Origin of the sequence: Curvibacter sp. APW13, from assembly GCF_032337135.1 — a bacterium.
Taxonomy (GTDB): domain Bacteria; phylum Pseudomonadota; class Gammaproteobacteria; order Burkholderiales; family Burkholderiaceae_C; genus Allorhodoferax.
The window spans coordinates 220,959-332,141 of sequence record NZ_JAVXZZ010000003.1 but is presented as its reverse complement, the minus strand read 5'-3'; the positions used below and the strand labels follow the sequence as shown (position 1 = coordinate 332,141).

Annotated in this window: 114 protein-coding genes, 2 tRNA genes and 1 riboswitch (1 of these 117 cut by a window edge); of the genes, 47 read left to right on the top strand and 69 right to left on the bottom strand. The window is 63.7% G+C overall.

The genetic code is table 11. The features are described 5' to 3' along the window. Window positions 1–867, top strand: partial view of an NADPH:quinone oxidoreductase family protein gene (locus tag RQP54_RS14885; RefSeq protein ID WP_315679165.1) — the 3' portion only. The gene continues 108 nt to the left of window position 1, outside the view; only the last 867 of its 975 coding nucleotides appear in the window; the start codon falls outside the window, past its left edge; it ends in the stop codon at window positions 865–867. On the opposite strand, the gene RQP54_RS14880 is transcribed toward RQP54_RS14885, so the two are convergent. The 7 genes from RQP54_RS14880 to uvrC form a co-directional block, all read right to left on the bottom strand. Beyond that, window positions 864–1,640 (bottom strand): HD-GYP domain-containing protein, encoded by a 777-nt coding sequence (locus RQP54_RS14880; RefSeq protein ID WP_315679164.1) that lies wholly within the window; start codon window positions 1,638–1,640, stop codon window positions 864–866. The genes RQP54_RS14885 and RQP54_RS14880 overlap by 4 nt on opposite strands. A gap of 120 nt (window positions 1,641–1,760) precedes the next feature. Next, window positions 1,761–1,836, bottom strand: a tRNA-His gene (locus tag RQP54_RS14875). A gap of 71 nt (window positions 1,837–1,907) precedes the next feature. Then, entirely contained in the window at window positions 1,908–3,812 is a 1,905-nt protein-coding gene (locus RQP54_RS14870; RefSeq protein ID WP_315679163.1) for a SurA N-terminal domain-containing protein, read from the bottom strand. A gap of 61 nt (window positions 3,813–3,873) precedes the next feature. Further along, window positions 3,874–3,949, bottom strand: a tRNA-Val gene (locus RQP54_RS14865). A gap of 29 nt (window positions 3,950–3,978) precedes the next feature. Then, window positions 3,979–4,251: an HU family DNA-binding protein gene (locus tag RQP54_RS14860; RefSeq protein WP_315679162.1), complete on the bottom strand. Its 273-nt coding sequence runs from the start codon at window positions 4,249–4,251 to the stop codon at window positions 3,979–3,981. A gap of 126 nt (window positions 4,252–4,377) precedes the next feature. Continuing rightward, a complete protein-coding gene (gene pgsA, locus RQP54_RS14855) occupies window positions 4,378–4,953 on the bottom strand; it encodes a CDP-diacylglycerol--glycerol-3-phosphate 3-phosphatidyltransferase (RefSeq protein ID WP_315679161.1) in 576 nt (191 codons plus the stop codon). Window positions 4,954–4,993: 40 nt separating this feature from the next. Then, entirely contained in the window at window positions 4,994–6,979 is a 1,986-nt protein-coding gene (uvrC, locus tag RQP54_RS14850) for an excinuclease ABC subunit UvrC (RefSeq protein ID WP_315679160.1), read from the bottom strand. A 50-nt stretch (window positions 6,980–7,029) separates the two neighbouring features. Between uvrC and earP the strand changes: the two genes are divergently transcribed. From earP to RQP54_RS14820, 6 genes are all read left to right on the top strand, one after another. Next, window positions 7,030–8,169: an elongation factor P maturation arginine rhamnosyltransferase EarP gene (gene earP, locus RQP54_RS14845; RefSeq protein WP_315679159.1), complete on the top strand. Its 1,140-nt coding sequence runs from the start codon at window positions 7,030–7,032 to the stop codon at window positions 8,167–8,169. A gap of 107 nt (window positions 8,170–8,276) precedes the next feature. Continuing rightward, on the top strand, window positions 8,277–8,831 hold the full coding sequence (efp, locus tag RQP54_RS14840; RefSeq protein WP_315679158.1) for an elongation factor P: 555 nt from the start codon (window positions 8,277–8,279) through the stop codon (window positions 8,829–8,831). A gap of 85 nt (window positions 8,832–8,916) precedes the next feature. After that, on the top strand, window positions 8,917–10,518 hold the full coding sequence (locus RQP54_RS14835) for a thymidine phosphorylase family protein (protein WP_409997578.1): 1,602 nt from the start codon (window positions 8,917–8,919) through the stop codon (window positions 10,516–10,518). Further along, on the top strand, window positions 10,518–11,411 hold the full coding sequence (locus tag RQP54_RS14830) for a ribose-phosphate diphosphokinase (RefSeq protein ID WP_315679157.1): 894 nt from the start codon (window positions 10,518–10,520) through the stop codon (window positions 11,409–11,411). Before RQP54_RS14835 ends, RQP54_RS14830 begins: the two co-directional genes overlap by 1 nt. A gap of 9 nt (window positions 11,412–11,420) precedes the next feature. After that, window positions 11,421–12,290, top strand: a complete 870-nt coding sequence (locus RQP54_RS14825; RefSeq protein ID WP_315679156.1) for a TIGR00730 family Rossman fold protein — start codon at window positions 11,421–11,423, stop codon at window positions 12,288–12,290. A gap of 46 nt (window positions 12,291–12,336) precedes the next feature. Then, a complete protein-coding gene (locus RQP54_RS14820; protein WP_315679155.1) occupies window positions 12,337–13,572 on the top strand; it encodes an EAL and HDOD domain-containing protein in 1,236 nt (411 codons plus the stop codon). 13 nt (window positions 13,573–13,585) lie between these two features. On the opposite strand, the gene RQP54_RS14815 is transcribed toward RQP54_RS14820, so the two are convergent. The 5 genes from RQP54_RS14815 to RQP54_RS14795 all read right to left on the bottom strand — a co-directional run bounded on the left by RQP54_RS14815 (window position 13,586) and on the right by RQP54_RS14795 (window position 19,403). Then, a complete protein-coding gene (locus RQP54_RS14815) occupies window positions 13,586–14,740 on the bottom strand; it encodes an MFS transporter (protein ID WP_315679352.1) in 1,155 nt (384 codons plus the stop codon). Between the two features lie 103 nt (window positions 14,741–14,843). Then, window positions 14,844–16,163: a DNA recombination protein RmuC gene (rmuC, locus tag RQP54_RS14810; RefSeq protein WP_409997581.1), complete on the bottom strand. Its 1,320-nt coding sequence runs from the start codon at window positions 16,161–16,163 to the stop codon at window positions 14,844–14,846. A 232-nt stretch (window positions 16,164–16,395) separates the two neighbouring features. Beyond that, window positions 16,396–18,156 carry a thiamine pyrophosphate-binding protein gene (locus RQP54_RS14805; RefSeq protein WP_315679153.1) on the bottom strand — a complete coding sequence of 587 codons (1,761 nt, stop codon included), beginning with the start codon at window positions 18,154–18,156 and terminating at the stop codon, window positions 16,396–16,398. Between the two features lie 39 nt (window positions 18,157–18,195). Continuing rightward, entirely contained in the window at window positions 18,196–19,089 is an 894-nt protein-coding gene (phhA, locus tag RQP54_RS14800; protein ID WP_315679152.1) for a phenylalanine 4-monooxygenase, read from the bottom strand. After that, window positions 19,086–19,403 (bottom strand): 4a-hydroxytetrahydrobiopterin dehydratase, encoded by a 318-nt coding sequence (locus RQP54_RS14795; RefSeq protein ID WP_315679151.1) that lies wholly within the window; start codon window positions 19,401–19,403, stop codon window positions 19,086–19,088. The genes phhA and RQP54_RS14795 overlap by 4 nt, the downstream gene beginning before the upstream one ends. A 106-nt stretch (window positions 19,404–19,509) precedes the next feature. Here RQP54_RS14795 and RQP54_RS14790 point away from each other — a divergent pair, with 106 nt between their 5' ends. Beyond that, window positions 19,510–20,004, top strand: coding sequence for an Lrp/AsnC family transcriptional regulator (locus tag RQP54_RS14790; RefSeq protein ID WP_315679150.1), 495 nt, complete (start codon window positions 19,510–19,512; stop codon window positions 20,002–20,004). Window positions 20,005–20,121: 117 nt separating this feature from the next. Next, window positions 20,122–21,390 carry a nitronate monooxygenase gene (locus RQP54_RS14785; RefSeq protein WP_315679149.1) on the top strand — a complete coding sequence of 423 codons (1,269 nt, stop codon included), beginning with the start codon at window positions 20,122–20,124 and terminating at the stop codon, window positions 21,388–21,390. Window positions 21,391–21,397: 7 nt separating this feature from the next. Here RQP54_RS14785 and RQP54_RS14780 read toward each other — a convergent pair whose 3' ends face one another. Both RQP54_RS14780 and RQP54_RS14775 read right to left on the bottom strand, forming a co-directional pair. After that, window positions 21,398–21,715, bottom strand: coding sequence for a hypothetical protein (locus tag RQP54_RS14780; RefSeq protein WP_315679148.1), 318 nt, complete (start codon window positions 21,713–21,715; stop codon window positions 21,398–21,400). A 92-nt stretch (window positions 21,716–21,807) separates the two neighbouring features. After that, window positions 21,808–23,022, bottom strand: coding sequence for an MFS transporter (locus RQP54_RS14775; protein WP_315679147.1), 1,215 nt, complete (start codon window positions 23,020–23,022; stop codon window positions 21,808–21,810). A gap of 89 nt (window positions 23,023–23,111) precedes the next feature. Here RQP54_RS14775 and RQP54_RS14770 point away from each other — a divergent pair, with 89 nt between their 5' ends. Beyond that, window positions 23,112–23,939: a helix-turn-helix transcriptional regulator gene (locus RQP54_RS14770; protein ID WP_315679146.1), complete on the top strand. Its 828-nt coding sequence runs from the start codon at window positions 23,112–23,114 to the stop codon at window positions 23,937–23,939. 66 nt (window positions 23,940–24,005) lie between these two features. Here the strand turns inward: RQP54_RS14770 and clpB are convergent, their stop codons facing one another. Next, window positions 24,006–26,603, bottom strand: a complete 2,598-nt coding sequence (gene clpB, locus RQP54_RS14765) for an ATP-dependent chaperone ClpB (RefSeq protein WP_315679145.1) — start codon at window positions 26,601–26,603, stop codon at window positions 24,006–24,008. 130 nt (window positions 26,604–26,733) lie between these two features. On the opposite strand from clpB, the gene RQP54_RS14760 reads away from it, so the two are divergent. After that, a complete protein-coding gene (locus RQP54_RS14760; RefSeq protein WP_315679144.1) occupies window positions 26,734–27,297 on the top strand; it encodes a hypothetical protein in 564 nt (187 codons plus the stop codon). On the opposite strand, the gene RQP54_RS14755 is transcribed toward RQP54_RS14760, so the two are convergent. Both RQP54_RS14755 and RQP54_RS14750 read right to left on the bottom strand, forming a co-directional pair. After that, window positions 27,294–28,046 (bottom strand): GNAT family N-acetyltransferase, encoded by a 753-nt coding sequence (locus RQP54_RS14755; protein ID WP_315679143.1) that lies wholly within the window; start codon window positions 28,044–28,046, stop codon window positions 27,294–27,296. The two genes, RQP54_RS14760 and RQP54_RS14755, sit on opposite strands and share 4 nt — an antisense overlap. Further along, window positions 28,043–28,522 (bottom strand): molybdenum cofactor biosynthesis protein MoaE, encoded by a 480-nt coding sequence (locus RQP54_RS14750; RefSeq protein WP_315679142.1) that lies wholly within the window; start codon window positions 28,520–28,522, stop codon window positions 28,043–28,045. The genes RQP54_RS14755 and RQP54_RS14750 overlap by 4 nt, the downstream gene beginning before the upstream one ends. 111 nt (window positions 28,523–28,633) lie before the next feature. Here RQP54_RS14750 and RQP54_RS14745 point away from each other — a divergent pair, with 111 nt between their 5' ends. Further along, window positions 28,634–28,864, top strand: coding sequence for a hypothetical protein (locus RQP54_RS14745; RefSeq protein WP_315679141.1), 231 nt, complete (start codon window positions 28,634–28,636; stop codon window positions 28,862–28,864). Window positions 28,865–28,873: 9 nt separating this feature from the next. On the opposite strand, the gene moaD is transcribed toward RQP54_RS14745, so the two are convergent. The 5 genes from moaD to RQP54_RS14720 all read right to left on the bottom strand — a co-directional run bounded on the left by moaD (window position 28,874) and on the right by RQP54_RS14720 (window position 34,484). Beyond that, window positions 28,874–29,125: a molybdopterin converting factor subunit 1 gene (moaD, locus tag RQP54_RS14740; RefSeq protein WP_315679140.1), complete on the bottom strand. Its 252-nt coding sequence runs from the start codon at window positions 29,123–29,125 to the stop codon at window positions 28,874–28,876. After that, window positions 29,122–30,405, bottom strand: a complete 1,284-nt coding sequence (gene glp / locus RQP54_RS14735; protein ID WP_409997577.1) for a gephyrin-like molybdotransferase Glp — start codon at window positions 30,403–30,405, stop codon at window positions 29,122–29,124. The genes moaD and glp overlap by 4 nt, the downstream gene beginning before the upstream one ends. Before the next feature lie 2 nt (window positions 30,406–30,407). Next, window positions 30,408–31,838: a threonine synthase gene (gene thrC, locus RQP54_RS14730; protein ID WP_315679139.1), complete on the bottom strand. Its 1,431-nt coding sequence runs from the start codon at window positions 31,836–31,838 to the stop codon at window positions 30,408–30,410. A 15-nt stretch (window positions 31,839–31,853) separates the two neighbouring features. Further along, entirely contained in the window at window positions 31,854–33,176 is a 1,323-nt protein-coding gene (locus tag RQP54_RS14725; protein WP_315679138.1) for a homoserine dehydrogenase, read from the bottom strand. Between the two features lie 81 nt (window positions 33,177–33,257). Beyond that, a complete protein-coding gene (locus RQP54_RS14720) occupies window positions 33,258–34,484 on the bottom strand; it encodes a pyridoxal phosphate-dependent aminotransferase (RefSeq protein WP_315679137.1) in 1,227 nt (408 codons plus the stop codon). 109 nt (window positions 34,485–34,593) lie between these two features. Between RQP54_RS14720 and RQP54_RS14715 the strand changes: the two genes are divergently transcribed. The 3 genes from RQP54_RS14715 to RQP54_RS14705 all read left to right on the top strand — a co-directional run bounded on the left by RQP54_RS14715 (window position 34,594) and on the right by RQP54_RS14705 (window position 37,440). Beyond that, window positions 34,594–34,974 (top strand): Mth938-like domain-containing protein, encoded by a 381-nt coding sequence (locus RQP54_RS14715; RefSeq protein WP_315679136.1) that lies wholly within the window; start codon window positions 34,594–34,596, stop codon window positions 34,972–34,974. A gap of 124 nt (window positions 34,975–35,098) precedes the next feature. After that, the gene (locus tag RQP54_RS14710; protein WP_315679135.1) at window positions 35,099–35,575 is read left to right on the top strand and encodes a peroxiredoxin; all 477 of its coding nucleotides are present in this window, start codon (window positions 35,099–35,101) and stop codon (window positions 35,573–35,575) included. 179 nt (window positions 35,576–35,754) lie between these two features. After that, window positions 35,755–37,440, top strand: coding sequence for a PhoH family protein (locus RQP54_RS14705; RefSeq protein WP_315679134.1), 1,686 nt, complete (start codon window positions 35,755–35,757; stop codon window positions 37,438–37,440). A gap of 58 nt (window positions 37,441–37,498) precedes the next feature. Here the strand turns inward: RQP54_RS14705 and dnaB are convergent, their stop codons facing one another. The 7 genes from dnaB to ppsA form a co-directional block, all read right to left on the bottom strand. Next, complete coding sequence (gene dnaB, locus RQP54_RS14700; RefSeq protein WP_315679133.1) at window positions 37,499–38,896, bottom strand: replicative DNA helicase; 1,398 nt, start codon at window positions 38,894–38,896, stop codon at window positions 37,499–37,501. Between the two features lie 148 nt (window positions 38,897–39,044). Next, window positions 39,045–39,497 carry a 50S ribosomal protein L9 gene (gene rplI / locus RQP54_RS14695; RefSeq protein WP_315679132.1) on the bottom strand — a complete coding sequence of 151 codons (453 nt, stop codon included), beginning with the start codon at window positions 39,495–39,497 and terminating at the stop codon, window positions 39,045–39,047. Window positions 39,498–39,508: 11 nt separating this feature from the next. Next, complete coding sequence (rpsR, locus tag RQP54_RS14690; protein ID WP_315679131.1) at window positions 39,509–39,790, bottom strand: 30S ribosomal protein S18; 282 nt, start codon at window positions 39,788–39,790, stop codon at window positions 39,509–39,511. A gap of 15 nt (window positions 39,791–39,805) precedes the next feature. After that, the gene (gene priB, locus RQP54_RS14685; protein ID WP_315679130.1) at window positions 39,806–40,099 is read right to left on the bottom strand and encodes a primosomal replication protein N; all 294 of its coding nucleotides are present in this window, start codon (window positions 40,097–40,099) and stop codon (window positions 39,806–39,808) included. Window positions 40,100–40,118: 19 nt separating this feature from the next. After that, window positions 40,119–40,484 carry a 30S ribosomal protein S6 gene (rpsF, locus tag RQP54_RS14680; protein WP_315679129.1) on the bottom strand — a complete coding sequence of 122 codons (366 nt, stop codon included), beginning with the start codon at window positions 40,482–40,484 and terminating at the stop codon, window positions 40,119–40,121. A 142-nt stretch (window positions 40,485–40,626) separates the two neighbouring features. Further along, on the bottom strand, window positions 40,627–42,900 hold the full coding sequence (locus RQP54_RS14675; protein ID WP_315679128.1) for a VC_2705 family sodium/solute symporter: 2,274 nt from the start codon (window positions 42,898–42,900) through the stop codon (window positions 40,627–40,629). Then, entirely contained in the window at window positions 42,897–45,290 is a 2,394-nt protein-coding gene (gene ppsA, locus RQP54_RS14670; RefSeq protein WP_315679127.1) for a phosphoenolpyruvate synthase, read from the bottom strand. Before ppsA ends, RQP54_RS14675 begins: the two co-directional genes overlap by 4 nt. Before the next feature lie 203 nt (window positions 45,291–45,493). Between ppsA and RQP54_RS14665 the strand changes: the two genes are divergently transcribed. Then, the gene (locus RQP54_RS14665; RefSeq protein ID WP_315679348.1) at window positions 45,494–46,315 is read left to right on the top strand and encodes a pyruvate, water dikinase regulatory protein; all 822 of its coding nucleotides are present in this window, start codon (window positions 45,494–45,496) and stop codon (window positions 46,313–46,315) included. 74 nt (window positions 46,316–46,389) lie between these two features. Here the strand turns inward: RQP54_RS14665 and RQP54_RS14660 are convergent, their stop codons facing one another. After that, complete coding sequence (locus tag RQP54_RS14660; protein WP_315679126.1) at window positions 46,390–47,511, bottom strand: DUF1513 domain-containing protein; 1,122 nt, start codon at window positions 47,509–47,511, stop codon at window positions 46,390–46,392. Window positions 47,512–47,652: 141 nt separating this feature from the next. Here RQP54_RS14660 and RQP54_RS14655 point away from each other — a divergent pair, with 141 nt between their 5' ends. The 5 genes from RQP54_RS14655 (at window position 47,653) to hemP (ending at window position 52,219) form a co-directional block, all read left to right on the top strand. Then, complete coding sequence (locus RQP54_RS14655) at window positions 47,653–49,956, top strand: TonB-dependent receptor (RefSeq protein WP_315679125.1); 2,304 nt, start codon at window positions 47,653–47,655, stop codon at window positions 49,954–49,956. Between the two features lie 152 nt (window positions 49,957–50,108). Then, window positions 50,109–50,849 carry an energy transducer TonB gene (locus tag RQP54_RS14650; RefSeq protein ID WP_315679124.1) on the top strand — a complete coding sequence of 247 codons (741 nt, stop codon included), beginning with the start codon at window positions 50,109–50,111 and terminating at the stop codon, window positions 50,847–50,849. Window positions 50,850–50,884: 35 nt separating this feature from the next. Further along, the gene (locus tag RQP54_RS14645) at window positions 50,885–51,604 is read left to right on the top strand and encodes a MotA/TolQ/ExbB proton channel family protein (protein WP_315679123.1); all 720 of its coding nucleotides are present in this window, start codon (window positions 50,885–50,887) and stop codon (window positions 51,602–51,604) included. A 7-nt stretch (window positions 51,605–51,611) separates the two neighbouring features. Then, window positions 51,612–52,034: a biopolymer transporter ExbD gene (locus tag RQP54_RS14640; RefSeq protein ID WP_315679122.1), complete on the top strand. Its 423-nt coding sequence runs from the start codon at window positions 51,612–51,614 to the stop codon at window positions 52,032–52,034. Further along, on the top strand, window positions 52,031–52,219 hold the full coding sequence (hemP, locus tag RQP54_RS14635; RefSeq protein ID WP_315679121.1) for a hemin uptake protein HemP: 189 nt from the start codon (window positions 52,031–52,033) through the stop codon (window positions 52,217–52,219). Before RQP54_RS14640 ends, hemP begins: the two co-directional genes overlap by 4 nt. 28 nt (window positions 52,220–52,247) lie before the next feature. Here the strand turns inward: hemP and RQP54_RS14630 are convergent, their stop codons facing one another. Beyond that, window positions 52,248–52,943 carry a nitroreductase gene (locus tag RQP54_RS14630; protein ID WP_315679120.1) on the bottom strand — a complete coding sequence of 232 codons (696 nt, stop codon included), beginning with the start codon at window positions 52,941–52,943 and terminating at the stop codon, window positions 52,248–52,250. Continuing rightward, window positions 52,940–53,383 (bottom strand): thioesterase family protein, encoded by a 444-nt coding sequence (locus tag RQP54_RS14625; RefSeq protein ID WP_315679119.1) that lies wholly within the window; start codon window positions 53,381–53,383, stop codon window positions 52,940–52,942. Before RQP54_RS14625 ends, RQP54_RS14630 begins: the two co-directional genes overlap by 4 nt. A gap of 211 nt (window positions 53,384–53,594) precedes the next feature. Between RQP54_RS14625 and RQP54_RS14620 the strand changes: the two genes are divergently transcribed. Then, window positions 53,595–54,143 (top strand): phasin family protein, encoded by a 549-nt coding sequence (locus RQP54_RS14620; protein WP_315679118.1) that lies wholly within the window; start codon window positions 53,595–53,597, stop codon window positions 54,141–54,143. 214 nt (window positions 54,144–54,357) lie between these two features. On the opposite strand, the gene RQP54_RS14615 is transcribed toward RQP54_RS14620, so the two are convergent. From RQP54_RS14615 to icd, 4 genes are all read right to left on the bottom strand, one after another. Beyond that, complete coding sequence (locus tag RQP54_RS14615; RefSeq protein WP_315679117.1) at window positions 54,358–55,302, bottom strand: patatin-like phospholipase family protein; 945 nt, start codon at window positions 55,300–55,302, stop codon at window positions 54,358–54,360. Window positions 55,303–55,410: 108 nt separating this feature from the next. Beyond that, window positions 55,411–57,732, bottom strand: coding sequence for an ATP-dependent Clp protease ATP-binding subunit ClpA (clpA, locus tag RQP54_RS14610; RefSeq protein ID WP_315679116.1), 2,322 nt, complete (start codon window positions 57,730–57,732; stop codon window positions 55,411–55,413). A gap of 90 nt (window positions 57,733–57,822) precedes the next feature. After that, window positions 57,823–58,179 (bottom strand): ATP-dependent Clp protease adapter ClpS, encoded by a 357-nt coding sequence (gene clpS / locus RQP54_RS14605; protein WP_315679115.1) that lies wholly within the window; start codon window positions 58,177–58,179, stop codon window positions 57,823–57,825. 151 nt (window positions 58,180–58,330) lie between these two features. Beyond that, window positions 58,331–59,584 carry an NADP-dependent isocitrate dehydrogenase gene (gene icd, locus RQP54_RS14600; protein ID WP_315679114.1) on the bottom strand — a complete coding sequence of 418 codons (1,254 nt, stop codon included), beginning with the start codon at window positions 59,582–59,584 and terminating at the stop codon, window positions 58,331–58,333. A gap of 147 nt (window positions 59,585–59,731) precedes the next feature. Here icd and RQP54_RS14595 point away from each other — a divergent pair, with 147 nt between their 5' ends. Further along, window positions 59,732–60,229 (top strand): DUF192 domain-containing protein, encoded by a 498-nt coding sequence (locus RQP54_RS14595; RefSeq protein WP_315679113.1) that lies wholly within the window; start codon window positions 59,732–59,734, stop codon window positions 60,227–60,229. A gap of 30 nt (window positions 60,230–60,259) precedes the next feature. On the opposite strand, the gene RQP54_RS14590 is transcribed toward RQP54_RS14595, so the two are convergent. Together RQP54_RS14590 and xseA are read right to left on the bottom strand one after the other, a co-directional pair. Next, a complete protein-coding gene (locus RQP54_RS14590; protein WP_315679112.1) occupies window positions 60,260–60,841 on the bottom strand; it encodes a superoxide dismutase in 582 nt (193 codons plus the stop codon). Window positions 60,842–60,891: 50 nt separating this feature from the next. Further along, window positions 60,892–62,112: an exodeoxyribonuclease VII large subunit gene (xseA, locus tag RQP54_RS14585; RefSeq protein WP_315679111.1), complete on the bottom strand. Its 1,221-nt coding sequence runs from the start codon at window positions 62,110–62,112 to the stop codon at window positions 60,892–60,894. 183 nt (window positions 62,113–62,295) lie between these two features. On the opposite strand from xseA, the gene RQP54_RS14580 reads away from it, so the two are divergent. From RQP54_RS14580 to adk, 6 genes are all read left to right on the top strand, one after another. Next, entirely contained in the window at window positions 62,296–62,922 is a 627-nt protein-coding gene (locus RQP54_RS14580; protein WP_315679110.1) for a MotA/TolQ/ExbB proton channel family protein, read from the top strand. Between the two features lie 3 nt (window positions 62,923–62,925). After that, complete coding sequence (locus RQP54_RS14575; RefSeq protein WP_315679109.1) at window positions 62,926–63,357, top strand: biopolymer transporter ExbD; 432 nt, start codon at window positions 62,926–62,928, stop codon at window positions 63,355–63,357. Between the two features lie 4 nt (window positions 63,358–63,361). Beyond that, a complete protein-coding gene (gene lpxK, locus RQP54_RS14570; protein ID WP_315679108.1) occupies window positions 63,362–64,396 on the top strand; it encodes a tetraacyldisaccharide 4'-kinase in 1,035 nt (344 codons plus the stop codon). An 18-nt stretch (window positions 64,397–64,414) separates the two neighbouring features. Continuing rightward, window positions 64,415–64,609 (top strand): Trm112 family protein, encoded by a 195-nt coding sequence (locus RQP54_RS14565; protein ID WP_315679107.1) that lies wholly within the window; start codon window positions 64,415–64,417, stop codon window positions 64,607–64,609. A 3-nt stretch (window positions 64,610–64,612) separates the two neighbouring features. Then, entirely contained in the window at window positions 64,613–65,398 is a 786-nt protein-coding gene (kdsB, locus tag RQP54_RS14560) for a 3-deoxy-manno-octulosonate cytidylyltransferase (RefSeq protein WP_315679106.1), read from the top strand. Between the two features lie 96 nt (window positions 65,399–65,494). Continuing rightward, window positions 65,495–66,151: an adenylate kinase gene (gene adk, locus RQP54_RS14555; protein WP_315679105.1), complete on the top strand. Its 657-nt coding sequence runs from the start codon at window positions 65,495–65,497 to the stop codon at window positions 66,149–66,151. A 51-nt stretch (window positions 66,152–66,202) separates the two neighbouring features. Here the strand turns inward: adk and RQP54_RS14550 are convergent, their stop codons facing one another. The 16 genes from RQP54_RS14550 to rpsB all read right to left on the bottom strand — a co-directional run bounded on the left by RQP54_RS14550 (window position 66,203) and on the right by rpsB (window position 81,229). Continuing rightward, the gene (locus tag RQP54_RS14550) at window positions 66,203–66,967 is read right to left on the bottom strand and encodes an RNA methyltransferase (protein ID WP_315679104.1); all 765 of its coding nucleotides are present in this window, start codon (window positions 66,965–66,967) and stop codon (window positions 66,203–66,205) included. Window positions 66,968–66,976: 9 nt separating this feature from the next. Beyond that, window positions 66,977–67,600 (bottom strand): ribonuclease HII, encoded by a 624-nt coding sequence (gene rnhB, locus RQP54_RS14545; protein ID WP_315679103.1) that lies wholly within the window; start codon window positions 67,598–67,600, stop codon window positions 66,977–66,979. After that, window positions 67,569–68,756 (bottom strand): lipid-A-disaccharide synthase, encoded by a 1,188-nt coding sequence (lpxB, locus tag RQP54_RS14540; protein ID WP_315679102.1) that lies wholly within the window; start codon window positions 68,754–68,756, stop codon window positions 67,569–67,571. Before lpxB ends, rnhB begins: the two co-directional genes overlap by 32 nt. A gap of 17 nt (window positions 68,757–68,773) precedes the next feature. After that, window positions 68,774–69,568 (bottom strand): acyl-ACP--UDP-N-acetylglucosamine O-acyltransferase, encoded by a 795-nt coding sequence (gene lpxA, locus RQP54_RS14535; RefSeq protein WP_315679101.1) that lies wholly within the window; start codon window positions 69,566–69,568, stop codon window positions 68,774–68,776. Window positions 69,569–69,573: 5 nt separating this feature from the next. Then, window positions 69,574–70,011 carry a 3-hydroxyacyl-ACP dehydratase FabZ gene (fabZ, locus tag RQP54_RS14530; RefSeq protein ID WP_315679100.1) on the bottom strand — a complete coding sequence of 146 codons (438 nt, stop codon included), beginning with the start codon at window positions 70,009–70,011 and terminating at the stop codon, window positions 69,574–69,576. Window positions 70,012–70,087: 76 nt separating this feature from the next. Beyond that, window positions 70,088–71,059, bottom strand: coding sequence for a UDP-3-O-(3-hydroxymyristoyl)glucosamine N-acyltransferase (lpxD, locus tag RQP54_RS14525; RefSeq protein ID WP_315679346.1), 972 nt, complete (start codon window positions 71,057–71,059; stop codon window positions 70,088–70,090). 19 nt (window positions 71,060–71,078) lie between these two features. Continuing rightward, window positions 71,079–71,588, bottom strand: coding sequence for an OmpH family outer membrane protein (locus RQP54_RS14520; RefSeq protein ID WP_315679099.1), 510 nt, complete (start codon window positions 71,586–71,588; stop codon window positions 71,079–71,081). After that, a complete protein-coding gene (gene bamA / locus RQP54_RS14515; RefSeq protein ID WP_409997576.1) occupies window positions 71,588–73,897 on the bottom strand; it encodes an outer membrane protein assembly factor BamA in 2,310 nt (769 codons plus the stop codon). Before bamA ends, RQP54_RS14520 begins: the two co-directional genes overlap by 1 nt. A gap of 34 nt (window positions 73,898–73,931) precedes the next feature. Beyond that, window positions 73,932–75,278: an RIP metalloprotease RseP gene (gene rseP / locus RQP54_RS14510; protein ID WP_315679098.1), complete on the bottom strand. Its 1,347-nt coding sequence runs from the start codon at window positions 75,276–75,278 to the stop codon at window positions 73,932–73,934. A 20-nt stretch (window positions 75,279–75,298) separates the two neighbouring features. Further along, the gene (gene ispC, locus RQP54_RS14505; RefSeq protein ID WP_315679097.1) at window positions 75,299–76,489 is read right to left on the bottom strand and encodes a 1-deoxy-D-xylulose-5-phosphate reductoisomerase; all 1,191 of its coding nucleotides are present in this window, start codon (window positions 76,487–76,489) and stop codon (window positions 75,299–75,301) included. A 2-nt stretch (window positions 76,490–76,491) separates the two neighbouring features. Then, window positions 76,492–77,337 carry a phosphatidate cytidylyltransferase gene (locus tag RQP54_RS14500; RefSeq protein WP_315679096.1) on the bottom strand — a complete coding sequence of 282 codons (846 nt, stop codon included), beginning with the start codon at window positions 77,335–77,337 and terminating at the stop codon, window positions 76,492–76,494. A 22-nt stretch (window positions 77,338–77,359) separates the two neighbouring features. After that, a complete protein-coding gene (uppS, locus tag RQP54_RS14495; protein WP_315679344.1) occupies window positions 77,360–78,082 on the bottom strand; it encodes a polyprenyl diphosphate synthase in 723 nt (240 codons plus the stop codon). Window positions 78,083–78,101: 19 nt separating this feature from the next. After that, window positions 78,102–78,662: a ribosome recycling factor gene (gene frr / locus RQP54_RS14490; protein WP_315679095.1), complete on the bottom strand. Its 561-nt coding sequence runs from the start codon at window positions 78,660–78,662 to the stop codon at window positions 78,102–78,104. Window positions 78,663–78,716: 54 nt separating this feature from the next. Continuing rightward, complete coding sequence (gene pyrH / locus RQP54_RS14485) at window positions 78,717–79,439, bottom strand: UMP kinase (protein ID WP_315679094.1); 723 nt, start codon at window positions 79,437–79,439, stop codon at window positions 78,717–78,719. Window positions 79,440–79,495: 56 nt separating this feature from the next. Then, window positions 79,496–80,395, bottom strand: coding sequence for a translation elongation factor Ts (tsf, locus tag RQP54_RS14480; protein WP_315679093.1), 900 nt, complete (start codon window positions 80,393–80,395; stop codon window positions 79,496–79,498). Between the two features lie 87 nt (window positions 80,396–80,482). After that, window positions 80,483–81,229 carry a 30S ribosomal protein S2 gene (rpsB, locus tag RQP54_RS14475; protein ID WP_315679092.1) on the bottom strand — a complete coding sequence of 249 codons (747 nt, stop codon included), beginning with the start codon at window positions 81,227–81,229 and terminating at the stop codon, window positions 80,483–80,485. A 177-nt stretch (window positions 81,230–81,406) separates the two neighbouring features. Here rpsB and miaA point away from each other — a divergent pair, with 177 nt between their 5' ends. Next, on the top strand, window positions 81,407–82,363 hold the full coding sequence (gene miaA, locus RQP54_RS14470; protein WP_315679091.1) for a tRNA (adenosine(37)-N6)-dimethylallyltransferase MiaA: 957 nt from the start codon (window positions 81,407–81,409) through the stop codon (window positions 82,361–82,363). Between the two features lie 6 nt (window positions 82,364–82,369). Here miaA and RQP54_RS14465 read toward each other — a convergent pair whose 3' ends face one another. The 3 genes from RQP54_RS14465 to RQP54_RS14455 are packed head-to-tail and all read right to left on the bottom strand — an operon-like array spanning window position 82,370 to window position 85,643. Further along, entirely contained in the window at window positions 82,370–83,029 is a 660-nt protein-coding gene (locus RQP54_RS14465; protein ID WP_315679090.1) for an ABC transporter ATP-binding protein, read from the bottom strand. Continuing rightward, a complete protein-coding gene (locus RQP54_RS14460) occupies window positions 83,022–84,593 on the bottom strand; it encodes an iron ABC transporter permease (protein WP_315679089.1) in 1,572 nt (523 codons plus the stop codon). Before RQP54_RS14460 ends, RQP54_RS14465 begins: the two co-directional genes overlap by 8 nt. Window positions 84,594–84,620: 27 nt before the next feature. Beyond that, window positions 84,621–85,643 (bottom strand): thiamine ABC transporter substrate binding subunit, encoded by a 1,023-nt coding sequence (locus tag RQP54_RS14455; protein WP_315679088.1) that lies wholly within the window; start codon window positions 85,641–85,643, stop codon window positions 84,621–84,623. Window positions 85,644–85,712: 69 nt separating this feature from the next. Next, window positions 85,713–85,814: riboswitch (TPP riboswitch) on the bottom strand. A gap of 77 nt (window positions 85,815–85,891) precedes the next feature. Here RQP54_RS14455 and RQP54_RS14450 point away from each other — a divergent pair. The 12 genes from RQP54_RS14450 to RQP54_RS14395 all read left to right on the top strand — a co-directional run bounded on the left by RQP54_RS14450 (window position 85,892) and on the right by RQP54_RS14395 (window position 95,113). Next, window positions 85,892–86,491, top strand: coding sequence for an SH3 domain-containing protein (locus RQP54_RS14450; RefSeq protein WP_315679087.1), 600 nt, complete (start codon window positions 85,892–85,894; stop codon window positions 86,489–86,491). After that, window positions 86,491–87,423 carry a M48 family metallopeptidase gene (locus RQP54_RS14445; RefSeq protein ID WP_315679086.1) on the top strand — a complete coding sequence of 311 codons (933 nt, stop codon included), beginning with the start codon at window positions 86,491–86,493 and terminating at the stop codon, window positions 87,421–87,423. Before RQP54_RS14450 ends, RQP54_RS14445 begins: the two co-directional genes overlap by 1 nt. After that, window positions 87,420–88,469, top strand: a complete 1,050-nt coding sequence (locus RQP54_RS14440; RefSeq protein WP_315679085.1) for a PLP-dependent cysteine synthase family protein — start codon at window positions 87,420–87,422, stop codon at window positions 88,467–88,469. The genes RQP54_RS14445 and RQP54_RS14440 overlap by 4 nt, the downstream gene beginning before the upstream one ends. A 79-nt stretch (window positions 88,470–88,548) precedes the next feature. Further along, the gene (locus RQP54_RS14435) at window positions 88,549–90,324 is read left to right on the top strand and encodes an ABC transporter transmembrane domain-containing protein (protein WP_315679084.1); all 1,776 of its coding nucleotides are present in this window, start codon (window positions 88,549–88,551) and stop codon (window positions 90,322–90,324) included. Between the two features lie 104 nt (window positions 90,325–90,428). Next, window positions 90,429–91,118 carry a hypothetical protein gene (locus RQP54_RS14430; protein ID WP_315679083.1) on the top strand — a complete coding sequence of 230 codons (690 nt, stop codon included), beginning with the start codon at window positions 90,429–90,431 and terminating at the stop codon, window positions 91,116–91,118. Between the two features lies 1 nt (window position 91,119). Then, window positions 91,120–91,251 (top strand): hypothetical protein, encoded by a 132-nt coding sequence (locus tag RQP54_RS14425; RefSeq protein ID WP_315679082.1) that lies wholly within the window; start codon window positions 91,120–91,122, stop codon window positions 91,249–91,251. 104 nt (window positions 91,252–91,355) lie between these two features. Beyond that, complete coding sequence (locus tag RQP54_RS14420; protein WP_315679081.1) at window positions 91,356–92,048, top strand: hypothetical protein; 693 nt, start codon at window positions 91,356–91,358, stop codon at window positions 92,046–92,048. 1 nt (window position 92,049) lies between these two features. Continuing rightward, window positions 92,050–92,181, top strand: a complete 132-nt coding sequence (locus RQP54_RS14415; protein ID WP_315679080.1) for a hypothetical protein — start codon at window positions 92,050–92,052, stop codon at window positions 92,179–92,181. Window positions 92,182–92,285: 104 nt separating this feature from the next. After that, window positions 92,286–92,960, top strand: a complete 675-nt coding sequence (locus RQP54_RS14410) for a hypothetical protein (protein ID WP_315679079.1) — start codon at window positions 92,286–92,288, stop codon at window positions 92,958–92,960. Between the two features lie 85 nt (window positions 92,961–93,045). Further along, window positions 93,046–93,246: a hypothetical protein gene (locus RQP54_RS14405; RefSeq protein WP_315679078.1), complete on the top strand. Its 201-nt coding sequence runs from the start codon at window positions 93,046–93,048 to the stop codon at window positions 93,244–93,246. 34 nt (window positions 93,247–93,280) lie between these two features. Beyond that, window positions 93,281–93,700 (top strand): hypothetical protein, encoded by a 420-nt coding sequence (locus tag RQP54_RS14400; protein ID WP_315679077.1) that lies wholly within the window; start codon window positions 93,281–93,283, stop codon window positions 93,698–93,700. Between the two features lie 120 nt (window positions 93,701–93,820). Then, window positions 93,821–95,113, top strand: a complete 1,293-nt coding sequence (locus tag RQP54_RS14395) for a Glu/Leu/Phe/Val dehydrogenase (RefSeq protein ID WP_315679076.1) — start codon at window positions 93,821–93,823, stop codon at window positions 95,111–95,113. A 123-nt stretch (window positions 95,114–95,236) separates the two neighbouring features. On the opposite strand, the gene RQP54_RS14390 is transcribed toward RQP54_RS14395, so the two are convergent. Both RQP54_RS14390 and RQP54_RS14385 read right to left on the bottom strand, forming a co-directional pair. Then, window positions 95,237–95,983: a transporter substrate-binding domain-containing protein gene (locus RQP54_RS14390; protein ID WP_315679075.1), complete on the bottom strand. Its 747-nt coding sequence runs from the start codon at window positions 95,981–95,983 to the stop codon at window positions 95,237–95,239. A 132-nt stretch (window positions 95,984–96,115) separates the two neighbouring features. After that, the gene (locus RQP54_RS14385) at window positions 96,116–96,451 is read right to left on the bottom strand and encodes a hypothetical protein (RefSeq protein ID WP_315679074.1); all 336 of its coding nucleotides are present in this window, start codon (window positions 96,449–96,451) and stop codon (window positions 96,116–96,118) included. 112 nt (window positions 96,452–96,563) lie between these two features. Here RQP54_RS14385 and RQP54_RS14380 point away from each other — a divergent pair, with 112 nt between their 5' ends. Continuing rightward, the gene (locus RQP54_RS14380) at window positions 96,564–97,421 is read left to right on the top strand and encodes an AraC family transcriptional regulator (RefSeq protein WP_315679073.1); all 858 of its coding nucleotides are present in this window, start codon (window positions 96,564–96,566) and stop codon (window positions 97,419–97,421) included. Between the two features lie 3 nt (window positions 97,422–97,424). On the opposite strand, the gene RQP54_RS14375 is transcribed toward RQP54_RS14380, so the two are convergent. From RQP54_RS14375 to RQP54_RS14355, 5 genes are all read right to left on the bottom strand, one after another. After that, window positions 97,425–98,282 carry a dienelactone hydrolase family protein gene (locus tag RQP54_RS14375; protein WP_315679072.1) on the bottom strand — a complete coding sequence of 286 codons (858 nt, stop codon included), beginning with the start codon at window positions 98,280–98,282 and terminating at the stop codon, window positions 97,425–97,427. Next, complete coding sequence (locus RQP54_RS14370; RefSeq protein ID WP_315679071.1) at window positions 98,279–98,737, bottom strand: GFA family protein; 459 nt, start codon at window positions 98,735–98,737, stop codon at window positions 98,279–98,281. The genes RQP54_RS14375 and RQP54_RS14370 overlap by 4 nt, the downstream gene beginning before the upstream one ends. 67 nt (window positions 98,738–98,804) lie before the next feature. Continuing rightward, window positions 98,805–99,116 carry a cupin domain-containing protein gene (locus RQP54_RS14365; RefSeq protein WP_315679070.1) on the bottom strand — a complete coding sequence of 104 codons (312 nt, stop codon included), beginning with the start codon at window positions 99,114–99,116 and terminating at the stop codon, window positions 98,805–98,807. A 69-nt stretch (window positions 99,117–99,185) separates the two neighbouring features. Then, the gene (locus tag RQP54_RS14360) at window positions 99,186–99,512 is read right to left on the bottom strand and encodes an antibiotic biosynthesis monooxygenase family protein (protein ID WP_315679069.1); all 327 of its coding nucleotides are present in this window, start codon (window positions 99,510–99,512) and stop codon (window positions 99,186–99,188) included. A 71-nt stretch (window positions 99,513–99,583) separates the two neighbouring features. After that, window positions 99,584–100,519: an EamA family transporter gene (locus RQP54_RS14355; RefSeq protein WP_315679068.1), complete on the bottom strand. Its 936-nt coding sequence runs from the start codon at window positions 100,517–100,519 to the stop codon at window positions 99,584–99,586. Window positions 100,520–100,580: 61 nt separating this feature from the next. On the opposite strand from RQP54_RS14355, the gene RQP54_RS14350 reads away from it, so the two are divergent. Beyond that, window positions 100,581–101,075: an Lrp/AsnC family transcriptional regulator gene (locus RQP54_RS14350; RefSeq protein WP_315679067.1), complete on the top strand. Its 495-nt coding sequence runs from the start codon at window positions 100,581–100,583 to the stop codon at window positions 101,073–101,075. 188 nt (window positions 101,076–101,263) lie between these two features. Here RQP54_RS14350 and RQP54_RS14345 read toward each other — a convergent pair whose 3' ends face one another. Then, a complete protein-coding gene (locus RQP54_RS14345; protein ID WP_315679066.1) occupies window positions 101,264–102,865 on the bottom strand; it encodes a glycerol-3-phosphate dehydrogenase/oxidase in 1,602 nt (533 codons plus the stop codon). Window positions 102,866–103,014: 149 nt separating this feature from the next. On the opposite strand from RQP54_RS14345, the gene RQP54_RS14340 reads away from it, so the two are divergent. After that, entirely contained in the window at window positions 103,015–103,791 is a 777-nt protein-coding gene (locus RQP54_RS14340; RefSeq protein ID WP_315679065.1) for a hypothetical protein, read from the top strand. Window positions 103,792–103,881: 90 nt separating this feature from the next. Here the strand turns inward: RQP54_RS14340 and RQP54_RS14335 are convergent, their stop codons facing one another. Further along, a complete protein-coding gene (locus RQP54_RS14335; RefSeq protein WP_315679064.1) occupies window positions 103,882–105,819 on the bottom strand; it encodes an acyl CoA:acetate/3-ketoacid CoA transferase in 1,938 nt (645 codons plus the stop codon). A 161-nt stretch (window positions 105,820–105,980) separates the two neighbouring features. Between RQP54_RS14335 and RQP54_RS14330 the strand changes: the two genes are divergently transcribed. Both RQP54_RS14330 and RQP54_RS14325 read left to right on the top strand, forming a co-directional pair. Then, entirely contained in the window at window positions 105,981–106,217 is a 237-nt protein-coding gene (locus RQP54_RS14330) for a hypothetical protein (protein ID WP_315679063.1), read from the top strand. A gap of 149 nt (window positions 106,218–106,366) precedes the next feature. Further along, a complete protein-coding gene (locus tag RQP54_RS14325; protein ID WP_315679062.1) occupies window positions 106,367–107,050 on the top strand; it encodes a GNAT family N-acetyltransferase in 684 nt (227 codons plus the stop codon). A 42-nt stretch (window positions 107,051–107,092) separates the two neighbouring features. On the opposite strand, the gene RQP54_RS14320 is transcribed toward RQP54_RS14325, so the two are convergent. The 3 genes from RQP54_RS14320 to RQP54_RS14310 form a co-directional block, all read right to left on the bottom strand. Then, on the bottom strand, window positions 107,093–108,049 hold the full coding sequence (locus RQP54_RS14320) for a nitronate monooxygenase family protein (RefSeq protein WP_315679061.1): 957 nt from the start codon (window positions 108,047–108,049) through the stop codon (window positions 107,093–107,095). Between the two features lie 228 nt (window positions 108,050–108,277). Next, entirely contained in the window at window positions 108,278–110,068 is a 1,791-nt protein-coding gene (locus tag RQP54_RS14315; protein WP_315679060.1) for an acyl-CoA dehydrogenase, read from the bottom strand. 85 nt (window positions 110,069–110,153) lie between these two features. After that, the gene (locus tag RQP54_RS14310) at window positions 110,154–111,086 is read right to left on the bottom strand and encodes an electron transfer flavoprotein subunit alpha/FixB family protein (protein WP_315679059.1); all 933 of its coding nucleotides are present in this window, start codon (window positions 111,084–111,086) and stop codon (window positions 110,154–110,156) included. Window positions 111,087–111,183 lie beyond the last annotated feature (97 nt).

The window sequence follows — 111,183 nt, the reverse complement described above, 5'->3', positions numbered from 1 at the left end:
GCCAGCCTGAATTTCCCAGACATCCTCATCGTCCAGAACAAGTACCAGATGAAGCCGCCCCTGCCCTTCGTGCCAGGGTCGGAATATGCGGGTATCGTGCAAGCCGTAGGCGACGGTGTAAAGCACCTGAAGGTGGGCCAAGCCGTAGCCTGCCTCAGCGGCACCGGTGGCTTCGGGACCCACACGCTGGCGCCGGCCGCACTGTGCATGCCGCTGCCTCCGGGATTCCCCATGGTGGACGCCGCAGCCTTCATCATGATCTACGCCACCTCCTACCACGCGCTGGTGGACCGCGCACAGTTGAAGGCGGGCGAAACCGTTCTGGTGCTGGGCGCCGCGGGAGGCGTGGGTACGTCGGCCATCCAGATCGCCAAGGCCATGGGCGCCAAGGTGATCGCTGCTGCCTCCAGCGACGAAAAATGCGCTCTGTGCCGATCGATCGGCGCCGATGAGACCATCAACTACTCCAGCGCCAACCTGCGTGACGCGCTCAAGGAACTGACCGGAGGCAAGGGGCCGGACGTGATCTACGACCCGGTGGGCGGCGACTTCGCGGAGCCAGCCTTCCGCTCCATTGCCTGGCGTGGGCGCTACCTGGTGGTCGGCTTTGCCTCCGGCCCCATCCCGGCCCTGCCCTTCAATCTGGCACTGCTCAAGGGCGCCAGCATCGTCGGCGTGTTCTGGGGCGACTTCGCCAAGCGCGAGCCCCAGGCCAACGCCGCCATGATGATGACACTGGCCCAATGGTACGCTCAGGGCAAGATCAAGCCGGTGATCGACCGCACCATGCCCATGGCCGAACTCAAGGCCGCATTTGCCCACATGGGCTCGCGCGGCGTCATGGGCAAGCTGGTGATGACCAACTAGGACTTGCCCAACTCGGCGGGAACCGTGATGGGTGGACCGCCGAGCTGAGCCAGCTCCAGGTAATCCCGCTTCTTCTGCAGGTCGGCACCGGAGTCGCTGTAGCTGACGGCAATGGCGTGGAACTGCTGCTCCAGCGCCAGGAATGCATCGACCACATCGGGGTCAAAATGCTTTCCCCGTACCTGTGTGATCACCTCAACGGCCTGCGCGTGGGGCATCGGCTCCTTGTAGACCTTGCGACTGATCAACGCGTCGTACACATCGGCCACAGCCATCAGGCGCGCCGACACCGGAATCGCATCACCCGCCAGCCCCTGCGGGTAACCACTGCCATCCCATTTTTCGTGGTGGCTTTCAGTGATTTCTGCGGCAATGCGCAGCAACAGTACGTCGCCGCCTGCAACCGTCTGGGCATGGTCGATGGCCCTGCGACCCAGGGTGGTATGGGTTTTCATGACGTCGAACTCTTCCGGCGTCAGACGGCCGGGCTTGAGCAAGATGCGGTCCGGAATGCAGACCTTGCCGATGTCGTGCAGTGGCGCCGCCTTGAACAGCCAGCCGATGAAGGGAACCGTCAGGACCGGCTGGAAGCGCGGGTGGTTGGACAGCTTCCAAGCGAGAGCACGCACATAGCGCTGGATGCGCTGGATGTGGTTGGCACCATCGGTGTCACGCGTATCGGCCAGCATGGCCATGGCTTGGATCACACCATCCACCACGGGGGATGTGGCGTCGGCAGCTTCGCGAACGGTAGGCCCGACAGGATCGGCCATGGCTGTGGGACTCCTCTGCTTTGGCTTAAGGGTGTCGCCAACTATGCCACGCATCGTGCAGGCCATGGCACACACGCGAAAAAAAACCCTGTTGGATTTGCAACAGGGTTTTTCACATCTTGGGGTGGCTAATGGGACTCGAACCCACGACAACAGGAATCACAATCCTGGACTCTACCAACTGAGCTATAGCCACCGTAAGCCTCGCATTATAGCCCGGTCCATTCCCGATTCAGAACCGACTGGGCAAAAAATGTTCGGCTCCGTCTATTTGGCCTCCAGCGGATTGGGAACCTTGATGCTCACTTTCATGCGGCGCTTTAGCACCTCGAAGTAAGCGTCACCCTCGCTTTTTGCCAGCCACTGCGCCACCTGGGCGGACTCACGCGCAGCAGCTTCCTGCGCCTTTTCCGCACGCGGCAATTGCGCATTGACACGCACCACCACAAATCCTTTGGGGCCCAAGTCCGCACTGGTCCAAGCGGGTAGTGGCTGGGTGGGCGCGCGCAAGGCAGCTTCGACGACCGGCATCTCCAAGCCCTGCAACTGGTCGCGGGCCACCACCATGGCATTGCCGAGCTTGGCGTCCTTGGCATTGTCCTTCCACAGCGCCAGACGGGCTTCGCCGTCCTTGCGCGCCAACTCGGCAGCGCGAACAGCAGTCAGTCGCTCCTTGACGCGATCCTTGACCTCGGCCAGTGCCAGCACACGTGGCGCGTTGTACTGCACGATGCGGGCCGACACCAATTGGTTGGCTCCGACTTCCACTGCTTCGGTATTGCGCTTGCTGGAAAGCGACTCGGGAGCAAACAGGGCCTCCAGCAACTTCGGGCTCGCCAGCGGGCCGGCCGCCCCTGGCTGGGGGTTGCGGACAACGTTGGCAGCGGTCTTGATCTCCAGCTTGAGCTTCTCCGCCACGCCCTTGTAGGTGTCGGGCTGCTCGAACACGCCATTGGTGAACGATTCGGCCACTTCGGCATAGCGTCGCTGGGCCAGTTGGTTGCGCAAGTCGGTCTCGATGCCCGCGCGCAGCTCCTCGAAACTCTTGGGCTTGGGCGCCTTCACATCGGTCAGGCGAATGATGTGAAAGCCGAAGTCCGACTCCACCAGTTCGCTGATGTCGCCCTTCTTCATGGCGAACACCGCATCCTCAAAGGGCTTGACCATGGCACCACGACCAAAGAAATCCAGGTCACCACCGGCTTTTGCAGAACCGATGTCATCCGAATTCTTGCGCGCCACTTCTGCAAAGCTCTCTGGCGCTTTGCGGACCTGCTGCAGCAGTGCCGCCGCCTTTTCCTTCGCAGCCTGGCGCTTTTCCGCCGGAGCATCCTTCGGTGCGCTTACCAGAATGTGGCTGGCACGGCGCTCTTCCTTGCCACTGAGGCGGCTCACGTTCTGCTCGTAATAGGACTTCACATCCGATTCATTGACCGACACCGATTTCTTGACGCTGTCCATGTCCAGGGACACGTACTCGATCGAAGCGGACTCAGGCACCTGGAACAGGGCTTGGTTGGCATGGTAGAAAGCCTCCAGATCGGCATCGGTAAGGCTGACCTTGGCGCTGTAGTCGGAGGGCGCAAAACGTGCAATCTGGATTTCCCGTCGCTGGTACAGGGCCTTGAGCAAGGCGTCTGAGACGGCAGCGGAAGCAAAACTGGTACCGGTCACGCCTCCTTCGACCTGGCGCAGGGTCATATCGCGGCGCAAGGCCGCTTCAAACGCTTCGGGCTGGGCGTAACCGCGCTGCACCAGGAAACGCTTGTAGGCATCGCGATCAATGGAACCATCGGCCTTGCGCACCCCGGGGATCTTCAGGATCTCCGCGGCAAGGCGGGCATCGGTCGTGGTCAGGTGCGCGTCTTCTGCTGCTTGCCCGATCACCTGGTCACGCACCATGCGCTCCAACGTGGCGTACTTGGCTTCGGCCGAGTCCAGCATCTTGGGGTCCAGGTTGGGAACCGAGGTCCGCAGGCGCTCCACTTCCATCTTGTGCGCCGCTTCCCAGTCTGCCTGCGTGATCGCGTGCTTGCCGATTTCGGCCACCGACGGTCCCGAGGCATTGATGCGCTTGTAGCCGTCCACACCGACCAACACGAACGCGGGAATGATCAGCAGGAACATCAGTCCCATCATCCATTTGGTGTGCTTGCGGACAAAATCGAACATCCCAAAGATCTCCAGAGCAGAAACAAAAAAGGCGAACTACAGGGGTTCGCCTTGGATGGGGTGGTGGGTGATGACGGGCTCGAACCGCCGACCTACGCCTTGTAAGGGCGCCGCTCTACCAACTGAGCTAATCACCCCACCGAAAACGTCAGATTGTAACAGTAAATCAGTTCAGGGCGTCCTTGAGCGCCTTGCCCGGACGGAACTTGGGCACCTTGGCAGCCTTGATCTTGATCGAAGTGCCGGTGCGGGGATTGCGGCCGGTACGGGCAGCGCGCTTGCCGACGGAGAACGTACCAAAGCCGACCAGGGACACGGTGCCACCTTTTTTCAGGGTGGTCTTGACGGCGCCAATGGTGGCGTCCAGTGCACGGGTAGCGGCAGCCTTGGAAATATCGGCCTGGTTGGCAATGTGCTCGATGAGTTCGGTCTTGTTCACGAGAAACCTCTTTTGGACAGCTGTAAAAGTCAGGGAGATAAATTTGTGCGGAGGCGAATTCTATGCGCAATCATAGGCGCTGCCAGTTCGGTGTTTTCACCCATGGTGCCACGCTAGACACGACGCTCAACGGGCCTTTGCGCGTATTTCAGGCAACGCCTTTTGCAGGTAATAGACCATGGACCATACCGTGAGCACGGCGGCGGCCCAGATCAACCATACACCCCAAAGATGGGTATTGATGACGCCGAAGAGCATGCTGTCAAACAACAGAAAAGGGATGGCCACCATCTGCACGGTGGTCTTGAGCTTGCCTACCATGTGAACCGCCACACTGCCCGAGGCGCCGATCTGCGCCATCCACTCGCGCAGCGCCGAAATCGCAATCTCGCGCCCGATGATGATGAGGGCAACAAACACATCGGTGCGCCCCATGTGAACCAGTACCAATACGCACGCACAAACGAGGAACTTGTCGGCCACCGGGTCCAGGAAGGCACCGAAGGACGAGGTCTGGTTGAGCTTGCGGGCCAGATAGCCATCGAGCCAGTCGGTGAGGGCAAAGACCACGAACATGATGGTCGCCACCAGATTCTTGTCCTGCATGCTGGCCATCGACTCGGGCAGATAGAACACGCCCACGATCAGCGGAATGGCGCAGATGCGCGCCCAGGTCATCAGGGTGGGGATCGTCATGAACATGCGGCGATTGTGGCACGGCCAAAGCCGCTTGCCAGCCCCTTCAGTGCAGTGCGCGATGAATTTCTTCCGCCAGTTCGCGCCCGATGCCTTCGACCTGCGCAATGTCCTCCACGCTGGCGAGCGCCACCCCCCGCACGCCACCGAAGCGCTGCAAGAGTCGGGCGCGGCGCTTGGGGCCGACGCCCGGAATTTCCTCCAGCTTGCCACCGCCCACCCGCACCTTGGCGCGCGCGGCGCGCATGCCGGTGATGGCAAAGCGATGGGCCTCGTCGCGAATCTGCGCCACGAGCATCAGGGCAGCGGAGTCCGCACCCAGGTAGACCTTTTCACGCCCGTCCGCAAAGACCAGTTCTTCGAGACCCACCTTGCGTCCTTCGCCCTTTTCCACACCGACCAGCACCGACAGGTCCAGCCCCAGCGTGGAAAAAACCTCCCGGGCAATACCCACCTGCCCGCGCCCGCCGTCAATGAGCACCAGGTCTGGCAGCCGCACGGTGGCCGGCACACCCGCCGCATCAGCTTCGCGCAGAGCCTGTGCCAGCTTGCCATAGCGGCGCTCCAGCACCTGGCGCATGGCCGCGTAGTCGTCGCCCCCGGTAATTCCCTCGATGTTGTAGCGCCGGTACTGCGCACTTTGCATCTTGTGGCCCTCGAACACCACGCAGGATGCCTGCGTGGCCTCGCCCGCAGTGTGCGAAATGTCGAAACACTCGATGCGCAGCGAATCCAGATCGGTCTGCGGCAGATCCAGTGCCTGCGCCAGCGCGCGGGTACGGGCCTGTTGCGAGCCCTCCTCCGCCAGCAGCCGCGCCAGTTGCAGGGCCACGTTGGTCTGGGCCATGTCCAGCCAGGCGCGGCGTTGCTCGCGCGGCTGGTGCACCACGGTCAGGCGGTGCGCCGCCTGACCCTGCAGGGCTTCGACCAGCTTGCCATCGACCGTATGGCTCAAGACCAGCACATTGGGCAGCGCCGACTCCAGGTAGTGCTGCGCCAGGAACGCTTCGAGCACCTGCACCTCGACATCGCCCGCCACCGAGGCTTCTTCCAATCCCTCTTCCAGTGCAGCGCCACTGTCGACATGGACCGGAAAGTACGGTCGATCCCCCAGATGGCGACCGCCCCGCACCATGGCAAGCACCACACAGGCGCGCCCGCCCTGCACCTTCACAGCCACGATATCCACATCGCGGTCATCGACGTTGTCCACCGACTGCTGGTGCAGCACATTGGACAAGGCCGAAATCTGGTTGCGCAGTTCCGCCGCCTGCTCGAATTCCAGCCGCTCGGCGTGGGCCATCATGCGCCGCTCCAAGCCCTTGAGCACCTCCTGGGCATCGCCGCGCAGGAACTTCTGCGCATTGGCCACGTCCTGGGCATAGGCCTGGGCATCGATATGGCCGACGCAGGGCGCCGAGCAGCGCTTGATCTGGTACAGCAGGCAGGGCCGTGTGCGGTTGGCGAAGATGGCGTCTTCGCAGGTACGCAGCCGGAACACCTTCTGCATCAGCAGGATGGCTTCCTTGACCGCCCATGCACTGGGATAGGGGCCGAAGTAGTGGTGCTTCTTCTCGACCGCACCGCGGTAGTAGGCTACCCGGCTGAAGAGCGCCGGTGAAGGCACATCGCCCGCTGGCTGCTGACGCGCCTTGGCATCCACGCCGGTCATCTTCAGGTAGGGGTAACTCTTGTCGTCCCGGAACAGGATGTTGTATTTCGGATTGAGTGCCTTGATGAGGTTGTTTTCCAGCAGCAGGGCCTCGGCCTCCGAGCGCACCACCGTGGTCTCCATGCGCTGAATCTTGCTGACCATGTGGCCAATGCGCGTGCCGCCGTGGTTCTTCTGGAAGTAGCTCGACACCCGGCGCTTGAGGTTGATGGCCTTGCCCACGTACAGCACCTGGTCCTGCGCATCAAAGTAGCGGTACACGCCGGGCAGCGGCGGCAAAGCCGCCACTTCGGCCAGCAGGGCCGGGGGATGCACGGGCTTGCCCTCGGGATGTTCGACGCCGGTTTCTTCTTCGCTCATGGCGCTATTGTGCCGACAGGCAAGACCCCGCTTGCACGACAATTCCCCCCATGCCCACCACTGCACCAGCGCCCCCACCTCACTTGCTGTGGGACATCTTCTGCCGCGTCATCGACAATTTCGGCGACATCGGCGTGTGCTGGCGCCTGTGCAGCGATCTGGCGGGTCGCGGACACGAGATACGCCTGTGGGTGGACGACGCCAGCGCACTGACATGGATGGCACCCGAGGCCCTGGAAGGCCGGGTCCCCGGCGTACGCGTATTGCCCTGGTCGGACAGTGCCAACGCAACCTGCGTCGCCGCGCTGCGCCACGCCGACGTGTGGGTGGAAACCTTCGGCTGCGAAATTGCTCCTGAATTCATAGCTGCCTACGCAAATTCCATGAGGGCTGAAGACCAAAATGACTCGAAATTTCCGGCATGGATCAACCTGGAGTACCTCAGCGCAGAAGGATTTGCCCGCCGCTGTCACCGCCTGGCCTCCCCGGTCATGCACGGTCCTGCCAAGGGTGCCACCAAGTTCTTCTTCTACCCCGGATTCACCCCGGACAGCGGCTCACTGATCCGCGAACCGAACCTGCTGCAGCGCCAGCAGACGTTTGATGCCGCTGGCTGGCTACTGGCCCAGGGCGTCCCACACAGTGCCGGTCCCGTGGTGAGCCTGTTTTGCTATGAACCCCGCGCCCTGCCAGCCTTGCTGCGCCAGTTGGCCGACAGCCCTAAGCCCTGCACCCTGCTGGTCACGCCCGGGCGCGCCACTGGCGCCCTACAGGCTGCACTCGCGGCGCATCCGTCCCTTCGGGGTGCCACCCGCATTCACCTCTTGCCGCACCTGTCGCAGACCGATTTCGACCACCTGCTGTGGGCCAGCGATTTCAACTTCGTTCGGGGTGAAGACTCCCTGGTGCGTGCAATGTGGGCCGGAAAGCCATTTGCTTGGCACATCTACCCGCAGGACGATGACGCCCACCACGCCAAGCTGGACGCCTTTCTGGACTGGATGCAAGCAACACCCTCGCTGCGCGATCTCCATGCGGCCTGGAATGCCACCAGGGTCGATGCGAACCTGCCCCCGATCCTGCAGGAAATGCCCGGCTGGGCACGCCTTGCGTCGCAGGCACGCGACCGGCTGCTGGAAATGCCGGACCTGAGCACGCAGCTTATCGACTTCGTAGCTGAAAAACGTTAAAATTCAAGGCTTTGCTGAACGCACCCCGGGTTGACGCGGGGCGCACGCAGCCCCCGCCGCCTGTTGCGGCATAACACTGAATGCAGCGCCTGGCGCTGCCACCCACTATGAAAATCGCTCAAGAAATCCGCGCCGGCAATGTGATCATGCACGGCAAAGACCCCATGGTCGTTCTGAAAACCGAATACGCCCGTGGTGGCCGCAATGCCGCTACCGTGCGCATGAAGCTCAAGAGCCTGATCGCCAACTTCGGTACCGAAGTCGTCTTCAAGGCCGACGACAAGATGGACCAGATCATCCTCGACAAGAAGGACTGCACCTACTCCTACTTCGCCGATCCGCTGTACGTCTGGATGGACGCTGACTACAACCAGTACGAAGTCGAAGCCGAAAACATGGGCGACACCCTGAACTACCTCGAAGACGGCATGACCGCCGAAGTGGTGTTCTACGAAGGCAAGGCCATCTCGGTCGAACTGCCCACCAGCATCGAGCGCGAAATCACCTGGACCGAACCCGCTGTCAAGGGCGACACATCCGGCAAGGTTCTCAAGCCCGCCAAGATCGCTACCGGCTTCGAAATTCCCGTACCGCTGTTCGTGGACCAAGGCGACCGCATCGAAATCGACACCCGCACAGGCGAATACCGCAAGCGCGTCTGATCAGGTTTTGCACTGCGTCAAAGGCTCCTTCGGGAGCCTTTTTCTTTTGTGACGATCCTCTTCAATTGGGTGTAGGCTACGCGGCATGGCAAGCACTTCTACAACGACCCCGCCCGGTGAGACTGGCAGTGGCAACGCTACCGCCCACCCCACGCGCCTGACCCTTCGCCGCGTGCTCATCGACACCTACCACGAGAACGTGGCCTACATGCACCGCGACTGTGATGTCTACCGCGCCGAGGGCTTCAAGGCCCTGACCAAGGTGGAGGTACGCACCAATGGCCGCGCCATCCTGGCCACGCTCAATGTGGTGGATGACACCAGCATCGTGGCCTGCGGAGAATTGGGGCTATCCAAGGCGGCCTTCGCCCAGATGGGTGTGGAAGACGGCCACAGCGCCAGCGTGTCCCAGGCCGAGCCACCCGCGTCCATTGGCGCGCTGCACCGCAAGCTGGCCGGTGAACGCCTCACGCGCGACGACATGGCATCCATCGTGCACGACATCGCCGAGCACCGGTACTCCAAGATCGAACTCACCGCCTTCGTGGTCGCCTGCAACCGCGACGAACTCGACCGCGAAGAAGTCTATTTCCTCACCGAAGCCATGATTGCCGCCGGCAAACGCCTGAACTGGCATGAAGGCATGGTGGTGGACAAGCACTGCATTGGCGGAATTCCCGGCAACCGCACCTCGATGCTCGTGGTGCCCATCGTCGCGGCCCACGGCATGCTGTGCCCCAAGACGTCCTCGCGTGCCATCACCTCTCCGGCGGGCACCGCCGACACCATGGAAGTGCTGTCCAAGGTGGAACTACCCATGGAGCAGCTCAAGGGCATCGTGCGCGCCCACCGCGGCTGCCTCGCCTGGGGTGGAACCGCCCACCTGTCGCCGGCGGACGATGTGCTCATCTCGGTTGAGCGCCCGCTGTCGCTGGACTCGCCGGGGCAGATGGTTGCGTCCATCCTGTCCAAGAAGATCGCCGCAGGCTCCACCCACCTGGTGCTCGATATTCCCATCGGCCCCACGGCCAAAGTGCGCTCCATGCCCGAGGCGCAGCGCTTGCGCCGCCTGTTCGAATATGTGGCCCGACGCACCCACCTCTCGCTCGACGTGGTCATCACCGACGGGCGCCAGCCCATCGGCAACGGCATCGGCCCGGTGCTGGAAGCGCGCGACGTGATGCGGGTGCTGGAAAACGATCCCCTCGCACCGAACGACCTGCGGCAGAAGGCCCTGCGCCTGGCAGGCCGCCTGATCGAATGCGACCCGGATGTGCGCGGGGGCGACGGTTTTGCCATCGCCCGCGACATCCTCGACAGCGGCCGCGCCCTGGCCCAGATGAACGCCATCATTGCCGCCCAGGGCAGCAAGCACTTCGACCACCACAACCCTCGGCTCGGAGCGCTGTGCTTCGATGTCGCCGCCCCGCAGGACGGCGTGGTCACCACGATCGACAACCTGCAGATCGCCCGCATAGCCAGCCTCGCCGGCGCACCCAAGGTGCAGAGTGCCGGGGTCGACCTGCTGTGCAAGATCGGCGACACCGTGCAGGCGGGTGCGCCCCTGTACCGGGTGTATGCCGACTTTGCTGCCGACCTCGAATTCGCCCGCCAGGCCTGCGCCAAGTCCACCGGATATACCCTCGGCACCAGTGCCGACATTGCCCATTCCTTCGTGGAGTTCTGATGTCTCTGCCATCCCCCTTGCTGCTCCACTTCGAAGAAGACCAGCCAGCCGCCGAACAGCTGGCGCGCGCCTGCGGCATGGTGACCGCCGCCATTGCGCGCCACCGCTTTCCCGATGGGGAACTCAAGCTGCGCCTGCCGCCGCAATTGCCTGCGCGCGTGGTGCTGCTGCGCTCGCTGCACCACCCGAACGAGAAGCTGACCGAACTGCTGCTGGTAGCCCCTGCTGCCCGCACGCTCGGTGCGCAGCACCTGACCCTGGTGACTCCGTACCTCGCCTACATGCGCCAGGACATGGCCTTCAACCCCGGTGAAGTGGTGAGCCAGCGCATCGTCGGACGCTTCCTGGCCGGACTCTTCGATGCCGTCCTCACCGTCGACCCGCACCTGCACCGCGTAGCCACGCTGGAAGAGGCGGTGCCGGTGCCTCAGGCCGTGGTGCTCAGCGGCGCGCCCCTTCTCGCACGCCTCATTGCGGAGCGTCTGGAGAATCCATTGCTCATCGGTCCCGACGAAGAATCGGCCCAGTGGATAGCCCAGGCCGCGCAAGGCCACGGTTTCGATTTCGGCGTGTGCCGCAAGGTGCGCCATGGCGACCGCGACGTCCAGATCGAGCTCCCCACCGTCAACGTACACGGACGCAGCGTGGTGGTGCTGGACGACGTGGCCAGCAGCGGCCGCACCCTGGCCGGAGCGGCCCGACTACTGCTGGCAGCCGGTGCCGCCACGGTGGACGTGGCCGTGACCCATGCCCTGTTCGCGGGAGATGCGCTGCAAGTCATCCAGGACGCCGGTGTGCGCCAGGTCTGGAGCACGGACACCATCACCCACCCCAGCAATGCCGTGAGCATGGCCGAATCCATCGCGCAGGCCTTGCAAGCCCTACACGCCTGAAAACACACCATGGACACTTCCAAAGACCTCGACGAACGCGCCATGGCCGATGCCTGGGCCTATATCCAGGCACAGGCCGATGCGGGCATTCCCATGAAGCCCAATGCCTACCGGCTGGCCTTTGCGGACCCCGAGTTCCTGATGCGGCGCGAAACCCGCGGCGTGCGCCTGCAGCTGGAGCTGCTCAAGCCCGATCTGGACCAGATCGAGATGGGCATAGAAAACACCATCGTCGTGTTCGGCAGCGCCCGCTTCAAGCCAGAGGAACAGGTTCAGGAACTGCTGGCAAAGGCGCAGGCCAGCGGCGATGCCCAGACTCTCGCCCAAGCGCATCGCCTGCAGCGCAACGCCCATTGCTACGAACAGGCCCGTGCCTTTGGCCGTATCGTGGCCGAGCATGGCAACAAACTGCCGCAGAAGGAACGCCTGTACATCTGCACCGGCGGCGGCCCCGGCATCATGGAAGCGGCCAACCGCGGAGCGTCGGAAGCAGGCGCCCCGACGCTGGGCCTGAACATCGCGCTGCCGCACGAACAACACGCAAACCCCTATGTGACGCCGGAATTGAGCTTTAAGTTCCACTACTTTGCCGTGCGCAAGATGCACTTCATGATGCGCGCCAAGGCCATGGTGGCCTTTCCCGGTGGCTTCGGCACACTCGACGAACTGTTCGAAGTCATCACGCTGGTGCAGACCCGCAAGTCCACCCCGGTGCCGATCATCCTGTTCGGCACCGATTACTGGAAGCGGCTCATCAACATGGACGTTCTGGTGGAGGAAGGTGCCATCTCGCACGAAGACCTGGACCTGTTCCAGTACACCGACTCCCCGGAAGAGGCCTGGGAGATGATCCGCAGCTTCTACGACCTGCCGACTTGAACGCCATGGCGCCGATCGGAGTACTGGCTGTGGCAGGGATCTGACCATGCACGAGACCAAGCCACTACAGTCGGTGAGCATCATCGCCCGCCAGGCCATCGTCGATGCGCAACGGGCAGTCGTGGCGTACGAGCTGTTTGACCGCTCCACACAAGGCAAGGCGCACGATACCGGGAGTGATCTCTCGTTGCTGTTCAACGCGATGGCCGACACCAGCAATGCGCTGGGCGTACGCTCGAAGCTACTGTTCATCAACCGCACGCATGCCAGCCTGGCCGATGGTCAGCTGGACATGGCCACACCGGAAAAGTTCGTCGTTGAGCTTGCGCCCGTTCCCGGGCACGATGCGGCCCAGATCAAATCACTGGCTGTCACCCTCGATGAGCTGCGAAAGAGCGGCTTTCGCATTGCGTTCAACCACACCGTGGTCGCACCCGCCTACAAGGCCTGGTGGCCGCTGGCAGACTACGTCAAGGTCGACACACAGGCCGTGCAGGCAGACATGCTCAAGCCGCTCGTGGCGGCAGCAAGGGTCCGCACCAAGGCCAAGCTGGTCGCAGAGAAGGTGGAGACGCAGGACCAGTTCGGTAGCATGGCTACCTTGGGCTTTGACCTGTTCCAGGGGTATTGGATTGACCGGCCACAGGTCGTCAAGACCCGGGTGGTGGCCCCCTCCCACGCCAGCGTTCTGATCCTCTTCAACCTGGTGCGCAAGCCCGCCGAGATCGAGGAGATCGAAGATCTGCTCAAGCACGACGCGATGCTGGGCTTCAACCTGCTCAAGCTCATCAACTCCGCAGCATTCGGCCTGGGCAAGGAAGTCACGTCGTTCCGGCACGCCGTCATGCTCATAGGCATGAAGCGCTTGTTTCGCTGGGCAGCGCTGTTGCTGACGGCATCGCGCGAGGGTGGCGCCTCGGCCATCGTGGGCACCACCGCCATCGTGCGCGGGCGCATGATGGAACTGCTGTGCCAGGGTCGGCTGAGCGCCGACGACGTGGAAAGCGCCTTTGTGACCGGGGTGTTCTCGCTACTCGACGAAATGCTGGGCGTGCCCATGGAGGATGCACTCAGACTGATCTCGCTTCCCACGGCCGTGACCCAGGCCTTGCTGACCGGCGATGGAACGCTGGGACGCATGCTTGCGCTGGTGCGCGCCGCCGAAATCAGTGATGACCTGGCCTTTGCCAATATCGCCACCGAATTGGGCTACGACAACCATACGATCAACATGGCCCACCTCGATGCATTGGTGTGGGCAGACGCCGTTGTCCTGGGTTGATGCTGCGTTGGTGTCACGAGTCGTTTGAATCCGCAGCGCTGTCAGGTGATCCCGGCGGCCGCAGCCACCACGCGGCGTGCGTACCCAGGCCCACGGCCGCACCCACGGTCCAGAACACCACCGACACGCCGACCACGGCCCCGGCCGAGCCGAACAGCAGCGGCATGAACACGCTGGAAAGGTTGAGCGCCATGAGCCGCAACGCTATGGCCTGACCGTGCAGGTGGTGGGGTGTGATCTGGTGCAAGGTGCTCATCACCATGGGCTGCACCGTGCCCAAGGCCAAGCCGAGCACCACGGAGGCCAGCCCCATGCTCCAGGGCCCGGGCATGAAGGGGTACAGCGCGAACACGATGGCCGTGACCACCATGGCCCCGGTCACCACCGCCCACTCACGCAGATGCGCCGCCAACACTGGCAGCAGCACCCGCACCGCGGCCGCGGCAATGGCAAAGCCACCGAGGATGGTGCCGATGACGGAGGCACTCAAGCCCCGCTCGTGTCCAAGCACCGGCACGACAAAAGTATGCACGTCCCAGCAACTCGATAGCAGCCAGTTCACCACCAGCAGTCGGCGCATCAGCGGCTCGCGCAGCAAGCCCCAGGCAGCACCGCTGGGCTGCGCTTTCGCTTCCGGGGCCATGCTTTCGCGGTACGGCCGCACCGCCAACCAGGTGAGCAGTGGTGCCAGCGCCGTGAGCGCAAACGCCGCCATGTAGCCCCAGGCATCGGCGGGTTTGCCGCCCACCCAGACACCCGCATGGTCAATGAGTAGCCCCACCAGAAGCGGCCCCAGGAAATTCGCCACGGCCGGGCCGATGGAGAGCCAGCTGAACACGCGGCGCATGTCTGCCGCACCGGCCACCGACTGGCCGACAAAGCGCTGCAGCGAGATGATGGAAATACCCGTGGCGCCACCCATGCACAAGGCCGCCACACACAGCACGGGGTAGCTGGGAAACAGCACCGCCAGCAGCGTGCCGGCAACGGCCACCGACACGCCCAACCCCACCGGGCGGCGCAGGCCGTGGCGGTCGGCATAGCGGCCGGCAGGCAAGGCCAGGAACACGGAGCTGAGCGAATACAGGGCCAGCAGGAAGCCCACCGCCATGGTGCTGTAGCCCTGCTGCAGCGCCCACAGCGGCGAGGCCATGCGCAGCCCGGCCATGCTGCCATGCAGGCACACATGCCCGCCGATCAGGCGCGCGAGCTGCAGCCCGGTGAGGTTGCGCGTGGGTTGCGGCGATTCGTCGGAAATGGGTGGCCCCGCTTCAGGCATCCGTGTCGCCCGCGGCATCGAGCGGCAGCAGCGTCTGTGCCTGGGCTTCGGGCAGGGCCTGCACCTGGCGCAGCGCCCGGTTCATGGCGCGGCTGCGCACCTCGGCGCTGTCGAGCGTGTTGAGCACGGTCTGGGTCTGGTTCTTCACCTTGGCCAGCACGTCGCCGAACTTGCCGAACTCGGTCTTCACGGCGCCCAGCACCTGCCACACCTCGCTGGAACGCTTTTCCAGCGCCAGGGTGCGGAAACCCATCTGCAGGGAGCTGAGCATGGCCAGCAGCGTGGTCGGCCCGGCGAGCGTGATGCGGTGGTCGCGCTGCAGGCTCTCCATGAGCCCGGGGCGGCGCAGCACCTCGGCATACAAGCCTTCGGTGGGCAGGAACAGGATGGCGAAGTCGGTGGTGTGCGGCGGCTCGATGTACTTCTCGCCAATCGACTTGGCCTCCAGCCGGATGCGCGCTTCCAGCGCCTTGGCCGCCGCATCGGCCGCCACCACGTCGGCGCGGGCCTGGGCATCGAGCAGGCGTTCGTAGTCCTCGTTGGGGAACTTGGCGTCGATAGGCAGCCACACCGGGTGACCGTCTTCGCCCTTGCCGGGCAGCTTCACGGCGAAGTCGACCACGTTCTTGCTGCCGGGGCGCGTGGGCACCTGGGCGCTGTACTGGTCGGGCACCAGCACCTGCTCCAGCAGTGCAGCCAGCTGCGCCTCGCCAAAGATGCCGCGCGTCTTCACGTTGGTCAGCAGGTGCTTGAGGTCGCCCACACCGGCCGCCAAGGTCTGCATTTCACCCAGCCCCTTGTGCACCTGCTCCAGCCGGTCGGCCACCTGCTTGAAGCTCTCACCCAGGCGCGCGTGCAGCGTGCTCTGCAGCTTTTCGTCCACCGTGACGCGCATTTCTTCGAGCTTGGCGGTGTTCGACGTCTGCATGGCGGCCAACTGGCGCTCCAGCGTCTCGCGCACCTCGGCCATGCGCCGGGCGTTGGTTTCGGACAGGCCCGACAACTGCGCCATCAGCGTCTCGTTGGTGGAGGTGGACAGCTTGGTCAGCTGCTGCGCAAAGCTACCCAGCTGCGTGTCGAGCGTCTCGCGCAGCTCCACCATGCGCCGGGCGTTGGCTTCAGACACCGACGCCAGCTGCGTCGCCAGCGTGTCGTTCACGGTTTTCTGCAGCAGCGTGAGCTGCTGGCTGAATGCGTCGATCTGGCTGTTCTGCGTGCGCGTGGCCTCTGCCGACTGCTGCAGTAGGGTCTGCTGGAAGGTGGTCAGGTTTTGCACCAATTCCTGGCGCGCCTCGCGGCTGCCCTCACCCATCTCGCGGCGCAGTTCACGCTCCAGCCGCTCACTGCCCTCGCGCGCTTCGCGCTGGGCGGTCTGCACAGCGACCAGCAACGCAGCCTTGTCGAGGGCTTGCTGGGTTTGCAGGGCGGCCAAAGCATCGCTACCACTACGCCGCCAAACCAGAGTCAGCAGTACGAGATTCAGCAGCGCCAGTACGGCAAGGCCTATCAACCAAGTCTGTGGTGTATCTCCCATGGTCTATTCCTTATTTCGTCTTTGCCAACGCCGCCTGCGTAATCCCGCTCAGCGTCCCGCGCGTGGTGATCAGTTCCGGCTCCAGCATGATCTCGATGAACGTCCCTTCTGGGCGCTCCAGCGCCGCCACCAACTCCCGTTCAAAGTCCGCCGAGCGCCTGATGCGCACGCCGGCGTAGCCATAGGCCTGGGCCAGGGCGGCGAAGTTGGGGTTGGTTAGTTTCGTGCCCGCCACGTGTTGCGGGTACTCGCGTTCCTGGTGCATGCGGATGGTGCCGTACATGCCGTTGTTGAGCAGCACGATGATGGTCTTGGCGCCGTACTGCACAGCAGTGGCCAGTTCCTGGCCGTTCATCAGAAAGTCGCCATCGCCCGCCATGGTGAAGACCGTGCGCCCCGTGGTGATGGCCGCCGCGATGCCCGCCGGTACGCCGTAGCCCATGGCGCCGTTGGTGGGGGCGAGTTGGGTTTTAAATCCCTTGGCCAGGCCGTGAAATCGGTGGAAGCGGTGCACCCAACTGGCGAAGTTTCCGGCTCCGTTGGTCACCACGGCGTCGGCGGGCAAGTGTTTGGCCAGCGCCTGCATCACCTGCGGCATGTCCACCAGGCCGCGTTCGGTATCCGCTGGCAAGGCCGCTATGGGGCTGGGCTGCAGGTTGGCCAGGTAGTCGGCATGGCAGGCTGCGGTCCACGCGCGCCAGGGCACGCTGGCCGGGGCTTCCAGCGCGGCCAAGGCCTGGGCGGCGGTGCCCATGCTGGCGTGGATGGCCACGTCGGCCTGGTACACGCGGTTCAGTTCCTCGGCGCTGGCGTGGATGTGGATGAGCTTTTGCTTCGGTTTGGGCACCTGCAGCAGTGTGTAGCCGCTGGTGGTCATCTCGCCCAAGCGGGGGCCGATGGCCAGGATGAGGTCGGCGTCGCGGATGCGCTGTGCCAGCGCCGGGCTGATGCCGATACCCACATCGCCCGCGTAGTGCGGGTGGTGGTTGTCGAAGGTATCCTGGAAGCGGAAGGCATTGCCCACGGGCAGGCACCAGGCCTCGGAGAAGCGCTGCAGCGCCTGGGCCGACGCGGGCGTCCACCCACTACCACCAGCAATGACCAGCGGCCGCTCTGCTTTCAGTAGCACCTCACGCACATTCCGTGCGGGCTGCAGGCCAATTTCACCTCCAAAGGCGGCCGCTGGCGGCATCGGGTCCGGAAGCTTGGCGGCGTCCAGCGCTTGCGTGAGCATGTCTTCGGGCAGCACCAGCACCACCGGGCCGGGGCGGCCCGCCAGTGCGGTGGCAAAGGCACGGGCCACGTATTCCGGGATGCGCGCCGCGTCGTCGATGCGCTCCACCCGCTTGGCCATCCCTTGGGTGCTGGGGCCGAACATGACGCGGTAGTCCATTTCCTGGAAGGCTTCGCGGTCGCGCTGGTCACTGGCCACGTCGCCCACGAACAGCACCATGGGGGTGGAGTCCTGGAAGGCGGTGTGCACACCAATGCAGGCGTTGGTGGCACCGGGCGCGCGGGTCACAAAGCACACGCCGGGCTGGCCCGTGAGCTTGCCATGGGCTTCGGCCATGAAGGCTGCGCCGCCCTCCTGGCGGTTGACGATGAACTGGATGTGCTCGCGGTAGCGGTGAAAGCCATCCAGCACGGCCAGGTAGCTCTCACCGGGCACACCGAAGGCGTGGGTGACGCCCTGGGCGACCAGGCATTGGACCAGCAGGTGCCCGGCGAGTATCGGCGCGGGCAAATGGGAGAAATCGGGGGTGGAAGTCATGCCGCCATTGTGCATGCTCCCACCCGTTCGTCCGACGCTCTAGCCGCGCTTGCTGCGGTGGTATTCGCCGCTGCCCTGGTGCAGCACCACGTCGGTGCCCAGCACATCGCCGGGCTGGTAGTTCGGCCCAGTAGCCAGGCGTTCGTACAGCGGCGCAAAGTCGGTGGCGGCCAGGGCCAGCAGGTCGTCCAGGCTGTCGAGCACGAAGTAGACCTCCTGGAAATCGTCGATGCGGTAGTTGGTGCGCATCACGCGCTCCAGCTCAAACGCAATGCGGTTCGGCGACGGGCTCTGCACGGAAAAGCGGCTCTCGGTGAACGACGATGCAATGCCTGCGCCGTAGATGCGCAAGCCCTCGCTCTGGCGTACCAGACCGAATTCGACCGTGTACCAGTAGACCCGGGCCAACTCCTTGAGGCGGCCGAGCTTCTGCGCCCGCAAGCCGCCCACGCCGTAGGCCTGGATAAAGTCCGCCATCACCGGATGCATGAGCATGGGCACGTGGCCGAACACGTCGTGGAACACGTCGGGCTCTTCCAGGTAGTCCAGCTCATGGGCCCCACGGATGAAGTTGCCCGAAGGAAAGCGGCGGTTGGCCAGGTGGTCGAAGAACACGTCGTCGGGCACCAGGCCGGGCACCGCCACCACCTGCCAGCCCGTGGCCTTGTAGAGCACTTCGGACAGGGCCTCGAAGTTGGGAATCTGGTCGGCCGCAATGGGTAGCTTGTCCATACCCTTGACGAAGTCGTCGCAGGCCAGGCCCTGCAGCAGCTTTGTCTGGCGCTCGAACAGGGTTTTCCACACCGCGTGCTGGGCCGGCGTGTAACTGCTCCAGCCCTGGTCAATGGTCCAGTCAGGGCGCTCGGGCGCTGCCTGGTCGCCGGCAGCCAGGCCGTGTTTGGTATTTGCGGGAACGTTCGCGGGGGCGTTCATGCTTTTGCTCCCATAGGGGCGGCGACGTCGGCCGCAGCGCGCTCACACACTTGGGCCATCAGCAGGTCCAGATCGCTCAGGCCATCGACATCGTGGGTGGTCCAGGTGACGTCCACCCAGTGGTACACGTTGCTCCACTCCGGGTGGTGGTTGTGCGTTTCCGCCGCCTGCGCTACGGCGGTCATGAAGGCGAAGGCCTGTGCGAAATCGGCAAACTCGAAACGGCGGCGAATGGCGTCGCGCACGGCATCGTGGCGCCACTGCGGCAAGGCGCGCAAGGCGGCGGCGTGCTCCTGTGCATTGAGCTTGTGCATGGGGAATGTCTCCTGCTTTTGAATGTGGCCGTGATTGTGGGTGCTGGCAAGTGCACCCGGCATGCGTTTACTGGCGCGAAATTCCCCTTGGATGCACAATGCATGCATGAATTCGGACTCCAATGAACTCCAAACGCTCGACAAGTTCGACACAAGCCTGCTGGCCGCATTGCAGGAAGACGCCAGCATCACCCACCAGCAGCTCAGCGAACAGGTGCACCTGAGTGCCTCGCAGGTGAGCCGGCGCGTGCAGCGCCTGCGCGACATCGGCCTCATCACCAAGACCGTGGCGCTGGTGGACAGCGAGCGCATCGGCCTGGGGGTGCGTGCCATCGCCCATGTGGCCCTGCGCCAGCACAGCGACGCCGAGCGCGTGGCTTTCGAGTCCACCGTGTCGGCCATGGACGAGGTGCTGCAATGTTTTTCGGTCTCGGGCGAGTCGGACTATGTACTGCACGTGGTGGCACCCGACCTGGTGTCGCTGTCGCGCCGTGTGCTGCAGCGCCTGACGCAGATTCCCGGGGTGTCCAACGTGCGCTCCAGCGTGGTGCTGGAACGCATCAAGTCCACCACCCGATTGCCGCTCAAGCACCTCGGCTGACGCGCATTCTGGCTTTTTGTAAGAAATCGGACACAGCATTAAAGTACACTTGTATAAATATATGTACTTGTGGTGGTGCATGCCGACGGTGTGCACCCGTGTTGTGAAGGAATGGCCATGAAGCGCGTTGATGATTTCCGCATGAAACTGGGGAACCACGAACTGGTTCCAATCATGATCGGTGGCATGGGGGTGGACATCTCCACTGCGGAATTGGCGCTGGAAGCCGCGCGTTTGGGCGGCGTTGGCCACATTTCCGACGCCCTGGTTACCGACGTCTCTGACCGCCGCTTTGACACCACCTTCGTCAAGGACAAGACCAAAGAGTTCAAGCACAACATCCTCAACGCCGACAAGTCGACCATCAAGTTCCGCCTGGAAGACATCGCCGACGCACAGCGTCGCCACGTCAAGGCGACCATGGACGCCAAGACCGGCCCCGGCATGGTGTTCGTGAACTGCATGGAAAAGCTCACCATGAACGCGCCCAAGGACACGCTGCAGACCCGCCTGAACGCTGCACTGGATGCAGGCATCGACGGCATCACCCTCTCTGCGGGCCTGCACTTGGGCTCCTTCGGGTTGATGGCAGACCACCCGCGCTTTCGCGAGGCCAAGCTGGGCATCATCGTGTCGTCCGTGCGGGCGCTGCAGCTGTTCCTGCGCAAGAACGCCAAGCTGAACCGCTTGCCGGACTACGTCATCGTCGAAGGGCCACTGGCCGGCGGCCACCTGGGCTTTGGGATGGACTGGGCCGAGTACGACCTGGCCACCATCATCCAGGAGCTGCTGGACTACCTGAAGGCCGAAAACCTCAACATTCCCGTCATCGCCGCGGGCGGCATCTTCACCGGCAGCGACGCGGTGCGCTTTCTGGAAATGGGTTGTGCTGGCGTGCAGGTGGCCACGCGCTTCACCGTGGCCAAGGAATGCGGCCTGCCCGACAAGGTCAAGCAGGAGTATTTCAAGGCCAGCGAGGAAGACATCGTGGTCAACACCCAGTCACCCACGGGCTACCCGATGCGCATGCTGCGCAACACGCCGGCCATCGGCTCGGGCATCCGACCCAACTGCGAGTCCTACGGCTGGCTGCTGGACGGCAATGGCGGCTGCGCCTACCTCGATGCCTACAACCGCGAACTCGCACTGCACCCGGACGGCAAGGGCATTTCGGTGACGGACAAGACCTGCCTGTGCACCCACATGCGCAACTACAACTGCTGGACCTGCGGCCACCTGACCTACCGCCTCAAGGACACCACGGTGAAACTGGCCGACGGCAGCTACCTGCAGCCCAGCGCCGAGCACATCTTCAAGGACTACCAGTTCAGCGTGGACAACCAGATCGCCCTGCCCGAACTGGAAACGGCCGAAGCAACGGCCTGAGGCCGGCTCAGTCGTCAACCAGATGGGGCGTGCAATGCCCCTCGGCCAGGCAGCCGGTTTCGGGGTCAACCCAGTCCGCCAGGCCCAGTTCGTCTTCGGCTTCCTGCAGGGATTCGCCTTCTTCAGGTGCGTCTTCGGACGCGCTCAGCATGTCGGCCAAAGCCAATTCCATGCTTTCGAACGGACCGAACTCGCGCTTGCCGTCGGCGGTTTGCCAGTGGTAACCGTCCGGTCTCAACACCACCTGACCCAGATCGATCTCGGTTTCGGAGCCGTCTAACTCGGGCTCCTCGGCATCGGAAATCACGGGAAGGGCGGTGGGCACGGCAGACTCCATAGGGGGTGAAAAACCGGCAAAACCCGAGCACACAAGTGCTCAGGCAGATGGCGGAATTGTGGGCCTTTTCGGCCGCCGTGTCACGCCCGCGCAGGGGTGCGGACACCCACCGCCAAGGCGGCCCCCACAGTGAGCAGCAGCACAAAGGCCGCACCCAGCAAGGTGGCGCCGTACATGCCGCGGTCCATCCAGACACCGAACACCACGGGGGCAATGGCAAAACCGACATCCAAGCCCGAATACACCATGCCATAGACGCGCCCGGTGGCGCCCGCCGGGGTCGCCCGCTTGATCATCATGTCGCGCGAAGGACCACCGATGCCGATGGCAAACCCGGTGAGCGCGAGCACCACCATGGTGGCGGTAGCTCCCAGCACGCCCAGCCCGCACAGGCCCAGCAGCACTGCCCCGGCCAGCATGGCCCCAGCGACGACGCGGTCGCTCTGCACCGTGCGCGCTGCCACGATGCCCCCCACAAACATGCCCACGGCCCCACTGAGCATGTAGGCACTGAGCGTGAAGGTGGCAGCCTCCAGACTCACCCCATACTGGGTGCGAAGGATGGCGACGGAAAAGTTCTGCACCACGGCCAGCGTCATCGTGGACAGCATGAAGAAGCCAAAACACCACCACACCACACTGAGTCGCAAGAAACCCAGGGCCGAGCCGGTGCCAGCCTTGTCACCGTGGGCATGGCGAACCACGCGGGTTTGCAGGTTGTCGCGGTAGACCAGCAGCAGCACGAGGATGGCACCGTACAAGGCCGCCGCGGCCCAGTAGGCGGTGCGCCAGTCGGTCAAGGCCGCCACCCCGGTCAGGAACACCGGGGCTGCCGCCCAACCGAGGTTACCCGTCAGTCCGTGGGCCGAGAACGCATAACCCAGCCGCGGTGCAGACACCCGCTGGTTGAGGATGGTGAAGTCGACCGGGTGGAACGTGGCATTGGCCAGACCGGCCAATGCGGCGGTGAACACCAGGGCGCTATAGCCTGTGGCCAGCGAGGCCGAAACGCAGGCCAAGGCAAACAAGGCCAAAGCCAGGAACAACAGCGGACGCGCGCCAAAGCGGTCCACCACAAACCCGGCACCGGCCTGCCCCACGCCGGAGACCACGAAGAACACGCTGGTGAGGAAGCCCAGTTGCGCATAGCTGAGCGAAAACTCCGCAATGAACACCGGAAACATGGCCACCAGCAACAGGTGACCGAAGTGGGATGCAGCATGGGCCAGCCCGACCAGGGCAATCACGGTGGCGTCCTGCCTGAAGGGAGCGCTAGGGGTAGCGGTAGTAGTCATGCAGGCATCGTACGGCGGGGGTACATTTCTGAATTGCGACAAAAAGACAATAATTGTCGAAAATACGCCAATCAAGGAGCATCCTCTGCATGAGCCGACCCACAAAACCTGTCCGCTTGCAGCCGGTGCAGTCCGACACCTCGCCGCAGCGCCCACCCACTGCCCAGCGACCGGTTCGCAGCCGCGGCCGCGCCCTGGCCATGAATGCCCATATCACACCGCACCGGCACGCTTGGTCACAGTTCACCTATTGCGCCAGCGGGCTGATGCAAGTCACGGTGACCGAGGGCGAGCGCGAAACCACCTACATCGTTCCGCCCAGCCGGGCCGTTTGGATTGCGCCGCAGGTCAGCCACAACGTCGTGGTACTGGAAAGCGCCGAGTTGCGCACCGTGGACATCGTTGCCGGAGCCTTGCCCGACAGCTGGAAGGAGTGCCGCGTACTGGTGGTCAGTGCGCTGCTGCGCGAACTCATTCACGGCCTGCAGGGCAGCACGCCCGGCGCCCGCGAAGACGCACTCATGGCGCTGACCCTGGATGAAATACGCTCAGCCGACACCCAAGCCCTTGGCGTACCCATGCCCCACCCCACCCTCGGGGACAAGCGCCTGCGGACCCTGTGCGAAGCCGTGCTGCGCGCGCCGGGCGAACGCGGCCAGCTACGCGAGTGGGTGGCGGCAGTGGGGGCCAGCGAGCGCACCATGGCCCGCCTGTTCCGGGAGGAATTGGGCACCAGCTACCAGCAGTGGCGTCAACAGGCGGTGTTGGCACATGCCTTGCCCCAGTTGGCGCGCGGCATGCCTATCGCCCATGTGGCTGCCGCTGCAGGCTATGCCACCGACAGTGCGTTTTCCGCCATGTTCAAGCAGGCCATGGGAAGGCCACCGAGCTACTTCCTGGCCAAACGGACCGGCTGATACGGAACATCTGCCCAGCACCCGGCCAGATCAGCGGATCACACGCCGGGTTGGAGCAGCCTCGCCTCAGTGCACGATGCGCTCGAAGCTGAACTGGCCCGGGGCGCGGATCGGGTCCACATCCACCGGGATCACGTCCTTGGGCGCGAACTTGCCCTCCAGCAGAAGCTTGGAAAGCGGGTTCTCGATCCGTTGCTGGATGGCGCGCTTCAAGGGCCGTGCACCGAACACCGGGTCGAAGCCCACCTTGGCCAGCTCCTGCAAGGCGGCATCCGACACCTGCAGGGTCAGCTCCATCTTGGCCAGGCGCTCGGTCAGCACCTGAAGCTGGATCTTGGCAATGGACGCAATGTGCTCAGCACCCAGGCCATGGAATACCACGGTCTCGTCGATGCGGTTGATGAACTCGGGGCGGAAGTAGTTCTTCAGCTCGCCCATCACGGCATCCTTCACGTCCTCGTAGTCCTGCCCGGCCATGCCCTGGATGAGCTGGCTGCCGATGTTGCTGGTCATGACGATCACGGTGTTCTTGAAGTCCACGGTGCGGCCCTGGCCGTCAGTCAGGCGGCCGTCGTCCAGCACCTGCAAGAGCACGTTGAATACATCCGGGTGGGCCTTCTCCACCTCGTCGAGCAGCAGCACGCTGTAGGGCTTGCGGCGCACGGCTTCGGTCAGGTAGCCGCCCTCCTCGTAGCCCACATAGCCCGGAGGCGCGCCGATGAGGCGGGCCACGGAGTGCTTTTCCATGAACTCGCTCATGTCGATGCGCACCAGGTGCTCTTCGCTGTCGAACAGGAAGCCGGCCAGCGCCTTGCACAGCTCGGTCTTGCCCACGCCCGTGGGGCCCAGGAACAGGAAGGAGCCCGTCGGGCGGTTCGGGTCGGAGAGGCCTGAGCGCGAGCGGCGGATGGCATCGGCCACGGCCGACACGGCCTCGTCCTGACCCACTACGCGCTCGTGCAGCTTGGTTTCCATCTGCAGCAGCTTGTCCTTCTCGCCCTGCATCATCTTGGCCACGGGAATGCCGGTGGCACGGCTCACCACTTCGGCGATCTCCTCGGCACCGACCTGGGTGCGCAGCAGCTGGTTGGCCTGGGCGCCTTTGCCGGATTCCTTGGCCTGCGCTTCCTTGAGCCGCTTTTCCAGCTCGGGCAGCTTGCCGTATTGCAGCTCGGCCACCTTGTTGAAGTCACCCTTGCGGGTCAGGGCCTCGATCTGGGTACGCAGCTTGTCGATCTCCTCACGCACCTGGGCGCTGCCCTGGGCTGTGGCTTTCTCGGACTTCCAGATTTCGTCGAGGTCGGCGATCTCCTTCTGCAGGCTCTTGATTTCGCCCTCGATGAGTTCCAGGCGCTTTTGCGATGCTTCGTCCTTCTCCTTCTTCACCGCTTCGCGCTCGATCTGCAGCTGGATCAGTCGGCGGTCGAGCTTGTCCATGACCTCGGGCTTGGAGTCCAGCTCGATCTTGATCTTGGAAGCCGCCTCGTCGATCAGGTCAATGGCCTTGTCGGGCAGGAAGCGATCGGTGATGTAGCGGTTGGACAGCTCGGCTGCGGCCACGATGGCCGGGTCGGTGATGTCCACGCCGTGGTGCACCTGGTAGCGTTCTTTGAGGCCACGCAGGATGGCGATAGTGGCCTCTACCGTGGGCTCGCCCACCAGAATCTTCTGGAAACGGCGCTCCAGTGCGGCATCCTTCTCGATGTACTTGCGGTATTCGTCCAGCGTGGTGGCACCCACGCAGTGCAGCTCGCCACGCGCCAAGGCAGGCTTGAGCATGTTTCCGGCATCCATGGCGCCTTCGGCCTTGCCCGCGCCCACCATGGTGTGCAGCTCGTCGATGAAGACGATGGTCTGGCCTTCGTCCTTGGCCAGGTCTTTCAGCACATTCTTCAGGCGCTCCTCGAACTCGCCACGGAACTTGGCACCGGCCAGCAGTGATGCCATGTCGAGCGACAGCACACGTTTGCCCTTGAGGCTGTCGGGCACCTCGCCGGCCACGATGCGTTGGGCCAGGCCTTCCACGATGGCGGTCTTGCCCACGCCCGGCTCGCCAATGAGCACCGGGTTGTTCTTGGAGCGACGCTGCAGCACCTGGATGGCGCGGCGGATTTCGTCGTCGCGGCCGATCACGGGGTCGAGCTTGCCCTGGCGGGCCCGTTCGGTCAGGTCCAGGCAGTATTTCTTGAGCGATTCACGCTGGTCTTCGGCATCGGCGTTGTCCACACTCTGGCCGCCGCGCACGGCGTCGATGGCAGCCTCCAGGCTCTTGCGGGTCAGGCCGGCGCTGCGCACGGCATTGGCCAGGTCACTCTTGGCGTCGCTCAGGGCCAGCAGGAAGAGTTCGCTGGCGACGAACTGGTCACCACGCTTCATCGATTCCTTTTCGGCCCCCTGCAGCAGCGAGACCAGGTCGCGACCGACGGTGACCTGCTCCTGACCCTGCACCTGAGGCAGCTTCTTCATGGCGGCATCGGCCGCGGCCAGCAGGCCCTGCACATTGGCACCGGCGCGCTGGACCAGGGCCTTGGGGCCGTCGTCCTGGCGCAGCATGGCCGCCAGCAGGTGGCTGGGCTCGATGTAGGCATGGTCCTGGGCCAATGCCAGACTCTGGGCCTCGCCCAGGGCTTCCTGAAACTTGGTGGTGAGTTTGTCGATCCGCATGCAATCCCCCTATTGAGTTAGCGGGTAATTGTGGATGTTTCGGGCCATTTCAAGGGGCCATTTTGCATAGCCATGTCCCGTCGAAGTCGTGATGGTGCCACGGCCCCACCCGCTCACTACAATCAACGCCATGGATATCCACCAATTGCAGGCCAGCTACCAGGCGGACCAGGACCGCATCCTGCTGCGCCTGAGCGGCCACAACGGCATCGAGCAACGCGTCTGGCTGACGCGGCGCATGCTCAAGGGCATGATGGTCCATCTGCAGCGGCTGGCCGACCACCTGAACGCACAGCGCGAAGATGGTACCTTGGGCAGCGGCCGAGGCGAATCCGAAGCGGCCGTGAGCGTGGAGTCGCGCGGGGATCCATCCGGAGTCGAAGCCGACTCGGTGCACCCCAAGTCGGTTCCGCTGCTGGCGACGGCCCTGCACGTGTCCCCGGGCGAAGACCACAGCCTGGACGTACGATTCGATGAGGTGCATGACGGCGACAGCCAGGCCACGCGCAGCATCGAGGCCACGCTCGGACCCGAATTGCTGGCCGGTCTGGTGCAGCTCATCGATGCGGTGCTGCGCATTGCCGACTGGGATCTGCACCTGCGCACCGCTTTGCCGGACGCCCAACTTGCCGACACCCAACCCAGCCCGCTGGATGCTTTCGCGGATGCCCCGCGGCCCAAGTACCTGAACTAGGCCGCGATCCAGTACTCGTATTGCCAGGCCAGGGCAAAGCCCAGACGCTCGTACAGGGCACGTGCAGGGTTGGCCGCTTCAACCTGCAGGAAGGCTTGCTGCATGCCCAGCCGCAGCCCTTGCGCCGCCATGGCGTGCAGCAAGGCCGTGGCATGCCCCTGGCCCCGCTGCGCCATGGCCGTGCGCAGGCCGTGGGCACTGAGCAGCCCCTGGCTGTAGCAGGCGGCCCCGCAGGCCACAGTTTCACCATCCTCCACCACTTGGGCGAACTGCGTTGTGCGCGAGCGCGCCAGTGACCGGGCGCGCGAAGCGCCATCGACCGGGTCCAAACCCTGCCCCAGGAACAGCGCCATCCAGGCTTCGCTGGCCGTGGGTGTCAAGGCCACCGTTCCCGTACGCGACGTCGTCGGGGTACTGCGTGCAAGCACCTCGGCGGTGGATGCCGTCATGACACAGGTGGGTTTGCCGCGCCGCCAGCCACGCGCCTCCAACGCTGCATGGATGCCATGCCAGGAGTCCAACGTCGGCAGGCGAAGCACCGGCCGGAAACCGGCTTGGCGGTAGCGCCCGGCGATGTCCAGCAACACAGCCTCTGGCGGCGCAGCGTGGTGCGTGGGCACTGCGGAATGCGCGCGCCCTACCGTTCCGGGGTCCATCGGCAACAGCCAGCCCGGGAGTTCTTCGACCCGTTCCGGACTCACCGCGTCCAGCGTGGCCCGCTCGATCCGTTCGAGGAGATCCATACTCATGCAGCGTTGCCGCTGGCAATGCCCCAACGGGCCAGGGCTTCGTCATCGCTCACACGTGCGTCTACCCACTGCGCCCCTTCGGGCGTGATTTCCTTCTTCCAGAACGGCGCCTGGGTCTTGAGGTAGTCCATGAGGAATTCACAAGCCTGAAAGCTCTGGCCACGGTGCTTGGAAGTAACGGCGACGAGCACGATCTGGTCCAGCGTCTGCAGCACACCCACGCGGTGGATGACGTGCGCCCCCAGGATGTCAAAGCGGCGGTGCGCCTCGTCGATCATGGCCTCAATGCTGGCCTCGGTCATGCCGGGGTAATGCTCGAGTTCCATCGCCTGCACCTGCCCGGTCACGCCCTGGGCATGGTCCCGCACGGTGCCCACAAAGCAGCACACCGCACCCACCTGCCCCTGCCCTGCACGCAAGGCGGCCAGCTCGGTGGATACATCAAAGTCGTGGGTCTGGATGGATACGCGTGGCATGGGAGCGATGGTACGCGCAACAAGCCCCCGTGAACGCCCTCTTGCGGCCCGACGCCGACTTTGCGACACTGTTTTCGGCCCGATACACCACCACCCAACAACTGGAGCGCCATGTCCGCCATCACCTGGACCCACACCCCGCCGAGCTGGACTGCATCGGTACACGGTGAGACCGTCTGCACCCTCAAGGGCAAGGACATCGGGGGCTGGACCGCCAGCTGGAGCGGTGAGCGCCTGTGGCCCGCACCGGCCCACTTGCCCAAGGCCACTCCACAGGCCACACGCTTCTTCATGGACCTGGACGAGGCCAAGGCCGCGGTAGAAGCCGCGCTGAACAGCTGACGCCTGCTGCTAGCCGCCAGTCACAGGCGGAAAGAACGCCACTTCGCAACCCTCGCTCAGCGAGACAGACTCATCGACCAGGTTCTGGTTCAGGGCCACGCGCACGTGGCGCCCCCGCGCCAGCGCTTCGGCGGCAGCCCCACCGCGAGCAATCAGGGCGTCACGCAGTGCTGCCACGGAGCTTGCCTGCGTGTCCAGGGTTTCGCTGCTGCAGCCCATGGCTTCACGGATGGAAGCGAAATACTTGATCTGGACTTTCATGCCAAGAGGTCCGAAAAGGCGATGAATTCGACCATGTCTCCCACCGCGATGGTGCGGCCACCGGGGTTGTCGACCACGCCGTCGCCCCACACCGTGGAGGTGAGCACACCCGAGCTCTGGTTCGGGAACAGATCCAGACCGCCATTTGAATTCCGGCGCACACGCAGAAATTCCTGGCGATTATCGGCCTTAGCCCACGCAAAGTCTGCGCGAACAGCTACTTTTTTCATAGCAACATCGCGCTGCCCCTGCAGCCGCAGCAGGAAGGGCCGCACCAGCACCAGGAATGTGACGAAGCTCGAGACCGGGTTGCCGGGCAGGCCCAAGAAGTGGCAAGGGCTACCGTCGGTGCGGTTCACCAGCCCATAGGCAAAAGGCTTGCCGGGCTTGATGGCGATCTGCCACAGGTCCAGACTGCCGAGCTGTTGCACGGCGGGCTTGATATGGTCTTCCTCGCCCACCGAGACGCCACCGCTGGTGAGGATCACGTCGTGACCCTGGGCCGCGTCGCGAAGGGCGCTCACCGTGGCCTCACGGTTGTCGGGGACGATGCCGAAGTCGCTCACCTCGCAGCCCATGCGGCGTAGCAGGCTGGCCAGGAAGAAGCGGTTGGAGTTGTAGATGGCACCGGGGCGCATGTCCTGCGGTGCCACGTCCCCGGGCATCACCAGCTCATCCCCGGTGGAAAACAGCGCCACCCGCGCTCGACGTGCCACCAGCACGGAGTTCAGGCCCAAACTGGCCACCAGCCCTTGTACGGCGGGCGTAATGCGCTCACCTTTTTGCAGCACCACGGCGTCCTTGCGGACGTCTTCCCCCGCACGGCGTATGTTCTGGCCGGGCGTGGGAGCCACATTGATGCGCACCCCGCCTTCGCAGGCATTGACGACCGTGCAGTCTTCCTGCATCACCACGGCGTCGGCACCTGCGGGCACGGGGGCCCCGGTGAAGATGCGCGCAGCGGTGAGGGCTTGCAATGCCTTGCCCGCCTCCCCTGCGGCAATGCGCTGCAACACCGGCAGCACGGCCCCAGGCTCAGAAACTTCAGCACAGCGCACGGCATAGCCGTCCATGGCGCTGTTGTCCCAGGCAGGCACCTGCAGTGCTGAGACCACGTCCTGCGCCAGCACACGGCCGTCGGCGTCCATGGTGGTCACCGGCTCAGGTGGCAGCGTGGCCTCCGCCGCAGTGAGCAGCGATTCCAGTGCCTGTGCCAATGGCATCAGGAGCGGCCGCTTGGGTGCCAAGGGGTTGGGGGCGGTCACAGCAGAATCGCTCATGTTCAGGCCGCGCACTCCCGTGCAATCAGCGCTTTCACGGCTGCCGCATCGGCCTTCATGACCTGCACCTTCTTGGGCAAGGCCTCAATGCCTTCGAACTTGGCCGGGCGCTCGGGCTCGCGCCCCAGGGCCTCGACGATGGTCGCCGCGAACTTGATCGGCAAGGCGGTTTCAAGCACCACGATGGGTACCCCCGCCACGCGGCGCTCCAGGGCAACCTTGAGGCCGTCCGCCGTGTGGGTATCGATGACCATGCCGTGTTGCTCCCAGGTGGCCTTGATGGTGGCCAAGCGGTCTGCATGGGTACTCTTGCCGCTGACAAATCCGTACTTGCCAGCCGCATCGGCGAAGCGCGGGTCGCTGCGCAGGTCGAAGCGGCCGTCACGGTTCAAGGCATCGCAGAACAGGGCCTTGGTGGCGGCACCGTCGCGGCCCAGCAGGTCGAACACGAAACGTTCGAAGTTGCTGGCCTTGGAAATGTCCATGGAGGGGCTGGAGGTCTCGAAGGTGTCGGCACTGCCACGCACGCGGTAGACGCCGGTGCGGAAGAACTCATCGAGCACGTCGTTCTCGTTGGTGGCCACCACCAGCTTGTCGATGGGCAGACCCATCTGACGTGCCACATGACCAGCGCAGACATTGCCGAAGTTGCCGCTGGGCACGCTGAACGACACCTTCTGGGCATTCGACTCGGTGGCCTGGATGTAGCCGGCAAAGTAGTACACCACCTGGGCCAGCAGACGCGCCCAGTTGATGGAGTTGACGGTGCCGATCTTGTACTGGCGTTTGAATTCGAGGTCGTTGGAGACCGCCTTCACGATGTCCTGGCAGTCGTCGAACACGCCTTCGATGGCGATGTTGTAGATGTTGGCGTCCTGCAGGCTGAACATCTGCGCCTGCTGGAACGGGCTCATGCGCCCGGCCGGGCTGGTCATGAAGACGCGCACACCCTTCTTGCCACGCATGGCGTATTCGGCGGCGCTGCCGGTGTCGCCACTGGTGGCGCCCAGGATGTTGAGCTCTTCGCCACGGCGGGCCAGCTCGTATTCGAACAGGTTGCCCAGCAGCTGCATGGCCATATCCTTGAAGGCCAGCGTGGGACCATTGGAGAGGGCTTCGATCCAGACACCGTCTTCCAGGTGGCGCAGCGGCACGATCTCGCCGGTGCCGAATACCTCGGCGGTGTAGGTCTTGCGGCACAGCGCGCGCAGGTCGTCTGCCGGGATGTCGTCGATGTACAGCGACAGGATTTCGAATGCCAGATCGGCATAGCCCTGCGTGTGGTAGACCGTGCGCAGGCGGCTCAAGGTGGCATCGCTGATTTGCGGATAGGTTTCGGGCAGGTACAGACCGCCGTCCGGAGCCAGGCCTTCGAGCAGGATTTCACAAAAACGCTTGCGCTCGGGAGCGCCACGGGTGGAGAGGTACAGCATGGTGGTCCGATTCGATTAGGCCAGCTCTTCCTTGCGGATGCGCACGATGGGCTGCAGCACGGTGGGCAGCGCCTGCATCTGCGCCAGCACGCCATTCATGGCGGCTTCGCGGCAGTCGTGGGTGAGGATGATGACGTCGGTCTGGGTGTAGCCCTCACCGCCAATCTCGTCGGCTTCACGCTGCAGCACGGCGTCGATGCTGATGCCGGCCTCGGCCAGCAGGCCCGTGACCTTGGCGAGCACGCCGGCCTGGTCGGCCACGCGCAGGCGCAGGTAGTAGCTGGTCACCACGTCGCCCATGGGCAGAACCGGGGTGTCGGCCATGGCACCGGGCTGGAACGCCAGGTAGGGCACGCGGTGGGCACTGTCAGCGCTGTGCAGGCGGCTGATGTCGACCAGATCGGCAATCACGGCGCTGGCGGTGGGCTCGGAGCCCGCGCCCTTGCCGTAGTACAGCGTGGTGCCGACGGCGTCACCGTTCGCCACCACAGCGTTCATGGCGCCTTCCACATTGGCGATCAGGCGCTTGGCCGGAATCAGCGTGGGGTGCACGCGCAGCTCGATGCCGTTTTCCATGCGCTTGGTGATGCCCAGCAGCTTGATGCGGTAACCCAGCTGTTCGGCGTATTTGATGTCGGCCGCGCCCAGCTTGGTGATGCCTTCGATGTAGGCCTTGTCGAACTGCACCTTGGTGCCGAAGGCCATGGCGCTCATGAGCGTGACCTTGTGCGCCGCGTCCACGCCCTCGATGTCGAAGGTCGGGTCGGCTTCGGCGTAGCCCAGGCGCTGCGCTTCCTTGAGCACCACGGCGAAGTCCAGGCCCTTGTCGCGCATTTCGGACAGGATGAAGTTGGTGGTGCCGTTGATGATGCCGGCGATCCACTGGATGCGGTTGGCGGTGAGGCCTTCACGCAGGGCCTTGATGATGGGAATGCCACCGGCCACGGCAGCCTCGTACATCACCATCACACCCTGTGCGGCGGCCGCTTCGAAGATCTCGCTGCCGTGCACAGCCAAGAGCGCCTTGTTGGCAGTGACGACGTGCTTGCCCGCCGCAATGGCTTCGAGCACCAGGGCCTTGGCAATGCCGTAGCCGCCGATGAGTTCGATCACGATGTCGATCTCGGGGTTGGCAATCACGGCGCGTGCGTCGCCCACCACCTGCACGTCATCGCCGACGATGTTCTTGGCACGGGCCACGTCCAGGTCAGCCACCATGGCGATCTCGATGCCTACACCGGCACGGCGCTTGATTTCTTCCTGGTTGCGATGCAGCACGTTGTACACGCCGCTGCCCACGGTACCGATACCCAACAAACCCACTTTGATCGTCTTCATGCCTGTGTCTTCCAAAAAATCATTCAAATCGGTATCTGGCCCGCGTATTCATTGCGCAGGCAGCTAGAAAATTCATAGCGCCTAGTTGCTGTGCCGCTTGCGGTAGCTTTCCAGGAACTTGGCAATGCGGCCAATCGCTTCACGCAGGTCGTCCTCATGCGGGAGGAACACGATGCGGAAATGGTCGGGATGCGGCCAGTTGAAGCCCGTACCCTGCACCAGCATCACGCGGGTTTCGCGCAGCAGTTCCAGGAAGAACTGGCGGTCGTCCTCGATCGGGTACACCGCCGGGTCCAGCCTGGGAAACATGTACAGCGCCGCCTGGGGCTTGACGCAGGTCACCCCCGGGATGGCGGTAATGAGCTCATAGGCCAGGTCGCGCTGGCGGCGCAGGCGCCCACCCTCGCGGGTCAGGTCGTAGATGCTCTGGTAGCCGCCCAGCGCGGTCTGCACGGCGTACTGGCCTGGCACATTGGAGCCGAGCTTCAGGTTGGCCAGCATGTTCAGGCCTTCGATGAAGTCCTTGGCGATGTGCTTGGGGCCGGACAAGACCATCCAGCCTGCACGGTAGCCGCAGGAGCGATAGGCCTTGGAGAGGGAGTTGAAGGTGAGCGTGAGCACATCGTCCGACAGGCTGGCCATGGCGGTGTGCTTGGCATCTTCATAGAGCACCTTGTCGTAGACCTCGTCGGCCATGATCACCAGCTCGAACTCGCGCGCGATGGCAACGATGCCCTTGAGCACCTCGTCGGTGTACAGCACGCCGGTCGGATTATTGGGGTTGATGACCACAATGCCTTTGGTGCGGGGTGTGATCTTGGCGCGGATGTCGGCCAGGTCCGGCTGCCAGCCGTTGTCCTCGTCACAGTGGTAATGCACCGGCTTGCCACCTGCAAGACTGGTGGCCGCCGTCCACAGCGGGTAGTCCGGTGAAGGCACCAGCAGCTCGTCGCCATCGTCCAGCAGCGCGTTGCAGGCCATGCCGATCAGCTCGGAGGCGCCATTGCCCAGGTAGATGTCTTCCAGTGTCACGCCCTTGATGCCCTGCTGCTGGGTGTAGTGCATGACCGCCTTGCGCGCCGAGAAAATGCCTTTGCTGTCGCTGTATCCGGCCGACGCAGGCAGGTTGCGGATCATGTCCTGCTGGATCTCCTCAGGAGCATCGAAGCCAAAGGGCGCCAGGTTGCCGATGTTGAGCTTGATGATCTTCTGACCCTCATCCTCCATCTTCTTGGCGGCGTCGACGATCGGCCCACGCACGTCGTACAGCACGTTGGCCAGCTTGGCGGATTTCTGGATCGGTTTCAAAAGGCGCTCCCAGCAAGGGTTTTCGAGGGGAAACCTATAATTTGACCACAAGTTCCCAACGCGTCTAGCCGCACAAGGCTAGCCCGTGCGTTCCAACAACACCCATGCCATGAAATTCCAGCCCGACGCTGCCACAAGCTACTCCATTCACAGCTACGGCGAGGGCTGGATCCGCATCAACGGCGAACGCTACAACAACTCACTTCTTCTGAGCTCTACCGAGGGAGTGCTGGCCTGGGACTGCCCTTCGTTTGAGGACCTGAGCGAGACCCATTTCTCGGAGCTGAAACGTTTTCAACCGGAACTGGTCCTGTTTGGCAGCGGAAACCGCCTGCGTTTTCCCCACCCTCGCTGGCTGCAAGGCCTGTACGCCCAGCGCATCGGCGTGGAAACCATGGACACCTCAGCCGCCTGCCGTACCTTCAACTTCCTGGTGGGGGAAGGCCGCAATGTGGTGGCAGCCCTGCTGCTGGAATCGGGCAAACCCTAGTCTGCCGCGGCATCGGCGGGGCCATTTCAGGGTAAAATACGGGGTTGCGGTCGGGGCCGCTTCGCTGCTGTCACCAGCGTGGCCCCATCCATCCGCCACACCCTGCACGCGAGACAGACACTCTATGGCTATCGTTCTCAATAAACCTCTTCCAGAATTCGAAGCCAACGCCACCGGCGGCATCAAGGTTACCCATACCAACCATGTCGGAAAAGCCCTGGTGTTGTATTTTTACCCCAAAGACAACACGCCCGGTTGCACCACCGAGGCCATGCAGTTCCGCGACAAGTACAAGGATTTCGTCAAGGCCGGCGCCGCAGTGTACGGCGTTTCCCGCGACAACATGAAGTCGCACGATGAGTTCAAGGCCAAGCTCGAACTGCCGTTCGAACTGATTGCCGATACGGAAGAGAAGATGTGCCACATGTTTGGTGTGGTGAAGAACAAGATCATGTACGGCAAGAAGGTCAAGGGCATCGAGCGCAGCACCTTCCTCATCGGTGCCGATGGCCTGGTGAAGGAAGAATGGCGCGGCCTGAAGGTGCCGGGCCATGTGGACGAAGTCCTGGCCGCTGTGAAGAAACTCAAGAAGGCCGCCTGACCAGCGCTGCCCGAACTGGCGTTGCGCTGCGGTCACACCATGGCCGTGCGGCTCATGCATAATGGTTCGCATGCCTTGTGCGCGCAATGAATCATTGACATCCATCAAGCCACCTGTGGGTTCCACGGGTGGCTTTTTTGTTGGTACGCACATCCGTTTTCCCAACCCAGCCCTATTCCATGCCCCTGCCCAGCGCCCCTAGCAAACGAGCCGACCGACTGCCCGCCGATGCCTTCCAGTCCCCCTTGCGTGCGCGCCCCAAGCAGCCGGCCAAACCAGTGCTCGAGACCCGCAGCAGCAGCGCCCCAGCGGTGGTGAATACGCCAGCGGCTCCGAGCGCTGCGCAGGCCAACAAGGCACGCACAAACCGCAAGGCAGCCACGCCAGCGCAGCCGCCAGCACCCTTGGCCGCTACCGCAACCACAGAGAAGGCAGGAACCAAGCCCAAGGCCGCCGCAGCGCCACGCAAGAAAGCCGGGCCGACCAAGTTGTTCGTGCTCGACACCAACGTGCTGTTGCACGACCCGATGTGCCTGTTCCGTTTTGAGGAACACGACATCTACCTGCCGATGATCGTGCTGGAGGAACTGGACGGTCACAAGAAAGGCATGACCGAGGTCGCGCGCAACGCTCGCCAGACCAGCCGCACGCTTGACGCGCTGGCTGCGGCCGATGGTGCCGACATCGCACATGGCTTCACACTCAGCAGTACGGGCCACACCGAAGCGGGTGGCCGCCTGCTGTTCCAGACACAGCCTCTGGACTACTCCCTGCCGACCAGCCTGCCCCAGGGCAAAGCCGACAACCAGATCCTGGGCGTGGTGCATGCCCTGGGGAAAGCCCACGCCCCCCGTGAAGTGGTGCTGGTGTCCAAGGACATCAACATGCGCGTCAAGGCCCGCGCCCTGGGCCTGGCCACTGATGACTACCAGAACGACAAGACCCTGGAAGACGGAGACCTGCTCTACAGCGGCGCCCTGGTGCTGCCCACCGATTTCTGGGCCACCCATGGCCAGGCGGTGGAGAGCTGGCAGCAAGGCCCCCATACCTTCTACAAGGTAACCGGGCCTGCCGTCCCCAGCATGCACATCAACCAGTTCGTGTACTTTGAAGCCCCGGGCGAACCCAGCCTGTATGCACGCGTGACCGAAATCCGCAACAACACCGCGGTGCTGCGTACGCTCAAGGACTACAACCACTTGAAGAATGCGGTCTGGGGCGTGACCACCCGCAACCGTGAGCAGAACTTCGCCATGAACCTGCTCATGGACCCGGAAGTCGACTTCGTCACCCTCACGGGAACTGCCGGGACCGGCAAGACCCTGATGGCGCTGGCCGCCGGTCTGACCCAGGTACTCGATGACCGCCGCTACACGGAAATCATCGTCACCCGCGCCACCGTGAGCGTGGGTGAAGACATCGGCTTCCTTCCCGGCACCGAAGAGGAAAAGATGGGCCCCTGGATGGGTGCGCTCGACGACAACCTGGAAGTGCTCGGCAAGAGTGACACCAGCGCCGGCGAGTGGGGCCGTGCCGCCACCAACGAACTGATCCGCAGCCGCATCAAGATCAAGAGCATGAACTTCATGCGCGGGCGCACCTTCCTCAACAAGTACCTGATCATCGACGAGGCCCAGAACCTCACGCCCAAGCAGATGAAGACGCTGATCACCCGCGCAGGTCCGGGCACCAAGATCGTCTGCATGGGCAACCTTGCACAGATCGACACCCCCTACCTCACCGAGGGCTCCTCGGGCCTGACCTACGCTGTGGACCGCTTCAAGGGCTGGCCGCACGGCGGGCACATCACCCTGGCCCGTGGCGAACGCTCGCGCCTGGCCGACTTCGCCTCCGAGGTGCTATAGAAAGAGAAGCTAGCCACGCAAATTTTGTGCGGGCTAGCGGCACTTTTCTTCCGTTTTTTCAGTAGTCGGAACTCATGCCGGTAGCCAGGTTCTCGAACTTGGTGTTCTGGCGCAGGAAGGCGAGTTTGACGGTTCCGACCGGGCCATTACGCTGCTTGGCAATGATCACCTCGGCCACGCCTGGCTCCTTGCAGGCCTCCTTGGTGTAGTACTCGTCGCGGTAGATGAACATGATGATGTCGGCGTCCTGCTCGATGGCGCCCGACTCCCGCAAGTCACTCATCATGGGGCGCTTGTCGGGGCGCTGTTCCACCGAACGGTTCAGCTGCGACAGGGCAATGACCGGGCACTTGAGCTCGCGCGCCAGCATCTTCAGGCCCCGCGAGATTTCGCCCAGTTCGGTAGCGCGATTCTCGCCGTCTCCGCTGGAGCCGCTCATCAGCTGCAGGTAGTCGACCACGATCAGACCGAGCTGACCACACTGGCGCGCCAATCGGCGGGCATTGGAGCGCAGTTCGCCAGCTGTCAGGCCCGGGCTTTCATCGATGTGCAGGGACACGGTTCGCAGCTTCTCGATCGTTTCTGACAGGCGTGACCACTCGTCGTCGGTGAGGCGGCCGGTTCGCATATGGCTCTGGTCAATGCGACCGATGGAGCCGACGATACGTACCGCCAGCTGGGCCGCCCCCATTTCCATGGAGAACACGGCGACCGGCAGGCCTTCATTCAAGGCCACGTGCTCGGCAATGTTGATCGCCAGCGCGGTCTTGCCCATGGACGGACGGGCCGCCAACACGATCAGATCCCCCGGCTGCAGGCCCGCTGTCATGCGGTCAAAGTCGTAGAAGCCGGTGGGCACCCCCGTCACCTCGTTGGGGTTGTCTGCCATCTCCTGCACACGATCCAGCAGGTCCACCACCAGGGTATCCATGCTCTGGAAGCCACGCTGGTTGCGCTTGCCCATCTCCCCGATCTCGAAGATCTTGCGCTCGGACTCATCAACGATGTCCTTGACCGCACGCCCCTTCGGGTTGAAGGCATTGGTGGCGATCTCGTCGCTGGCAGTCACCAGCTTGCGCAGGATCGAACGCTCCCGCACGATCTCGGCATAGCGGCGGATGTTGCCCGCGCTGGGCACATACTGCGCCAAGGCGTTGAGGTAGTTGAGGCCTCCGACCTCGTCGGCCTTGCCCTGCCCTTGCAGGTGTTCGAACACCGTCACCACGTCGGCGGGCTTGTCGGCATTGATGAGCGAACCTAATGCAGCGTAGATCAGGCGGTGCTCATAGCGATAGAAGTCTGCATCAGTGAGCACGTCGCTGACGCGGTCCCAGGCCGCATTGTCCAGCAGCAAGCCACCCAGCACACTGCTCTCCCCTTCCAGGGAATGGGGTGGAATGCGCAACTGGGCGATCTGGCGATCGGGGACAAACTCCGGCAAATCGGGGGACGACATGAAGGCGGACTCGTTCTAGGTGGGGTGAGCAGTATGCCAGCGCCCACCACGGGGTGCAGGCTGGCATCCAGAAAAAAAGCCGCTGCAGAGAAGACTCTCGCAGCGGCTTGATTTTACGGAGCGCAGGGCTCCGCAGACATCGTCGGAATTAGGCGGTTTCGCCGTACACGGAGACGTTGATCTCAACGGTCACGTCGGTGTGCAGGGACACGTCGACCTTGCTGTCGCCAACAGTCTTGATGGGGCCGTTGGGCATGCGCACCTGGGCCTTGGCAACCTTGTAGCCGCTCTTGGTCAGCTCTTCGGCGATGTCGTGGTTCGTCACGGAACCGAACAGGCGACCATCCACACCTGCTTTTTGGGTCAGCTTGATGGTGGTACCGGCCAGCTTCTCGCCCAGGGCTTGGCACTCGGCCAGCTTGGCAGCTGCGGCCTTTTCCAGCTCGGCGCGGCGGGCTTCGAAAGCGGCCTTGGCTTCGGCGGTGGCACGGCGTGCTTGGCCGGAGGGGATCAGGAAGTTACGGGCGTAGCCGTCCTTGACCTTGACGATATCGCCCAGGTTACCGACGTTGACAACTTTTTCCAGAAGAATGATCTGCATTGTTGCTCTCCTTAGATCTTGTGCTGATCGCTATAGGGCAACAACGCCAGGAAACGTGCGCGCTTGATAGCGGTGTTGAGTTGGCGCTGGTAAATGGCGCGGGTGCCGGTCAGACGTGCGGGGATGATCTTGCCGTTTTCGGCAATGAAGTCACGCAGGGTGTCGACATCCTTGTAGTCGATTTCCTCGACGCCAGCCACGGTGAAGCGGCAGAAGCGCTTGCGCTTGAACAGCAGGTTTTGTGCAGGACGCTTGGGGCGCTTGTCTTTGTTGAATTTCTTGAATGTGGCCATGATGGACCTCTCAGATTATTGGGGTGTGAATTCTTGAATGTGAAACACAACTTGCTTGCCACCACGACCGTTCGCGAGAAAACCCTGGAACTCCCACTGGCTGCCGACCGGTTGTTTCACCAGCCGCTCCGCCAGGGCTCCGAAGGCCATCGCCTTGATCGACATCGTCACTTTCCGGACCGTTTCCGCTTCCTGGCATTCCGACTCGTTGTCGAGTCGCAGCGTCAGGGCGGGGATTCCGGCGGGTGTGTAGCGCAAGGCTTCAGCCTCTGCGATCACGGCACCCAGTGTCAATGCGTTGCGATGCACTCCCGGTGGCTACTGCAATTTATGCCTGGTATTCGGCCTGTTGGTTCTTGCGGGCGTCTTCACGCTCCACAGTCTTCATCATGGACGAAGGACCAGTTTCAGCCTTCTTCTTCAGAACGGTGAGGTGGCGCAGAACGGCGTCATTGAACTTGAACGCGTGTTCCAGTTCAGCCATGACTTCCTTGCCAGCTTCGATGTTCAGGCACAGGTAGTGTGCCTTGGCCAGCTTGTTGATCATGTAGACCAACTGGCGGCGACCCCAGTCTTCAACACGGTGCACCTTGCCACCACCGGTGGTGATCATGCCCTTGTAGCGCTCCAGCATCGCGGGAACTTGTTCGCTCTGATCCGGGTGGATCATGAGGATGATTTCATAATGACGCATTGATACTCCTTTTGGATATCCCCTTGCGGGGCGGAAAAAGCTGCCTCCGGCGTCTAAACGGGGTGCAGCAAGGGAAAGCCGAAGATTATAACCTGAGCCTGCGCTGTTGGCCAGCCAGTGCACTGGGCGCCGCGCCCGGGGCTCAGTGCACTGGCTTGGGCGGCGGAAAGCGCAGGCTGACCCACCACGTGGCCAGCGTCCCTGCCGCCACGCCAAAGACACCGGCGGAGACGGGCTGAATCTCGAACCACAGACCGCTGCCGGTCAGGCCAAACATGGCGCGCACAGCCGGAAGATTGCTCAGCATGTAGTAGACGGTGACCCCAAGCCCCACCAGCATGCCGCAGACGGCCCCCTGCCTGGAGGCCCCCTTCCAGAAGATACCCAGCACCATGGCCGGAACAAAAGCGGCCCCCGCCAGCGAAAACGAGGCCGACACCAGGTACAGGATGCCGGCGGGACGCTGCGCTGCCACATAAGCGGCAATCAGCGCCACCACCAGCAGCGCAAACTTGGACCACATGACCCGGCGCATGGCTTGGGCTCGGCTGCTCTCCCCTTCGAAATACACGTCATGGGCCAGCGCATTGCCGATGGTCAGCAGCAAGCCATCTGCCGTCGACAAGGCCGCCGCCAGCCCCCCCGCAGCCACCAGAACCGACACGATGTAAGGCAAGCCACCGATTTCGGGCGACGCCAGCATCAGCAGATCGGCACCAACACGAATCTCGGCGAACTGCAGCACCTTGTCGTCATTGACATCGGCCACCCACAGCAACGAGGGATCGCGCGACCATTGAACAACCCATGCGGGCAACTGGTCAAAGCTCTGCCCCACCAGATGCACCATCACCTCGTACTTCACCAGCACCGCCAACGCCGGAGCAGACAGGTACAGCAAGGCTATGAAGACCAGCGACCACGCCACCGAGCGACGCGTCTCGGCCACGCTCGTGGTGGTGTAGAAACGCGTCAGCAGATGGGGCAGGCCAGCCGTACCCACCATCAGACACAGCACCAGGGCCAGGAAGTTGCGGCGCGACACACCGAACTGCGCCTGCTCTTCGTCGTCGCCGTCGGGGTCGCCAGCAAAGGCCTGCGCGGTGCGCGGCAGACCACCCAGGGCCTGGGCGCGCTCCCGGTAGTCCTTGAGTTCGAGCTTCCAGCGCTCGCGGGCCGCACTGACATCCTTGGGCAGGGCCGCCAGTTCGCGGCGCAGTGCGGCAACCCGGCCGTCATCCTCGTGCCCGTCACCCACCGCCTGCAGACGCTGACGCAGGTCACGCCGCTGCGCCTGCAGGGAAGCATCCACATCCTGAAGCTGCGCCTCGAGGACCTCGGCCCGCCGCTGGTATTCCTCGATGACCTCCTGTTCGGAGGCCGACCGCATGAGCTTGCCCTCCATTTCAGTGATCGTCGCCAGCTGCTGGCCGAATGCCAATGGCGCCAGCGGATTGCCCACCTGCTTGTAGGCGAGCCATGACACAGGAACCATGAAGGCCAGCATGATCAGCACATACTGGGTCACCTGCGTCCAGGTCACGGCGCGCATGCCGCCAAGGAAAGAGCAGACCAGCACCCCGCCGAGACCAAGCAGGATGCCAATCTCGAAGTGCATGCCGGTCATGCGCGAGGTGATGAGACCGACCCCATAGATCTGCGCCACCACGTAAACGAACGACACCAGCACGGTGGCCAAGGCCGCGATCATGCGCGGCCAGCGCCCGCCGTAGCGCACCGCGAAGTAGTCGGGCACGGTGTAGAGCTGCATCTTGCGCAGGTAGGGCGCCACCAGCAGCGCAACCAGACAGAAGCCGCCGGTCCAGCCCAGGATGTAGGCAAAGCCACCCGGTTGCGAACCGGCACCGGAAAAACCCTGCAGGTACAAGCCACCGGCCAGGCTGATGAAGGACGCTGCACTCATCCAGTCGGCGGCGGCCGCCATGCCGTTGTACACCGCTGGAATGCGACGCCCAGCGACGTAATACTCGCTGGCTTCGGCCGTGCGCGCATACACCCCGACGGCGGCATACAGCACCAAGGTCGCCGACAGGAAAATGCCGGCCACCCACGGTCGGCTCAGACCGTACTGCTCAGCCACAGCGAGCAGCAAGGCCAATGCCAGCAAGCTGCCGACATAGCCGAAGAATCGCCGGTGGTAGCGCCGGTGGTCATCGGGCTGAAGCACACCCGATTCAGAACCCGCCTGGCGATTCGCACGCCAGGCGAACACCACGACGATCACCAGGAACACGCACAAGGCGCCCTGGGCCACAAACCAGTAGCTCCAGGGCCAGCCCAACACCTCGGACTGCAGGTCGCGTGCAAAGAACACGACGACAAAGGAGGCAACGAACCACAGCGACAGCAAGGCCGCGTGCAGCCGCCAGCGTGGTGCACTGCCCCCCGCGCTCATCGCACCGCGAGTTTTTGCCAGGTGGCGATCACGGAGTCGGGGTTGAGCGAAATCGACGAGATGCCCTGCTCTTCCAGCCACAGAGCGAAGTCAGGGTGGTCGCTGGGTCCCTGGCCACAGATGCCGATGTACTTGCCCTGCTTGCGGCAAGCCGCAATGGCCAGGCTGATGAGCGCCTTGACCGCCGGGTCGCGCTCATCGAAGTCGGCCGCCAGCAACTCCAGACCAGAGTCACGGTCGAGGCCCAGGGTGAGCTGGGTCAGGTCGTTGGAACCGATCGAGAAGCCATCGAAGTATTCGAGGAACTGCTCAGCCAGGATGGCATTGCTGGGGATCTCGCACATCATGATGAGCTTGAGCTCGTTCTCGCCGCGGCGCAGCCCGTGCTTGCCCAGCAATTCGGTAACACGCTTGGCTTGCCCCAGGGTTCGCACGAAGGGCACCATCACCTGCACGTTGGTCAGGCCCATGTCGTTGCGAACGCGCTTCAAGGCTTCGCATTCCATCGCAAAGGCCTCGCCAAAGTCTTCACTGATGTAGCGCGCGGCACCACGGAAGCCCAGCATGGGGTTCTCTTCCTCGGGCTCATAACGGCTGCCGCCAATGAGCTTGCGGTACTCGTTGCTCTTGAAGTCGGACAGGCGCACGATCACGGGTTTGGGCCAGAAGGCGGCGGCGATGGTCGCCACACCTTCGGCCACGCGGTCCACATAGAAGGCACGCGGCGATGCGTGGCCGCGGGCCACCGACTCGACGGCCTTCTTCAGGTCGGCATCGACATTGGGGTAGTCGAGAATCGCCTTGGGGTGCACGCCGATGTTGTTGTTGATGATGAACTCCAGGCGCGCCAGACCCACGCCCTCGTTCGGCAGTTGGGCAAAGTCAAACGCCAGCTGGGGGTTGCCCACGTTCATCATCACCTTGACCGGGATGGCGGGCATCTCGCCGCGCTGCACTTCGGTCACTTCGGTTTCCAGCAGGCCGTCGTAGATGAAGCCGGTATCGCCCTCGGCGCAGCTCACCGTCACCAGCATGCCGTCCTTGAGCTGTTCGGTGGCGTGGCCACAGCCCACCACGGCCGGAATGCCCAGTTCGCGGGCGATGATGGCCGCGTGGCAGGTGCGCCCGCCGCGGTTGGTCACGATGGCGCTGGCACGCTTCATGATCGGTTCCCAGTTGGGGTCGGTCATGTCCGTCACCAGGATGTCACCGGGCTGCACCTTGTCCATCTCGCTGATGTTGTGCACGATGCGCACCGGGCCGGTGCCGATCTTCTGGCCAATGGCTCGGCCTTCGGCCATGACGGCCCCCTTGCCCTTGAGCTTGTAGCGCATCTCTGCGGTGTTGCCGCTCTGGCTCTTCACGGTTTCGGGGCGGGCCTGCAGGATGTAGAGCTGGCCATCTTCGCCGTCCTTGCCCCACTCGATATCCATCGGGCGACCGTAGTGTTCTTCGATGACCAGCGCGTATTTCGCCAGCTGCTCCACGTCGGCATCGGTCAGGGAGTAGCGGTTGCGCAGCTCGGTAGGCACATCGGTGGTCTTGATGAGCTTGCCGCTGGCAGCCTTTTCCTCGGGCGTGCAGAACACCATCTGGATCAGCTTGGAGCCCAGATTGCGGCGGATGACGGCGCGCTTGCCCGCCTTGAGCATGGGCTTGTGCACGTAGAACTCGTCGGGGTTCACGGCGCCTTGCACCACGGTTTCTCCCAGACCATAGCTGGAGGTGATGAAGACCACCTGGTCGAAACCGGACTCGGTGTCGATGGTGAACATCACGCCCGAGGCGCCGATGTCCGAGCGCACCATGCGCTGGATGCCAGCCGACAAGGCCACGACGTCATGGGCAAAACCCTTGTGCACGCGGTAGCTGATGGCGCGGTCGTTGTAGAGCGAGGCGAACACTTCACGCACCTTGTGCAGGATGGTGTCGATGCCGTGCACGTTGAGGAAGGTTTCCTGCTGGCCCGCGAACGAGGCGTCGGGCAGGTCTTCGGCCGTAGCCGAGGAACGCACGGCAAACGAGGCATCCGGGTTACCGGCGCTCAGGGTGGCAAAGGCGTCGCGGATGTCCTTTTCCAGTGCGGGCGGGAACGGCTGGGCTTCGACCATGGCGCGGATCTCGGCACCGACCTGGGCCAGGGCACGCACATCTTCCACGTCCAGCGCAGCCAGCTTGGCGCTGATCTTCTCGGTCAGGCCCCCATATTTCAGGAACTCGCGGAACGCATGGGCCGTGGTGGCAAAGCCCGTGGGCACCTTCACGCCATGGGGCAGGTGGGAAATCATTTCCCCCAGGCTGGCGTTCTTGCCGCCGACGGTTTCCACGTCGGTCATGCGCAGTTTTTCAAACGGTACGACCAGGGCGGTCGGATCGAACAGGTTGGACATACAAGCTCCTAAGTTAAAAAACCGGGTCTCCCATGCACAGGGAGTTGTCAGCTAGCGCAGGCCTGTTGTTGCTGTTCTGGGGCAGGAAAGCTGACAGAATAGGTGTCTGGCGAGCATTGTAGGGGCCTCCTGCGCCACCACCAAACGGTACGCACTGACGGATCTTGCAATGCACTGACGACACCCTGAACCGCCCGCGCACCATGCAACACCGCACCGTATTCTTCGTTTCCGACGGCACCGGCATCACCGCCGAGACCTTCGGCAACGCCATCCTGGCCCAGTTCGAGACCCGTGGCCGCCATGTGCGCCTGCCCTTTATCGACACCGCCGACAAGGCCCACCAGGTGGTGAGGCAGATCAACCATGCGGCCACCATCGACGGGCACAAGCCCATCGTCTTCACCACACTGGTGAATGAAGAGGTGCTGGCCGTGATGGAAGCTGGCTGCCAGGGCATGCTGCTTGATATGTTCGGCATGTTCGTCAAACCCCTGGAGCACGAGTTGGGGCTGAAGTCCAACCACCGCATCGGGCGCTTCTCCGACGCCAGCAAAAGCAAGGAATACCAGCAGCGCATCGAGGCCATCAATTTCTCACTGGCCCACGACGACGGACAGAGCAACCGCGACCTCGAGCAGAGCGATGTGATCCTGGTGGGGGTAAGCCGCAGCGGCAAGACACCGACCTCGCTGTACCTGGCCATGCAGTTTGGCCTGAAGGCATCGAACTACCCGCTGATCCCCGAGGATTTCGAGCGCCGCCACCTGCCGCCTGCGCTGGTGCCGCACAAGCACAAGATCTTCGGGCTCACCATCCAACCCGAACGCCTCTCCGAGATCCGCAACGAACGCAGGCCGAATTCACGCTACGCCAGCATAGAAAACTGCCGCATGGAAGTGGCGGAGGCCGAGGCCATGATGCGCCGCACGGGCATCCGCTGGCTCTCCACCACCACCAAGTCCATCGAAGAGATTGCAGCCACGATCCTGCAGGAAATTCACCCTGATCGCGTCACGTACTAGGCTTTTTTGCCTGTAGCCCGCATGAATACTGCGTAGGAAGCTACGTTATCAATAGCAACTGAAGTGCCTTGCGGTCACGCGGCAGCTAACTCCACCCAGTGGTTGTCGACTTGCACGCCCACGGGCCAGGCCAGCAACGAAGGCACTTCCAAGGCGCTTCGGGCACCAACACTACCGGCCACCAACACGTCGGCCTGCCCCGGCGCCCCGGGCACACGCACCAAGGCACCGGCCTGCTCCAGCGTAAGCACCGACTCGAGCGTGCCAGGGTTCGCCGGGTGCCAGGCAAAGACCCGACCGCTACGCTGGCTGCTCAGCAGGAACCCACCTTGGGGGGTGGGTGCAATGTCCCCGGCATAACCCTGGCCCTGGGCCTGCTCGGCTGGGAGCGTGAGGCTGGTGCCGTCCCAGATGGCCAGCAAGGGTGACAGACTGCGGCGGGCGCTGTCCTCGTGCTCATTCTGCAAGGCGATTCCCAACACACGGGGCTGACCAGCCTGCGGCGTACTCCAGGCCATGTGCCGTAACCCCAGACGCCGATCGGCCAGCCGCCATTGGCCGACGCGTTCGCGGCGCTGCGGTCGCAGCAGCACCACCGAGGAATCCATGCGCTGCAGCTCGATCTTGCGGTCGGCCGCGTCGCGCAGCACGCCCCCGTTGGCTACGACCACGGTGTCGGCGTCGTGCCACAGCAGCTGGTGGGGTTCACTGCCGCCAGTGCGCATTTCTTCTACAGTCTTGAGGCTGCGGCTGTCCCGCACAGCGAGCCAGCCCTGCCCCGTGCGCGGGTCGGTTTCGGTCGTGTAGAGCCATTGCCCATCATTGCTGGCGATGACATGCCCCTCGAAGCTGCGCACGGCGTCGCGGGTGTCAAGCTGGCACACTACCCGCGCCTGCGCATCGCAGCGCAGCAGCCAGCGCCCAGGGCGATTGGCGACCGCCGCAAAGCCGCCATCGGGCAGTGCCGCCAGCCCGTGGGCGCGGCTTGGCACCACCACGTTGTGGAGCTGGCGCATTTCACTTGCCGCCCAATCAGGCTGCATGACCCCGACCCAATAGGACTGCACGGCACCCGCAGACAGCGTGGCCCCGGCAGTGGCCAAGCGGACCTCGGCACGCTGCGCCGCAGTGGCCCAAGTCATCCCCCCCCAACCCGCCGTGAGCGCGGCCCAGACCATCATGCTTCTTCGTTGCATCGTGCTTCCTTGTGAAAAATTTATTGTAATGCGAGTCATTCTCATTTACAATACAGAAACACGATAGCCAGCCAGTTCCGAAGGGCGCCCCTTACGGATGTAGCCAGCCAGACAAGGTTCTCACTTGCATACATCCAGAACATGCCTCTACCCTTTCATCCAGACAGAAAATCAGCCAAACCCCGCAAGGGAAATGCGCAGGTAGCTACTCAAACCATAGCAACCGGTTTCAGCCTGCTGGCCCTGACTGCGCACGCGCAGAACACCGAGGCGCCGGGCCAGCCGCCACAACTGGCCCCGGTCTACATCACCGAAAAGGCGATGGAAACCCAGGGCAAGGACAGTGTGCGTACCACCACCACCCAGATCGGCAAGGGCACCCAGGAGCTGCGCGACATTCCCCAGTCGGTGACGGTGGTGACGGAAAAACTGATCGACGACCGTCAGCTCGACACCCTCAAGGCTGTGCTACACAACACGGCCGGCGTGACCTTCCTGGCTGCCGAAGGCGGCGAGGAAGATGTGCGCCTGCGCGGCTTCTCCCTGGCCCAGACCGGCGACATCTTTGTGGATGGCATCCGCGACCCGGCCTTCTACGACCGCGACACCTTCAACAACGACCGCATCGAGCTGCTGCGGGGCTCGGCCTCCATGCTGTTCGGGCGGGGTTCTACCGGTGGCGCCGCCAACCAGGTCAGCAAGAAGCCCTTTGAGGTGGACGAGCACCAGATCGACGTGACCCTGGGCAGCTACAACTTCCGCCGCGTCACGGGCGACTTTAACTTCCTCACCGGCGAAACGTCAGCACTGCGCATCAACGTGATGGGCAACACCGCAGACAACAATGGCGCCGGCAGCAGCATCGACAAGCGTGGCGTGGCCGTGGCCTACCGCTGGGGCATCGACGAGACCGACGAGTTCATGGTCAACCTCTACGCGCTGTACAACAACAACGGCATGAACTACGGCCTGCCCTGGATCAAGCCCAGCGCCAGTGCTGCGGCCAGCACCACCACGCTCATGCCGGTCAACCCCAACAGCTATTACGGCATGGCCAGCGACTACAACAAGGGCAAGGCCGAAACCCTGGCACTGCAGCACACCCACCGCTTCGAGGCAGGCGGTGAGCTCAAGAGTGCCATCAAGTTCGGAGGCTACGACCGCGACCAGCGCGCCAGCACGGTGCGCTTCGCCTCCAACACCACGGGGCTCAACAACTTCAGCGATGCCACTGCATTGACCCGCGGCACCCAGCTCAAGATGCAGGACATGAACACGCTGAACCTGCAGAGCGACTACAGCAACAAAGTGCAGGCGCTGGGCTTCCAGCACGAAATCCTGACGGGCGTCGACGTGTCGCGCGAGAACCGGCGTGTCTATGCCGACACCCCGGGGCTCAGCAGCGCTACCCGCACGGCCTTCTACACCGCGCTCGGGCTGGCCAAGTCCAACACCACCGTGGGTGCTGGCGGCGTGGGCAGTGTCAATGAAGACCTGCGGGTCAAGTTCCTGAACAACCAGTACGAGGCCACCGGCTGGGGCGTGTACTTCCAGGACCTGGTGCAGGTCGCCGAGCACTGGAAGCTGCTGGGCGGTCTGCGCTACGACAACATGGTGGGCAACTACGACGTCTACAACTACAGCTACTCCGGCGCCGGCACCGTGGCCAACCCGCACAGCTACAGCAAGTTCTCGCTCAGCTCCATCACGCCCTACCAGATGCAGGTGGCGGGTTGGAGCCCCCGCGTCGGCGCCCTGTTCCAGCCCGATGCGCTGCAGTCCTACCACGTGTCGCTGGGCACCTCGTTCAACACCTCGGGTGAAACCTACTCGCTCAGCAGCGCCAACCAGGACACGCCGCCCGAGCAAAGCGCCAATTTCGAGCTCGGCGCCAAGCTGGACTCGGCCGACCGGCGCTTCACCACCCGCTGGGCCGCTTTCCACACCGTGAAGTACAACGAGCGCAACACCGACCCCACCAGCTCGGCCGTGGTGTTGTCCGGTCGGCGCCATGCCAGCGGCGTGGAATTCGACATCACCGGCCGCCTGACCCCGAAGTGGGAAATCTACGGCTCCTACATGTGGATGCCCAACGCCCTCATCGACGTGGGCGGCAGCGGCGGTGAGCTCGCCGGGGCCCGGCCCAGCCTGACCCCCGTGCATTCGGGCACGGTGTGGAGCACCTACCAGGTGCACAGCCAGTGGCGAGTCGGCGGAGGGCTGAACTTCCGCAGCGAGCAGACGCCCAACCGCAACCCGGGCTGGACCGTACCCGGCTACGTGACGCTGGACCTGATGGCCGAATACAAGGCCACCGAGCGCCACATCGTCAAGGCCAACATCACCAACGCGCTCGACACCCTCTATGCCGATGCGCTGTACAGCGGCCACTACGTTCCCGGCAGCGGCCGCACGCTGATGCTGACCTACACCGCCAAGTTCTGAAGAAAAGGAGTGAAACCCATGGAAACCATGAACATCGCAGGCAGCCTCGGCATCGCCGTGGCCCTGGCCTGGTGGGCGTTCCGCCTATGAGCGCAGTCCGCCATCCGGCGCCGACTTCTTACACTATGGCCTTTGCAGCACCCCACTTTCCCATGACCGCGCGCCCTGCCCTTGCCACGCCCAGCGACTGGCGCCGCCACCCCGGCACCATTGCCGTGGCGGTGGTGGCCCTGCACGCGGCCGGGCTGTGGGCGCTGCAGTCCGGGCTGCTGCGCCGGGCCGTGGAAACGGTGGTGCCGGCCGAAATCCTTGTGGAAATGCTGGACGCTGGCCCCCAACAGGCTACGGCGCCTGCACCACCCAGCACACCCCGAGCGACCGCACCCGCGGCCAAGGCCCCGGCGGCAGCGGCCCCTACAGCCGCACCGGCGATCCCCAGTGCACTGGCAGTGCCAGCCCCCGCCACTGCGCCTGCCGTAGCGGCACCCACGGTTGCTACGGTTTCAGGAGCTCCTGACGTAGTATCTGTGCTGGCTACCGCCCAAAATGGCAGTGAAACGAAAGCGGCGAAGACCTCGCCTGCTGCTACGGCTCCAGCACCACGGGTCGAACTACCCAACAGCGATGTCGCCGAGCTCAACAACCCCAAATCGAAATACCCGGTGATGAGCTGGCGTCTGGGCGAACAGGGCATCGTCGTGGTCAGCATCCTGGTCGGCACGGACGGCAACGTGAAGGACGTCCGATTGGCCAAGAGCAGCGGTTTCGACCGACTGGACCAAGATGCCCTCGCGCATGCCCAGAAACTGCGTTTCATTCCTGGCAAGGTCGACGGCGTGCCGCAAGCCATGTGGCGCGACAAGCCCTTCAATTACCAATTGACCCGTCCCTGACGCCACTCACCCCCACAGAACACGGAAGAACTCACATGCAAACAGAAATCGGATTGATAGGCCTGTGGTCGCAAGGCGACTGGATCACCCGCGCGGTCGCGCTGCTGCTGCTGGGCATGTCCTTGGCCTCCTGGATCGTGATCCTCGTCAAGGCGCTCGACATCGTGCGCTACAAGGCCCTGGCGCGCAAGACCGAAGACTTCTGGCACAGCCCGGACTTCGCCTCCGGCCTGAATGAACTCGGCACTGCGCCCGGCAACCCCTTCGTGGCGCTGGCCCTGGCCGGGCAGGATGCCAGCCAGCACCACCGCCAGGCTGTCGCCCAATTGCACGACACCCTGGATATCAGCGACTGGATCGGGCGCTGCCTGCGCAACTCCATTGACGACAGTACCGCGCGCTTCCAGAGCGGCCTGGCCGTGCTGGCCTCCGTCGGCTCCACCGCCCCTTTCGTCGGTCTGTTCGGCACCGTCTGGGGCATCTACCACGCCCTCATGGGCATTGGCGCGGCCGGTACCGCCACCATCGACAAGGTGGCCGGCCCGATTGGCGAAGCGCTGATCATGACCGCGCTGGGTCTGGCCGTGGCCATCCCTGCCGTGCTGGGCTACAACGCGCTGGTGCGTGGCAACAAGTTCATCCTGACCCGCCTGAACCGTTTCTCGCACGATCTCCACGCCTATTTCGTCACCGGCGCCCGCGTCGGCGCCACCAGCCCCGCGGACGGCAAGGTCGTTGCCATCAAGAAAGCCTGATCGCGCCATGTCTTTTGGACTTCAAAACGCCACCTCGGACGACGATGCCGAGGTCATGAGCGAAATCAACATGACGCCGCTGGTCGACGTGATGCTGGTGCTGCTCATCATCTTCATCATCACCGTGCCGGTGATGAAGCATGCGGTCAACGTCGAGCTGCCCCAGGCGAGCGCCCAGATCCAGTCGGCCAAGCCGGAGACGGTGTCGCTCAGCGTTGATGCGCAGGGGCAGTACTTCGTGAACCAGAATGCCGTTTCCCGCGAGGCTCTGCCGGCGCTGCTGCAGTCCTACGCCCAGGCGCCAGTGCAGCCCGACCTGCACATCCGGGGTGACAAGGCGGTGCGCTACGAATACGTGGCCCAGGCCATGGCCATGGCCCAGCAAGCCGGCCTGCGCAAGATCGGCTTCATCACGGAGCCGGTGCGATGAACGCGGGCCCCACCCAGGCCCCAGAACGCGCGTTGCTAGTGGTCACCGAGCCGACGGCTCCCACGCAAGCGGTTATCCCCTCCGAAACACTTCTGCGGGGACAAACGGCCGTCGTGATCGAGCACCAGGGCCAGCACTACCGCCTGCAAGCCACTCGGCAGGGCAAGCTCATCCTCACCAAATAGCCCGGCGCGACGATGCCGCGCTGGGCGCTTACTCCAGCCAGTGGGTGAATGCTGCCACGGGCTCGCGTGGCGTCAGGAAGCCGTTGACGACATGGGCGGGATCGGCATAGCCCAATGCCATACCGCACACCAGCATTTCCCCCTGCGCTGCGCCGATGTGGGGCAGGATGATGCTGGCAAAGCCATTCCATGCCGCCTGCGGGCAGGTATCCAGCCCCAGCGCGCGCGCGGCGACCATGATGTTCTGGATGAACATGCCGTAGTCCACCAGCGAGCCGCGCCCCATCACTTGGTCTACGGTGAACATCAGCCCCACGGGCGCGTCGAAGAATCGGTAATTGCGCTGGTGCTGGGCGTGCATCTTGTCCTTGTCGCCCTTGCCGATGCCCAGCAGGCCATACAGGCCCCAGCCGTTCTCGCGGCGACGGTCGATGTAGGGGCTGACCCATTGGGTCGGGTAGTAGTCGTAGGCTTCCTGATACTGCCCGGCCAGTTCGGGCTGCGCACGTACGGCGTCGTGGGCCGCGCATACCTTGTCGCACAGGCTGTCCCGGGCGACCCCTTGCAGCACATAGACCTTCCACGGCTGCGTATTGGTGCCCGAGGGGGCGCGGCGAGCCACATCCAGCAGTTGCTCGATGTCGCCCCGTGCGACCGGCTTGGCTAGGAAGGCGCGCACCGAATGGCGCGAAGTGATGGCTTCGAAAACGGGGTTGGAACTCATTGCAGTTTCTCCAGGACAATGCGCAGTGCCTGCGGCAACTCCACCGGACGGCGCGTTTCACGATCGACATAGACATGGACAAAGTGGCCCTTGGCGGCGCACAAGGGCTCGCCCTGGGCAAACAGACCCACTTCGTAGCGCACACTGCTCTTGCCGAGCTGGGCCACGCGAATGCCCGCCTCGATGGTTTGCGGAAAGGCCAGGCTTGCGAAGTAGTTGCATTGCGTTTCGATCACCAAGCCGATGATGCCCCCCGCATGGATGTCCAGTACGCCCTGTTCAATCAAATAGGCATTCACTGCGGTGTCGAACCAGCTGTAGTAGACAACGTTGTTGACGTGGCCGTAGACATCGTTGTCCATCCAACGGGTGGTAATCGGGCGGAAAGCCCGGTAGCCTTCGCGCGGCTCGGGACTGGGGCGGGAGGCAGAGTTGCTCATGCAATGGGTTGAAGTAGGAGACTGGAAGCATGCCCGCAAGGAGCATGACAAACGTGTGAAAGAAGAAGCATTTTAGAGGGATGACTTTATTTTGTTGCAATGCAACATTTTTCCTTGATTTATCTGCATCGATCCCTATAATTCGAATCATGCTGCACTGCAACATGAACAGTTCAGCAGTTTTTCCCCACCACTTCAAGGAGTTTTAGCCATGATGACCGTAGAACAAGTTGTTGCTTCCCACAAAGCCAATGTCGAAACCCTCATGGGCTTGACCAGCAAAGCCTTCGAAGGCGTGGAGAAGATTGTCGAACTGAACATGACCGCCACCAAGGCCGCGCTCGAAGAGTCGGGCGAGCACGCCAAGGCCCTGCTGAGCGTGAAGGACGCCCAGGAACTGCTGGCGCTGCAATCTGGCCTGTTCCAGCCCCTGGCCGAGAAGACCGCCGCCTACAGCCGTCACCTGTATGACATCGCTTCCGCACAAGGCGCCGAACTGAGCAAGGTCTTCGAAGACCAGGCGGCTGACGCTCAGCGCAAGTTCACCAACCTGGTGGACGGTGCTGCCAAGAACGCTCCCGCCGGTTCCGAAGCCGCCGTGGCCGTGATGAAGAGCGCCGTAGCCTCTGCCAACAGCGCCCTGGAATCGGTGCAAAAGGCCGTGCGTCAAGCCACCGAAATGGCTGAAGCCAACTTCAACGCCGTGACCGCTACCGCCACTGGCGCTGCCAAACCCGCTTCCAAAAAGCGTGCTGCCTAAGAAAAATCAATTTTGGGGTGAAATTTGGAGCCCTGGCTCTAGAAACCAAGGGAAAACCCTGACATAATTCACCCCATCGAGAAGCAATGCTTCTCTGTCAGTTGTCTCCTCGGGTCCTTTCGACACCTTTCAGGTTCAGGGATCCCTTCAGGCCTCGTTGCAAAACGAGGCCTTTTTTTTGCATCAACGCGTCGAAGTGCCCAACGGACGTCGCCTACCTGGACTTGGCTGCGATGGCGGCTTTGAGCTGCGGCAAGGCAGCCAGCATGGCAGCGCGTCCTGCTTCGATCGAGCGACGGCGGGCGCTGAAGTCACCACTGGAAATACCGGTCAATGCCGGGCGCACCACCACATCGGCATCACGCAGCTCCAGGGTATTGATGCTCTTCCCCATGATGGAAAAGGTCTGCAGCAGGATCTCTAGCGTGCCATCGGTCACACTGCCTTCCGGCGGGCTGGAAATGTCCACCGCGATCACCAGCTCCGCGCCCATGCTGCGGGCGGCACGCACTGGTACCGGGGATACCAGCCCCCCGTCCACGTAGTCACGCCCGGAAATCTTGACCGGCTGGAACACCGCTGGAACGGCACTGGAGGCGCGCACGGCCGTACCGGTATCGCCTCGCTGGAACAGTACCCCAGCACCGGTTTTGAGGTCCGTGGCGTAGATTCCCAGTGGCAAGGGCATGTCCTCGATGAGTTTGTTGCGCACTTGCCCGTTGACATAACGCGCAAGCGCCTCACCGCGCAGCATGCCGCGGTTGAAGATCGGCAAGGTCCAGTCGGCGATGGCGGCCTCTTCCATGGTCAACGCCACCCGCTGCAGCTCCTCTCCCTTCTTCCCACTGGCATAGATCGCGGCCACCAGACTACCCGCTGAAGTGCCAGCTACCAGCTGTGGCTGGATGCCCGCCTCTTCGAGCACCTGAATGACCCCCACGTGGGCGAACCCGCGTGCAGCCCCCCCACCCAGCGCCAGTCCGATGCGTGGTGGCACCTTGGGCACGGGCGCCGGTACCACTGTGGGAGCGGTTGGCGTATGCACAGCGCCACTGGCATCGGGCGCCGAGGGGAGGGTACTGGTGGGCGCCGAGGCGCATGCCGTCAGCAGGACAGCAATGCCAAAGACCGCGAGCCGGGAAGGCTGGAATGCGAACATGGTGGGAAACTCGTCAATGAAGCTCGGAAGCGACTGTAGCCCACTGGCCAACCGCTCCAAAAAAAACGGGCACGCCGAAGCGTGCCCCATCCTGGCGAAAGCGCAATGTCAATCGGCCGTCGCCTCCTCGGACTTGGTCTTACCTTCTTTCTTGGCCAACGGCTGGATATCGAGCTTGATAGCCGTCTTGCTCTCGTCGCTCTCATCCAGGTCTACGGTCAAGCGACCGCCTTCGGTCAAGCGGCCGAACAGCAGTTCGTCGGCCAGACCTCGGCGGATGGTGTCCTGGATCAGGCGTTGCATCGGGCGCGCACCCATGAGCGGGTCGAAGCCTTTTTTCGCCAGGTGCTTGCGCAATGCGTCGGTGAAGGTGACTTCGACTTTCTTCTCTGCCAACTGGGTTTCCAGTTGCAGCAAGAACTTGTCCACTACGCGCAGCACGATGTTCTCGTCCAGCGCCTTGAAGCTCACGATGGCATCCAGGCGATTGCGGAACTCCGGGCTGAACTGGCGCTTGATGTCCGCCATTTCGTCACCGGCCTCGCGGGGGTTGGTGAAACCGATGGTGGCCTTGCTCATGGTCTCGGCACCGGCGTTGGTCGTCATGATGATGACGACGTTGCGGAAGTCCGCCTTGCGTCCATTGTTGTCGGTCAGGGTGCCATGGTCCATGACCTGCAGCAGCACGTTGTAGATTGCCGGGTGGGCTTTCTCGATCTCATCGAGCAGCAGCACGCAATGGGGTTTCTTGGTCACGGCTTCAGTCAGCAGCCCCCCTTGGTCAAAGCCAACATATCCGGGCGGCGCACCGATCAGACGGCTCACCGCATGTTGCTCCATGTACTCGCTCATGTCGAAGCGGATCAGCTCGATGCCCATGATGTAGGCAAGCTGCTTGGCGGCTTCGGTCTTGCCCACGCCGGTGGGGCCGGAGAACAGGAAGGCCCCGATGGGCTTGTCGACCTTGCCCAAGCCCGAGCGCGACATCTTCACAGCCGACGACAGCACTTCCAGCGCCTTGTCCTGACCGAACACCACGCTCTTGAGGTCGCGCTCCAGCGTCTTGAGCTTGCCACGGTCATCACTCGACACATTGGCCGGCGGGATGCGCGCAATCTTGGCGATGATTTCCTCGACCTCGGACTTTCCGATGGTCTTCTTGCGCCGACTCGGAGCGAGCACGCGCTGCGCGGCACCGGCTTCGTCGATCACGTCGATGGCCTTGTCGGGAAGGTGCCGGTCGTTGATGTACTTGGCACTCAGCTCCGCTGCCGCCTGCAGTGCTGCATGGGAGTACTTCACACTGTGATGTTCCTCGTAGCGCGACTTCAGGCCCTTCAGGATATCGACGGTCTGGTCCACGGACGGCTCCAGCACGTCGATCTTCTGGAAGCGGCGTGACAAGGCCGCGTCCTTTTCAAAGATCCCGCGGTATTCGGTGAAGGTGGTCGCACCAATGCACTTGAGCTGCCCGGAGCTCAGGCTGGGTTTGAGCAGGTTCGATGCGTCCATGGTGCCGCCGGAAGCGGCACCTGCGCCAATCAGGGTATGAATCTCGTCGATGAACAGAACCGCCTTGGGCTTGTCCTTGAGATTCTTGAGCACTGCCTTGAGCCGTTGCTCGAAGTCACCACGGTACTTGGTTCCGGCCAGCAGGGCGCCCATGTCCAAGGCATAGACATTGGCCTCAGCCAGCACTTCCGGCACATCGTTCTGGGTAATGCGCCAGGCGAGGCCTTCCGCAATGGCGGTCTTGCCCACACCGGCTTCACCGACCAGCAGCGGATTGTTCTTGCGGCGGCGGCACAGCACCTGGATGACGCGCTCCACTTCGGCTTCGCGCCCGATCAGCGGGTCAATGCGCCCTTCCTTGGCCAACTGGTTCAGGTTTTGCGTGTACTGCTCCAGCGGACTGGCCTTCTCGTTCTTCTCGGAAGGTCCGTCCTCCCCTTCTCCGTTGCTCTCGCTGCTCTTGGGCGCCTCCGGGGTATCGTTCTTCTTGATGCCGTGGGCGATGTAATTCACCACATCCAGACGCGTAATGCCCTGCTGGTGCAGGTAATACACCGCATGCGAATCCTTTTCGCCAAAGATGGCCACCAGCACGTTGGCCCCAGTGACTTCCTTCTTGCCGCTGCCGGTGGATTGCACATGCATGATGGCGCGCTGAATCACGCGCTGAAAACCCAACGTGGGCTGGGTATCGACCTCTTCCACTCCAGCCACTTGTGGCGTGTTGTCGGCGATGAAATTCGTCAGGGACTTGCGCAAGTCGTCAATGTTGGCAACACAGGCGCGCAGCACCTCAGCGGCACTGGGGTTATCCAACAAGGCCAGCAGCAGGTGCTCCACGGTGATGAACTCGTGGCGCTGCTGGCGCGCCTCGACAAACGCCATATGCAGGCTAACTTCCAATTCTTGGGCAATCATATGAACTCCTTTAGCCTTGCGTGTGGATTGAATGTACAGCAGTGGAAAACGTCTGGTAAGCCGATTTGCCCATGGTTTTCCCGATTGAACTTACTCTATGGGCTCTGCGACGCATTGCAAGGGGTGCCCCGCCTGATGCGCGGCGTCCATGACCTGGTCGACCTTCGTTGTCGCCACGTCACGTGTATACACCCCGCACACGCCACGCCCATCGAGGTGGATCTTGAGCATGATCTGGGTCGCCGTTTCCAAGTCTTTGCCAAAGAAGTCCTGAATCACGCCAACCACGAACTCCATCGGGGTGTAGTCGTCATTGAGCATGACCACCTGGTACATCTGCGGCGGCTTGGTCTTCTGGGTCTTGCGCTCCAGAACGGTAGCCAAGCCACCGGCCACATCTTCGGTGCGGTAGGGAGACTTGGGAGGGCGTTGGGGCGTGTCGGGCATAGGCAAATTCTACGGATTCGAGCGCCGCTTTACAGCGCCCCACCTGGCATACCTGGGGGCAGCAGATGGGAATTTCAATGAAAAAAGCCCGGAGTGCGACTCCGGGCTTGTGGCGAGTGCATTGACCCCGGAAAGCGCCCGGGCCACGGACTCACATATTGTCGATCATCACCTGGCCGAAACCGGAACAACTCACCTGGGTGGCACCGTCCATCAAACGGGCGAAGTCATAGGTAACCTTTTTGCTCTTGATGGACTTTTCCATCGAACTGATGATCAGATCGGCGGCTTCGGTCCAGCCCATGTGGCGCAGCATCATTTCGGCCGACAGGATTTCGGAACCGGGGTTCACATAGTCCTTGCCAGCGTACTTGGGCGCAGTACCGTGGGTCGCCTCGAACATGGCCACGGTGTCCGAGAGGTTGGCGCCGGGAGCAATACCGATACCACCGACCTGGGCAGCCAGCGCGTCGGAAATATAGTCCCCGTTGAGGTTCAGGGTGGCAATCACGCTGTACTCGGCAGGGCGCAACAGGATCTGCTGCAGGAAGGCATCGGCGATGCTGTCCTTGATGATGATGTCCTTGCCCGTCTTGGGGTTCTTGAACTTGCACCACGGTCCACCATCGATCAGTTCGGCGCCAAACTCCTTCTGTGCCAGTGCATAGGCCCAGTCACGGAAGCCACCTTCGGTGAACTTCATGATGTTGCCCTTGTGCACAATGGTCACGCTGGGTTTGTCGTTGTCGATGGCGTACTGGATAGCCTTGCGCACCAAGCGCTCGGTTCCCTCGCGCGAGACAGGCTTGACACCGATGCCGGAAGTCTCGGGGAATCGGATTTTCTTGACACCGAACTCCTCCTGCAGGATCTTGATCAGCTTCTTGGCTTTGTCGCTCTGTGCTTCGAATTCGATACCGGCATAGATGTCTTCCGAGTTCTCGCGGAAAATCACCATGTTGGTCTTGTGGGGTTCCTTGACGGGGCTGGGAACGCCTTCGAAGTACTGCACGGGCCGCAAGCAGACGTACAGGTCCAACTCCTGGCGCAGCGCCACGTTGAGCGAACGGATACCACCGCCGACCGGTGTGGTCAGCGGCCCCTTGATGGACACCACGTACTCGCGCAACGCCTGCAGGGTTTCGTCAGGCAACCAGACATCGGGCCCATATACCCGGGTGGACTTTTCACCGGCATACACCTCCATCCAGTGAATCTTGCGCTTGCCTGCATAGGCCTTCGCCACCGCAGCATCCACTACCTTCAGCATCACCGGCGTGATGTCGAAACCCGTACCATCGCCTTCCATGTAAGGAATGATGGGCTGGTCAGGAACATTGAGGGACATGTCCGCATTGACGGTGATCTTTTGTCCTTCGGCCGGTACCTTGATGTGCTGATACATAGGATTTGTTCTCCAAGATTGAGTAGACTGGATTGCCTCGCTAGCGCTCGGTAAGCGCCTCCAAAGTGCGGTTCATTCTATTCGCAAACTTTTACGCATTGCTGTCTTTTCCGGACCGCAGCGCGACCCGAAACCATGGTGTACCCAATGATTCATCAGCGCGCCTTGACATCCATCAAATCGGCAAAAAAGAAGCTCCGAGACCTCATCCCGCTAGCCCTTTGCTGGTTATGCTTTTCGGCCACTGCACAAGGTGCTGGCCAAGCCCAGATGGATCTGCCCCGCGTGCAACTGTCGGCGGGTATGCACCTCATACAAGCCCAGGTCGCCAGCACCCCGCACCAAAGGGAGGTAGGGCTGATGTTCCGACAGGAAATGCCCGCCGGGGAAGGAATGTTGTTCGTCTTCGATAACGCCAGCAACCTGTGCTTCTGGATGAAGAACACGGTCTTGCCGCTGACTGCTGCATTCATCGCTGACGATGGCACCATCATCAATCTGGAAGACATGAAGCCCATGACCACGGACTCGCACTGCGCCAAACGCCCTGCCCGTTTCGTGCTGGAAATGAACCAGGGCTGGTTCACCAAACGTGGTATCGCAGCGGGGCAAAAGCTCAGCGGACCGGTGTTCAAGCAACCATAAAAAAAGAGGGCCTGGGCCCTCTTTGTTGCATCAGGCGAAGTTCGCCGCCGCGAAGTTCCAGTTCACCAGCTTGTCAAGGAACGTCTCGACGAACTTCTGGCGCAGGTTGCGGTAGTCGATGTAATAGGCGTGTTCCCACACGTCCACAGTCAGCAACGCCTTGTCGGCAGTGGTCAAGGGAGTTCCTGCGGCACCGGTGTTCACGATGTCCACGGAACCGTCGGCCTTCTTGACCAGCCAGGTCCAGCCAGAACCGAAGTTACCCACAGCAGACTTCACAAACGCTTCGCGGAACGCTGCGTAGCTACCCCATTTGGCCTGGATCGCGGCAGCCAAGGCGCCCGAGGGCTCGCCACCACCATTGGGCTGCATGCAGTTCCAGAAGAAGGTGTGGTTCCAGATCTGTGCGGCATTGTTGTAGATGCCACCGCTGGACTTCTTCACGATCTCTTCCAACGACATCGATTCAAACTCGGTGCCCTTCTGCAGGTTGTTCAGGTTGACCACATAGGCGTTGTGGTGCTTGCCATGGTGGAACTCCAGGGTTTCCTTGGAGTAATGGGGGGCCAGCGCATCGATCGCGTAAGGCAGATTAGGCAGTGTATGTTCCATGGTGAGTCTTCCTGTCTAGCAAAAAATGGGCATTCTAGAGACGAAATGCCTCAACTGCGCAGCACCTGCATTTCAACCATACCGTCTGCAAGGGTTGCGGTGACTGGGTCGCCGGCAGCCAGCTGATGCACACTGGTCACCAGTCCCTTCGGCCCTTGGAGCCAGGCAAAGCCGCGCGATAACGCCTGCGTTGGGCTGGCGGCTTCCAGGCGCACGCCCAGCTGCGCCAGGGAATGACTGCGAAACGTGCACACCCGCTGGCCCACAGCAGCATGCTGGACCTGCAAACCGTTCAGGCGCGCATCGGCTTGTGCCAAGGCTGGTTGCATGCCTCGAGACAGCCTATGGGCGAGTTGCTCGACGTCTGCCGCCATGGTGGCCAGGCCATGTGCTGGTCGCGACAAGACCATGGTCATGGCGTCGAGTTGCTGCTCGTTTGCCTGAATGGTCCGATCGAGGGCCCGGCTCAGGTGTGTTTCCAGTACGTCGAGCGTTTGCATCAGTTCACTGTGCGGCGAGGCACAGAGCTCAGCCGCCGCAGTCGGAGTTGCGGCACGGATATCGGCCACGAAATCCGCAATGGTGAAGTCGGTCTCATGCCCCACCCCCGAGACTACAGGTACGGGACTGCGAGCGATGCATTGCGCCACCGCCTCGTCATTGAAGGCCTGCAGATCTTCCCAGGCACCACCTCCGCGCACCAGCAGAATGACCTCTGGCTTGGTGAGCGGCGGCGCTGACGCATCCGTAGCCAGTGCATACAAGGACTCCAAGGCGGCAATGATCGCCGCCGGCGCATCGGCGCCTTGAACGGCACAGGGCGAAAACACCACTGGGAGGTGCGGACTGCGCCGACCCAAGGCGGTGAGCACATCGGACAGCGCGGCCGCGTCGGGCGAGGTAACGACCCCGATACAGGCCGGGTAGGACAGCAAGGGGCGCTTGCGCATCGGATCAAACAAGCCCTGCGCCTCCAGTTTCGCCTTCAGACGCAGAAACTGCTCCAGATGGTCCCCCTGCCCGGCCGGCCGAAGGTCTTCCACCACCAATTGCAGGTCTCCGCGGGCCGCATGCAATCCCAGCCGCGCCTGCACCTCCACCTTGTCGCCATTCACCGGTAGGCGTGCCAGCCCCATGGCCGCACGTCGGAACATCGCGCAGCGCAACTGGGATTCCGCGTCCTTCAGGGTGAAATAGCAATGGCCGGAAGATGCCTGCACAAACCCACTGATCTCCCCTACAACCCGTATAGGGTTGAACTGGTCATCCATCCAATCCGCCAGTCGCCGGCACAAGGCGCTTACCGACCAGGCCCGCGCTGTGCCCGAAGTCTTCGCTGTATCCAAAACACCCCCGCTTGAAATGCGTTGTCAATACCACTTGCCGATACGCCAGGACACCAAAGTCGCTGGGTGATAATCCGCCCCAACAAACTACGACCCGCGGAGCACGTTGTGTACTCGATTATCCAAGCAGCCGGTTGGCCCATCTGGCCCCTGATCCTTTGCAGCATTGTGGGCCTAGCCATCATTTTCGAACGCTTCTACAGTCTGCACGAACCCAAGGTGGTTCCGCCACGACTGCTCGACGAGGTGCTGGGCGTGGTGCGCAATGGGGTGCCGAGCCAGGATGTCCTGCATCAACTGGAGAACAACTCCGCCATGGGCGAGGTGCTGGCGACCGGCCTGCGTACCGTGGCCCAGAACCCGCGCTGCAGCGAAGACGACATCCGCGAAGCCATGGAAGCCCGTGGGCGCCTGGTCGCGCACAAACTGGAAAAATACCTGGCAGCACTCGGAACGATTGCCTCGGCCGCTCCCCTCATGGGCCTGTTCGGAACCGTGGTCGGCATGATCGAGATCTTTGGTTCGCAGTCGACTGGCGGGACCGGAAACCCTGCACAGTTGGCGCACGGTATCTCCATCGCGCTCTACAACACCGCCTTTGGTCTGTTGGTGGCAATTCCGTCGCTCATCTTCTGGCGCTACTTCCGCGGTCGTGTGGACGCCCAGTTGCTGGCGCTTGAAACCGGTGCGGGCACCCTGGTGCGGCATCTGGCGGTTTTGCGCAAGGGCAGTTGAACCATGAACTTCCGCCCCCATTCGCGCGAAGAGCCGGAGATCAACCTGATCCCCTTCATTGACGTCCTGCTGGTGGTACTGATCTTCCTGATGCTGTCCACCACCTACAGCAAGTTCACCGAGCTCCAGATCACGCTGCCAGTGGCCGATGCGACCGCGCAGCGGGACTACCCGAAGGAAATGGTGGTGGCCATCAGCGCCGAAGGGGCCTACAGCGTGAACAAGACACCCCTGGCAGGTCGCTCGGTGGAGGCCATCAGCGCCGCCTTGCTGGAAGCTGCCAAAGGTTCAAAAGACACCGTGGTCATCATCAGCGCCGATGCCAGTGCACGCCACCAGGCGGTGGTCAGTGTGATGGAGGCCGCGCGCCGCTCGGGTCTTCAGGCGGTGACCTTTGCCACCCAGAGTTCTACGGCCGCTGGCACCCAGCCCTGAATTCATGGACCACTGGCGCCATCGCCTGGAACGCCATCTCACACAGGCGTGGCTGCAGCGAGGACCGACTGCCTGGCTCCTGTTGCCCATAGCCCTGCTCTACTCCGCGATAGACCATCTGCGGCGTCTTGCGTACCGTTGCGGACTCAAGCGAAGCCAACGGGTTGGTGCCCGGGTCGTGGTCGTGGGCAACGTGATCGCTGGCGGAGCCGGCAAGACGCCCACGGTCATCGCCCTGGCGCGCGATCTGCAGCGTCTGGGACACCAAGTCGGCATCGTCTCGCGCGGCTACGGCAGTACCCACGCACAGGTGCAAGAGGTACGCCCGGATTCGTCCGCGTCTTCCGTCGGCGATGAGCCCCTGTTGATGCGCCGCGCATTGAATCTGCCTGTTTTCGTAGGCCGTGATCGCGTGGCTGCGGCAAAGTCGCTGCTGGCACACTACCCGGCCACCTCGGTCGTGCTGTGTGACGATGGCTTGCAACACCTGCGGCTGTACCGCGATGTGGAAGTCTATGTGTTCGACAACCGCGGCGTGGGCAATGCATGGCCCCTGCCAGCGGGACCGCTTCGCAGCCCGTGGCCCCCGCGCTGGGTTCAGCCGGCCGGTCAGGATTCCAGTCGCGCCTTGGTGCTTCACACCGGGAACCGACCCGCCTTTGCTGGCTTTTGTGCCGAGCGAACGCTACAGTCCTACGGAGTGGACAGTACCGGCACCCGCTTCGCGCTGAGCGAACTGGGACGCGGTGCCCAACCGTGTGTTGCCCTGGCCGGGATCGCCCAGCCCCAAGCCTTCTTTGATCTGCTGACCCAACAAGGCGTGCGCGTGCAGCAGTGCATCGCCCTGCCCGACCATTACGATTTCCAGGACTGGCAGATACCCGCGATCGCGGGGTGCGCTGTACTGTGCACCGAAAAGGACGCAGTCAAGCTCTGGCCCCTGATGCCCCAAGCCATTGCCATCCCACTCGAACAAACCATCGAGGCAGGCTTCTACGACGCACTTCATGCGAAGCTGGCCTCAAGTCAGGGCAGTTGAGCCCGGTATGATCGCAGGATGGACACAAAACTGATCGAATTGCTGGTCTGTCCCGTCACCAAGGGACCCCTGGAGTTCAATGCCGAACGCACCGAGCTGCTGTCACGCAGCGCCCGCCTGGCCTACCCGGTACGCGATGGAATTCCGGTCTTGCTCGAAACAGAAGCTCGCTCGTTGGAGGACGCCGAACTGGAGCCCCAATCCGGGCGCTGAGACGTGAGCTACACCGTCCTGATCCCGGCGCGGCTGGCATCGACGCGCCTGCCCAACAAGCCCCTGGCCGATATTTGCGGACTCCCCATGGTGGTGCGGGTGGCTCGGCGGTTGGCCCCCTTGGCCGAACAAGGTATTCGGACCGTGGTTGTTGCCGACTCCTCGTCGATTATTGAGGCTTGCAGGCAGTTCGGTGTTGAAGTCATCCTGACCCGGGAAGACCACCCATCGGGCACGGACCGTCTGGCCGAGGCCTGCGACCTGCTGGGCCTGCCCGCGGAAGAGGTCGTGGTCAACGTGCAGGGAGACGAACCCTTGATCCCTCCAGAGCTGGTAGCAGGCGTTGCACACCTGCTGGTGGACTCCCCCCAGGTGTCCATGGCCACGGCAGCCCACGCGCTGAGCGGCCCCGGCGAACTCACCAACCCCAACGTGGTCAAAGTCGTGCTCAATCACTGTGCAGAGGCCCTGTACTTCAGCCGTGCCCCCATTCCGTGGTGGCGCGATGGCTATGCAATGGGGGTTGAGGCCTTCCCTGCCCAGGGAGCGCCACTGCGCCACATCGGCATCTACGCCTACCGCGCCGGTTTCCTGCGCCAATACCCCACCCTGCCGCCCTCGCCTCTGGAACAGATCGAAGCACTGGAACAGCTGCGCGCCCTGTGGAACGGTTACCGGATTCTGGTCCATACCACGACGCAGGCACCCGGACCAGGCGTTGACACACTGGAGGACCTGGAACGGGTTCGTGCACTCATCTCTTCGATGGAGAAGCCTGGGCGCCAGTAAGCTTGCCGGAAATGACGCGTGCTATCCTCGGCGCCAGTGGAAAGAATATCGTCAGCAATCTGACAGACCGGAATTCACACTCTTCTAAGGAAACCCATGAAATTGATCCTGTTGGGCGCCCCCGGTGCCGGCAAAGGTACCCAGGCTGCCTTCATCTGCAAGAAGTTCGGTATCCCCCAGATTTCGACCGGTGACATGCTGCGCGCCGCCGTCAAGGCCGGTACCCCGCTTGGCCTGCAGGCGCAGGCCGTGATGTCCGCGGGCGGACTGGTCAGCGACGAGCTGATCATCAACCTGGTCAAGGAGCGCCTGACCCAGGCCGATTGCGCCAATGGCTTCCTGTTCGACGGCTTTCCGCGCACCATTCCCCAGGCCGAGGCCATGCGCGCAGCCGGTGTCAACCTGGACTACGTGCTGGAAATCGACGTTCCGTTCGACGCCATCATTGAGCGCATGAGCGGTCGCCGCTCGCACCCTGCATCGGGACGCACCTACCACGTCAAATTCAATCCCCCCAAGGTCGAAGGCGTCGACGATGTGACCGGCGAGCCGCTGGTGCAGCGTGATGACGACAAGGAAGAAACCGTCAAGAAGCGCCTGGACGTCTACAGCGCCCAGACCCGCCCGCTGGTGGACTACTACTCCGGCTGGGCCAAGGAATCGCCCGCCCAAGCCCCCAAGTACCGCATGATCAGCGGCATGGGCAGCGTGGAGTCCATCACCGAAGCCGCACTGCAGGCACTGTCGAGCTGAGATTCGCCCGGTCTTCTGTAAGAAACCCGCCCATGGCGGGTTTTTTTGTGCCTACAGCGAACTGGCGTGCAGGCAGATAGCGGCGGCAGCGGCCACGTTGAGCGACTCTTCCCCTCCCGGCTGGCCGATGCGTGCGAAGTGGCTGGCACGCCGCATCAGGGCCTCGCACACGCCCTGCCCTTCATGGCCCATGGCCCAGGCGCAGGGTTTGGGCAGCGACAGGTTCTGGATCAACTCGCCTTGGTGGGAACTGGTGACCACCACCGGTACCGCCAGGGCGTCGAGCGCCGACTCGCCCACGCCTTCCACCAGATGCAGGCCGAAATGGGCCCCCATGCCTGCGCGCAGCACTTTCGGGCTCCACAAGGCAGCGGTGCCCTTGAGGGCGATGACCTGACGAAAACCGAAGGCCCCGGCGCTGCGCAGGATGGAGCCGACGTTTCCCGCGTCTTGCACCCGGTCCAGAATCACGCTGGCGGCGCGCGGCTGGATGGCGTGGTCGGGCGGCAAATCGAGCACGAAGCCCACCTTCGCTGGCGACTCCAATCCACTGATCTCCGCAAACAAAGGCGCCGGAATCGCTACGCTTTTGGTAGCTGCTTGCCCATATTCCACGGGGGCTACAGGCAAAAACTCCTCGGAAAACACGGCAATGGCCGGGCGCAGACCCCGCACCACTGCAGCGCTGCACAGATGGTCCCCCTCCACCCAGAACCGGCCTGCCTTGCGGTAGGCGGCATTGTCCGTGGCCAGGCGCCGCAGTTCCTTGAGCAGCGGATTGTCGCGGGAGGTGATGGAAATGACGGTTTCGCTCATGACAGGTCCTTACAGCACATTGCGCACCGGGGCAAAGGAACGCCGGTGGTGGATGCAGGCGCCATGCGCCTGCAAGGCCGCCAGATGTTCGGCGGTGCCATAGCCCTTGTGGGCGGCAAAACCGTACTGGGGAAAGGCGGCGTCCACCTCCTCGCACCAGCGGTCCCGCGTCACCTTGGCCAGGATGGACGCCGCCGAGATGGACGGCACCAGGGCGTCACCCTGGACAATCGCCTCGGCCACCACGTCCAGCACCGGCAGCCGGTTGCCGTCTACCAGCACCTTGCCGGGTTTCAGGCGCAGGCCATCGACCGCGCGACGCATGGCCAGCAGCGTAGCCTGCAGGATATTGAGGGAATCGATTTCCTCGACGCTGGCTTCGGCAACCGAGCAGCACAGGGCTTTGGCACGTATTTCGTCAAACAGCTGGTCGCGTCGACGCGCCGTGAGCTTCTTGGAGTCGTTCAGTCCCGCAATGGGATTGCGCTCGTCGAGGATGACGGCCGCAGCCACCACGGGTCCAGCCAAGGGGCCACGCCCGGCCTCGTCCACCCCGGCGACCAGGCAGGGGATGTCCCACTCCAGGCTGGCCTGGCGCAAATCAGCGGTGCTCAAGGACTTTCTCGATCGCATCGGTCGCCAGTCGGGAAGTATCGCGTTGCAGGGTCTGGTGCATGGCGCTGAAGGTGGTGTGCAGGGCGCGCGTGCGGGAACCGCCCTGGCGGGCATCGTCCAGCCAGCGCAGCACTTCGTCGGCCAGGGCCTGGGGCGTCGCCGCATCCTGCAGCAGTTCGGGCACAACGAAATCCCCCGCCAGGATGTTGGGAAGCCCCACCCAGGGCTGCAGACGCTTGCGCTGCATCATCCACCAGGAAAAGGCACTCATGTGGTAGGCGACAACCATGGGGCGTTTGAACAGTGCCGCCTCCAGCGTCGCCGTGCCGCTGGCGATCAGGGTCACGTCACAGGCCGCCAGTGCCTGGTGCGACCGGCCCTGGAGCAGCTGCACCTGCCCGGCCATGCCACTGCGCGCCAGCAACTGCTCGATCTCCGGACGCAAGCCGGGGACCGCTGGCACTATGAATTTTGTAGCTGGCCTCGCTTTTTGGATGCGGGCTGCAGCCTGAAAGAATCGCAAAGCGAGATGACGGATCTCGGACTGGCGACTGCCCGGCAGCAAAGCCACCACGGTGTCCTCGTCGTGCAGCCCCAGGGCCCGGCGCGCGCCCGCCTTGTCCGGCTCCAGGGGAATGACGTTGGCCAGCGGGTGGCCGACGTAAGTGGCACCGATACCATGTTGCGCCAATAACGCTGGCTCGAACGGGAAGATGCACAGCACATGGCCCACGCTGGCACGGATCTTCTCCAGCCGCTCGGCGCGCCAGGCCCAGACCGAGGGGCACACAAAGTGCACCGTCTTCACCCCCGCCGTGCGCAAATTGCGCTCAAGGTCGAGGTTGAAATCCGGCGCATCGACCCCGACAAACAGGTCTGGCGGTGACTGCAGCAGACGTTCCTGCAGTTGCTTGCGAATACCCACGATTTCACGGTAACGACGCAGCAGCTCCCAGCTGAAGCCATGCACCGCGAGTTTGTGGTGTGGCCACCAGGCCGAGAAGCCCTGGCGCTGCATCTGGGGCCCGCCAATGCCCACCGGAGCGAGCCCCGGCCAGCGCGCATGCAGTCCCTGCAGCAGCAGACCTGCCAGCAGGTCGCCGGACGCCTCGCCGGCCACCATGGCGATGCGTGGTGTCTGTGCACCCACCGACTGCTGCTCCGCGGTATCCATTTCCGTTTGCCGAACCTTCAGCGAACGATGCCACGCTGGGCGTTCACGCCACCCAGGAAGCCCAGCATCATGTCGACATCGACCTGCGCTTCGGGCACGTCAGCTGCCAGCGTAGCAATGCGCTCCTTGGCCTGCTCCAGCGTCAGCTCGTCGCGGTACAGCGCCTTGTGCATGGCCTTGACCACGGAAATGCGGGCTGCCGAGAAGCCGCGGCGGCGCAGGCCCTCAAAATTCATCGAACGGGCGGCCGCGGGCTGGCCCTGGCACATGACGAAGGGCGGCACATCGGCAAACAGCAGCGAGCACATGGCCGACATGCTGTGCGCCCCAATCCGCACAAACTGGTGTGCCACCGTGAAGCCGCCCAAAATGGCCCAATCACCCACATGCACATGTCCGGCCAGCTGCGCGTTGTTGGCGAAGATGGTGTTGTTGCCCACCACGCAATCGTGCGCCAGGTGGACGTAGGCCATGATCCAGTTGTCATTGCCGACCACGGTCTTGGCAATGTCGCCGGGCGAGCCGATGTTGAAGGTGCAGAACTCGCGGATGGTGTTGCGGTCACCGATGATGAGTTCGCAAGGCTCACCGGCGTACTTCTTGTCCTGGGGAATGGCCCCCAGCGAATTGAACTGGAAGATGCGGTTGTCTGCACCGATGGTGGTGTGGCCTTCGATCACGCAGTGGGCACCGACCGTGGTGTTGGCACCGATGCGTACGTGCGGCCCAATGATGGTGTACGGGCCCACCGACACCGAGCTATCCAACTCGGCGGCCGGGTCCACGATCGCGGTAGCGTGAATGCGGCTCATGGCGGTCAGTCGATGGTGCGCATGGTGCACATCAGTTCCGCTTCGCAGGCGACGGCATCACCCACGCGGGTCACGCCCTTGAACTTGAAGATGCCGGCCTTCATGCGCTCCAGCGTCACGTCCATGGTGAGTTGGTCACCCGGCTCCACCGGGCGCTTGAAGCGCGCACCGTCAATACCGGCAAAGTAGTACACGGTCTTGTCGTCCGGCGTCACGCCCAGGGTATCGAAGGCCAGCAAGGCCGCGGCTTGCGCCATGGCTTCGAGCATCAGCACACCTGGCATGACCGGGCGGTGCGGAAAGTGACCCATGAAAAACGGCTCGTTGATGGTGACGTTCTTGATCGCCTGGATGCTCTTGCCCTTCTCAATGGCCAGCACACGGTCCACCAGCAGGATCGGGTAACGGTGGGGAAGTTGCTTCAGTATTTGATGGATGTCCATGTTCGCTCCTCGTAGAAGTTGGTGCGGACTTGCTCATGCATGCAGCCGATGGGCCACGGCACGGTCGTCCCCAGGTTTAAGTTTTGACTTGCTCCAGCGCGCGCACGCGCTCGCGCAGGGAATGCAGTTGCTTGAGCGATGCGGCGTTCTTTTCCCACGAAGCGTTGTCGTCAATGGGAAACATGCCGGTGTACTGTCCGGGCTTGCGGATCGAGCGCGTAACCACCGTTGCCGCAGAAATGTGCACGCCATCGGCTACCTGCAAATGGCCCAATACGATGGCACCGCCACCGACCGTGCAATTCGCGCCGATGGTGGCGCTGCCCGCTACCCCCACACAACCCGCCATCGCAGTATTGCGGCCGACGCGAACGTTGTGACCAATCTGGATTAGGTTGTCGAGCTTGACACCGTCTTCCAGCACCGTGTCCTGCAAGGCACCGCGATCAATGCAGGTGTTGGCACCGATCTCCACATCGTCGCCGATCACCACAGCCCCCAGCTGCTCGATCTTGACCCACTGCTCACCATCCTTGGCGAACCCAAACCCATCGGCACCGATGACCACGCCAGGATGCAGGATGCAGCGCGCGCCAATGCGGCAGTCCTCGCCGACCGTGACTCGGGACGACAAGCGGGTATGGGGGCCAATCACGGCACCACGCTCGACCACACACAGGGGGCCGATCGTGGCGCTGGGGTCAACCTGCGCCTGGGGATCAACCACCGCGGACGGGTGTACCCCCGGCGCCTGGCTGGAGCGCTGCAAACGGCGCCACCATTGGGTCAGATGCGCGAAATACAGGTAAGGGTTGTCGGCCACGATGCAGGCCCCGCGCTGCTGGGCCAGCGTAGCCATATCGGCGGACACGATGACACAGCCAGCCTGGCTGCTTGCCAATTGGGCCTGGTACTTGGGATGGCTGAGAAAGCTGATCTGGCCCGGAAGCGCCGATTCCAACGGAGCGATACCGCTAATCTCGGCGTCTTCAGCGCCCAACAGCCGTCCGCCGAGTTCGCTGACGATCTGCGACAGCCTCAGCGTGATGCGTTCCACACGCTGCCCCTTACTTGGAGCCGTTGAGGATCTTCAGAACCTTGTCGGTGATGTCGTGACGGCCATTGTTGTAGGCCACGCCCTCTTGCAGAATGAGGTCGTACTTCTCGGCTTCCGCCACTTGCTTGACGGCCTTGTTGGCCTTGTCCAGCACCTGTTGCAGCTCTTCGTTGCGGCGACCATTGAGGTCTTCCTGGAACTCACGCTGCTTGCGCTGGAAGTCGCGGCTCATGTCGGCGAATTCGCGTTGGCGGCTGGCGCGTTGCGACTCGGTGAGTGTGGGGCCGTCACGCTCGAACTTCTCGTTCATGCTCTTGAGCGAAAGCTGCAGGTCGGCCAACTCCTTCTGACGCTTGGAAAACTCCTGCTCCAGCTTGCCTTGGGCTGCCTTGGCAGGGGCCGACTCCGCCGTGATGCGCTGGGTGTTGATGAATCCGATCTTGGAGTCCTGGGCGGTGGCGGTCACCGTAGCGGCCACCAAGGCCAGAGCCAACCACCAGTGTGTCTTGCGTGTAGTCATTAGAAACTTGTCCCGATTTGAAATTGCATGGTCTGGATTTTATCGTTCTCGAACTGCCGAATCGGCTTGGCGAACGCCAGTCGCAGCGGTCCCACTGGAGAAATCCAACTGATACCCAAGCCCACCGAGCTGCGCATGTCGCCGGCGTTGATGCCTTCATCGGCACCGTAGATACCGCCAATGTCCCAGAAGCCGTACCAACGCAACGTCCGGTCATTGCCTCCACCAGGGAACGGGGAAAGGATTTCGGCATTCAACGTTATCTTCTTGGCACCACCGGTGGCCAAACCCGCGGTCGACCCATACGCCGCGCGCTGCGCAGCGGTCGTAAGGCTTCCCTGCTCGAAACCGCGCACCGAACCCAAGCCACCGGAATAGTAGTTCTTGAATACTGGGTAGGAATTGCTGTTGGTGCTTGCACCTGCAGCGAGCTCAAAGTTGAATGCGGCGGTGGTTTTCTTCGAAATCGGATAAAACTGCTGGAACTGGGTGGTCGCGCGGGCATAGCGGAGGTCTCCGCCGACGCTCCATTCACCATTGACCCGCATCACGCGCCCCCTGCTGGGCACCAGGGCACTGTCGCGGGTGTCTCGTGCCCACCCCAGGGTTATCGGAAGTGCGTAGGCCGTCTGCCCAAACTCGCCAATAAAGTTGCTGTACACATCTGGCAGATAGGTTCCCTGGTTGATGGCCGTCTTGTCATAGCCCAGTCCCAGAAAAATCGTATCCGCCTCTGCGATGGGAATCCCGAACCGGATACCGACACCCATGGTTTCCACCGAATAGCTGTCGACGTCCGTATAGGGTCGACTGGTTCGCTGGTACAGATCGAAAGTCCGCGACACACCATCTTCTGTGAAGTAGGGGTCGGTGGTACTGATCACCAAGGTGCGGTTGTATTTGCTGGTGTTGACTTCCAGGCCCAGGGAACTGCCTGTACCAAAGGCGTTGTCCTGCTTGAAACCAAAGGTCAGGCCAAAGCCTTCACCGGAAGACAGTCCCGCGCCCAGACTGATGCTGCCGGTGGGCTTTTCCTCGACATTGACCGTCAGATCGACCTGGTCGGGCGAGCCCGCCACTTCCTGCGTATCGAGGCTCACGTCCTTGAAAAACCCCAGGCGATCGACGCGACTGCGGGATGCCCGGATCTTGTCACCGTCGTACCAGGCGGCTTCCATCTGCCGGAATTCCCGTCGGATGACTTCGTCACGCGTTCGGTCATTCCCCGCCACATTGATGCGCCGCACATAGACGCGCCGCGACGGCTCTGCCTGAAGCGTCAGCTCAACCAGGTTGTTGGAACGATCAATGGTCGGCACGGCCTCGACACGCGCAAATGCATAGCCAAAATCGCCAAAATGGTCGGTGAAGGCTTTTGTGGTCTGAGCCACCTTGTCTGCGTTGTACGGTGCCCCTGCCTGAATACTCACCAAGGCCTTGAACTCATCATCCTTGCCAAGGTAATTTCCCTGCAGGCTGATCTTGGAAACCGTGAACTTCTCGCCCTCGCTCACATTGATGGTGATGGAGATGTCCTGCTTGTTGGGAGAAATCGCCACTTGGGTGGACGTGACCTTGAACTCCAGGTACCCCTGGCTCAGGTAGTGCGAGCGCAGGGTCTCCAGGTCGCCATTGAGCTTGGCACGGGAATAGCGGTTGGACTTGGTGTACCAGCTCAGCCAGGTACCCTCGTCCTGATCCATCAGCCCCTTGAGGGTCTTCTCGCTGAACGCCTTGTTGCCCACGATGCGGATCTCGCCGATCTTGGCAGATTCCCCCTCCACCACGGAGAAACTGAGGTTCACCCGGTTGCGCTCTATGGGAGTGACCGTGGTCATCACTTCGGCGGCATACATGCTGCGGTTGATGTACTGGCGCTTGAGTTCCTGCTCGGCGCGATCCACCAAGGCCTTGTCGTACGGGCGGCCATCCATCAGACCGATTTCGCGCAACGCCTTCTTGAGCACATCCTTGTCGAATTCCTTGGTGCCGACGAAATCCACTTCGGCAATGGTCGGTCGCTCCTCGACGACAACCACCACCACATCGCCCTTGACGTCGATGCGAACATCCTTGAACAACCCCAGGCCGAACAGGGCACGAATCGACGCAGCCCCTTTTTCGTCGCCATAGGTGTCACCCACCTTGACCGGAATCGAACCAAAGACCGTGCCGGGCTCAACACGCTGCAAGCCCTCGACCCGAATGTCCTTGATCGTGAAGGGTTCAACCGCCCAAGCCGAATGCACTGCGCCCAGTGCCAACATGCAGACGACGAGCGCCTGCCGGGAGAAATTTTTGATTGCCATACCGTTCATTGATTTGAATCCCGCCCCACCTTGCTCACAGTAGCAGTCGGGCCACGTCGTTCCACACTGCGATCCCCATCAGGGCCGCCAACACCGCCACGCCAGCCCGTTGCAGGCCTTCCAGCCATTGTTCACTGGGCGGTGCACCACTCAACCACTCCCAAAGATAATACATCAGGTGCCCCCCATCGAGCATGGGTATCGGTAGCAGATTGAGCACCCCGAGGCTGATGCTGACCATGGCCAGAAACAGCAGGTAATGCACCCAGCCACTGGCAGCAGACTTGCCTGCATAGTCGGCCACGGAAATCGGACCGCTGATATTGCGCAAGGAGGCCTCGCCAACAACCATGCGACCCAGCACACCCAAGGTCAGTGATGCAATTTCCCCGGTACGCCCAAGCCCATGCATGAGGCTCTCGGTCAGACCGTAGTGGACGACGACCTTTTCCACCGGGCCTCCAATGGCTGCACCAATGCGCCCGATAGACACGCGATCCTGGGTAAGCACCCGTGGACGCACAGTGATGGCCATTTCACGGCCAGCACGCTGAACTCGCCACACCTGCAGTTCAGCAGAACCCTGGAACCCAGATGCCCGTATGCGCTGACGCAGGGATGCCGCATCCTGCACCACCACGCCGTCGACCGAAAGTACAAGATCACCTGGCAGCAAGCCGGATCGTTCGGCGATGTCACCTGCCGAAATGTCGGCGATTACCGGTTGGGCAAATGGCGCCATGATGCCGATGCGTGAAAACGTCTCCGCATTGAACTCTGACACCGGCATGCTGGACATCGGCAGCTTCCACTGCGTGTTCGCCGATGCACCGTGGAGCACGATATCGTCACCAGAAAGAGCTGCCTGCGTCAGCACCCAGCGCATGTCCTCGAATGATGCAATCGGTGCCATGGGTTGCTCACCACGCGATACCGCCACCACCCGATCGCCGGCATGGATACCTGCCTTCGCTGCCAGGCTACCTGCCGGCGGTTCGGACAACACTGGCGCCGCCTGCTCGATCCCGTACAGACCTACGCCTGCATACAGCAGCACGGCGAGAACCAGATTCGCCAGCGGACCCGCCGCCACCACGGCCGCCCGCTTGTGCAGGGCCTGTCGATTGAAAGCCAGGGGCAACAACTCCGCAGGAACAGGCGCCTCTCGCTCGTCCAGCATACGTACGTAACCGCCCAGCGGAAGGAGACCAAGCGCGTATTGGATTCCGGTACGTGGCGAGGTATACGACCATACAACCGGCCCAAACCCAATGGACAGACGCATCACCTTGATGCCACAGGCCAAAGCCATGCGGTAGTGGCCCCACTCGTGCACGGCCACCAAGAATCCCACCGCCAGAAGAAAAGCAAGGATGGTCATGGGCATCAATGGTACGTCGACTAGCGCTGCAAGGCTTTGGCGTACGACTGTGCCGCGACGCGCGAGCGCCGATCCAGCGCCAGCACATCATCGATGGTCTGGATCACTCCTGGATCAACGCTCTCTAATGCGTGCAAGTTGATCGCATGGATCTGGTCAAAACGTACCTGCCCCGTGAGGAATGCATCCACGGCAACCTCGTTGGCCGCATTGAGCACCGCAGTGGTTCCTGGTGCCGAAGCCATCGCCTCCCAAGCCAAGCGCAATCCGGGATAACGCTGCCGGTTGATGGGGGAGTCCGCGCTGCTGAATGTGAGTTGTCCCATGCTCGCGAAGTCCAGCGCTGCAGCGCCCGACACCATGCGCTCGGGCCAGGACAACCCATAGGCAATGGGAACCCGCATATCGGGGGTACCCAACTGGGCAACCACGGAGTTGTCGACGAACTGCACCATGGAGTGCACCACGCTTTGGGGGTGGATAACGACCTCGATACACGCCGGCTCGACGTCAAACAGATAGCGCGCCTCGATGACCTCCAGCGCCTTGTTCATCATCGTGGCAGAGTCAACAGAAATCTTGCGGCCCATGACCCAGTTCGGGTGCGCGCAGGCCTGCTCCGGCGTCACCTGGGGCAAGCGTTCAGGATCCCAGTCCCGGAACGGTCCGCCCGATGCCGTCAGGATGATCTTGTCGATGCTGCTGGCCCACAGCGATCGCTCCTGTGGCAAGGACTGGAATACGGCGGAATGCTCGCTGTCGATCGGCAACAAGGTGGCACCACCGGTGCGCACTGCCTGCATGAACAAGTCACCACCAACCACCAGCGCTTCCTTGTTGGCCAGCAGCAGGCGCTTGCCTGCGTGGGCCGCCGCCATGCAGGCAGGCAGGCCCGCAGACCCGACGATGGCCGCCATCACCACATCCACTTCCGCAGACTGTGCCACGGCTACCAGATGCTGCGGGCCCGCCAGGACCTCAGTGTCGCACCGCATTTCGGCCAAACGGGTGCGCAACACCTCGGCGGCGTCCACATCGGTCATCACGGCGAACCGGGGGCGGTGCGTGCGGCAGATATCCACCATTGCCTCGACCTTGGTTGCCGCCGTCACGGCAAAGACGGCATAGCGCTCCGGGTGACGGGCAATGACATCGAGCGTGTTGCCGCCGATGGAGCCGGTAGCCCCCAAAATCGCGATCTGCTGCTTCATGGTCACAGGGTCCCCAGCATCATGGCCATGGGAAGCACGGGCAGCAGCGCATCCACGCGGTCCAGCACACCGCCATGACCCGGCAGCAACTGGCTGCTGTCCTTGGCGCCGACACTGCGTTTGAGCAGAGATTCCACCAGGTCACCGACCACACTCATGGTCACGAGGAACAGCAGCGCCACGACATAGAACAGGAGCCCTTGCGCATGCAGGCGGGTGTACAGCCCCGCCGCACCCCAGCCGTACTGCAACTCGCCCCACTGCCATACCGAGGCCACTAGAACCACGGTCAGGAAACCACCGATCGCGCCTTCCCAGGTTTTGCCGGGGCTCACCGAGGGTGCAAGCTTGCGCCGGATAAATCGCCCCCCCAGGGTGCGGCCGGCAAAATAGGCTCCGACATCGGCAGCCCACACCAGGAACAGCACCGAGAAAAGATAGTTGATGCCCATGGCATGGGCCCGGCTGACGGCCAGCCAGGCCACCATCAAGGCCACTACTCCGCCCACCAGGCGCAACGCCTGCGGCAATGCCAACCAACTCGCCGCCCCCTTGTACAGAAGCCAGGCGCTGAACAAGACCCAGAAGCAACTGGCCCCCAGCCACACATTGCCCAACGGAACCTGCAGTGCGCCACCCACCCACAGGATTGCGCCCAATGCCATGCCAACACCGCCAGTAAGTAGAGCGGCGACCGGGCGCAGCCCATTCAGGCGCGCAAACTCCCAGCAGGCCGCCGCAATGAAAACCAGGGAAACTGCCGCAAACCAGCGGCTGTCCGGATGGGCGATCACAGGAACAAGAATGGCCAACAGGACCAAGGCGGTGATGATGCGTTGTTTGAGCATGTCTGTGGCGTGGGGGATAGCCTCAACCGGCAGCGCCGGTAAGGAGTTGGGCCGAGGTCAGGCCAAAGCGGCGTTCACGCGCTCCAAAGGCCTGAATGGCTGCGTCGAGGTCTGCTTCGTCGAAATCCGGCCAGAGCGTGGCACTGAAGAACAATTCGGCATAGGCTGCCTGCCAGAGAAGGAAATTGCTCAGACGCATTTCGCCACCGGTACGGATCAAGAGATCGGGATCGCCGCAGTGCGCAGTCGCCAACATCGAACTCAGCGCGGACTCCGTGATCTCCTGCCCCGTATCCGCCAGCTGGCGAGCAGCCTGAACGACGTCCCAGCGACCACCGTAGTTGAAACAGACATTGAGCAACAGACGCTCATTGCTTGCCGTCGCCTGTTCGGCCTGTGACAAACCGTCCTTCAGGCGCTGCGACAGGTTGTTGCGGTCCCCGATGAATCGCAGGCGCACGCCCTCCTCAGCCAGCGGCTTCACCTCACGCGCCAGGGCCAGGGCCAGCAACTCCATCAGACCGGAAACTTCCTCTTCCGGGCGATTCCAGTTCTCCGAGGAAAACGCGAACACGGTGAGGACACCAATGCCGCGTGCCACACAGAGCTTGACGACACGCTTGAGCGCATCGACGCCCTTCTTGTGGCCCGCAATGCGTGGTAGGTGTCTGCGTTGCGCCCACCGTCCGTTGCCATCCATGACGATGGCCACATGGCGTGGCGGCGCGTTGCTCACGGCAGCGATTTGCAGATGGTCAGGTGAATCAAACCGCCATGATGTCTTGTTCCTTGGAGGCAACAAGACGATCGATTTCTGCAATGTGGCGGTCGGTCAGCTTCTGGATATCGGCTTCGGAGCGCTTCTGGTCATCTTCCGATGCCAGCTTGTCCTTCACCAGTTTCTTGACCGCTTCGTTGGCATCGCGGCGCAGGTTGCGCACCGCCACCTTGGCGTTTTCGCCTTCGCCACGCACCACCTTGGTCAGCTCCTTGCGACGCTCCTCCGTCATCGGCGGCATGGGGACGCGGATCAGATCACCCATGGAGGATGGGTTCAGGCCCAGATCGCTCTCGCGGATGGCCTTTTCGATCTTGGCACCCATTCCTTTTTCCCATGGCTGGACGCTGATGGTACGGGCATCGATCAGGGAAAGGTTGGCCACCTGGCTCAACGGCACCATCGAGCCGTAGTAGTCCACATGCACGGTGTCGAGCAGTGCGGGGTTGGCACGCCCGGTACGCACCTTGGAGAGGTTGTTCTTGAAGGCCGCAATGGACTGGTCCATCTTGCCATCCATGGTCTTTTTGATCTCGTCAATGGTCATGGTGATTTCCTCTCAGGAAACGCGCCAGCGACAAGGCAGCGCGTTCAAAACACATCAAACGTGTACCAGGGTACCTTCGTCTTCTCCCAGCACAACCCGACGCAGCGCGCCATGCTTGAAGATCGAGAATACCTTGATAGGCAATTTCTGGTCGCGGCACAGGGCAAACGCGGCAGCGTCCATGATGCCCAGGTTGCGACTCATGGCTTCGTCAAAGGTGAGCGAGGCGTAACGTGTCGCGGTCGGGTCCTTCTTGGGATCGGCCGAGTACACACCGTCAACCTTGGTGGCCTTGAGCACGATCTGCGCACCGATCTCAGCCCCGCGCAGGGCAGCGGCAGTGTCGGTGGTGAAGAAGGGGTTACCAGTACCGGCGGCAAAGATCACCACCTTGCCTTCTTCCAGGTATTGCAGCGCCTTGGGGCGCACATAGGGCTCCACCACCTGCTCGATACCGATGGCCGACATCACGCGTGCGGTCAGGCCGGCCTTGTCCATGGTGTCGCCCAGTGCCAGGGCATTCATCACGGTGGCAAGCATGCCCATGTAGTCGGCCGTGGCGCGGTCCATGCCGACCGAACCACCCGCCACACCGCGGAAAATGTTGCCACCACCTATGACCACAGCCACCTCGACACCCAGGCGCATCACGTCGGCCACCTCTTCCACCATGCGCACGATGGTGTCGCGGTTGATGCCGAACTGATCATCACCCATGAGGGCCTCGCCGGACAACTTGAGCAAAATGCGCTTATAGGCCGGCTTTTCCTGATGCATGGGCTAACTCCTGAATATCGATCGTGGCTGTTGTTCTGGTCGGCAGTGTAACGGTCTTAGGCCGACTGCTTGGCAGCGGCTACCTGGGCAGCCACTTCGGCAGCGAAGTCGTCAACCTTCTTCTCGATGCCTTCGCCCACGACGTACAGTGTGAAGCCCTTGACGGCAGTAGCCTTGTCCTTGAGCATCGCGCCCACGGTTTGCTTGCCGTCGGCAGCCTTCACGAAGACCTGATCGACCAGGGAAACTTCCTTCAGGTATTTCTGCACCGAACCTTCGATCATCTTGGCGGCGATGTCAGCAGGCTTGCCGGACTCAGCAGCCTTGGCGGTGGCGACGGAACGCTCCTTCTCGATCAGCTCGGCAGGCACGTCGGCACTGGTCAGCGACACGGGCTTCATGGCAGCCACGTGCATGGCCACATCCTTGGCGGCCACGTCGTCACCGTCAAACTCCACCACCACGCCGATGCGGGTACCGTGCAGGTAAGTGGCCAGCTTGGCACCGGAAGCGAAACGCTTGAAGCGGCGGAAGGTCATGTTCTCGCCGATCTTGCCGATCAGGCCCTTGCGCACGTCTTCCAGGGTGGGGCCGAAGCCGTCCTGGCTGTAGGCCAGGGCACCCAGGGCTTCGATGTCGGCCGGGTTGTTCTTGGCGATCAAGGCAGCAGCGGCATTGGCCATGGCCAGGAAGCTGTCGTTCTTGGTCACGAAGTCGGTTTCGCAGTTCACTTCGATCATGGCGCCCACGCCGGCTTCGATGGCAGCTGCCACCACGCCTTCGGCGGTGATACGGGCAGCGGCCTTGCCAGCCTTGCTACCGAGCTTGACGCGCAGGATCTCTTCTGCCTTGGCCATGTCGCCATCGGCTTCGGTCAGTGCCTTCTTGCACTCCATCATGGGAGCGTCTGTCTTGCCGCGCAGTTCGGCAACCATGCTTGCGGTAATTGCAGCCATCGTGTTTCTCCGTAAATTCAGTTCAGTATTTCAACAACTTAAAAAAAAGGGGCAACGCTGCCCCTTTCTTCGAGCCGAGGACAGCAATCAGGCAGCAGCCTCGTTCACTTCCACAAACTCTTCTTCGCCGGCAGCGGCCTTGACCACTTCGTCCACGGCATTGGCACGGCCTTCGAGGATCGCATCAGCGATACCGCGGGCGTACAGCGTCACAGCCTTGGAGGAGTCGTCGTTGCCGGGGATGACATAGTCAATGCCTTCGGGCGAGTGGTTGGAGTCCACCACGCCGATCAGGGGAATGCCCAGCTTCTTGGCTTCGGCAATGGCGATCTTGTGGTAACCCACGTCGATCACGAAGATCGCGTCGGGCAGGGTGGTCATGTCCTGGATACCGCCGATGTCCTTTTCCAGCTTTTCCAGTTCGCGGGCGAACATGAGCTGCTCTTTCTTGCTCATGTTGTCCAGACCGGCTTCCTGCTGGGCCTTCATGTCCTTCAGACGCTTTATCGAGGTCTTGACGGTCTTGAAGTTGGTCAGCATGCCGCCGAGCCAGCGCTGGTCCACGTAGGACACGCCAGCGCGCTGGGCTTCAGCCGCCACGATCTCACGGGCTTGGCGCTTGGTACCGACCATCAGGATGTTGCCGCGCTTGGCAGCCAGCTGGCGCACGAAGGCAGCCGCTTCCTGGAACATCGGCAGCGACTTTTCCAGGTTGATGATGTGAATCTTGTTGCGGTGTCCGAAGATGTACGGTGCCATCTTGGGATTCCAGAAACGGGTTTGGTGCCCGAAGTGAACGCCGGCTTCCAGCATTTCACGCATAGTTACAGCCATGAATAACTCCAAAGGTTGGGTCTAAAATCCGGTCCACCGCCGCGCCTCCACAACAGAAGCGCGACACCTTGAGGGACCGGTTTGCGATTTCGCTCCTCTGCGCAGGGTTTACCCGCATGCAGCAAAGCCTGTCGATTCTAACATGATTCCCTCCCATCCTCCAGCCCGTCCCCGCGCATGCCCTCCCCGAACCCTGCCCACCCCGCCTACCTGGTGATTGCCGGCCCGACTGCCAGCGGCAAGACCGCCGCCGCGCTGGCGCTGGCTGCGCGGCGGCCCTGCGAAATCGTGAGCGTGGACTCCGCCCTGGTCTACCGCGGCATGGACATTGGCACTGCCAAACCTTCCAGGGAAGAAGTGGCGCAGGTGCCACACCACCTGATCGATATCCGCGACCCGCTGCAGGCCTACAGCGCGGCCGAATTTGCGCGGGATGCCCGACGGCTCATCGACGAGATCCGCACGCGCGGCGCCCTTCCCCTGCTGGTGGGCGGCACCATGCTCTACCTCAAGGCCCTGTTCGACGGCTTGGACGACATGCCGCCCAGCGACGCCACGGTGCGCACGGCGCTGGACGCCGAGGCCGCCGAAGTCGGCTGGCCCGCCATGCACGCCCGATTGGCCGAGGTAGACCCCACCACCGCGGCGCGGCTGGCACCGCAGGACAGCCAGCGCATCCAGCGCGCGCTGGAGGTGTACCGCATCAGCGGCCAGCCCTTGTCGGCCTTTCACTCGCGCACCAAGAACCCGGCCGACCCAGGCGCGACCGTTCCCTACGCCCTGATCAGCCTGGAGCCGCAGGACCGCGCCTGGCTCCACGCCCGCATTGCACAACGCTTCGACGCCATGCTGTCCGGTGGATTGGTGCAGGAAGTCATGGCCCTGCGCCAGCGCGGCGACCTGCATCCGGACCTGCCGTCCATGCGCTGCGTGGGCTACCGCCAGACCTGGGAGATGCTGGACGGCCAGTGGCCCCTGGCCGAACTGCGTGACCGCGGTATCTTTGCCACGCGCCAACTGGCCAAACGCCAGATCACCTGGCTGCGCTCCATGCCGCAGCGCACCATCGTGCCTTGCGACGCACCCGACGCCCTGGCGCAGTGCCTCGCCACGGTGGAACGTCTGCTGGGCTGACGCCTTTCACCACAGGGGCTGCAGTACCCCTTCCACCAGGCGGTAACCCCGCTGCCCCACGGCACGGGCCTCGTCCTCATCGTGCGTGACCCACAGCGCGGCGGTGCCGTGGCGCGCAATGCGCTGCAGGAAATCGGCGCGCAACTGGTGGCGCAAGTCGGCGTCCAGCGCAGACAGCGGCTCGTCCAGTAGCAGCACACGGGGCTGTACCACCAGGGCGCGCGCCAGTGCCACCCGCTGCTGCTCGCCACCGGAGAGCTGCCAGACCCGGTGCCCGCGCGGCACCTGCAGACCAAAGGACTGCAGCATGGCCTGCGCCTGTGCACGGGCCGCCGCCTTCGGCGTTCCCTGCTCCACCAGCCCGAAGGCCACGTTGTCCCAGACGTCGAGGTGCGGAAACAGTGCAAAGTCCTGGAAGATCAGGCCCACGCCGCGGCGCTCGGGGGCCACGTCCTGCATGCTTTGCCCGTCGATACGCACTACCCCGGACTCCAGCGGCTCGATACCAGCCACGATGCGCAGCAAGGTGCTCTTGCCACTGCCCGAGGCACCCAGCAAGGCCACCGTTTCACCCTGCGCCACCGACAACGAGACCCCCTGCAACAGGGGTCGAACCTCGCCTGCGGGGCTGCGCCAGGTCTTGCAGACCGATTCCAGTTCAAGCATGTTCATTCCTCGGTTGGGGGCGACCTTCGAGCAGCCGGAAGATGCTCCACGCCAACACCAGCAAGCCCACGGCCAAGGCCTGGGCCTGTGCCAGGTTGGCGGCCCCGGGGCGTCCCAGGCGCTGGTAGATCAGGGTCGTGAGCGTCGTCCACTCGGGGCGCGAAAGAAACAGCGTGACGGCAAACTCACCCAGGGCCGTGGCCGCCGCAAACGCTGCACCCCGGCGCAGGGCTGGCAGCAACACTGGCAGGGTCACGCGCACGAAGGCACGCCACGGTGTGGCACCCAACAGCCGCGCAGCCGCCAGCCATTGGGGCGGCATGGCGTCGAGCGCATTCACCACCGACTGCGTGACAAACGGGTAGGCCACCAAGGTGTAGCCCGCCAGCAGCACCCACAGCGAGGCACTCCAGCGCGGGTACAGCACCAGCAGGCCAAAGCCCACCATCACGGACGACACCACCAGCGGCGCAAACAGGAAGGCCCGCATCCAGCGCCAACGGTGTGCGGCCAGACCGTGCAGCAAGCCCAGCACACTGCTCAACACCACCGTCGCAGCCGTAAAACGCAAGGTATTGCCCAGCGCCAGCCAGAACTCCTCGTCCGCCCACAGGCCTACCCAATCCGCTACCGAATTCATAGCTGCCAACGCAATGGATGCGAGGGGAAGAAGCACAAAAAACACAAAAACTGCATAGCTGCAAAGCACCAGCAGTGCCGCCTTACCGCCGCGTACCGGCGCACGTGCCAGCGGCTGCACCCGCAGCGGCACCGCTGCACGCGCCGCCAGCCGGGCGTAGGCAGCCGTCACCAGCACACCCCCAGCGGCCACCCACAGCGCCAGCACACTGGCCGGGCCCAATGCCAGCTCATGCGCCACCAGCGTGTAGATCTCCACTTCCAGCGTAGCGTAGCGCTGCCCGCCCAGCACCAGGGCCAGCCCCAGGCCGCTGAAGCAATACAGGAACACCAGGCAGGCCGCCGCCCACACGGCCGAGCGCACCAGCGGCCACTCCAGCCGCCAGAACACCCGCCAGGGACTCGCCCCCAGGGTGCGGGCCGCAGCCCACAGCGTGGCATTCACCGCCTGCAAGGCGCCCATGGTGGGGCGCACCACCACACACAGGTTGAAAAACAGGTTGCCGTAGAGCAGCAGCACGGCGCCGGACTCGAACGACAGCCCGGTCCAGCGTGCCAGCCAGCCGCGCGTGCCCAGCAGCGCCAGCACGCCCAGCGCTGCCACCAGCGTCGGCACCACAAAGGGCAGCATCACCAGCGAGGCCATGGCGCGCCGCCCCGGAAATTCGAGGCGCTGCAGGGTCCAGGCCAGGGGCAGCCCCAACAACACGGCCGCGCCTGCCGTCACCAGCGCCTGCGCCAGTGTCCACACCAGGCGCTGGCGCAGGTAGGCGTCCGTCCACGGTGCCAGCCAGGCATCCAGGCTCCAGCTGGTGCCCTGGGTGAGCGCCAGGGCCAGCAGCGCCAGCACCGGCGCCACCAGCACCGCCCCCAAAAAGCCCAGCACGGGCGCGGCCGCCAGCACCGGCCCTGCGGGGGCCGCCATGGGCCGGTTGCCGCGCACCACCACCGCTTACTTCAGCACCACCTTGGTCCAGCGCGCCACCCAGGCCGCACCTTTCTCGGCGATGTCCTTGTCGGAAGGCGCGGCAAAGGTCGTCGGTTCGGGCGCATGTCGCATCACGTCATCGCGGGCCACGCCCGGCTCCACCGGGTACATCCACATCACGGTCTGCATCTGCTGCTGCACCGCAGGGGAACGCAGGAAGTCGATGAACTTGCGCGCTGCCTCGCGTTCCTGGCCGCCCTGCACCAGCGCCACGCCTTCCACCTGGCGGAACACGCCACCCGGCAGGGCCAGGCTGCCGGTGGGCGGCTCGGTGGGCTTGTCCTTGGCGTAGAAGAGCTCGGCGGCCGGGCTGGTGGAATAGCTCACCACCAGCGGGCGGCTGCCGCCGTTGCGGCTGAAGTCGGTGTAGTAGGCCTCGCTCCAGCCCTTGGCCACCTTCAGGCCATTGGCGCGCATCTTGGCCCACCAGTCGAAGGCAGCCTCTTCGCCCATCTGGCCGATGGTGGCCAACAGGAAGGCGTAGCCGGGGCTGCTGGTGGCCGGGTTCTGCACCACCAGCAGGTTGGCGTAGGCGGGCTCGGCCAGCGCCGCCAGTGTGGCCGGCAACTTCACCCCCTTGGAGGCAAACCAGGCCTTGTCATAGTTCAGCGTCACATAGCCATAGTCCACCGGCACCAGGCCGGCGGGCAGGCTCGCCTGCGACTTGCGCTGTGCTTGCGCGCCCACGTCGGCGTCGATGACCCCCGCAGCCAGTGCCTTGCCTGCCAGCGCGTTGTCGATGCCGAACACCACGTCCGCGATCGGGCTGGCCTTGGTGAGGATCAGCTTGTTGAGCATTTCGCCCGCGTCACCCGCCTTGGTGACCTTGAGCTGGATGCCGGTGTCGCGTTCGAACTGGGCCACCAGCGGCTTGGGCAAGGAGTAGGAGCTGTGCGCCAGCACGCGCAGTTCGACGGCAGAGGCGGACAGGGCGGCAGACACCGCGGCGGCAGCCACGGAAACACGCAGGGAAAAACGGAAATTCACTTCGGTAACTCGCTTTCGGCAAAAAAGTGGTCGAAGCACTGATTCACCGAAAGGGCTGCAATGCACAACCCCCAAGGCTTCTCACGCTTCCTACGCTGGTATGACCCAGATCAGGTTCATGGGGTAAATCTCAGCCCGACGCCTGCGCGCCGGACACCCCCGGTGAAGCCGTCATTTTAGCCCTCTGGCGATTTGCAATCGGCATCCTGCGCCGTACACTGGCACGGCTTCCACACCCCAGACACGCCATGAAACCTCGTCTTCCCCGGACTGCCAGCGCCACCGCCCTGTGCGCAGCACTGCTGGCCACGACACCGTTGGCCCAGGCCCAGAACGAACCGCTGCAGACCAAGCAGGCCACGGCCCTGCGCGACCAGCCCTCGGCCACGGGTGCCACGCTGGCCACCCTGCCCGCCGGCACCAGCGTCACGCGCACGACCCAGCGCACCGGCCCCTGGATGCAGGTACAGACTGCCACCGGCCAGACCGGCTGGGTGCACATGTTCGACGTGTCTGCTGGCGGTGCCGCGGCCCCTGCCAGCAATGGTCTCACCGGTGCCCTGCGGGGCTTGAGCGGCTTCCTGAACCGTGGCAGCAGTGCCGGCAGCACCACCACCGCCACCTCGACGATCGGCATCCGCGGCCTGAGCAAGGAAGACATCCAGAACGCCGCCCCCAACCTGGCCGCGGTGGACAAGCTGGAGCAGATGCGGGCCGACGAAGCCCAGGCACGCCGCTACGCCAGCGAGCGCCACCTGGCCGCCCAGACCGTGGCCCTGCTGCCCACGCCCAATCCCCCCGCCGCCCCAACCAGCCCGGGTGGCTCGTTCCAGAAGGAGGGCAAATGATGCGCACCCCCACTCGCCCCTTCGCCGCGCTGACTGCCGTGGCTACCCTCGCATTGGCCCTGGCCAGTGCCCCCGCACTCGCCCAGAACGACCCCGGCAAGATGCTCGGCGGCCTGCTGCAAGGCCTCATGAAAGGCGGGCAGCAGGGCAGCAACAGCCCCACCAAGTCGATCAACGTGACCGAAATCGCGTCCTTGGCCACCCAGGCACTGCAGGACGTGGACGAGCCCAAGGAAATCCAGATCGGCCGCCACCTGGCCGCCGTGCTGCTGGGCGCCAAGCCCCTGCACCCCAACGCCAACCTGCAACGCTACGTGAACCGGCTGGGGCGCTGGATCAGCCTGCAGACGCCGCGCCCGCACCTGCCCTGGACCTTCGGCGTGCTCGACGACGAGGGCTACAACGCCTTTGCCGCACCCGGCGGGTACATCTTCGTCACCAAGGGGCTGATCGACCGCATGGTCGACGAGGCGGACCTGGCCTCGGTGCTGGCGCATGAAATGGCCCACGTCGTGGGCAAGCACCACCTCAAGGCGATGCAGAAGTCGGCCCAGAGCGGCCTGCTGACCCAGGCCCTGGCCACCCAGGTGGGCGGCGGCGTGAGCGGTGCCCTGAAGGAGCAACTGCTGCAGATGGGGCGCGAGGTCTATTCCCGCGGTCTGGACCAGAGCGACGAGTTCGAGGCAGACCGCGTGGGCGTGGTCTACGCCACCGCTGCCGGCTACGACCCCTACGGGTTGCTGGCCGTGCTGCAGCAGCTGGCCGTCACCACCGGCGACAACCCGGCCTTCGCCCTGACCTTCAGCACCCACCCGGCCACCTCGGCGCGGCTGGACCAGCTGGAAACCGCCATGGGCCAGCGCCTGGACGCCTACACCGGCCAGGCCCGCATGCCACTGGCCGAGCGCCTGGCCAAGGCGGGGGCGCGATGAGCGGCACCTGGCTGTTTGATGCCATCGCCCGCATCGAGGCCGACTACGTCCGCAGTGCCGACACCCACCTCATCCCCTTGCCGCTGCCGGCCTTCGAGCGCGCAGGCATCGACCTGTACCTTAAGGACGAATCCACCCACCCCACCGGCAGCCTCAAGCACCGGCTGGCGCGCTCGCTGTTCCTCTACGCACTGTGCAACGGCTGGCTGCACGAGGGCTCTACCGTGGTTGAAGCGTCGAGCGGCTCCACGGCGGTGAGCGAAGCCTATTTCGCCCGCCTCATCGGGCTGCCCTTCGTGGCCGTCATGACGCGCTCCACCTCGCCCGAGAAGATTGCCCAGATTGCCTTCTACGGCGGCGAATGCCACCTGGTGGACAGCCCGGCCGAGGTGTACGAAGCGGCCCGCGCACTGGCCCAGGCCCGCAACGGCCACTACATGGACCAGTTCACCTACGCCGAGCGCGCCACCGACTGGCGCGGCAACAACAACATTGCCCAGAGCATGTTCAGCCAGATGGCACGCGAGCGCCACCCCATTCCCACCTGGGTGGTCATTGCGGCGGGCACGGGCGGCACCAGCGCCACCATCGGACGTTTCATCCGCTACCAGCGCCACGCCACGCGCGTGTGCGTGCCCGACCCCGAAGGCTCGGTGTTCTACGACTACCACCGCTTAAACGACGCCACCCTCACCAGCGCCGGTTCGCGCATCGAGGGCATTGGCCGCCCGCGCGTGGAGCCCAGCTTCATCCCCAGCCTGGTGGACCGCATGGTGCAGGTGGGCAATGCCGAGTCCATTGCCGCCATGCAGGCGCTGCACACCCTGCTGGGGCGGCGCGTGGGCCCGTCCACCGGCACCAACTTCGTCGCCATGCTGCAGCTGGCCTGCGAGATGCGTGCGCAAGGGCAGCGCGGCTCCATCCTGTCGCTGCTGTGCGACTCCGGCGAACGCTACCTGCCCACCTACTACAACCCGCAGTGGGTGGAGGCCCTGGCCGGGGACCTGAGGGCGGCGCGCCAGTCCATAGCCGACATGCTGGGGTGATTCCGGTTCCGCACAGTCGCTACATATTTGATAGCTGACCACGCTTGCAAACCGCGGGCCAGACCCCATTTTGACCCCCATGACTTCTGCCACCACCTCCACGCCTCCTGCCTCCGCCCCGCCCACCGCCCTGCGCGGCCTGCTGCCCTTCCTCACGCCCTACCGCTGGCACATCGCCTTCACCCTGGTGCTGCTGCTGGCCGCGGCCGGGGCCACGCTGGTGTTTCCCGCCGCGCTGAAGGACCTGATCGACCAGGGCCTGGCCAAGGGCCCCGGTGCCGACCTGCCCAGCCACTTCATGGCCCTGTTCGCCGTGGCGGTGGCGCTGGGTATCTTTTCCGCTGCGCGCTTCTTCATGGTCAGCTGGCTGGGCGAGCGGGTCTCGGCCGACCTGCGCAACGCCGTGTACCGCCACGTGATCGCCCAAAGCCCCGAATTCTTCGAGACCACCCAGACCGGCGAGGTGCTGTCGCGCCTGAGCGCCGACACCACCCTGGTGCAGACCGTGGTGGGCTCGTCCTTCTCCATGGGGCTGCGCAACGCCGTCATGGGCCTGGGTGCGCTGGCCATGCTGGTGTGGACCAACCCCGTGGTCATGGCCCAGGTGCTGGTGGGCCTGGTGCTGGTGGTGCTGCCGGCCATGGCCTTCGGGCGGCGCGTGCGCAAGCTCTCGCGCGCCAGCCAGGACCGCATTGCCGACTCCAGTGCCATTGCCGCCGAAGTGCTCAACGCCATTCCCGTGGTGCAAAGCTACAACGCGCAGGAACGCGAAGCCAGCCGCTTCGAGGCCTCCACGCTGGCGGCCTTTCGCACCGCCGTGGGCCGCAGCAAGGCACGCGCCGTGCTGGTGGCCTTCATCATCATCGCCACCAGCGCGGCGCTGCTGTGGGGCTTGTACCTGGGCACGCAGGCCGTTGCCAGCGGGCGCATCAGCGCCGGGCACCTGGGCCAGACGGTGCTGTACATCATCATCCTGGCCGGTGCCTTTGCCGTGCTGGGCGAGGTCTATGGCGACCTGCTGCGCGCCGCCGGGGCCACCGAGCGGCTCATGGAGCTGCTGGCGCAGCGCTCGCCCATCCAGTCGCCCGCGCAACCGCGCGCACTGCCGCCCACGCAGGGCGGCAGCAGCGTGGAGCTGACCGATGTGGGCTTCCACTACCCCTCGCGCCCGTCGCAGCCTGCGCTGGCGCAGCTGAACCTGCGGGTGGACAGCGGCCAGACCGTGGCCCTGGTGGGCCCCAGCGGTGCGGGCAAGAGCACCGTGTTCCAGCTGCTGCTGCGCTACTACGACGCCCAGAGTGGGCGCATTGCCCTGGACGGCGTGCCGGTGCAGGAACTGGCGCTGCACGACCTGCGCAGCCGCATCGGCATCGTGCCGCAGGACGCCGTCATCTTCTCGGCCGACGCCATGGAGAACATCCGCTACGGCCGCCCCGAGGCCAGTGACGAGGAAGTGGTAGCCGCCGCCCGCGCCGCCTTCGCCCACGACTTCATCACCGCCCTGCCCGAGGGCTACCGCACCTTCCTGGGCGAGCGCGGCGTGCGCCTGTCCGGCGGGCAGCGCCAGCGCATCTCCATCGCCCGCGCCATTTTGAAGAACCCGCCGCTGCTGCTGCTCGACGAAGCCACCAGCGCGCTCGACGCCGAAAGCGAGCGCGTGGTGCAGGCAGCACTGGAGTCCGCCATGCGCAACCGCACCACCCTGGTCATTGCCCACCGCCTGGCCACCGTGCAGCGCGCCGACCGCATCGTGGTGCTGGACCACGGCTGCGTGGTCGAGCAAGGCACCCACGCCGAACTGCTGGCGCGCGGTGGTGTGTACGCGGGGCTGGCAGCGCTGCAGTTCGGGGCCTGAGGCTTTTCCTGTCGCTATGGATTTGGTAGCTGACTACGCAATGGATACGAGGGCTAGGTGCCCATTTGGCAGAGATAATCGGCCGGAACAAGGAATGTGAACCGATGAAACGCTGGATGCATGCATTGGGACTGTTGGCATTGGTGGGCGGGCTGTGGGGCTGCGCGGGCTCAAGTGGTGTGGCGCGGGTGGACGGTGCACCGAATGCCAGCGAACGCCAGGAGCCGGATGTGTTTCCCGGTGGTTGGCGGGATTACTGCTGGGGCCTCGGTCAAACCCGGGAAAACTTTGCCAATGTGGCAATTGCCCAGTTTGATTACTCGCTCTATGTCAGTACCCAACGTAATTGGATGTCAGATGTACCTGATGGCACTGGCCCCTCTGCCACCATGTGCGGCCTCAACGTTTACCACCCTTTGAGCGTGCGCTGGAAGCTCAAGGATGGGCGCGAGTTCATGCTGGACAAGCTTGACCTTCGCCCCATCATGCGCGAGTACCTCAAAACCCACCGCATTGAGTTGCAATGGCAGCGAGAAGGACGCAAGCGTGAACGTGGCGACTATGAAGCAACGCTCGTGCATCAGGTCAAAGACGATTCCGTGTTGATTGAGTGGGTGGTCACGATCAACAACACGCCCTACAACCAACGGTTTGCCTCTTCCGGCGCAGCAAATCGATGGACTTTCTCAGACGAACGCTACCCCGTCACAACCCTCAAAGGCACTCCCACCAGCGGCATCGAGTTCGACAAACGCTGGGAGTTTTTCCGCAACGGCCAGTGGATCAAGGAGTAAGTTGGACAAGCAGCGCGCCGACCGCATCGTGGTGCTGGACCACGGCCGCGTGGTCGAACAAGGCACCCACGCCGAGCTGCTGGCGCGCGGTGGCGTGTACGCGGGGCTGGCAGCGCTGCAGTTCTGGGCCTGAGGCTTTTCCTTTCGCTATGGAATTGGTAGCTGACTACGCAATGGATACGCGGGCCAGGGGCCCATTTTGCAGGGATAATCGGCCGCAACATGGAGTGTGAACCGATGAAACGCTGGATGCATGCATTGGGACTGTTGGCACTGGTGGGCGGGCTGTGGGGCTGTGCGGGTACCAGCGGTGTCGCGCGGGTGGACGGTATGCCGAGCGCCAGCGAACGCCAGGAACCGGATGTGTTTCCCGGTGGTTGGCGGGACTACAGTTGGGGACTTGGCCAAACCCGTGAAAACTTCGTCAATGTGGCAATAGCCCAGTTTGACTATTCACCGTACGGCAGCACTCAACGCACCTGGAAATCAGACGTTCCGGATGGCACCGGTCCTTCAGCCACCATGCTCGGCCTCACCGCCTACTGGCCCTTGAGCGTGCACTGGAAGCTCAAGGATGGGCGCGAGTTCATGCTGGACAAGCTTGACCTCCGCCCCATCATGCGCGAGTACTTCAAAACCCACCGCATTGAGTTGCAGTGGCAGAAGGAGGGGCGGCACTTCGAGAATGCCAGCGATTACGAGCCGACTTTAATACACCAAGTCAAAGACGACACCGTCCTGATCGAGTGGGTAATTACTGCAAATACCACTCCCGTGAAAGAGCGTTTTCTCCCCAGTGGCGCGGCAACCCAATGGCACCTCACCAAAGAGCGCTACCTCGTCACAACCCTCAAAGGCACCCCCACCAGCGGCATCGAGTTCGATAAACGCTGGGAGTTTTTCCGCAACAGCCAGTGGATCAAGGAGTAAGTTGGACCAGCAGCGCGCCGACCGCATCGTGGTGCTGGACCACGGCCGCGTGGTCGAACAAGGCACCCACGCCGAGCTGCTGGCGCGCGGTGGCGTGTACGCGGGGCTGGCGGCGCTGCAGTTCGGGGCGTGAGGCTTTTCCTGTCGCTATGGAATTGGGAGCTGCTTACGCAATGGATACGCGGGCCAGGGGCCAATTTGGCAGGGATAATCGGCCGCAACAAGGAGTGTGAACCGATGGAACGCTGGATGCATGCATTGGGACTGTTGGCGCTGGTGGGCGGGCTGTGGGGCTGTGCGGGTACCAGCGGTGTCGCGCGGGTGGACGGTATGCCGAGCGCCAGCGAACGCCAGGAGCCAGACGTATTCCCGGGCGGACTGAACGGATACAACTGGGGCTACGGGCAAACCTTTGAGAATTTTGCCAATGTAGAAATCGCCCAATCTGAGTACTCCCCACAGAAAGATGTGCTCTGGTGGGGTCGCGACACCCCGTCTCTCGGCACCGGGGCCACCATGGGACTGTTGACCGCCTATTGGCCTCTGCATGTGCGCTGGAAACTCAAGGACGGGCGCGAGTTCATTCTGGAAAACATCGATCTGCGCCCCATCATGCGCGAGTACTTCCGTACCCACCGCATTGAGTTGCAGTGGCAACGAGAAAAGCGAGAGCGCATGTTTGGCGACTTTGACGCCGCGACCCTGATCCACCAGGTCAAGGACGACACGGTGCTGATCGAGTGGGTGGTCACCATCAACAAGACCCCGCCCGACCAACGGATTTTGCCCAACGGCAAGGCCGCAAGGTGGGAATTTGCAGACGAACGCTTTCCCGTCACCACGCTCAAGGGACAACCCACCAGCGGCATCGACTTCACCAACCAGCGGGTACTGCTCGGCAAGCAGCCATAGCTGCGGACACTGCGCACCACATTGAATTTCCTGCCCCAACTCCCTAAAATTGTCCAGCGCGAACAACGCGGCTTTTGGAGGGCTTATGGAAGTTTCACGGTCGAAAACCAACCAGCGCACCGAGGCACTGCAGGCGCAGCGCAAGACGGAGCAGCGTGACCAGGCAGCGCGCCAGCAGCAGCAGGCCGCCGACGAGGCCCGTGCCCGCGAGCGGGCCAAGGAAAACCGGCCTGTGGTGAACACGCAGGGCCACTCCACCGGCCGCCTGCTCAACGTGACGGCCTGAGCGCCCACACCCCACCCGAGACACGGCCATGGCCATGGCCACCATAGGCGGCACCAACAGCGCAACGCTGAGCCTGCAGCAGAGCCTGATGCAGAGCCGGGCCACGCAGGCACGGCGCGAGGCCGAGTCGGCCGAGGCCTTGGCGCGCCAGCGCCGCCTGGAAGCCGAGCGCGCCGCCGAGCAAGCCCAAAGCACCGCCACCGCCCCTGCCGACGCACCGCTCAAGCCCAAGGCACCTGCGCCGCGCCTGGATGCCGACGTGTACTCCTCGCCGCGTCTGGCCAGCCAGTCGCAGGTGGACCCACCCACGCAGGAGTTCCTGGTGCGCATGTACACCGCCGCCGCCGACAAGTTTGCCGCGGCGGGCAATCCGCTCAAGAGCAACCCGAACGCCGCCGCAGCCAAGAACGCGCTGGGCCAGACCACCGGACGCATCCTCAGCATCAGCGCCTGAGGTGCCTGAGGCGCCTCCCAATGGTTATGCGCCAAACGCATAACCACCAAAAAACTTGGCCTTGGACTTCCCCCTGCACCGCGCCTACAGTGCGGCCTTCTCTCAACACAAGGAGCATGCATGTCCTCTCCGGCTTCTACCCTGGCCGTACCCTCTTACCTCAACGCCGACAACCTGGGCCCTTGGGGTATCTACCTGCAGCAAGTTGACCGCGTCATTCCCTACCTGGGCTCGCTGAGCCGCTGGGCCGACACCCTCAAGCGCCCCAAGCGCGCCCTGATCGTGGACGTGCCGATCCACCTGGACAACGGTACCGTGGCCCACTTCGAGGGCTACCGCGTGCAGCACAACACCTCGCGCGGCCCCGGCAAGGGCGGCGTGCGCTTCCACCAGGACGTAACTCTTTCCGAAGTGATGGCCCTGTCGGCCTGGATGTCTATTAAGAACGCGGCCGTGAACGTGCCCTACGGCGGTGCCAAGGGTGGCATCCGTGTCGACCCGCGCACGCTGTCCATGGGTGAGCTGGAGCGCATTACCCGCCGCTACACCAGCGAAATCGGCATCATCATCGGCCCCACCAAGGACATTCCCGCCCCCGACGTGAACACCAACGCCCAGATCATGGCGTGGATGATGGACACCTATTCGATGAACGAAGGCGCCACCGCCACCGGCGTGGTAACCGGCAAGCCCGTGGACCTGGGTGGTTCGCTGGGCCGCCAGGAAGCCACCGGCCGCGGCGTGTTCACCGTGGGCTGCGAAGCGGCCCAGCGCATCGGCATGGACGTGAGTAAGGCCCGCGTGGCCGTGCAGGGCTTCGGCAACGTGGGCGGCATCGCTGGCAAGCTGTTTGCCGAAGCCGGTGCCCGCGTGGTGGCGGTGCAGGACCATGGCGGCACCATCTTCAACGGTGCGGGCTTCGATGTTCCCGCGCTGCTCAAGCACGTGGCCGCCCATGGCTCGGTGGCCGGTTTTGCCGGTGGCGAAGTGATTGCCAACGAGAACTTCTGGGACGTGGACTGCGAGATCCTGATCCCGGCAGCGCTGGAAGGCCAGCTCACCGCTGCTCGCGCCAACCGCGTGAAGGCCAAGCTGGTGATCGAAGGTGCCAACGGCCCGACCACCCCGGAAGCGGATGACATCCTGCAGGAGCGCGGCGTGCTGGTGCTGCCCGACGTGATTGCCAACGCCGGTGGCGTAACGGTGAGCTACTTCGAGTGGGTGCAGGACTTCTCCAGCTTCTTCTGGACCGAAGAGGAAATCAACAACCGCCTGGTGCGCATCATGAAGGAAGCGTTTGCCGCCATCTGGCAGGTGGGCCAGGACAAGAAGGTGAGCCTGCGCACGGCCACCTTCATCATGGCTTGTACCCGCATCCTGCACGCCCGCGAACTGCGCGGCCTGTACCCCTGATATTCCACCGGTGCGCAATCCGCGCCGACCGGAATTGCAGGTGCTGTGCCCACAAGGCCAGCACCTTTTTTTATGCCCTGCACCGCGCGCCACCACCCGTGGACGAGGGTGCTGCCCGTGGTGCTATTTGGCCAGCTCCTGAACCAGGATCGTCTCAAGCGCGCCGGACTTTTGCATTTCGGCCAGGACCTTGTTGAACTTCTCGAGCAGTGCCGCCTGGCTGGCGCTCTTGTTGAACGCCAGGTGGGCCATGTTGGAAGCCAGCAGCGTGGGCGCGGCCTCTATACCCTGGAGCTTTTGTGCCTTGACGATGGCCGCAGCGGCTTCGGCAATGACCAGCACCGCATCGAGCCGCCCCGCCGCAAGCTTCTGCAGGTTTTGTGCGTCACTGCCCGTTTCCTCGACGTTCACCTGCCCGGCTTTTCGCAAGGCATCAAAGTCGTCGCCATAGCTCCAGCCGCGTATGACGCCCACGCTCATTCCCCGCAGATCAGCGGCGGTCTTGAATTCGAACTTCTTCTTGCTCCCCATGTAGACCGCCATCTTTTCGGCCAGTATGGGAGCGCTGTAGTCGTATTTCTTGACGCGTTCGTCGTTCTTGTAGATTCCGCCGACACCCGCCGAACCCTCGTCGATCTCGGCGATGGCGCGTTTCCAGGGCCGTGCTTGCAGCTTCAGGGCCACACCCATCCGCGCGAAGGCTTCCCGCAGTACCGCCGGATAGACCCCTTCGGGCTTGCCGTCCTTGGCGTACATGAAGGGCGGGTTGCCCTCATCCACGCTGACCACCACGTCTGCGGCCCATACACCACCGGCGGCCAAGCCGATCGCGATTCCTGCCAAACACTGCCGAATTTTCTGCATCCGCATGGTCATCTCCTGCAAAGTTGGAACGAAACAAAGGCATGGATATGCATTTGCGCAGCCACAAGACTACGCCTGCATGCGGCTGATGTCCAGTGCAGCCAGGGCAGCAGCGTCCCTCCCTGAAACAAGTGGGCGTCAAGCCGCCTTGGCTTGGCGCTTGAAGCCGTAGAAAAAGCGCGATTCGGCCAACACGTAGACCACGGGAAAGGCTTCGAAGTACAGCAGCACGCGCAGCACTTCCCAGCTCTCCAACGTGGTGGCCGTGAAGCCTTGCACCATGCGCCAGATGATCCACACCAGGTAGCCCACCAGACCGACGTAGGCCACAGCGGCCCAGATGGCCGGTGCCAGCGAGGGCGAGCGGTTGAACTCGCGCTGGCCGCGCAGCACCTGCAGGGGGATGCTCACGAGACGGTAGACCGCCAGCAGCACGCACAAGGGGGCAAGGAAGAAGGAAATGACGGTGGGCATAATCGTTCGCCGGTTATCTGAAAGGCACTGCCTTGGCAGCGCCCCCGCAGTGTCTTCAAACCCCGCCCCGGCGTATTGAACGAATACGACATGCCCTGAAGCCAAAGCCTCCATGCCCGACGCCGCCCTGCCCCGCAGCCACTTGCACTTGCCACCCCTGGCACTGTCGTCGTGCGTGCACTCCACCATCGTGCGCGACACCCGGGGCACAGTGCTGGCGCCGGCGCAGCGGCTCAACTACTTTCCGGCCTCGCCCCTGTGCGGCATCTTCTGGCTGATGGAGGGCGAGGCCGTGGTGGTGCGCCGCGATGGCGTGGAGGTGAGCGAACCCTCGCCCCGCATCACCTTTGCCGGGCCCCACACCGTGCCCATGGTGAGCGCCAACCCCGGCCCCGTGCATGCCTTCCTGCTCGGTCTGTTGCCGCAGGCAGTGCAGGCCATGACCGGGCTGGACCTGGCCACCCTGGTGAACCGCACACTGCCGCTGGAGACCGTGCTGCAGGGACCGTGGCTGGCATGGGCCGAACAAGTGCTGCACGCGGCGGACGATGCCGAACGCATCGCCTTGGTGGAGGGCTTCCTGGCCCCGCGCTGGCAGGCCTGCAGCGAGGCCACGCTGAGCCGCCCCGAACGCTACCGCCACTGGGCCGAAGCCCTGGCACGCAAGGCCCACACCTCGGGCGTGGGGCAGAGCATCCGTCAGGCCGAGCGACGCTTCAAGCAGTGGGCCGGGCTGCCGCAACGCGAACTGCGCCGCCTGAGCCGGGCCGAAGACCTGTTCTTTGCCGCCCGTGCGCCCGACAGCGAGTCCGGCCCACGCGACTGGGCCATGCTGGCGCTGGACATGGGCTATTCGGACCAGTCGCATCTGTGCCGCGAGGTACGCCGGGTCTCCGGCATGAGCCCGCAGGAGCTGGACCATGCCATCACCCACGACGAGAGCTTCTGGCTCTACCGGCTCTGGGTCTGAGTCTTACGGCACCAGCACCCTACCCAGAAAGGCGCTGACCCGCACCTTGGCTGCTTCACGTGCCCCTGCATCGGGCCCGGTGTGCACGCCCTGCCCCGGATTGACGCCATTGGGCACGTCCTTGCGCAGGCGCACCTGGGTGATGTCGGGGTTGTCGAAGTCGTGGTAGGCACCGGGGTAGGTCACGATGTCCATGGCGGCGCCGTTGCGCTGCGCCGCTTGCGTCAGGGCCACGCAGGGCGCTGCCGGGGTCCAGTCGTCGGCCTCGCCAATGAGCAGCAGCACCGGGGCATAAGGGCGAAAGCGCTCGGCCTTTTTGGCCCGCGCGGTGCAGCCCGGGTAGAAGGCCACCGCCGCAGCAAAGCCCTGTGCCAGCTCCGCTGGCGGGTGAGTGATGGTGTCGAGCGTGACGCCCGCACCATGCGACCAGCCCAGCACCGCAATGCGCGCGCCGTCCGCGCCGGGCTGCTGGCGCAGCCAGGCCAGCGCTGCATAGGCGTCGCCCACGCGGTCGGCTTCCTTGAGGCTGCGCTCGGCGTACTTCTGGGTGCACAGCTCGCGCACGCCGCGGCTGGAAAAACTGTCGAGCATCAGCGCACCAATGCCCTGCGCGGCCAGCAGTTCGCCCCACATCTGGTGCCGTGCATTGAGGCTGCCGTCCTTGGCATAGGCGCCACCGCAGCCGTGCAGCATGACCACCGCCGCTCGGGCACCGCTGCCCTGTGGGGCGAACCAGTAGGCCTGCAAGGGTGCGGGCGACGAAGACCAGCCGCTGGGGTCTATGTGCACCGGCTTGCTGGTCTGTGCCGAGGCGGCCAGGGCCATGCAACACCCGAGCAGCCCAGCGATGAAGCGCTTCATGCCTGGGTCTCCTGCGCATGCCAAGCTTCCACCAGGGGCGCAAAGTCGGGCGGATTGCCGGGGTACTGCAGCGCCGCTGGGTCCAGTTGCACCCAGGGCTGCTTGCTGGCGGTCCAGATATGGGCCACGGGGCGCAGTGTTCGGGTGTCGTCCAGGGTACCGGGCTTGATGCTCAGCGGGGCACCGGGGAACGCCACCTGGTGGAACAGGCGCGTGCCGCAGACCGGGCAGAAGCGCCCCGTCATGGACTTTCCCGAGGGTGTGGTGCGGGTCCACTCCGCCAACGCAGGGCCGCTCAGTTGCACCTGCGGGTCCTTCACCCACAAGGCCATGCCAAAGGCACTGGCCGACTGGCGCTGGCATTCGGTGCAGTGGCAGGCAAACAGGGTGGCAATGGTGCCGTGCACCGTGTAACGCACACTGCCGCATTGGCACTGCCCATGAAGGGTTTGCATCGTGAAAGTCCTGGCGGTTGCTTGGGCCGCCGAGCTTACACGCACCACGCGCTGCCGCCGCGCGGTGTTACACGCTGCCTTCGTGCTCCACCACCAGTACACGGGCCACGCCGATCGGGTGGGCCACGTGCGCGGTACCCGCGCTGGCAAAGAAGATGTCGCCCGTGTTCAGCAGCGTGGTGTGTTCCTCGCCGTCAAGCCGGTAGTGCATCTCGACCTGACCATCCAGCACCGCAAAGACCTCCTCCCCTTCGTTGGTGTGCCACTGGTAGGCTTGGTCAGTCCAATGCAGGCGCGTGGTCACGCCGTTCATGTTGGCGATGGGTAGTGCGCCCCAGGCGCGTTCGGCGGTGAACTGCTTGCTGCGAATGATGTGCATGGGTAATCCTCGGTTTAGGGTTGGGCGCGGCGGATGACCAACGGGCCCACACCGCTGGCCCGCGCAAGGCTAGGGCGCCATATGCTGGGCCAGGGCTGCATCGACGGCACCGCCGTAGACGGCAAAGGTATCGGTCTGGTGGTGCCCGCAGAGAATGCCCGTCTGTTCGATGGCAGCCACGACCGACTGGTAGCGTTCGCTGGCCTCCATGCGCTCCACCGCCTGCGTGGACTCCCATACGGTCACGGTCACACACGCGGTGTCGGAGCGGGTGAAAAACACGGCGAGGCACCCCGATTGCGCGCGAAACATGGGCAGAGAGACGTCGTGTGCAAACCGCTCCAGTGCACTGGCCTGGCCGGGTGCCAGACCTACTTTCCAGATACGAAGAATCATGCGGTACTCCTGGCACGCAAGGGATGTATTCGTGGGGGATGAGCGGGGGGCAGCCCTGCCCCCGCTGCCGATCAGCGGGCCGCTACCAGACCCGACCGCCCCAGCCAGCGCACCAGCGCCGGGCCGTACATGATGAGCCCCAGCGCCGCACCGATGAGCGGCAAGGCACCGTACACCCACCCGGTGAGGTGCTCACCACCGAAGCCCGCACCCAGCAACAATGCCACGGCCGGGTTCACGAAGGAGTAGCTGCCCGCCAGCGCCGCGCTGGTGTTCTGCAGCAGCCACAGGTAGGCATTGAGCGTGATGAGCGTGCCGAACACCAGCAGGTAGATCCAGGCCACCCAGGCCGTGGCCGTGGCGTGGAACATGCCCTCCACCGGCTCGACAGCAGCTGCCAGCACCAGGCCCATGGCGCCACCGAGCAGCCACTGCGCCGCGGCGGCCATGGCCGGACGCGGCAGGTCGAGCTTGCGCGAGGCATAGGAGCCGATGCTCCAGCACAAGGGCGCGCCAAAGGCGGCCAACGCGCCGAGCCAGCTGGCGGAAAAGTCGCGCTCCATGGACAGCAGCGCCGCGCCGGCCACCCCCAGCCCCAGACCCACCCAGCTGGTGAGCGGCACGCGTTCTCCGCCGATGCGCGTCCACAGCGCCAGCCACATGGGCATGGTGGTCACCACCGTGGCCATGAGGCCCGAGCCGATACCGTGGCTCTGCGCCACCATCACCAGCGTCATGGCACCAAACACCATGAGCCCACCCACCACGGCGGCATTGCGCCACTGGCGTGCCGTGGGCAAAGCTTCACCGCGCGCCAACGCCCATACCAACATGACCAGCCCGGCCAGGGCGAAGCGGATACCGTTCATCCACAGCGGCGGCATGCTTTGCAACGCAATGCCGATGGCAAAGTAGGTAGTACCCCAGACGATGTAGACCAGCAGCAAGGCCGTGACGAGCAAGGCCAGAGGGGCTTTGCTCTTTGAATTTTGGAAATTTGTAGGCATACAAGCTGTCTTTCCGTAAAATTTATGGCGCCACCGCCATTTATCGAAATAATACCAAATCATGTCGACAAATCAAGAAAATATTCAGATAGACACAATTGATGCCGGAATTATTTCGGCCCTGAGTGCAGATGGCAGACGTTCTTACGCCGACATCGGCACCGAGGTGGGGCTGTCCACGGCGGCGGTACACGAGCGCGTGAAGAAGCTGGTGGAGCGTGGGGTGATACAGCGCTTTTCGGTACAGGTGGACCCCGAAGCGGTGGGCCTGAGCTTTACCGCCTTTGTGGCAATTCGCAACGACGGCGGCGCCCATTGCCGCGACATTGCGCCACGCCTGCGCACCATTGCGGCGGTGCAGGAGCTGCACAGCGTGGCCGGCGAATACGACTTCCTGGCCAAGGTGCGCACCCCGCGCGCCCGCGACCTTGAAGGCGTGCTGGCGCAGATCAAGGCCATTCCGGGCGTGGCCCGCACCACCAGTACCGTGGTGCTCAACACCGTGTTCGAAGGCCAGCCGCTCAAGCTGGGGACACCGGCGGAAGCGGCAGCCTGAGCAGGTGCTATCAAGTTCGTAGCTGCCCACGCAGACTTTGCGTGGGCCAGAGGCCAAAATGCCTCCGAATTTCCGCTTTCATGGGGCCCCAGCCCGGGCGACGGGCGCAGCGGCCCTTGCACCCCCTGCTGCGCCCAGCACCACCCGTGGTGGCCAAGCAGTGCCTGGCAACCGGGCTGCCGCGGGTCTTAGTGGGTGCGGAAATACTCGTCGTACTTTTCCTGCGCCTGGTCACCGAACAGGATGCGGCAGGCCTCCATCAGACCCTGGGCGTCTTGCAGGTCATCGCGGCGCACCACCAGCGAAATCTTGGAGCGACGGCGCAGGAAGTCTTCGAGCTTGGTGATCATTTCGCGCTGCGCCGCCTGGGTGATCTCGCAGCGGGTGTATTCGGCGTTCTCGATCAGCAGCTCGGCCTCGGCAGGGTCGTTGCGTATGCGTTCCAGCAACCCGAACGCATTGGCCCCGTAGCGACGCCAGAAGCGCACGCTCAAGGGCTCCGACGACGAGGGGTGGGTCATTGCATCCAGGTTCATGAGCCGCGCCTGGTGCAGGAACTCGTCCTTCACCGCATCGTGCGGCTCGCCGTACCACTTGCGGCCCAGGTAGGGAATGGCCACGCCCAGGCGTGCCACCGCGTCCACCACTTCGTCGCCCACATTGAGGCAGTCGGTGAGCTTGCCGCCGAAGATGCTCAGGTGCCGGTCCGCCTCGTTCACGTCGATGGCGTGCTTGCGCGAGAGCTTGACCCAGTCGGCCTTGCCGCCCTGCCCTTCGATGGCCAGCGGGCGCACGCCGCAGCGCTCGGCAATGATGTCGGCCGGGGTCAGTGGCCGCTCCAGCTGGAGCAACTGGTTGGCGTTGTCCAGCACAAAGGCCCGGTCAGCGTCCGTCACCTCGGTCAGCGGGCTGTCGACCTGGGTGTCGGTGGTGCCGATGCAGGTCTTGGGCCCCATGGGAATGACGAAGAACAGCCGCCCGTCGCTGGCGAAGAAGGTCAGCACCCTCTTGTGCGGGGTCACGCGGTCGACGATGAGGTGGATGCCCTTGGAAAACACGTGGTGGTGGGCCGTTCTCTGTCCCGAGAGCTGGTTGTGCTGGTCCACGTACGGGCCGCAGGCATTGACGAGCACCTTGGCGCGGATCGGGAACTGGCGCCCATCCAGCACGTCCTTCGCGTCCACCACCCACTGATCACCCTCGCGCCGCGCCTGGGTGGACTCGACGTAGTTGGCGGCAATGCCGCCGAAGTTCATGCTGGAGCGGATGAAGTTGAAGACGAAGCGCGCATCGTTGTCGTGCAGGTAGCAGTCCGAATACTCGAAACCGGCACTGACGTTGGTGGTATTGATGGTGGCTTCTTCGCGCGCGATGGTGGACCTGGTGAGGTAACGCGGTGGACGGGTGAAGAAACGACCCATGGCCCAGTAGAACAGCGTGCCCAGGAACACGAAGGCCACCGGCATGCGAAAGCCTTTCTGGATGCTGGTGAAGAAGCGGATTTCCTCCACCGTGCTCGGATAGTGGCGCATGAGGTGGTTGCGCGAACGGCACAGCTTGTTCACCAGCAGCAACTCCATGGTCTCCAGGTACTTGATGCCGCCCCAGGCCAGGTTGGACGAGTTGGAGCTGGTAAAGCCGGCAAAGTCACCGCGGTCGATCAGGGCGACCTTCACACCCTGGGCCGCGAGGGCCGCTGCGGCCACGGCGCCATTGATGCCGCCACCGAGCACCAGCACGTCAAACACGCCCTCGCTGAGCTTGGCCACATTGGTTTGTCGCAACTTCATGGTTTCGCACACCTTCCGAAATAAGTTCACACCCCGGGACGGGCGGGCACAGCATAACCCCAAGCGCGGTGCGAAGCACCCCTCGCGCCGGTGCGACGCCGGGCGCGTACAAGGCGGTAGGATGGTGCCTGGTTCGAAAATTTCCCCGCATGCGCAAACTGCCGTTCTTCTACCGTGACCGCGAAGTCGCCCGGATGCGACAACAACTGGAGCGCCACAGCTTTCCGCGCCTGCAGATGAGCCTGCTGGTGGGCATCACCGGTGCGGCGGGCTTTGTGGCCTCCTTCGTGCTGCTGCACGCGGGCCTGCTCACCATGTGGGTGCGCTACCTGGCGGCCTTTGGCGTGGCCTACCTCGCATTTCTGGCGCTGCTGTGGCTGTGGCTGCGCACCAAGGTGGACGACTACCTGGACCTGCCCGACTTGTCCGGGGGCAACTGGCCTTCGGGCGGCAGCGCCGACCTATCCAGCGTGGACGCCGTTGGAATCCACAGCGGCGGTGGCGGCGACTTTGCCGGTGGTGGTGCCAGCGCCAGCTTCGATGCACCTGCCCCGGCCGTTACGGACTCCGGCAGCGGCATCGGCGACGTGGTCGGTGACGCCGTGGGCTCGGTGGCCGACGCCGACGAACTGGCCATCCCACTGCTGGTGCTGGCCTTGGCGGTGGCTCTGGTGTTTTCGTCGCTCTACATGGTGTACACCGCCCCGGCCCTGCTGGCCGAAGTAGCCGTGGACGGCCTGTTTGCCGCCGGGCTGTACCGCAAGCTGCGCGGGCTGGAGCCCGACCACTGGCTGCAGACCGCCATCAAGCGCACCCTCCTTCCGTTTGCCCTGACCGCCGCACTGGTCAGCGGCGTGGGCTGGGGCCTGGAGCAAGCCGCCCCCGGCGCGCATACCCTGGGGCAGGCGCTGGCGCAGGTACGGTAGCAAACCGACCCTTGAGTCGCTACAAAATCGGTAGCTGCCTGCGCATTATCTGCGAGGGCCAGAGGCCATATTCATAGGAAAAGGGGGCTACTACCCCCGCTGTGCCTCCAGCTTGGCCTTCAGGAAGCCCCCCGTGCCGTAGCGCGTGACGCGGCTGTAGTACTGGTCGCTCAGGCGTTTGACCATGGCCGAGTAGGCGTCGATCAGGGTGGGCAGGATGCTGCAGTTGTCGTAATTCACGACCACGGCCACGCGCCCCTCCACGCCCTGCAGCAGTTGCTGCACATGCTGCTCGATGGTGGCGATGTCACCCTCCTCGTCCACCGCCAGGCCTTCGAAGTTGATGAACAGCATGCGGTGGTCCCGGTCCAGCTCAAAGCGCTCGGCCAGCGGGGTGGCCAGCAGGCGTTCGCGCAGGTTCAGCGGTTCTTCAGCGAACAGGGCTGCGTCCATGCTGCGCAGCTGTGGGCTGACCAGGGGGCGATATTCCATGTGCGCCAGCACATCGCGCTCCAGATCCACGCCCGGCGCCAGTTCAATCAACTCCAGCGCGCCTTCTTCCCCCTGCGCCACCAGCCGAAACACGCAGCGCTCGGTCACGTAGAGCACGCGCTGGCCACGGCGCAGCGCTTCGCGCCCGCTGAAGGTGCGATGCTCCACGGCCTGCACGAACTTGCGCGTGTGGCCCTCACGCACGATCTGCAAGCGCCCGTCGGCAAAGGCAAACGTGGTGTCTCCCGCCGTGAACGTGCCCACGAACACCAGGGTCTTGGCGTTCTGGCTGATGTTGATGAAGCCGCCGGCCCCGGCCAGGCGGGTGCCGAAATTGCTCACGTTGAGATTGCCATGCGCGTCGGCTTGCGCCAGCCCCAGCACCGCCAGGTCCAGGCCGCCGCCGTCGTAGAAGTCGAACTGGTTGGGCTGGTCGATGACGGCCTGGGTGTTCACCGCCGCGCCGAAGCTCATGCCGCTGGCCGGTATGCCGCCGATCACCCCGGGCTCGGCCGTCAGCGTCACCAGGTCGATGATCTTCTCTTCCGCGGCCACGGCAGCTACGCCTTCGGGCATGCCGATGCCGAGGTTCACCACGCTGTTGGGGCGCAGCTCCAGCGCGGCACGGCGGGCAATCACCTTGCGTTCGCACAACGGCATGGCGGCGATGGACTCCATGGGCACGCGGATTTCGCCGCTGTAGGCCGGGTTGTAGGGCTCGGCAAAGGTCTGCATGTGGTGGGCCGGGTCGTGCGCCACCACCACCGCATCCACCAGCACGCCCGGCACCTTGACGGCACGCGGGTGCAGAGTGCCACGCTCGGCGATGCGCTCCACCTGCGCGATGACGATGCCGCCCGAGTTCTTGGCCGCCATGGCAATGGCCAGGGCTTCGAGCGTGAGCGCCTCGCGCTCCATGCTGAGGTTGCCATCCGGGTCGGCCGTGGTGGCGCGGATGATGCCCACCGAAATCGGGAACGCCTTGTAGAAGAGATACGGCTTGCCATCGATCTCGATGCGGCGCACCAGGTCTTCGGTGGTCCTGGCGTTGACCTTGCCGCCGCCGTGCACCGGGTCGACAAAGGTGTCCAGCCCCACGTGGGTGAGCGTGCCGGGCTTGCCCGCGGCAATGTCGCGGAACAGGTGGGCGATGACACCCTGCGGCAGGTTGTAGGCCTCAATTTGATTTTCCACCGCGAGCTTCTGCAAGGCGGGTACGAGGCCCCAATGCCCGCCCACCACGCGCTTGACCATGCCTGCATGGCCCAGGTGGTTCAGGCCGCGGGTCTTGCCGTCGCCCTGCCCGGCGGCGTAGACGAGGGTCAGGTTGCGCGGCGAACCGACACCGGTCTCGGCCTCGCGTGCCAGAAAGGCCTTTTCCAGCGCCACGGCCACGCCTTCGGCAAAGCCGATGCCTACAAAGCCCCCGGTGGCGACCGTGTCGCCGTCGTGGATCAGGCGCACGGCCTCGTCGAAAGTGACCACCTTGTTGCGTTGCAGGCCCTGACCTGCGGTGCTGTTGAACTGGGTATGCATGTCGGTCTCCCGGTGCGCAGATGGCACCCGCGCCCAATCATGCGGCCCGGCGGCACGGGCTGCCATTGCGGCTAACCCGATGGACAGTGCAGCCGTCAGCCCCCTGCAAGCCCCAGACCGCGTGAGAGAATGGCCACCTTCCCCACCCGCAAAGACCTTCCATGGCACGACCGAGCGACTGGGCACCCAAGGTGCTTACCATCATCAAGAGCGGCAACTCCGCCGCCGCCATCGCGCAGATCAAGGTGGCCCCGAGCGTGAAGGATGTGAAGGCACTGCGCCTGCTGATGGCCAGCGCCAACATGATCGCCAAACACCCCGATATCGACCGCTGCACGCTCGACGCCATCGATAACCTCAGCGGCCCACGCCTGCACCGCTCGCCGCCGGGACGCTGACCGCCTTCCCCGCAGTTGTTGACCAACGCCCTGTTTTGGGGCGAATAGGGCCGCATTCCGTTGCATTCCAGCGGAATTTGGACATGCCACCCTAAAAAACCAGGCACCCAACAGGTCGAAAACCTAGGGTTAACCCTTAGATTACGCCCATGATGAATCCTCTTCAATGGGTTTGGGCCTCGGCACAGGCAGGGGCCACCCTGGTCGGTGCCAGTCCGGTCCCCATTCGCAGCCTGCACGCCGGCCACCGCGACGCGGTGCTGGCGCACTTGCTGACCCTGGACGCCTCGGACCGCTACCTGCGCTTTGGCTATGCCGCCTCCGACACGCAGATTGCCCGCTACGTCGACACCTTGGACTTCGAGCGTGATCGTTTCTTTGGTGTGTTCAGCCCGGACCTGCGCTTAATGGCCATGGCCCACCTGGCCATGCTGGAACCCGATACCCTGACCCAGGCCAAGCAGGCCGAATTCGGGGTCTCCGTGGAACTGGCGGCCCGTTCCAAAGGAATGGGGCGTGCGCTCTACACCCGCTGTGCCTTGAATGCACGCAACACCGGGATCGAGAGCCTGTACATCTTCGTCCTGCGCGAAAACACCGCCATGCTGCGCATCGCGCAGTCGGCCCATGCACAGATCACAGGCGATCATGGCGAGTTGGACTGCTGGGTACACCTACCACCCGGTACCGTGGAAACACGCGTATCCGAATACTGGGAAGAGCAGCGGGCCCAGGTGGACTACCAGCTCAAGTCCGTCATGCCCGCCGAAGCACCCAAGCCTGCGCGATCCAATGAAAGCGCAGACGCGTCCAGCATGGATACGGTGGCCTGAAGACGGCGGACCCGCCGCACGCCTTCGGCGCGTGGGGGCAGCTCAAGCCCTCAACAACCGGGCCCGCGCAGCCGCGTACTCGCGCTTGAGCTGGGCGATGTAGTCTCCCGCCGGCTGCACCTTGGCCACAGCGCCGATGCCCTGTCCGCAGCCCCAGATGTCCTTCCAGGCCTTGGTCGCACCGCCGCCGAAATTCATCTTGCTCGGGTCGCTCTCGGGCAGGTTCTCCGGGTCCAGGCCGGCGGCACGGATGCTCGGCGCCAGGTAGTTGCCGTGCACGCCCGTGAACAGGTTGCTGTAGACGATGTCGTCGCTGTTGCAGTCGACAATGGCCTGCTTGTAGGCCTCCGACGCGCGCGCTTCTTCGGTAGCGATGAATGGCGAGCCGATGTAGGCGAAGTCGGCGCCGCAGGCCTGCGCAGCCAGGATGGCGTCTCCCGTGGCAATGGAGCCCGACAGGGCCAGCGGGCCGTCGAACCACTGGCGGATTTCCTGCACCAAGGCAAACGGGTGCTTTACCCCGGCGTGGCCGCCCGCCCCCGTGGTCACGGCAATCAGGCCGTCAGCGCCCTTCTCGATGGCCTTCCTGGCGAACTTGTTGTTGATGACATCGTGCAGCACCACACCTCCGTAGGAGTGCGCCGCTGCGTTGATGTCCTCGCGCGCGCCCAGCGAAGTGATGATGATGGGCACCTTGTACTTCACGCACAGCGCCATGTCATGCTCAAGCCTGTCATTGCTCTTGTGCACGATCTGGTTGATGGCAAACGGGGCCGCTGGTGCATCCGGGTGGGCCGCGTTGTAGGCGGCCAGTGTCTCGGTGATTTCCTTCAGCCACTCCTCCAGCACTTCGGCCGGGCGGGCATTGAGCGCAGGCATGGAGCCCACGACACCGGCGATGCACTGGGCAATCACGAGCTTCGGATTGCTGACGATGAACAGCGGCGAGCCGATGACGGGAAACGGCAGCGCGTTCAGCGGTGCGGGCAGCTTGGACATGGTTTTGTCTCCTGATGTCGAATTGATAAGCAAATCTGGCCCTAGCCCATGCAGATGCTGCGTAGGCAGCTCTTGATTTTGTAGCGACGGCAGGGGCAATTCTTTCCAAAACAATCTGTGGCTAGGCGCGAAGTCGCAGACAGTACCGGGGTACGGCCAGACGAAGCAACAACGCCACGGATGGTTTTGGGAAGAATTAAAAAAGCGACCCGAAGGTCGCTTGGCACTTTAGAACAGGTCCAGCGGCAGGGCTGTCACGCTGGCAGCACCTTCGACGATGCTGTCGCGCAGTCCAGAGGCCTTGACCAGGATGTGGTCGGCATAGAAACGTGCCGTGGTGATCTTGGCTTGCATGAAGGCCACATCGTTGCCGGCAGCAATCTGCTCCTGGGCCACCAGCAGGGCGCGGGCCATCTGCCAACCGGCCATCAGGTTGCCCGCCAGCATCAGGTAGGGCACGCTGCCGGCGAACACGGCGTTGGGGCTGGCCTTGGTGTTGCCGGCGACGAAGTCCACCACAGCCAGGAAGGCTTCGCGGGCGGCTTGCAGGCGCTTGGCGACGGCCACGGCGTCGGCGCTACCGTTGGCGCGCAGGGCCTCTTCGGTGCCTTGCACCTGGGCCGCCAGGGCCTTGGCGGTGGCACCGCCGTCACGCGCGGTCTTGCGGCCGACGAGGTCGTTGGCTTGGATGGCGGTGGTGCCTTCGTAGATGGTCAGGATCTTGGCATCGCGGTAGTACTGGGCTGCGCCGGTTTCCTCGATGAAGCCCATGCCGCCGTGCACCTGCACGCCCAGGCTGGTAACTTCCAGGCTCATCTCGGTGCTGTAGCCCTTGACCAGCGGCACCATGAATTCGTAGAAGGTGGCGTTGTCCTTGCGCACCTGGGCGTCTGGGTGGTGATGGGCGGCATCGTAGGCACTGGCGGCCACGCTGGCCAAGGCACGGCAACCCTCGATGTAGGCACGCATGGTCATCAGCATGCGGCGCACGTCCGGGTGGTGGATGATGGCGGCGCTGTGCGGCAGCGATCCATCCACCGGGCGGCTCTGCACGCGCTCGCGCGAGAAGGTCACGGCCTTCTGGTAGGCACGCTCGGCAATCGCGATACCCTGCACGCCCACACCGTAGCGGGCCGCGTTCATCATGATGAACATGTATTCGAGACCACGGTTTTCCTCGCCCACCAGATAGCCGATGGCGCCGCCGTGGTCACCATACTGCAGCACGGCCGTGGGGCTGGCCTTGATGCCCATCTTGTGTTCGATGGAGACGCAGTGCACGTCGTTGCGCGCACCCAGGGAGCCGTCCTTGTTCACCATGAACTTCGGCACCACGAACAGGCTGATGCCCTTCACGCCTTCAGGCGCGCCCTGCACGCGGGCCAGCACCAGGTGGACGATGTTCTCGGCCATGTCGTGCTCACCCCAGGTGATGAAGATCTTGGTGCCGAACACCTTGTAGGTGCCGTCGGGCTGGGGCTCAGCGCGCGAACGCACCAGGGCCAGGTCCGACCCGGCCTGGGGTTCGGTCAGGTTCATGGTGCCGGTCCACTTGCCGGAAATCAGGTTTTCCAGGTAGATGGCCTTGAGCTCGTCGGAGCCGGCCGTCAGCAGGGCTTCGATGGCGCCGTCGGACAGCAGCGGGCACAGCGCAAAGCTCAGGTTGGCGCTGTTGGTCATCTCACCGCAGGCGGCGCCGATGGTCTTGGGCAGGCCCTGGCCACCGAAGTCGGTGGGGTGCTGCAGGCCTTGCCAGCCGCCTTCAGTGAAGGCCTTGAAGGCTTCCTTGAAACCGGGGGTGGCTGTGACCACGCCGTCCTTCCAGCTGCTGGGGTTCTTGTCGCCTTCCCAGTTCAGGGGCGCGATCACGTCCTGCGACAGCTTGGCCGCCTCTTCCAGCACGGCCTGCGCGGTCTCGAAACCGGCGTCTTCGAAGCCGGGAATCTGGGCGATCTGGTCGATGTTGGCCAGATGCTGGATGTTGAACAGCATGTCCTTGACGGGGGCGACGTAGCTCATGGAAGTCTCCGAATCGGGGGCAAAAAGGGAAAAAAGTGACAAAAAAAGGGCACCGCTCGCGATGCCCTGTAGTGCAAGCAGCGGCTTACAGCGCCTTCACGAGTTCGGGCACGGCCACGAACAGGTCGGCTTCCAGACCGTAGTCGGCCACCGAGAAGATCGGGGCTTCGGGGTCCTTGTTGATGGCCACGATGACCTTGGAGTCCTTCATGCCAGCCAAGTGCTGGATGGCACCGGAGATACCGCAAGCCACGTACAGCTGGGGCGCGACGATCTTGCCGGTCTGACCCACCTGCAGGTCGTTGGCAGCGTAGCCCGCGTCCACGGCAGCACGGCTGGCACCGATGGCAGCACCCAGCTTGTCGGCCAGGGGGGTCATGACTTCATCGAACTTCTCGCTCGAACCCAGGGCACGGCCACCGGAGACGATGATCTTGGCAGCGGTCAGCTCGGGGCGATCGCTCTTGGCCAGTTCGGAGCCCACATAGGCCACGCCAGCGTGGGCGGCAGCGGCACCGGCGGTTTCCACGGCAGCGCTGCCACCGGTGGCGGCAGCGGCGTCGAAGTTGGTGGCACGCACGGTGATGACCTTGGTGGCGTCAGTCGATTGCACGGTGGCAATGGCGTTGCCGGCGTAGATGGGGCGCTCGAAGGTGTCGGCGCTCACCACCTTGGTGATGTCGGACACCTGGGCCACGTCCAGCTTGGCAGCCACGCGGGGAGCGACGTTGCGACCGGCAGCGGTGGCTGGGAACAGGATGTGGCTGTAGTTGCCGGCAATGGCCAGCACCTGGGCGGCCACGTTTTCGGCCAGGCCCTGCTCCAGGGAAGCAGCGTCCGCGTGGATGACTTTGGCCACACCGGCGATCTGGGCAGCGGCAGCGGCGGCGGCGCCAGCGTTGGCACCGGCTACCAGCACGTGCACGTCACCACCGCACTGGGCGGCAGCGGTCACGGTGTTCAGGGTTGCGGGCTTGATCGAAGCGTTGTCGTGTTCGGCAATAACGAGAGCGGTCATGGTGTAAATCCTTTGCAGTGTGAAGTGCGTTGGCTTTTTGCTCCGGGAACCCGCAGAACCGGCTTGGCCGGGCTGCTGGGTTCGTCCCCTGGAGGGG

Excerpts from the sequence above, each read along its gene's own strand:
- thrC (WP_315679139.1), bottom strand. The coding sequence starts at position 31,838 with ATGCTGTACCTCTCCACCCGTGGCGCTCCCGAGCGCAAGCGTTTTTGT.
- RQP54_RS14370 (WP_315679071.1), bottom strand. The coding sequence starts at position 98,737 with ATGCAAACCCTTCATGGGCAGTGCCAATGCGGCAGTGTGCGTTACACG.
- RQP54_RS14830 (WP_315679157.1), top strand. The coding sequence starts at position 10,518 with ATGTCTCTGCCATCCCCCTTGCTGCTCCACTTCGAAGAAGACCAGCCA.
- RQP54_RS14410 (WP_315679079.1), top strand. The coding sequence starts at position 92,286 with ATGGAACGCTGGATGCATGCATTGGGACTGTTGGCGCTGGTGGGCGGG.
- RQP54_RS14770 (WP_315679146.1), top strand. The coding sequence starts at position 23,112 with ATGAGCCGACCCACAAAACCTGTCCGCTTGCAGCCGGTGCAGTCCGAC.
- lpxK (WP_315679108.1), top strand. The coding sequence starts at position 63,362 with ATGGACCACTGGCGCCATCGCCTGGAACGCCATCTCACACAGGCGTGG.
- RQP54_RS14460 (WP_315679089.1), bottom strand. The coding sequence starts at position 84,593 with ATGGCGGCCCCCGCAGGGCCGGTGCTGGCGGCCGCGCCCGTGCTGGGC.
- RQP54_RS14880 (WP_315679164.1), bottom strand. The coding sequence starts at position 1,640 with ATGGCCGATCCTGTCGGGCCTACCGTTCGCGAAGCTGCCGACGCCACA.
- RQP54_RS14465 (WP_315679090.1), bottom strand. The coding sequence starts at position 83,029 with ATGCTTGAACTGGAATCGGTCTGCAAGACCTGGCGCAGCCCCGCAGGC.
- RQP54_RS14320 (WP_315679061.1), bottom strand. The coding sequence starts at position 108,049 with ATGTCCAAGCTGCCCGCACCGCTGAACGCGCTGCCGTTTCCCGTCATC.
- RQP54_RS14400 (WP_315679077.1), top strand. The coding sequence starts at position 93,281 with ATGGCCACCATAGGCGGCACCAACAGCGCAACGCTGAGCCTGCAGCAG.
- RQP54_RS14550 (WP_315679104.1), bottom strand. The coding sequence starts at position 66,967 with ATGAGCGAAACCGTCATTTCCATCACCTCCCGCGACAATCCGCTGCTC.
- RQP54_RS14385 (WP_315679074.1), bottom strand. The coding sequence starts at position 96,451 with ATGCCCACCGTCATTTCCTTCTTCCTTGCCCCCTTGTGCGTGCTGCTG.
- RQP54_RS14705 (WP_315679134.1), top strand. The coding sequence starts at position 35,755 with ATGCCCCTGCCCAGCGCCCCTAGCAAACGAGCCGACCGACTGCCCGCC.
- RQP54_RS14715 (WP_315679136.1), top strand. The coding sequence starts at position 34,594 with ATGAAATTCCAGCCCGACGCTGCCACAAGCTACTCCATTCACAGCTAC.
- RQP54_RS14345 (WP_315679066.1), bottom strand. The coding sequence starts at position 102,865 with ATGAAGTTGCGACAAACCAATGTGGCCAAGCTCAGCGAGGGCGTGTTT.
- rseP (WP_315679098.1), bottom strand. The coding sequence starts at position 75,278 with ATGACCATCCTTGCTTTTCTTCTGGCGGTGGGATTCTTGGTGGCCGTG.
- RQP54_RS14760 (WP_315679144.1), top strand. The coding sequence starts at position 26,734 with ATGGATATCCACCAATTGCAGGCCAGCTACCAGGCGGACCAGGACCGC.
- RQP54_RS14500 (WP_315679096.1), bottom strand. The coding sequence starts at position 77,337 with ATGCTCAAACAACGCATCATCACCGCCTTGGTCCTGTTGGCCATTCTT.
- clpS (WP_315679115.1), bottom strand. The coding sequence starts at position 58,179 with ATGCCCGACACGCCCCAACGCCCTCCCAAGTCTCCCTACCGCACCGAA.
- icd (WP_315679114.1), bottom strand. The coding sequence starts at position 59,584 with ATGTATCAGCACATCAAGGTACCGGCCGAAGGACAAAAGATCACCGTC.
- RQP54_RS14440 (WP_315679085.1), top strand. The coding sequence starts at position 87,420 with ATGAGCGGCACCTGGCTGTTTGATGCCATCGCCCGCATCGAGGCCGAC.
- fabZ (WP_315679100.1), bottom strand. The coding sequence starts at position 70,011 with ATGGACATCCATCAAATACTGAAGCAACTTCCCCACCGTTACCCGATC.
- RQP54_RS14390 (WP_315679075.1), bottom strand. The coding sequence starts at position 95,983 with ATGCGGATGCAGAAAATTCGGCAGTGTTTGGCAGGAATCGCGATCGGC.
- RQP54_RS14335 (WP_315679064.1), bottom strand. The coding sequence starts at position 105,819 with ATGCATACCCAGTTCAACAGCACCGCAGGTCAGGGCCTGCAACGCAAC.
- glp (WP_409997577.1), bottom strand. The coding sequence starts at position 30,405 with ATGAGCGATTCTGCTGTGACCGCCCCCAACCCCTTGGCACCCAAGCGG.
- RQP54_RS14820 (WP_315679155.1), top strand. The coding sequence starts at position 12,337 with ATGCACGAGACCAAGCCACTACAGTCGGTGAGCATCATCGCCCGCCAG.
- RQP54_RS14380 (WP_315679073.1), top strand. The coding sequence starts at position 96,564 with ATGCCCGACGCCGCCCTGCCCCGCAGCCACTTGCACTTGCCACCCCTG.
- RQP54_RS14350 (WP_315679067.1), top strand. The coding sequence starts at position 100,581 with ATGTCGACAAATCAAGAAAATATTCAGATAGACACAATTGATGCCGGA.
- RQP54_RS14375 (WP_315679072.1), bottom strand. The coding sequence starts at position 98,282 with ATGAAGCGCTTCATCGCTGGGCTGCTCGGGTGTTGCATGGCCCTGGCC.
- RQP54_RS14675 (WP_315679128.1), bottom strand. The coding sequence starts at position 42,900 with ATGAGCGCGGGGGGCAGTGCACCACGCTGGCGGCTGCACGCGGCCTTG.
- RQP54_RS14405 (WP_315679078.1), top strand. The coding sequence starts at position 93,046 with ATGGAAGTTTCACGGTCGAAAACCAACCAGCGCACCGAGGCACTGCAG.
- rplI (WP_315679132.1), bottom strand. The coding sequence starts at position 39,497 with ATGCAGATCATTCTTCTGGAAAAAGTTGTCAACGTCGGTAACCTGGGC.
- tsf (WP_315679093.1), bottom strand. The coding sequence starts at position 80,395 with ATGGCTGCAATTACCGCAAGCATGGTTGCCGAACTGCGCGGCAAGACA.
- RQP54_RS14745 (WP_315679141.1), top strand. The coding sequence starts at position 28,634 with ATGTCCGCCATCACCTGGACCCACACCCCGCCGAGCTGGACTGCATCG.
- RQP54_RS14450 (WP_315679087.1), top strand. The coding sequence starts at position 85,892 with ATGAAACCTCGTCTTCCCCGGACTGCCAGCGCCACCGCCCTGTGCGCA.
- RQP54_RS14445 (WP_315679086.1), top strand. The coding sequence starts at position 86,491 with ATGCGCACCCCCACTCGCCCCTTCGCCGCGCTGACTGCCGTGGCTACC.
- RQP54_RS14420 (WP_315679081.1), top strand. The coding sequence starts at position 91,356 with ATGAAACGCTGGATGCATGCATTGGGACTGTTGGCACTGGTGGGCGGG.
- RQP54_RS14615 (WP_315679117.1), bottom strand. The coding sequence starts at position 55,302 with ATGTTCGCATTCCAGCCTTCCCGGCTCGCGGTCTTTGGCATTGCTGTC.
- efp (WP_315679158.1), top strand. The coding sequence starts at position 8,277 with ATGAAAATCGCTCAAGAAATCCGCGCCGGCAATGTGATCATGCACGGC.
- phhA (WP_315679152.1), bottom strand. The coding sequence starts at position 19,089 with ATGAACGCCCCCGCGAACGTTCCCGCAAATACCAAACACGGCCTGGCT.
- RQP54_RS14430 (WP_315679083.1), top strand. The coding sequence starts at position 90,429 with ATGAAACGCTGGATGCATGCATTGGGACTGTTGGCATTGGTGGGCGGG.
- dnaB (WP_315679133.1), bottom strand. The coding sequence starts at position 38,896 with ATGTCGTCCCCCGATTTGCCGGAGTTTGTCCCCGATCGCCAGATCGCC.
- RQP54_RS14815 (WP_315679352.1), bottom strand. The coding sequence starts at position 14,740 with ATGGCCGGGCTGCGCATGGCCTCGCCGCTGTGGGCGCTGCAGCAGGGC.
- lpxB (WP_315679102.1), bottom strand. The coding sequence starts at position 68,756 with ATGGATACCGCGGAGCAGCAGTCGGTGGGTGCACAGACACCACGCATC.
- frr (WP_315679095.1), bottom strand. The coding sequence starts at position 78,662 with ATGACCATTGACGAGATCAAAAAGACCATGGATGGCAAGATGGACCAG.
- RQP54_RS14360 (WP_315679069.1), bottom strand. The coding sequence starts at position 99,512 with ATGATTCTTCGTATCTGGAAAGTAGGTCTGGCACCCGGCCAGGCCAGT.
- clpA (WP_315679116.1), bottom strand. The coding sequence starts at position 57,732 with ATGATTGCCCAAGAATTGGAAGTTAGCCTGCATATGGCGTTTGTCGAG.
- rnhB (WP_315679103.1), bottom strand. The coding sequence starts at position 67,600 with ATGCGATCGAGAAAGTCCTTGAGCACCGCTGATTTGCGCCAGGCCAGC.
- RQP54_RS14315 (WP_315679060.1), bottom strand. The coding sequence starts at position 110,068 with ATGAGCTACGTCGCCCCCGTCAAGGACATGCTGTTCAACATCCAGCAT.
- ppsA (WP_315679127.1), bottom strand. The coding sequence starts at position 45,290 with ATGTCCAACCTGTTCGATCCGACCGCCCTGGTCGTACCGTTTGAAAAA.
- RQP54_RS14620 (WP_315679118.1), top strand. The coding sequence starts at position 53,595 with ATGATGACCGTAGAACAAGTTGTTGCTTCCCACAAAGCCAATGTCGAA.
- RQP54_RS14795 (WP_315679151.1), bottom strand. The coding sequence starts at position 19,403 with ATGCACAAGCTCAATGCACAGGAGCACGCCGCCGCCTTGCGCGCCTTG.
- lpxA (WP_315679101.1), bottom strand. The coding sequence starts at position 69,568 with ATGAGCCGCATTCACGCTACCGCGATCGTGGACCCGGCCGCCGAGTTG.
- RQP54_RS14310 (WP_315679059.1), bottom strand. The coding sequence starts at position 111,086 with ATGACCGCTCTCGTTATTGCCGAACACGACAACGCTTCGATCAAGCCC.
- moaD (WP_315679140.1), bottom strand. The coding sequence starts at position 29,125 with ATGAAAGTCCAGATCAAGTATTTCGCTTCCATCCGTGAAGCCATGGGC.
- pgsA (WP_315679161.1), bottom strand. The coding sequence starts at position 4,953 with ATGTTCATGACGATCCCCACCCTGATGACCTGGGCGCGCATCTGCGCC.
- RQP54_RS14655 (WP_315679125.1), top strand. The coding sequence starts at position 47,653 with ATGCCTCTACCCTTTCATCCAGACAGAAAATCAGCCAAACCCCGCAAG.
- RQP54_RS14710 (WP_315679135.1), top strand. The coding sequence starts at position 35,099 with ATGGCTATCGTTCTCAATAAACCTCTTCCAGAATTCGAAGCCAACGCC.
- RQP54_RS14775 (WP_315679147.1), bottom strand. The coding sequence starts at position 23,022 with ATGACTACTACCGCTACCCCTAGCGCTCCCTTCAGGCAGGACGCCACC.
- ispC (WP_315679097.1), bottom strand. The coding sequence starts at position 76,489 with ATGAAGCAGCAGATCGCGATTTTGGGGGCTACCGGCTCCATCGGCGGC.
- RQP54_RS14785 (WP_315679149.1), top strand. The coding sequence starts at position 20,122 with ATGAAGCGCGTTGATGATTTCCGCATGAAACTGGGGAACCACGAACTG.
- rpsR (WP_315679131.1), bottom strand. The coding sequence starts at position 39,790 with ATGGCCACATTCAAGAAATTCAACAAAGACAAGCGCCCCAAGCGTCCT.
- xseA (WP_315679111.1), bottom strand. The coding sequence starts at position 62,112 with ATGGATGACCAGTTCAACCCTATACGGGTTGTAGGGGAGATCAGTGGG.
- uvrC (WP_315679160.1), bottom strand. The coding sequence starts at position 6,979 with ATGAGCGAAGAAGAAACCGGCGTCGAACATCCCGAGGGCAAGCCCGTG.
- RQP54_RS14825 (WP_315679156.1), top strand. The coding sequence starts at position 11,421 with ATGGACACTTCCAAAGACCTCGACGAACGCGCCATGGCCGATGCCTGG.
- RQP54_RS14625 (WP_315679119.1), bottom strand. The coding sequence starts at position 53,383 with ATGAGCAACTCTGCCTCCCGCCCCAGTCCCGAGCCGCGCGAAGGCTAC.
- RQP54_RS14750 (WP_315679142.1), bottom strand. The coding sequence starts at position 28,522 with ATGCCACGCGTATCCATCCAGACCCACGACTTTGATGTATCCACCGAG.
- bamA (WP_409997576.1), bottom strand. The coding sequence starts at position 73,897 with ATGGCAATCAAAAATTTCTCCCGGCAGGCGCTCGTCGTCTGCATGTTG.
- hemP (WP_315679121.1), top strand. The coding sequence starts at position 52,031 with ATGAACGCGGGCCCCACCCAGGCCCCAGAACGCGCGTTGCTAGTGGTC.
- RQP54_RS14355 (WP_315679068.1), bottom strand. The coding sequence starts at position 100,519 with ATGCCTACAAATTTCCAAAATTCAAAGAGCAAAGCCCCTCTGGCCTTG.
- RQP54_RS14790 (WP_315679150.1), top strand. The coding sequence starts at position 19,510 with ATGAATTCGGACTCCAATGAACTCCAAACGCTCGACAAGTTCGACACA.
- RQP54_RS14650 (WP_315679124.1), top strand. The coding sequence starts at position 50,109 with ATGACCGCGCGCCCTGCCCTTGCCACGCCCAGCGACTGGCGCCGCCAC.
- pyrH (WP_315679094.1), bottom strand. The coding sequence starts at position 79,439 with ATGCATCAGGAAAAGCCGGCCTATAAGCGCATTTTGCTCAAGTTGTCC.
- RQP54_RS14755 (WP_315679143.1), bottom strand. The coding sequence starts at position 28,046 with ATGAGTATGGATCTCCTCGAACGGATCGAGCGGGCCACGCTGGACGCG.
- RQP54_RS14725 (WP_315679138.1), bottom strand. The coding sequence starts at position 33,176 with ATGAAGACGATCAAAGTGGGTTTGTTGGGTATCGGTACCGTGGGCAGC.
- miaA (WP_315679091.1), top strand. The coding sequence starts at position 81,407 with ATGCCCTCCCCGAACCCTGCCCACCCCGCCTACCTGGTGATTGCCGGC.
- RQP54_RS14590 (WP_315679112.1), bottom strand. The coding sequence starts at position 60,841 with ATGGAACATACACTGCCTAATCTGCCTTACGCGATCGATGCGCTGGCC.
- RQP54_RS14365 (WP_315679070.1), bottom strand. The coding sequence starts at position 99,116 with ATGCACATCATTCGCAGCAAGCAGTTCACCGCCGAACGCGCCTGGGGC.
- RQP54_RS14330 (WP_315679063.1), top strand. The coding sequence starts at position 105,981 with ATGGCACGACCGAGCGACTGGGCACCCAAGGTGCTTACCATCATCAAG.
- rpsF (WP_315679129.1), bottom strand. The coding sequence starts at position 40,484 with ATGCGTCATTATGAAATCATCCTCATGATCCACCCGGATCAGAGCGAA.
- RQP54_RS14835 (WP_409997578.1), top strand. The coding sequence starts at position 8,917 with ATGGCAAGCACTTCTACAACGACCCCGCCCGGTGAGACTGGCAGTGGC.
- RQP54_RS14640 (WP_315679122.1), top strand. The coding sequence starts at position 51,612 with ATGTCTTTTGGACTTCAAAACGCCACCTCGGACGACGATGCCGAGGTC.
- RQP54_RS14645 (WP_315679123.1), top strand. The coding sequence starts at position 50,885 with ATGCAAACAGAAATCGGATTGATAGGCCTGTGGTCGCAAGGCGACTGG.
- RQP54_RS14665 (WP_315679348.1), top strand. The coding sequence starts at position 45,494 with ATGCAACACCGCACCGTATTCTTCGTTTCCGACGGCACCGGCATCACC.
- RQP54_RS14630 (WP_315679120.1), bottom strand. The coding sequence starts at position 52,943 with ATGAGTTCCAACCCCGTTTTCGAAGCCATCACTTCGCGCCATTCGGTG.
- RQP54_RS14395 (WP_315679076.1), top strand. The coding sequence starts at position 93,821 with ATGTCCTCTCCGGCTTCTACCCTGGCCGTACCCTCTTACCTCAACGCC.
- rmuC (WP_409997581.1), bottom strand. The coding sequence starts at position 16,163 with ATGGGTGAGGGCAGCCGCGAGGCGCGCCAGGAATTGGTGCAAAACCTG.
- earP (WP_315679159.1), top strand. The coding sequence starts at position 7,030 with ATGCCCACCACTGCACCAGCGCCCCCACCTCACTTGCTGTGGGACATC.
- RQP54_RS14870 (WP_315679163.1), bottom strand. The coding sequence starts at position 3,812 with ATGTTCGATTTTGTCCGCAAGCACACCAAATGGATGATGGGACTGATG.
- RQP54_RS14595 (WP_315679113.1), top strand. The coding sequence starts at position 59,732 with ATGATTCATCAGCGCGCCTTGACATCCATCAAATCGGCAAAAAAGAAG.
- adk (WP_315679105.1), top strand. The coding sequence starts at position 65,495 with ATGAAATTGATCCTGTTGGGCGCCCCCGGTGCCGGCAAAGGTACCCAG.
- RQP54_RS14805 (WP_315679153.1), bottom strand. The coding sequence starts at position 18,156 with ATGACTTCCACCCCCGATTTCTCCCATTTGCCCGCGCCGATACTCGCC.
- RQP54_RS14575 (WP_315679109.1), top strand. The coding sequence starts at position 62,926 with ATGAACTTCCGCCCCCATTCGCGCGAAGAGCCGGAGATCAACCTGATC.
- RQP54_RS14565 (WP_315679107.1), top strand. The coding sequence starts at position 64,415 with ATGGACACAAAACTGATCGAATTGCTGGTCTGTCCCGTCACCAAGGGA.
- clpB (WP_315679145.1), bottom strand. The coding sequence starts at position 26,603 with ATGCGGATCGACAAACTCACCACCAAGTTTCAGGAAGCCCTGGGCGAG.
- RQP54_RS14340 (WP_315679065.1), top strand. The coding sequence starts at position 103,015 with ATGCGCAAACTGCCGTTCTTCTACCGTGACCGCGAAGTCGCCCGGATG.
- rpsB (WP_315679092.1), bottom strand. The coding sequence starts at position 81,229 with ATGGCTGTAACTATGCGTGAAATGCTGGAAGCCGGCGTTCACTTCGGG.
- RQP54_RS14435 (WP_315679084.1), top strand. The coding sequence starts at position 88,549 with ATGACTTCTGCCACCACCTCCACGCCTCCTGCCTCCGCCCCGCCCACC.
- RQP54_RS14325 (WP_315679062.1), top strand. The coding sequence starts at position 106,367 with ATGATGAATCCTCTTCAATGGGTTTGGGCCTCGGCACAGGCAGGGGCC.
- RQP54_RS14520 (WP_315679099.1), bottom strand. The coding sequence starts at position 71,588 with ATGACTACACGCAAGACACACTGGTGGTTGGCTCTGGCCTTGGTGGCC.
- RQP54_RS14660 (WP_315679126.1), bottom strand. The coding sequence starts at position 47,511 with ATGCAACGAAGAAGCATGATGGTCTGGGCCGCGCTCACGGCGGGTTGG.